This window comes from Pseudomonas sp. Fl5BN2, from assembly GCF_009908205.1.
In the GTDB taxonomy this organism is placed as follows: domain Bacteria; phylum Pseudomonadota; class Gammaproteobacteria; order Pseudomonadales; family Pseudomonadaceae; genus Aquipseudomonas.
Window position 1 is genome coordinate 170,220 of sequence record NZ_JAAARL010000005.1, and the last position, 115,343, is coordinate 285,562.

General features: G+C 60.3%; 97 protein-coding genes, 3 tRNA genes, 1 other RNA gene and 1 pseudogene (2 of these 102 cut by a window edge). 43 read left to right on the forward strand and 59 right to left on the reverse strand.

Annotated elements, in window-relative coordinates; translation table 11 throughout:
* The 6 genes from GV819_RS08900 to mreB form a co-directional block, all read right to left on the reverse strand.
* Positions 1-1,781, reverse strand: the beginning of a protein-coding gene (locus tag GV819_RS08900) for a YhdP family protein (protein WP_161755627.1). 2,023 nt of this gene lie to the left of the window's left edge; 1,781 of the gene's 3,804 nt are visible here — the first part of the coding sequence; the start codon lies at positions 1,779-1,781; the stop codon falls past the left edge of the window.
* Between the two features lie 75 nt (positions 1,782-1,856).
* Positions 1,857-3,314, reverse strand: coding sequence for a ribonuclease G (gene rng / locus GV819_RS08905; RefSeq protein ID WP_161755629.1), 1,458 nt, complete (start codon positions 3,312-3,314; stop codon positions 1,857-1,859).
* Positions 3,315-3,370: 56 nt separating this feature from the next.
* Positions 3,371-3,976, reverse strand: coding sequence for a Maf family protein (locus GV819_RS08910; protein ID WP_161755631.1), 606 nt, complete (start codon positions 3,974-3,976; stop codon positions 3,371-3,373).
* Between the two features lie 43 nt (positions 3,977-4,019).
* Positions 4,020-4,511, reverse strand: coding sequence for a rod shape-determining protein MreD (gene mreD, locus GV819_RS08915; RefSeq protein WP_161755633.1), 492 nt, complete (start codon positions 4,509-4,511; stop codon positions 4,020-4,022).
* Entirely contained in the window at positions 4,511-5,602 is a 1,092-nt protein-coding gene (gene mreC / locus GV819_RS08920) for a rod shape-determining protein MreC (RefSeq protein ID WP_161755873.1), read from the reverse strand. The genes mreD and mreC overlap by 1 nt, the downstream gene beginning before the upstream one ends.
* Before the next feature lie 141 nt (positions 5,603-5,743).
* Positions 5,744-6,781: a rod shape-determining protein MreB gene (gene mreB / locus GV819_RS08925; RefSeq protein ID WP_002555108.1), complete on the reverse strand. Its 1,038-nt coding sequence runs from the start codon at positions 6,779-6,781 to the stop codon at positions 5,744-5,746.
* A 210-nt stretch (positions 6,782-6,991) separates the two neighbouring features.
* Here mreB and gatC point away from each other — a divergent pair, with 210 nt between their 5' ends.
* The 6 genes from gatC (at position 6,992) to GV819_RS08955 (ending at position 12,188) form a co-directional block, all read left to right on the forward strand.
* Positions 6,992-7,279, forward strand: a complete 288-nt coding sequence (gatC, locus tag GV819_RS08930; RefSeq protein ID WP_161755635.1) for an Asp-tRNA(Asn)/Glu-tRNA(Gln) amidotransferase subunit GatC — start codon at positions 6,992-6,994, stop codon at positions 7,277-7,279.
* A gap of 16 nt (positions 7,280-7,295) precedes the next feature.
* Positions 7,296-8,747: an Asp-tRNA(Asn)/Glu-tRNA(Gln) amidotransferase subunit GatA gene (gene gatA, locus GV819_RS08935; protein ID WP_161755637.1), complete on the forward strand. Its 1,452-nt coding sequence runs from the start codon at positions 7,296-7,298 to the stop codon at positions 8,745-8,747.
* 10 nt (positions 8,748-8,757) lie between these two features.
* The gene (gatB, locus tag GV819_RS08940; protein ID WP_161755639.1) at positions 8,758-10,203 is read left to right on the forward strand and encodes an Asp-tRNA(Asn)/Glu-tRNA(Gln) amidotransferase subunit GatB; all 1,446 of its coding nucleotides are present in this window, start codon (positions 8,758-8,760) and stop codon (positions 10,201-10,203) included.
* Between the two features lie 118 nt (positions 10,204-10,321).
* On the forward strand, positions 10,322-10,696 hold the full coding sequence (locus GV819_RS08945) for a septal ring lytic transglycosylase RlpA family protein (protein ID WP_161755641.1): 375 nt from the start codon (positions 10,322-10,324) through the stop codon (positions 10,694-10,696).
* Between the two features lie 50 nt (positions 10,697-10,746).
* Positions 10,747-11,811: a calcium/sodium antiporter gene (locus tag GV819_RS08950; protein WP_161755874.1), complete on the forward strand. Its 1,065-nt coding sequence runs from the start codon at positions 10,747-10,749 to the stop codon at positions 11,809-11,811.
* The gene (locus GV819_RS08955) at positions 11,808-12,188 is read left to right on the forward strand and encodes a carboxymuconolactone decarboxylase family protein (protein ID WP_161755643.1); all 381 of its coding nucleotides are present in this window, start codon (positions 11,808-11,810) and stop codon (positions 12,186-12,188) included. Before GV819_RS08950 ends, GV819_RS08955 begins: the two co-directional genes overlap by 4 nt.
* Positions 12,189-12,245: 57 nt before the next feature.
* Here the strand turns inward: GV819_RS08955 and GV819_RS08960 are convergent, their stop codons facing one another.
* The gene (locus tag GV819_RS08960) at positions 12,246-13,187 is read right to left on the reverse strand and encodes an AEC family transporter (protein WP_161755645.1); all 942 of its coding nucleotides are present in this window, start codon (positions 13,185-13,187) and stop codon (positions 12,246-12,248) included.
* 313 nt (positions 13,188-13,500) lie between these two features.
* On the opposite strand from GV819_RS08960, the gene GV819_RS08965 reads away from it, so the two are divergent.
* Complete coding sequence (locus GV819_RS08965; RefSeq protein ID WP_161755647.1) at positions 13,501-15,135, forward strand: phospholipase; 1,635 nt, start codon at positions 13,501-13,503, stop codon at positions 15,133-15,135.
* Between the two features lie 13 nt (positions 15,136-15,148).
* Complete coding sequence (locus GV819_RS08970; RefSeq protein WP_161755649.1) at positions 15,149-15,340, forward strand: hypothetical protein; 192 nt, start codon at positions 15,149-15,151, stop codon at positions 15,338-15,340.
* A gap of 173 nt (positions 15,341-15,513) precedes the next feature.
* Here GV819_RS08970 and GV819_RS08975 read toward each other — a convergent pair whose 3' ends face one another.
* The 3 genes from GV819_RS08975 to GV819_RS08985 form a co-directional block, all read right to left on the reverse strand.
* Positions 15,514-17,241 carry an ABC transporter ATP-binding protein/permease gene (locus tag GV819_RS08975; RefSeq protein WP_161755651.1) on the reverse strand — a complete coding sequence of 576 codons (1,728 nt, stop codon included), beginning with the start codon at positions 17,239-17,241 and terminating at the stop codon, positions 15,514-15,516.
* Between the two features lie 98 nt (positions 17,242-17,339).
* Positions 17,340-17,900, reverse strand: a complete 561-nt coding sequence (locus GV819_RS08980; protein WP_016968400.1) for a response regulator transcription factor — start codon at positions 17,898-17,900, stop codon at positions 17,340-17,342.
* Positions 17,893-19,155, reverse strand: coding sequence for an ATP-binding protein (locus GV819_RS08985; protein ID WP_161755653.1), 1,263 nt, complete (start codon positions 19,153-19,155; stop codon positions 17,893-17,895). Before GV819_RS08985 ends, GV819_RS08980 begins: the two co-directional genes overlap by 8 nt.
* 258 nt (positions 19,156-19,413) lie before the next feature.
* On the opposite strand from GV819_RS08985, the gene GV819_RS08990 reads away from it, so the two are divergent.
* The 11 genes from GV819_RS08990 to GV819_RS09040 all read left to right on the forward strand — a co-directional run bounded on the left by GV819_RS08990 (position 19,414) and on the right by GV819_RS09040 (position 32,464).
* On the forward strand, positions 19,414-20,130 hold the full coding sequence (locus GV819_RS08990; protein WP_161755655.1) for an SIMPL domain-containing protein: 717 nt from the start codon (positions 19,414-19,416) through the stop codon (positions 20,128-20,130).
* 223 nt (positions 20,131-20,353) lie between these two features.
* Positions 20,354-20,917: a helix-turn-helix domain-containing protein gene (locus GV819_RS08995; protein WP_161755657.1), complete on the forward strand. Its 564-nt coding sequence runs from the start codon at positions 20,354-20,356 to the stop codon at positions 20,915-20,917.
* Between the two features lie 261 nt (positions 20,918-21,178).
* Positions 21,179-21,616: a hypothetical protein gene (locus tag GV819_RS09000; protein WP_161755659.1), complete on the forward strand. Its 438-nt coding sequence runs from the start codon at positions 21,179-21,181 to the stop codon at positions 21,614-21,616.
* 113 nt (positions 21,617-21,729) lie between these two features.
* Positions 21,730-23,355 carry an ABC transporter substrate-binding protein gene (locus tag GV819_RS09005; RefSeq protein WP_161755661.1) on the forward strand — a complete coding sequence of 542 codons (1,626 nt, stop codon included), beginning with the start codon at positions 21,730-21,732 and terminating at the stop codon, positions 23,353-23,355.
* A 308-nt stretch (positions 23,356-23,663) separates the two neighbouring features.
* Positions 23,664-25,265 (forward strand): ABC transporter substrate-binding protein, encoded by a 1,602-nt coding sequence (locus GV819_RS09010; RefSeq protein ID WP_161755663.1) that lies wholly within the window; start codon positions 23,664-23,666, stop codon positions 25,263-25,265.
* Positions 25,266-25,432: 167 nt separating this feature from the next.
* On the forward strand, positions 25,433-26,833 hold the full coding sequence (locus GV819_RS09015) for an OprD family porin (RefSeq protein WP_161755665.1): 1,401 nt from the start codon (positions 25,433-25,435) through the stop codon (positions 26,831-26,833).
* Between the two features lie 78 nt (positions 26,834-26,911).
* On the forward strand, positions 26,912-28,507 hold the full coding sequence (locus tag GV819_RS09020) for an ABC transporter substrate-binding protein (protein ID WP_161755667.1): 1,596 nt from the start codon (positions 26,912-26,914) through the stop codon (positions 28,505-28,507).
* A 73-nt stretch (positions 28,508-28,580) separates the two neighbouring features.
* On the forward strand, positions 28,581-29,591 hold the full coding sequence (locus GV819_RS09025) for an ABC transporter permease subunit (protein ID WP_161755669.1): 1,011 nt from the start codon (positions 28,581-28,583) through the stop codon (positions 29,589-29,591).
* An 11-nt stretch (positions 29,592-29,602) separates the two neighbouring features.
* Complete coding sequence (locus tag GV819_RS09030) at positions 29,603-30,514, forward strand: ABC transporter permease subunit (protein WP_161755672.1); 912 nt, start codon at positions 29,603-29,605, stop codon at positions 30,512-30,514.
* Between the two features lie 10 nt (positions 30,515-30,524).
* Entirely contained in the window at positions 30,525-31,493 is a 969-nt protein-coding gene (locus GV819_RS09035) for an ABC transporter ATP-binding protein (RefSeq protein WP_161755673.1), read from the forward strand.
* Complete coding sequence (locus GV819_RS09040; RefSeq protein ID WP_161755675.1) at positions 31,493-32,464, forward strand: peptide ABC transporter ATP-binding protein; 972 nt, start codon at positions 31,493-31,495, stop codon at positions 32,462-32,464. Before GV819_RS09035 ends, GV819_RS09040 begins: the two co-directional genes overlap by 1 nt.
* Positions 32,465-32,572: 108 nt before the next feature.
* Here the strand turns inward: GV819_RS09040 and GV819_RS09045 are convergent, their stop codons facing one another.
* On the reverse strand, positions 32,573-32,812 hold the full coding sequence (locus GV819_RS09045) for a hypothetical protein (RefSeq protein WP_178125057.1): 240 nt from the start codon (positions 32,810-32,812) through the stop codon (positions 32,573-32,575).
* A 375-nt stretch (positions 32,813-33,187) separates the two neighbouring features.
* On the reverse strand, positions 33,188-34,771 hold the full coding sequence (locus tag GV819_RS09050) for a peptide chain release factor 3 (protein ID WP_161755679.1): 1,584 nt from the start codon (positions 34,769-34,771) through the stop codon (positions 33,188-33,190).
* A 349-nt stretch (positions 34,772-35,120) separates the two neighbouring features.
* Here GV819_RS09050 and GV819_RS09055 point away from each other — a divergent pair, with 349 nt between their 5' ends.
* The 5 genes from GV819_RS09055 to GV819_RS09075 all read left to right on the forward strand — a co-directional run bounded on the left by GV819_RS09055 (position 35,121) and on the right by GV819_RS09075 (position 40,373).
* On the forward strand, positions 35,121-35,837 hold the full coding sequence (locus tag GV819_RS09055; protein ID WP_161755681.1) for an ABC transporter permease: 717 nt from the start codon (positions 35,121-35,123) through the stop codon (positions 35,835-35,837).
* Between the two features lie 24 nt (positions 35,838-35,861).
* Positions 35,862-36,755, forward strand: coding sequence for a glycine betaine ABC transporter substrate-binding protein (locus tag GV819_RS09060; RefSeq protein WP_161755683.1), 894 nt, complete (start codon positions 35,862-35,864; stop codon positions 36,753-36,755).
* Between the two features lie 12 nt (positions 36,756-36,767).
* Positions 36,768-37,421: an ABC transporter permease gene (locus GV819_RS09065; protein ID WP_161755685.1), complete on the forward strand. Its 654-nt coding sequence runs from the start codon at positions 36,768-36,770 to the stop codon at positions 37,419-37,421.
* Positions 37,418-38,575 carry an osmoprotectant ABC transporter ATP-binding protein OsmV gene (locus GV819_RS09070; RefSeq protein WP_161755687.1) on the forward strand — a complete coding sequence of 386 codons (1,158 nt, stop codon included), beginning with the start codon at positions 37,418-37,420 and terminating at the stop codon, positions 38,573-38,575. The genes GV819_RS09065 and GV819_RS09070 overlap by 4 nt, the downstream gene beginning before the upstream one ends.
* 634 nt (positions 38,576-39,209) lie before the next feature.
* Positions 39,210-40,373, forward strand: coding sequence for a type III PLP-dependent enzyme (locus GV819_RS09075; RefSeq protein WP_161755689.1), 1,164 nt, complete (start codon positions 39,210-39,212; stop codon positions 40,371-40,373).
* 152 nt (positions 40,374-40,525) lie between these two features.
* Here GV819_RS09075 and GV819_RS09080 read toward each other — a convergent pair whose 3' ends face one another.
* On the reverse strand, positions 40,526-41,287 hold the full coding sequence (locus GV819_RS09080; protein WP_161755691.1) for a tetratricopeptide repeat protein: 762 nt from the start codon (positions 41,285-41,287) through the stop codon (positions 40,526-40,528).
* A gap of 3 nt (positions 41,288-41,290) precedes the next feature.
* The gene (locus tag GV819_RS09085) at positions 41,291-41,971 is read right to left on the reverse strand and encodes a Fe2+-dependent dioxygenase (protein WP_161755693.1); all 681 of its coding nucleotides are present in this window, start codon (positions 41,969-41,971) and stop codon (positions 41,291-41,293) included.
* Between the two features lie 207 nt (positions 41,972-42,178).
* Here GV819_RS09085 and GV819_RS09090 point away from each other — a divergent pair, with 207 nt between their 5' ends.
* Positions 42,179-44,488, forward strand: coding sequence for a TonB-dependent receptor (locus tag GV819_RS09090; RefSeq protein WP_161755695.1), 2,310 nt, complete (start codon positions 42,179-42,181; stop codon positions 44,486-44,488).
* A 153-nt stretch (positions 44,489-44,641) separates the two neighbouring features.
* A complete protein-coding gene (locus tag GV819_RS09095) occupies positions 44,642-47,173 on the forward strand; it encodes a PepSY domain-containing protein (protein WP_161755697.1) in 2,532 nt (843 codons plus the stop codon).
* A 545-nt stretch (positions 47,174-47,718) separates the two neighbouring features.
* Here GV819_RS09095 and GV819_RS09100 read toward each other — a convergent pair.
* The 5 genes from GV819_RS09100 to ptsP all read right to left on the reverse strand — a co-directional run bounded on the left by GV819_RS09100 (position 47,719) and on the right by ptsP (position 55,723).
* Positions 47,719-49,260 (reverse strand): alkaline phosphatase D family protein, encoded by a 1,542-nt coding sequence (locus GV819_RS09100; RefSeq protein WP_161755699.1) that lies wholly within the window; start codon positions 49,258-49,260, stop codon positions 47,719-47,721.
* A 325-nt stretch (positions 49,261-49,585) separates the two neighbouring features.
* Positions 49,586-49,900 (reverse strand): DUF6124 family protein, encoded by a 315-nt coding sequence (locus GV819_RS09105; protein ID WP_161755875.1) that lies wholly within the window; start codon positions 49,898-49,900, stop codon positions 49,586-49,588.
* A 275-nt stretch (positions 49,901-50,175) separates the two neighbouring features.
* Positions 50,176-51,918, reverse strand: a complete 1,743-nt coding sequence (locus GV819_RS09110) for a PTS fructose-like transporter subunit IIB (protein ID WP_161755701.1) — start codon at positions 51,916-51,918, stop codon at positions 50,176-50,178.
* An 11-nt stretch (positions 51,919-51,929) separates the two neighbouring features.
* A complete protein-coding gene (pfkB, locus tag GV819_RS09115) occupies positions 51,930-52,862 on the reverse strand; it encodes a 1-phosphofructokinase (RefSeq protein WP_161755703.1) in 933 nt (310 codons plus the stop codon).
* Entirely contained in the window at positions 52,862-55,723 is a 2,862-nt protein-coding gene (gene ptsP / locus GV819_RS09120) for a phosphoenolpyruvate--protein phosphotransferase (RefSeq protein ID WP_161755705.1), read from the reverse strand. The genes pfkB and ptsP overlap by 1 nt, the downstream gene beginning before the upstream one ends.
* A 302-nt stretch (positions 55,724-56,025) precedes the next feature.
* Between ptsP and cra the strand changes: the two genes are divergently transcribed.
* Both cra and GV819_RS09130 read left to right on the forward strand, forming a co-directional pair.
* Positions 56,026-57,021 (forward strand): catabolite repressor/activator, encoded by a 996-nt coding sequence (gene cra / locus GV819_RS09125; protein WP_161755707.1) that lies wholly within the window; start codon positions 56,026-56,028, stop codon positions 57,019-57,021.
* 3 nt (positions 57,022-57,024) lie between these two features.
* Positions 57,025-57,816 (forward strand): TatD family hydrolase, encoded by a 792-nt coding sequence (locus GV819_RS09130; protein WP_161755709.1) that lies wholly within the window; start codon positions 57,025-57,027, stop codon positions 57,814-57,816.
* On the opposite strand, the gene GV819_RS09135 is transcribed toward GV819_RS09130, so the two are convergent.
* From GV819_RS09135 to GV819_RS09155, 6 genes and pseudogenes are all read right to left on the reverse strand, one after another.
* On the reverse strand, positions 57,802-58,173 hold the full coding sequence (locus tag GV819_RS09135) for a hypothetical protein (RefSeq protein ID WP_161755711.1): 372 nt from the start codon (positions 58,171-58,173) through the stop codon (positions 57,802-57,804). The genes GV819_RS09130 and GV819_RS09135 overlap by 15 nt on opposite strands.
* Before the next feature lie 195 nt (positions 58,174-58,368).
* The gene (locus GV819_RS33690; RefSeq protein ID WP_372242116.1) at positions 58,369-59,082 is read right to left on the reverse strand and encodes a methyl-accepting chemotaxis protein; all 714 of its coding nucleotides are present in this window, start codon (positions 59,080-59,082) and stop codon (positions 58,369-58,371) included.
* A 144-nt stretch (positions 59,083-59,226) separates the two neighbouring features.
* Positions 59,227-60,366, reverse strand: a pseudogene (locus GV819_RS33695) (HAMP domain-containing protein); the annotation flags it as partial.
* Between the two features lie 258 nt (positions 60,367-60,624).
* The gene (ampE, locus tag GV819_RS09145) at positions 60,625-61,461 is read right to left on the reverse strand and encodes a regulatory signaling modulator protein AmpE (protein WP_161755715.1); all 837 of its coding nucleotides are present in this window, start codon (positions 61,459-61,461) and stop codon (positions 60,625-60,627) included.
* Complete coding sequence (gene ampD, locus GV819_RS09150; RefSeq protein ID WP_161755717.1) at positions 61,458-62,018, reverse strand: 1,6-anhydro-N-acetylmuramyl-L-alanine amidase AmpD; 561 nt, start codon at positions 62,016-62,018, stop codon at positions 61,458-61,460. Before ampD ends, ampE begins: the two co-directional genes overlap by 4 nt.
* Positions 62,019-62,081: 63 nt before the next feature.
* Positions 62,082-64,310, reverse strand: a complete 2,229-nt coding sequence (locus GV819_RS09155; RefSeq protein ID WP_161755719.1) for a DUF1631 domain-containing protein — start codon at positions 64,308-64,310, stop codon at positions 62,082-62,084.
* Positions 64,311-64,674: 364 nt separating this feature from the next.
* Here GV819_RS09155 and nadC point away from each other — a divergent pair, with 364 nt between their 5' ends.
* Positions 64,675-65,523: a carboxylating nicotinate-nucleotide diphosphorylase gene (gene nadC, locus GV819_RS09160; protein WP_161755721.1), complete on the forward strand. Its 849-nt coding sequence runs from the start codon at positions 64,675-64,677 to the stop codon at positions 65,521-65,523.
* A 40-nt stretch (positions 65,524-65,563) separates the two neighbouring features.
* On the opposite strand, the gene GV819_RS09165 is transcribed toward nadC, so the two are convergent.
* Positions 65,564-65,860: a DUF6388 family protein gene (locus tag GV819_RS09165; protein ID WP_047283892.1), complete on the reverse strand. Its 297-nt coding sequence runs from the start codon at positions 65,858-65,860 to the stop codon at positions 65,564-65,566.
* 322 nt (positions 65,861-66,182) lie between these two features.
* On the opposite strand from GV819_RS09165, the gene GV819_RS09170 reads away from it, so the two are divergent.
* On the forward strand, positions 66,183-67,088 hold the full coding sequence (locus GV819_RS09170) for a hypothetical protein (RefSeq protein WP_161755723.1): 906 nt from the start codon (positions 66,183-66,185) through the stop codon (positions 67,086-67,088).
* A gap of 53 nt (positions 67,089-67,141) precedes the next feature.
* Here the strand turns inward: GV819_RS09170 and GV819_RS09175 are convergent.
* From GV819_RS09175 to rlmE, 16 genes are all read right to left on the reverse strand, one after another.
* Positions 67,142-67,217, reverse strand: a tRNA-Thr gene (locus tag GV819_RS09175).
* Between the two features lie 235 nt (positions 67,218-67,452).
* Complete coding sequence (gene pnp, locus GV819_RS09180) at positions 67,453-69,558, reverse strand: polyribonucleotide nucleotidyltransferase (protein ID WP_161755725.1); 2,106 nt, start codon at positions 69,556-69,558, stop codon at positions 67,453-67,455.
* Positions 69,559-69,750: 192 nt separating this feature from the next.
* A complete protein-coding gene (rpsO, locus tag GV819_RS09185; protein ID WP_003177875.1) occupies positions 69,751-70,020 on the reverse strand; it encodes a 30S ribosomal protein S15 in 270 nt (89 codons plus the stop codon).
* 140 nt (positions 70,021-70,160) lie between these two features.
* The gene (gene truB, locus GV819_RS09190) at positions 70,161-71,078 is read right to left on the reverse strand and encodes a tRNA pseudouridine(55) synthase TruB (RefSeq protein WP_161755727.1); all 918 of its coding nucleotides are present in this window, start codon (positions 71,076-71,078) and stop codon (positions 70,161-70,163) included.
* Between the two features lie 3 nt (positions 71,079-71,081).
* Positions 71,082-71,480 carry a 30S ribosome-binding factor RbfA gene (gene rbfA, locus GV819_RS09195; protein ID WP_161755729.1) on the reverse strand — a complete coding sequence of 133 codons (399 nt, stop codon included), beginning with the start codon at positions 71,478-71,480 and terminating at the stop codon, positions 71,082-71,084.
* A gap of 159 nt (positions 71,481-71,639) precedes the next feature.
* Positions 71,640-74,165: a translation initiation factor IF-2 gene (gene infB / locus GV819_RS09200; protein ID WP_161755731.1), complete on the reverse strand. Its 2,526-nt coding sequence runs from the start codon at positions 74,163-74,165 to the stop codon at positions 71,640-71,642.
* Positions 74,166-74,192: 27 nt separating this feature from the next.
* Entirely contained in the window at positions 74,193-75,674 is a 1,482-nt protein-coding gene (gene nusA, locus GV819_RS09205; RefSeq protein ID WP_161755733.1) for a transcription termination factor NusA, read from the reverse strand.
* 47 nt (positions 75,675-75,721) lie between these two features.
* On the reverse strand, positions 75,722-76,180 hold the full coding sequence (gene rimP, locus GV819_RS09210) for a ribosome maturation factor RimP (protein WP_161755735.1): 459 nt from the start codon (positions 76,178-76,180) through the stop codon (positions 75,722-75,724).
* Between the two features lie 130 nt (positions 76,181-76,310).
* Positions 76,311-76,387 (reverse strand) — tRNA-Met (locus GV819_RS09215).
* Between the two features lie 96 nt (positions 76,388-76,483).
* A tRNA-Leu gene (locus GV819_RS09220) sits at positions 76,484-76,569 on the reverse strand.
* A 29-nt stretch (positions 76,570-76,598) separates the two neighbouring features.
* Positions 76,599-76,982 (reverse strand): preprotein translocase subunit SecG, encoded by a 384-nt coding sequence (gene secG, locus GV819_RS09225; protein ID WP_161755876.1) that lies wholly within the window; start codon positions 76,980-76,982, stop codon positions 76,599-76,601.
* Between the two features lie 4 nt (positions 76,983-76,986).
* A complete protein-coding gene (gene tpiA, locus GV819_RS09230; RefSeq protein ID WP_015634119.1) occupies positions 76,987-77,742 on the reverse strand; it encodes a triose-phosphate isomerase in 756 nt (251 codons plus the stop codon).
* 66 nt (positions 77,743-77,808) lie between these two features.
* Positions 77,809-79,146 carry a phosphoglucosamine mutase gene (gene glmM / locus GV819_RS09235; RefSeq protein WP_161755737.1) on the reverse strand — a complete coding sequence of 446 codons (1,338 nt, stop codon included), beginning with the start codon at positions 79,144-79,146 and terminating at the stop codon, positions 77,809-77,811.
* A 16-nt stretch (positions 79,147-79,162) separates the two neighbouring features.
* Entirely contained in the window at positions 79,163-80,014 is an 852-nt protein-coding gene (folP, locus tag GV819_RS09240) for a dihydropteroate synthase (RefSeq protein WP_161755739.1), read from the reverse strand.
* 8 nt (positions 80,015-80,022) lie between these two features.
* Positions 80,023-81,927 (reverse strand): ATP-dependent zinc metalloprotease FtsH, encoded by a 1,905-nt coding sequence (gene ftsH / locus GV819_RS09245; RefSeq protein ID WP_161755741.1) that lies wholly within the window; start codon positions 81,925-81,927, stop codon positions 80,023-80,025.
* Between the two features lie 201 nt (positions 81,928-82,128).
* Positions 82,129-82,758, reverse strand: coding sequence for a 23S rRNA (uridine(2552)-2'-O)-methyltransferase RlmE (rlmE, locus tag GV819_RS09250; RefSeq protein ID WP_161755743.1), 630 nt, complete (start codon positions 82,756-82,758; stop codon positions 82,129-82,131).
* A gap of 105 nt (positions 82,759-82,863) precedes the next feature.
* On the opposite strand from rlmE, the gene GV819_RS09255 reads away from it, so the two are divergent.
* Positions 82,864-83,172, forward strand: coding sequence for a YhbY family RNA-binding protein (locus GV819_RS09255; protein ID WP_007920867.1), 309 nt, complete (start codon positions 82,864-82,866; stop codon positions 83,170-83,172).
* A gap of 12 nt (positions 83,173-83,184) precedes the next feature.
* Here the strand turns inward: GV819_RS09255 and GV819_RS09260 are convergent, their stop codons facing one another.
* From GV819_RS09260 to grpE, 8 genes are all read right to left on the reverse strand, one after another.
* The gene (locus GV819_RS09260) at positions 83,185-83,589 is read right to left on the reverse strand and encodes an MFS transporter (protein ID WP_161755745.1); all 405 of its coding nucleotides are present in this window, start codon (positions 83,587-83,589) and stop codon (positions 83,185-83,187) included.
* Between the two features lie 28 nt (positions 83,590-83,617).
* Positions 83,618-84,094 (reverse strand): transcription elongation factor GreA, encoded by a 477-nt coding sequence (gene greA / locus GV819_RS09265; RefSeq protein WP_161755747.1) that lies wholly within the window; start codon positions 84,092-84,094, stop codon positions 83,618-83,620.
* Entirely contained in the window at positions 84,091-87,312 is a 3,222-nt protein-coding gene (gene carB, locus GV819_RS09270) for a carbamoyl-phosphate synthase large subunit (RefSeq protein ID WP_161755749.1), read from the reverse strand. Before carB ends, greA begins: the two co-directional genes overlap by 4 nt.
* Positions 87,313-87,441: 129 nt before the next feature.
* Complete coding sequence (gene carA, locus GV819_RS09275; RefSeq protein WP_161755751.1) at positions 87,442-88,578, reverse strand: glutamine-hydrolyzing carbamoyl-phosphate synthase small subunit; 1,137 nt, start codon at positions 88,576-88,578, stop codon at positions 87,442-87,444.
* Positions 88,579-88,834: 256 nt separating this feature from the next.
* A complete protein-coding gene (gene dapB / locus GV819_RS09280) occupies positions 88,835-89,641 on the reverse strand; it encodes a 4-hydroxy-tetrahydrodipicolinate reductase (RefSeq protein ID WP_161755753.1) in 807 nt (268 codons plus the stop codon).
* A 10-nt stretch (positions 89,642-89,651) separates the two neighbouring features.
* Positions 89,652-90,776 (reverse strand): molecular chaperone DnaJ, encoded by a 1,125-nt coding sequence (dnaJ, locus tag GV819_RS09285; protein ID WP_161755755.1) that lies wholly within the window; start codon positions 90,774-90,776, stop codon positions 89,652-89,654.
* Between the two features lie 322 nt (positions 90,777-91,098).
* The gene (gene dnaK, locus GV819_RS09290) at positions 91,099-93,015 is read right to left on the reverse strand and encodes a molecular chaperone DnaK (RefSeq protein ID WP_161755757.1); all 1,917 of its coding nucleotides are present in this window, start codon (positions 93,013-93,015) and stop codon (positions 91,099-91,101) included.
* A gap of 102 nt (positions 93,016-93,117) precedes the next feature.
* Positions 93,118-93,684, reverse strand: a complete 567-nt coding sequence (grpE, locus tag GV819_RS09295; RefSeq protein ID WP_161755759.1) for a nucleotide exchange factor GrpE — start codon at positions 93,682-93,684, stop codon at positions 93,118-93,120.
* Positions 93,685-93,934: 250 nt separating this feature from the next.
* On the opposite strand from grpE, the gene recN reads away from it, so the two are divergent.
* Positions 93,935-95,608, forward strand: coding sequence for a DNA repair protein RecN (recN, locus tag GV819_RS09300; RefSeq protein ID WP_161755761.1), 1,674 nt, complete (start codon positions 93,935-93,937; stop codon positions 95,606-95,608).
* A 90-nt stretch (positions 95,609-95,698) separates the two neighbouring features.
* Here recN and fur read toward each other — a convergent pair whose 3' ends face one another.
* Positions 95,699-96,103 (reverse strand): ferric iron uptake transcriptional regulator, encoded by a 405-nt coding sequence (fur, locus tag GV819_RS09305; protein WP_011059185.1) that lies wholly within the window; start codon positions 96,101-96,103, stop codon positions 95,699-95,701.
* Between the two features lie 98 nt (positions 96,104-96,201).
* Here fur and GV819_RS09310 point away from each other — a divergent pair, with 98 nt between their 5' ends.
* Positions 96,202-96,729, forward strand: a complete 528-nt coding sequence (locus tag GV819_RS09310; RefSeq protein ID WP_161755763.1) for an outer membrane protein assembly factor BamE — start codon at positions 96,202-96,204, stop codon at positions 96,727-96,729.
* 60 nt (positions 96,730-96,789) lie between these two features.
* Here the strand turns inward: GV819_RS09310 and GV819_RS09315 are convergent, their stop codons facing one another.
* Genes GV819_RS09315 through GV819_RS09325 form a run of 3 tightly spaced genes read right to left on the reverse strand, consistent with a single transcriptional unit; the run spans position 96,790 to position 98,942 of the window.
* Entirely contained in the window at positions 96,790-97,104 is a 315-nt protein-coding gene (locus GV819_RS09315) for an RnfH family protein (protein ID WP_161755766.1), read from the reverse strand.
* On the reverse strand, positions 97,097-97,531 hold the full coding sequence (locus tag GV819_RS09320) for a type II toxin-antitoxin system RatA family toxin (RefSeq protein ID WP_178125061.1): 435 nt from the start codon (positions 97,529-97,531) through the stop codon (positions 97,097-97,099). The genes GV819_RS09315 and GV819_RS09320 overlap by 8 nt, the downstream gene beginning before the upstream one ends.
* Before the next feature lie 7 nt (positions 97,532-97,538).
* Positions 97,539-98,942, reverse strand: a complete 1,404-nt coding sequence (locus GV819_RS09325) for a sodium-dependent transporter (protein ID WP_161755878.1) — start codon at positions 98,940-98,942, stop codon at positions 97,539-97,541.
* Between the two features lie 117 nt (positions 98,943-99,059).
* On the opposite strand from GV819_RS09325, the gene smpB reads away from it, so the two are divergent.
* Entirely contained in the window at positions 99,060-99,542 is a 483-nt protein-coding gene (gene smpB, locus GV819_RS09330) for an SsrA-binding protein SmpB (protein WP_025131431.1), read from the forward strand.
* 81 nt (positions 99,543-99,623) lie between these two features.
* On the opposite strand, the gene GV819_RS09335 is transcribed toward smpB, so the two are convergent.
* On the reverse strand, positions 99,624-100,391 hold the full coding sequence (locus GV819_RS09335; RefSeq protein WP_161755768.1) for an FCD domain-containing protein: 768 nt from the start codon (positions 100,389-100,391) through the stop codon (positions 99,624-99,626).
* Between the two features lie 261 nt (positions 100,392-100,652).
* On the opposite strand from GV819_RS09335, the gene GV819_RS09340 reads away from it, so the two are divergent.
* The 8 genes from GV819_RS09340 (at position 100,653) to GV819_RS09375 (ending at position 110,677) form a co-directional block, all read left to right on the forward strand.
* Positions 100,653-102,347: a lactate permease LctP family transporter gene (locus GV819_RS09340; protein WP_161755770.1), complete on the forward strand. Its 1,695-nt coding sequence runs from the start codon at positions 100,653-100,655 to the stop codon at positions 102,345-102,347.
* 151 nt (positions 102,348-102,498) lie between these two features.
* A complete protein-coding gene (locus tag GV819_RS09345; RefSeq protein ID WP_161755772.1) occupies positions 102,499-103,323 on the forward strand; it encodes a (Fe-S)-binding protein in 825 nt (274 codons plus the stop codon).
* A complete protein-coding gene (locus tag GV819_RS09350) occupies positions 103,320-104,774 on the forward strand; it encodes a LutB/LldF family L-lactate oxidation iron-sulfur protein (RefSeq protein ID WP_161755774.1) in 1,455 nt (484 codons plus the stop codon). The genes GV819_RS09345 and GV819_RS09350 overlap by 4 nt, the downstream gene beginning before the upstream one ends.
* Positions 104,774-105,445, forward strand: coding sequence for a LutC/YkgG family protein (locus GV819_RS09355; RefSeq protein ID WP_161755776.1), 672 nt, complete (start codon positions 104,774-104,776; stop codon positions 105,443-105,445). Before GV819_RS09350 ends, GV819_RS09355 begins: the two co-directional genes overlap by 1 nt.
* The gene (locus tag GV819_RS09360) at positions 105,442-108,252 is read left to right on the forward strand and encodes an FAD-binding and (Fe-S)-binding domain-containing protein (RefSeq protein ID WP_161755778.1); all 2,811 of its coding nucleotides are present in this window, start codon (positions 105,442-105,444) and stop codon (positions 108,250-108,252) included. Before GV819_RS09355 ends, GV819_RS09360 begins: the two co-directional genes overlap by 4 nt.
* 211 nt (positions 108,253-108,463) lie before the next feature.
* Entirely contained in the window at positions 108,464-108,751 is a 288-nt protein-coding gene (locus tag GV819_RS09365; protein ID WP_047335671.1) for a hypothetical protein, read from the forward strand.
* 88 nt (positions 108,752-108,839) lie between these two features.
* Positions 108,840-109,233, forward strand: a transfer-messenger RNA (tmRNA) gene (gene ssrA / locus GV819_RS09370).
* A gap of 187 nt (positions 109,234-109,420) precedes the next feature.
* Positions 109,421-110,677: an integrase domain-containing protein gene (locus GV819_RS09375; protein WP_161755780.1), complete on the forward strand. Its 1,257-nt coding sequence runs from the start codon at positions 109,421-109,423 to the stop codon at positions 110,675-110,677.
* A gap of 148 nt (positions 110,678-110,825) precedes the next feature.
* On the opposite strand, the gene GV819_RS09380 is transcribed toward GV819_RS09375, so the two are convergent.
* The 4 genes from GV819_RS09380 to GV819_RS09395 are packed head-to-tail and all read right to left on the reverse strand — an operon-like array spanning position 110,826 to position 113,805.
* Positions 110,826-111,095: a hypothetical protein gene (locus GV819_RS09380; RefSeq protein ID WP_102717862.1), complete on the reverse strand. Its 270-nt coding sequence runs from the start codon at positions 111,093-111,095 to the stop codon at positions 110,826-110,828.
* Positions 111,092-112,075, reverse strand: a complete 984-nt coding sequence (locus GV819_RS09385; RefSeq protein ID WP_161755879.1) for an integrase domain-containing protein — start codon at positions 112,073-112,075, stop codon at positions 111,092-111,094. The genes GV819_RS09380 and GV819_RS09385 overlap by 4 nt, the downstream gene beginning before the upstream one ends.
* Positions 112,059-112,412, reverse strand: a complete 354-nt coding sequence (locus tag GV819_RS09390; RefSeq protein ID WP_011332380.1) for a hypothetical protein — start codon at positions 112,410-112,412, stop codon at positions 112,059-112,061. Before GV819_RS09390 ends, GV819_RS09385 begins: the two co-directional genes overlap by 17 nt.
* Positions 112,405-113,805: a YfjI family protein gene (locus GV819_RS09395; protein WP_161755781.1), complete on the reverse strand. Its 1,401-nt coding sequence runs from the start codon at positions 113,803-113,805 to the stop codon at positions 112,405-112,407. Before GV819_RS09395 ends, GV819_RS09390 begins: the two co-directional genes overlap by 8 nt.
* A 1,403-nt stretch (positions 113,806-115,208) precedes the next feature.
* Here GV819_RS09395 and GV819_RS09400 point away from each other — a divergent pair.
* Positions 115,209-115,343, forward strand: partial view of an AlbA family DNA-binding domain-containing protein gene (locus GV819_RS09400; RefSeq protein WP_161755783.1) — the beginning only. 555 nt of this gene lie beyond the right edge of the window; 135 of the gene's 690 nt are visible here — the first part of the coding sequence; its start codon is at positions 115,209-115,211; its stop codon lies beyond the right edge, outside the window.

The window sequence follows — 115,343 nt, forward strand, 5'->3', positions numbered from 1 at the left end:
AACACATCCCCACTGACCTTGCTCAGGTGCGGCCAGCCCGGCTGGAACGCCAGCTCGGTGTCATGCACCTTGAAGAACAGGCTGATGCTGCGGGCCGCCTCGATGGCGTCATGGTTCAGCGAACCCTGGTACTGAAAGAAACCCTGGTCCACCGCGCCCTTGAGGATCGCCGTGCGCAGCCATTCGTCCACCGCCGGGTTGAGCATTTGCGGCAGGTACTTGGCGGTGTAGCGCCCATCGCCATCGACCAGGCCGACCCGCAGGTCCATGTAGTCTTCCTGGCTGTGATCGAAATGCAGACGGATCAGGAAATCGCCGGCGATCTTGCCTTCCTCTCCGAGCACCTTGAGGTAGGGGGAAATCAGAGTGAAACCTTGCTTGTCGAGCTTCCAGGTCAAGGTGGCGTTGGCCTGGATGTACTGCCAGGGCTTGGCGAAAATCGGGAACAGGTGCAGGGAGAAATCCTTGCTGTCCATGCGCAGCTCGCCCTTGCCCAGGTCGCCGCTGATGCTACCGCTGACGTTCCGCGCTGCCGGGGCGCCATGATAGGCGTCGAAACCGACGCGTTCGAGATTGGCAGCAAAGCTCAGACGCTGATCGTCGGTGGCCTGGGGCCGGTAGTCGAGCAGCACATTGCGCAGCCCACCGGTGACCTTCAGGCGATCGATGGTCGTGGCCAGCGCCTCCGGCAACGGCGCCAACGCGTGGAGGATCGGCGTTACCGGGGTCAGATCCAGGCGATCAGCCTGCAGCTGCCAGAGTTCTTCGCTTTGTTCCGTGGCCTTGGTCTGCTGCACTAGCAAGCGAGACTCCCAGCGAGTCTCGCCGAGGTTCAGCTCCAGGGAATCAAGTTGCACCTGCAAGCCTTGTTCACTGCGCTGGAAGTAGGCGTTCAAGGCCAGGTTCTTCAGGGTCACCGGGGCACGCTCGGCATAGGCACCGGTGAACTGCGGTGCATTCAGGCGCAACGTGGCGTTCTGCACCGTGCCTCGGCCCCAGTTCAGCCACAGCTCGCCGCCGGCCTTGAGCGCGGACAGTTTCCATTCCTGGGTAAGGCGAGCCGGCAGCCAGCGCGACCAGTCACTTTGCGGCAGACTCAGGTACAGGTCGGCTTGAGCGTCACGCCAGGCGTCGGCACGGATCCGCGTGCGCAGGTTCAAGGCCAGGGGCTGGCCGTCCGGCAGGGTCAGGCGCAGATCCAGGCGCTGGCGACTGGGGCCGGTACGCAGGTTGAGTCCGACATAGGTCAGGGCAAGCGGTTGATGATCTTGCGGCAACAAGGTGATCTGACTGTCCAGCACCGACAGTTCCGCCACCTGCTGCAGGCGGGTCAGCAATTGCTCAGGGTCCATTGGCTGATCCTGCTGCACTGGCAGGCCTTGCAACTGCCATTGGCCGTCCACCCCCTCCTTGAGGCTCAGGCTCAGGCCGCTGAGCTCCAGGCGTCCAATCTGCAGCTCACCCGCCAGCAGGCTGCCAAGCACATCCGGCGCCACACTCACCTGATCCAGGCGCAAGGCATTGGCGCCCTCGCCGACCATCACGTCATGGGCGAGCAGGATCGGTGACAAGCCTCTCCAGCGGCCTTCGAGGCTACCGATATGTACCGGCAAGCCCACGGCCTGCTGTACCTTGGCTTCAACTTCAGCCTGGTATTCAGCCACCAACGGAGTCAGTTCGCGACCCAGGCTGACATACAAGGCAGTCACCACCAGCGCCAACGCACAGAGGCCCAGCCCCCAGCGAGTCAGCGTGGTGAACAGGCGGATCAGCCGCTCCATTTCAGTTGGCTCCCATGGCAAAAGTCATGCAAAAAGCTGAAGCCAGCCGTTTCCACTGATGTAAAGCACGCGGAATCAGAGCAGCACCACGTCGTATTGTTCCTGGGAATACATGGTTTCGACCTGGAACCTGATGGTCCGGCCAATAAAACCTTCCAACTCCGCAACGTTACCGGACTCCTCATCCAGCAAACGATCAACCACTTTCTGATTGGCCAGCACCCGATACCCTTCTGCCTGATAAGCCCGAGCTTCGCGGAGGATTTCACGGAATATTTCGTAACAGACGGTTTCTGGAGTCTTCAACTTACCCCGTCCCTGGCAACTGCTGCAGGGTTCGCAGAGCACCTGTTCGAGGCTTTCCCGGGTCCGCTTGCGCGTCATCTGCACCAACCCGAGTTCGGTAATGCCGATGATGTTGGTCTTGGCGTGATCGCGCTCCAGCTGCTTCTCCAGGGTGCGCAGCACCTGCCGCTGATGCTCCTCATCTTCCATGTCGATGAAGTCGATGATGATGATCCCGCCGAGGTTGCGCAGGCGCAATTGCCGGGCAATGGCGGTGGCGGCTTCGAGGTTGGTCTTGAAGATGGTTTCCTCAAGATTGCGGTGGCCGACGAAGGCCCCGGTGTTGACGTCGATGGTGGTCATGGCTTCCGCCGGGTCCACCACCAGGTAGCCACCAGACTTGAGCGGCACTTTGCGCTCCAGGGCTTTCTGGATTTCATCCTCGACGCCGTACAGGTCGAAGATCGGGCGCTCACCAGGGTAATGCTCCAGGCGATCGGCGATTTCCGGCATCAGCTCGGCAACGAACTGGGTAGTCTTCTGGAAGGTTTCCCGGGAATCGATGCGGATCTTCTCGATCTTCGGGCTCACCAGGTCCCGCAGGGTACGCAGCGCCAGGCCGAGGTCCTCGTAGATCACACTGGGGGCGCCAATGGTCTTGATCTGCGTACCGATCTGATCCCAGAGCCGGCGCAGATAGCGGATGTCCATCATGATCTCGTCGACCCCGGCGCCCTCGGCGGCGGTACGCAGGATGAACCCGCCAGCCTCCTTGATGCCTTCCTGGGCCACGCAATCGCTGACCACTTGCTTCAAGCGCTCACGCTCGGCCTCGTCTTCAATCCTCAGCGAGATACCAACATGAGCGGTACGCGGCATGTACACCAGGTAGCGGGACGGGATCGACAGCTGGGTGGTCAGGCGTGCGCCCTTGGAGCCAATGGGGTCCTTGGTGACTTGCACCACCAGGCTCTGCCCTTCGTGCACCAGGGCGCTGATGCTCTCGACTGCCGGGCCTTCGCGGTTGGAGATTTCCGAAGCATGGATAAAGGCCGCCCGGTCCAGGCCGATGTCGACGAAGGCTGCCTGCATGCCCGGCAATACCCGCACCACCTTGCCTTTATAGATGTTGCCGACAATGCCCCGGCGCTGGGTGCGCTCGACGTGAACCTCTTGCAGCACTCCGTTTTCGACCACCGCCACCCGCGATTCCATCGGCGTGATGTTGATCAGAATCTCTTCACTCATGGCAGTGTCTCGTTCAGGCGTGTTCATAGAGGGCCGCAGTAGTTGGGTACGGCGCTTTAGCGCACTGGAAGGTTTTGCCAACAGGGTATGCCGAAATGGCCGAGCAGTTCTGCGGTTTCGCACACCGGCAAGCCGACCACGGCGGAATAGCTGCCATTGAGCCCGGACACAAACACCGCCGCAAGTCCCTGAATCGCATAACCGCCGGCTTTATCCGCAGGCTCGCCACTGGCCCAGTAGAGCGCTGCCTCTTCGGCCGAGATGGGACGAAAACGCACCAGGCTGCGCACCACCAGCGACTCGCAACGATCACCGTCGAGCAGGGCAATTGCAGTCAGCACTTCGTGTTCGCGTCCAGACAGCGCCATAAGCATCGCCAGGGCATCGGCCTGATCCTGCGGTTTGCCGAGAATCAGCCCATCGAGCACCACCGCAGTATCGGCGCCCAGCACGCAAGCCGGAGCCTGGGATTCACTGCTGGCGATCAACCCGCGACCGGCCGCTGCCTTGCCCCGAGCCAGGCGCTCGACGTAGGCGGCAGGAGGCTCATCGGCCAGCGGGGTTTCATCGATATCCGCATTGATGGCGGTGAAAGGTACGCCAATCTGCGTGAGCAACTCACGCCGACGGGGTGAACCCGAAGCGAGGTAAAGCGGACTCATCAAGACATCTCCCTGTCGAGGTACGGGCCAATGCCTGACCGAATTAATTGATTTTGAAACGTCGGCACAAACCACGCAGGCCAAAGCTGACCCAGGGCCACAACAAGGCACTGACCAGCGCCGGCAACACCAAGGCCAGGGTCGGCTGACGATTGCCGGTCAGGGCACTGAGCCAGAGTTGCACAAGCTGCGCCAGGCCAAAGATCACCAGGATCACCAAGCTCTGCTGCCACATCGGGAACATCCGCAGACGCTGCTGCAGGGACAGCACGAGGAACGTGATCAACGTCAGGATCAAGGCGTTCTGCCCCAGCAGGGTGCCATAGAGCACATCCTCGGCCAGCCCCAGGCACCAGGCGGTGACCATCCCCACCTTGTGCGGCAGGGCCAAGGCCCAGAAGGCCAGCAGTAGAGCCAGCCACAATGGGCGCAGGATTTCCATGAACTGTGGCAACGGCGACACGCTCAGCAGCAGGCCGATGAGGAATGTCAGCCAGACAATCCAGCCGTTTCGTGAATAGGTACTGCCCGCCATTATTCTCTTCCTCCGGTGGTGGCCGGTACCGCTGCCGGTGGCTTGGCAGCCGCCGGTTTCACCACAGGTTTATGAACCGGCTTGACCGGAGCATGGGCCGCAGGCTTGACCGGCGTCGCCGCGGCTGGCGCCGGAGCAGCATTGGCCGCCCCGGCCGGAGCTGTTGCAGGCTTGGGTACTGTGGCCGGGACCACCGGCGTCGCGTTGCCACCCTGTCGGTCCTGGGCCTCCTGGGCCTGGGCGGCATCGTTGGCCCGCTCTTCAGCGGTACGTGGATCGCTGAACACCAGCAGCAGGTAACGGCTGCGGTTCAACGCTGCAGTGGGCACTGCTCGCACAATAGCGAAGGGCTGGCCAGAGTCGTGAATCACTTCCTTGACCGTGGCCACCGGATAGCCGGCAGGGAAACGCTGGCCAAGACCGGAACTGACCAATAGGTCGCCTTCCTTGATGTCGGCAGTATCGGCCACATGGCGCAACTCCAGGCGCTCCGGATTACCGGTGCCGCTGGCGATGGCGCGCAGGCCGTTGCGGTTGACCTGAACCGGAATGCTATGGGTGGTGTCGGTCAGCAACAGGACACGAGAGGTGTAGGGCATCAACTCGACCACCTGCCCCATAAGGCCTCGGGCATCGAGCACCGGCTGACCGAGGAACACACCATCACGCTCACCTTTATTGATGATGATGCGATGGGTGAAGGGGTTCGGGTCCATGCCGATCAACTCGGCCACTTCGACCTTCTCGTTGACCAGCGCCGAAGAGTTGAGCAACTCACGCAGGCGCACGTTCTGCTCGGTCAGGGCCGCGAGCTTTTGCATGCGTCCCTGCAACAGCAGGTTTTCAGTCTTGAGTTTTTCGTTTTCGGCCACCAGCTCGGTACGGCTGCCAAACTGGCTGGCCACACCTTGCCATAGCCGTTGTGGCAGGTCGGTGATCCAGTAGGACTGCATCAACACCAGCGACATCTGGCTACGCACTGGCTTGAGCAGTGTGAAGCGGGCATCGACCACCATCAGTGCGACCGACAGCACGACCAGCACCAGGAGGCGCACGCCTAATGAGGGACCTTTGGCGAAAAGCGGTTTAATAAGCCGCTCCTCCCAGGCAAATGTTGTGTTTATTCATACGGCATCAAACCGGCCTGGATGCAGATTGACAGAAGATAAACGCCACAGGCAGCACTGCAAAGTGCTGCCTGTGGGCGCAACAGCATAGACCTCGCAGCGATGTTATTCGCTGGAGAGCAGGTCCATGGTGTGCTTGTCCATCATTTCCAATGCACGACCACCGCCACGAGCGACACAGGTCAGCGGGTCTTCGGCGACGATCACCGGCAGACCGGTTTCCTGGGCCAGCAGCTTGTCCAGGTCACGCAACAATGCACCACCACCGGTCAGTACCAGACCACGCTCGGCGATATCCGAAGCCAGCTCCGGAGGCGATTGCTCCAGGGCGCTTTTCACTGCCTGAACGATGGTGGCCAGGGACTCTTGCAGAGCTTCCAGCACCTCATTGGAGTTCAGGGTGAAGGCACGTGGCACGCCTTCAGCCAGGTTACGACCACGTACGTCGACTTCACGTACCTCACCGCCCGGGTAAGCGGTGCCGATTTCCTGCTTGATGCGCTCGGCGGTGGATTCACCGATCAGGCTGCCGTAGTTGCGACGCACGTAGGTGATGATCGCTTCGTCGAAACGGTCGCCGCCGACACGGACGGATTCGGCATACACCACACCGTTCAGGGAGATCAGGGCGATTTCAGTGGTACCACCACCGATGTCCACCACCATCGAACCGCGGGCTTCTTCAACCGGCAGGCCGGCACCGATGGCTGCAGCCATCGGTTCTTCGATCAGGAACACTTCACGGGCACCGGCGCCAAGGGCCGATTCACGGATGGCACGACGCTCAACCTGGGTGGACTTGCATGGAACGCAGATCAGCACACGAGGGCTAGGCTGCAGGAAGCTGTTTTCGTGAACCTTGTTGATGAAGTACTGCAGCATCTTTTCGCAGACGCTGAAGTCGGCGATCACGCCGTCTTTCATCGGACGAATGGCTGCAATATTGCCCGGAGTACGACCGAGCATGCGCTTGGCTTCAGTACCAACCGCCACAACACTTTTCTGATTACCGTGGGTCCGAATGGCCACAACTGATGGTTCATTCAGGACAATACCGCGCTCGCGCACGTAAATAAGGGTGTTGGCAGTGCCCAGGTCAATGGAAAGATCGCTGGAAAACATGCCACGCAGTTTCTTGAACATGGGGAAGGGACCCTAGGCAACGCGTGGGTAAAAAAGTGCGGCAAACTCTAACAACGACAGGGATTTTGGGCAAGGCGCCAATATGTTAAATTGACCGCTTTTCTGTGCACCAACCCCCACAATCGCGGCCATAAGACCGTAGAAATGCGGTAGTGTTCCGACAATCTAACACACGGACGAGATCCGTTCTGTTTTCCACTGGAGAATCCCATGGCGCTTGAACGCTCCGACGTGGAAAAAATCGCTCATTTGGCCTGCATCAAGCTCAATGAAAGCGATCTTCCACACATCACCTCCGCCCTGAACAGCATTCTCGGGCTGGTGGATGAAATGCAGGCAGTCGATACCGACGGTATCGAGCCCCTGGCCCACCCACTGGAGGCCAGCCAGCGCCTGCGCGCAGACGTTGTGACCGAGTCCAATCATCGCGAGGCTTATCAGTCCATCGCGCCAGCGGTCGAAAACGGCCTGTATCTGGTTCCGAAAGTCATCGACTAAAGGGAAAGAGCCTGCAATGCATCACATGACTCTGGCCGAGATCGCCCGCGGACTCGCCGACAAGAAATTCTCTTCCGTAGAACTGACCCAGACCCTGCTGGCGCGCATCGCCCAGCTGGATCCTCAGCTCAACAGCTTCATCAGCCTAACCCAGGACCTGGCACTGTCCCAGGCCCAGGCCGCCGACGCCCGTCGCGCCAATGGCGAGAACGGCGCCCTGCTCGGCGCACCGATCGCGCACAAAGACCTGTTCTGCACCCAGGGCATCCGCACCAGCTGCGGCTCGAAAATGCTGGACAACTTCAAGGCGCCGTATGACGCCACCGTGGTCGCCAAACTGGCCGCTGCCGGGGCCGTGACCCTGGGCAAGACCAACATGGACGAGTTCGCCATGGGCTCGGCCAACGAGTCGAGTTGGTACGGTGCGGTGAAAAACCCATGGAACCTGGAACACGTGCCGGGCGGTTCGTCCGGTGGTTCCGCCGCAGCCGTCGCCGCGCGCCTGTTGCCTGCGGCCACCGCCACCGACACCGGCGGCTCGATCCGCCAACCCGCTGCCTTCACCAACCTCACCGGTCTGAAACCGACCTACGGTCGCGTTTCCCGCTGGGGCATGATTGCCTACGCCTCCAGCCTCGACCAGGGCGGCCCGTTGGCCCGCACCGCCGAAGACTGCGCAATCCTGTTGCAAGGCATGGCTGGCTTCGACCCGAACGACTCCACCAGCATCGATGAACCGGTGCCGGACTACAGCGCCGGCCTTAACGGTTCGCTGCAGGGCCTGCGGATCGGCGTGCCGAAAGAGTACTTCAGTGCCGGCCTCGACCCACGCATCGCCGAGCTGATCCACAACAGCATCAAGGCGCTGGAAAAGCTCGGCGCCGTGATCAAGGAAATCAGCCTGCCGAACATGCAGCACGCGATTCCCGCGTACTACGTGATCGCCCCGGCGGAAGCCTCCTCCAACCTGTCGCGTTTTGACGGCGTGCGCTTCGGCTATCGCTGCGACAACCCAGAGAAGCTGGAAGACCTGTACAAACGCTCCCGTGGCGAAGGCTTCGGCAGCGAAGTGCAGCGCCGGATCATGGTCGGTGCCTATGCGCTGTCCGCCGGCTACTACGACGCCTACTACCTCAAGGCGCAGAAAATCCGGCGCCTGGTGAAAAACGACTTCATGACCGCCTTCAATGAAGTCGACATCATCCTTGGCCCAACCACGCCGAACCCGGCCTGGAAGCTCGGGGCCAAGAGCAGCGACCCGGTCGCTGCGTACTTGGAAGACGTCTACACCATCACCGCCAACCTCGCCGGCCTGCCGGGCTTGTCCATGCCAGCCGGTTTCGTCGATGGCTTGCCGGTAGGCGTGCAGTTGCTTGCGCCGTACTTCCAGGAAGGTCGCCTGTTGAACGTTGCCCACCAGTATCAGCTCAACACTGACTGGCACACCCGCACCCCAACCGGCTTCTGAGGAGATACACATGCAATGGGAAGTCGTGATCGGGCTGGAGATTCATACCCAGCTCACCACCAAATCGAAGATTTTCTCTGGTAGCTCCACCGCCTTTGGTGCCGAGCCCAACACCCAGGCCAGCCTGATCGACCTGGGCATGCCCGGCGTACTGCCAGTGCTGAACCAGGAAGCTGTGCGCATGGCCGTGATGTTCGGCCTGGCCATCGATGCCGAAATCGGCCAGCACAACGTGTTCGCCCGTAAGAACTACTTCTACCCGGACCTGCCCAAGGGCTACCAGATCAGCCAGATGGAGTTGCCGATCGTCGGCAAGGGCCACCTGGACATCCCCCTGGAAGACGGCACGGTGAAACGCGTTGGCATCACCCGCGCACACCTGGAAGAAGACGCCGGCAAGAGCCTGCACGAAGAATTCAACGGCGCCACCGGCATCGACCTGAACCGTGCCGGTACGCCGCTGCTGGAAATCGTTTCCGAGCCTGATATGCGCAGCGCCAAGGAAGCCGTGGCCTACGTCAAGTCGGTCCACGCGCTGGTGCGTTACCTGGGAATCTGCGACGGCAACATGGCCGAAGGCTCCCTGCGGTGCGACTGCAACGTCTCGATCCGCCCCAAGGGCCAGGTCGAGTTCGGCACCCGCTGCGAGATCAAGAACGTCAACTCGTTCCGCTTCATCGAAAAGGCCATCAACAGCGAAATCCAGCGCCAGATCGAGCTGATCGAAGACGGTGGCAAAGTGATCCAGCAGACTCGCCTGTACGACCCGAACAAGGACGAGACCCGTCCGATGCGCAGTAAGGAAGAAGCCAACGACTACCGTTACTTCCCCGACCCGGACCTGCTGCCAGTAGTCATCGAGGACAGCTTCCTCGACCAGGTACGCAGCACCCTGCCGGAACTGCCGCCACAGAAACGCGAGCGCTTCCAGGAGCAGTTCGGCCTGTCGGTCTACGACGCCAGCGTGCTGGCCACCAGTCGTGAGCAAGCGGACTACTTCGAGCAGGTCGCCCGCATCGCCGGCGATGCCAAACTCGCGGCCAACTGGGTCATGGTCGAGCTGGGCAGCCTGCTGAACAAGCAAGGCCTGGAAATCGACGAAGCCCCGGTCTCGGCGGAACAACTGGGTGGCATGCTGCTGCGGATCAAGGACAACACCATCTCCGGCAAGATCGCCAAGACCGTGTTCGAAGCCATGGCCAATGGCGAAGGCAGCGCCGACGAGATCATCGACAAGCGCGGCCTCAAGCAAGTCACTGACAGCGGCGCGATCTCGGCGGTGCTCGACGAAATGCTCGCGGCCAACGCCGAACAGGTTGAACAATACCGCGCCGCCGATGAAGCCAAGCGCGGCAAGATGTTCGGCTTCTTTGTCGGTCAAGCGATGAAGGCCTCCAAAGGCAAGGCCAACCCGCAACAAGTCAACGAACTGCTGAAAAGCAAGCTCGAAGGCTGATCGAAAAGTGACGCGGTGGCTTGTCAGTCGAAACGGGATGCACGCACCCCGGTCTTCGCTGGCAAGCCAGCGCCTACTCGCGACTGCTTCTCCCCCCCTTTCAATAGAGCGTTCCAGCATGCGGCCTCTGCTCATTGTCGGTGCCCTGCTCGTTCTACTCACGGGTTGCGTCAGCAGCCATGTCATCGACCCCCGGGGTTATGACGAAACCGGAACGGCCTCCTATTACGGTGCCCAGCACCACGGCAAACGCACCGCCAGTGGCGAAGCCTTCGACCAGAACGGCCTCACCGCCGCCCATCGAGAATTGCCGTTCGGCACCCGGGTGCAAGTCACCAACCTGGGCAACGACAAAAGTGTCGTGGTCCGCATCAATGACCGTGGCCCGCACACCCGTGGCCGCCTGATCGACCTGTCCCGCACTGCCGCTCAACAGCTGGATATGCTGCGCAGCGGTACCGCCAAAGTACGCATCCAAGCCCTCAGCGACTGACCGACGGAGCCCTAGCCATTACCGCCTTTGCCGAACTGCCCCTGCTCAGCCTGATCCAGCTCATCAGCGGCCTGCTGATGCTGATCGCCGGCGCCGAGTTGCTGGTGCGCGCCGCCGTGCGCCTGGCGGCGCGCCTGCATGTACGCCCGCTGATCATGGGCCTGAGCATCGTCGCCTTCGGCAGCAGCGCGCCGCAAATGGCCATCAGCCTGCAAGCGACCCTGGCCGATAACACCGACATTGCCGTGGGCAGCGTGATCGGCAGCAGCATCTTCAACATCCTGGTGATCCTCGGCCTCTCGGCCCTGATCATTCCACTGCGAGTGTCGCGGCAACTGGTACGCCTGGACATCCCGCTGATGATCGGCGCCAGCCTGCTGGTGTTCGCCCTTGCCTATAACGAACGCCTCACTCCGGTTGATGGCCTGATCCTGCTCGCAGCCCTGGTGCTGTATCTGGTCCTGCTATTACGCCAGTCAAGGCACTCGGCGCGCCCTCGTTTACCCGATCCTGCCGACCAGCGCAGCGCAGCCCCCAGATTCAGCAGCATGCTGATGGTCCTCCTCGGCCTGGGGCTGCTGGTCTTCGCCGGGCACCTGTTGCTGGGCGCTGCCATCACCGTGGCTGATAACTTGGGGCTGTCGGAGCGAGTCATGGGGTTGACGGTGATTGCCGTCAGCGCCTCCCTGCCGCAGCTCGCCACCTCGTTGCTTGCTGCCTTGCGCGGCCAGCGGGATATCGCCGTGGGCAACGTCATTGGCAGCAACCTGTTCAACCTGCTGGGGGTGCTGGGATTCACCGCCCTGGTGGCGCCGACGCCGCTCTCGGTCTCGCCCAATGCCCTGGACTTCGACCTGCCAGTGATGCTCGGCGTGGCGGTGCTATGCCTGCCAGTGTTCTATTCCGGGTACCGCGTGACCCGGGCTGAAGGCCTACTGTTTCTCGGCCTGTACCTGGCCTATGGCCTGCACGTGGTGTCCTTCACCACCGGCATGCCCCTGGCCGGCAAACTGGAACACTTGATGCTGTTTTTCGTCCTGCCAGCGCTGGTGGCGTTTCTGCTGTTCAGTTCGCTACGGGCCTGGCGCCGCCAACACAAGAGAGAAACGCCATGAGCGAGAACAAGAAAAACGGGGTGCAAATGCGTCGCCAGGTAATGGGCGATGCCTTTGTCGATCGCGCCCTGGGCAACGCCACCGAGTTCACCCAGCCGTTGCAGGATTTCGTCAACGAGCATGCCTGGGGCGGGGTATGGAACCGCGAAGGGCTGCCATTGAAAACCCGCAGCCTGATTACCCTGGCGGCCTTGACGGCACTCAAATGCCCGCAGGAGCTTAAAGGCCACGTGCGTGGCGCCCTGAACAACGGTTGCACTGTGGACGAGATTCGCGAAGCGCTGCTGCATTGCGCGGTGTACGCCGGCGTACCCGCGGCCATCGACGCCTTCCGCGCCGCGCAGGAAGTGATAGACACTTATCAACAGGCCAACTGAAGACTCGCCATCGGGGCAATGATCGCCGGCTGACCGGCGATCCGCTTCATCGGCTGCTCAGATCCAACCGCCCCACTGCAACAGGAAGATCCCGAGGTTGGTGGTCACGGCCGCCATTACGGTGGTGATGACGATGATCGCCGCCGCCAGTTCATGATTGCCATTGGCCGCCCGGGCCATGACAAAACTCGCCGCCGCAGTCGGGCTGCCAAAGTACAGGAACAGGATCCCCAGCTCCGCCCCACGAAACCCGTATAACCAGGCCCCCAGGGTCGCCAACGCCGGCAGGCTGACCATCTTCAACAGGCTCGAACTCATGGCCATCCGACCACTGTTGCGCAAGGCCACCATGGACAAGGTGCCACCAATGCAGATCAGTGCCATGGGCAAGGTCATCTGCGCCAGGTATCGACCCGAAGTCTCCAGCCAACCCGGCAACGGAATCTGCCAGTAAGCGAACGGCACCGCCGCCAGCACACTGATTATCAGCGGATTGCGCACCACACTCTTGAAGATGCTCCAGGGATCTGACTTGATCTGCGGGCTATAGACCGCCAGGACAATGGTCGACAGGGTGTTGTAGAACAGGATCACCAGGGCCGCCAGCACCGCCCCCAGGGAGATCCCGTAATCCCCATACATGCTCGCCGCCAGGGCTAAACCGATGATTGCGTTATTGCCGCGAAATGCGCCCTGGGTATAGATACCGCGATCGGCCCTTGGACAACGCCAGATCGCCCAGCCCCAGGCCAGAGCAAAACACACCAGGGTGGCCACGCCAAAGTAGATCAATACCGCCGGTTTCAACGCCGAATGCAGGTCCGCATGCAGAATGCCGAGAAACAGCAGCGCCGGCATGTTGACGTTGAACGCCAGCGACGAAGCGACATGGATAAAATTGTCGTTGATCCACCCCACCCGCTTGAGCAGTAGCCCAAGGAACAACATCGCAAAAACAGGCGCAGTGATCGTCAGCGTTTCGAAAAAGATGGCCAGCATGCGCGAATGAACCTTGAGCCTGTCGTCAGGGCGCCAATGATAATCCAATCCACAGGCCGCCGCCCGGCGTTGCCTCCATCTGGATTCGGCTCGTTCAGCCCATGCAACAGCCCCGTCCGCTCGATCTCCCAAGCGTATTGACGCCTTGGAGAACGAAGCCGAAGCACCGAGCAAAACCTGCCATTCGCAATGCTTGATACAGGAAGGAATCATTCCTTGCTTGACGGCGGAAAGTCTTCCTCTATTATCCAGATAACTGTATATCCATACAGTTAAGTTCAAAGCATCCCCATGACATATCAAGGAGCTAGAAATGTCAGGACTCTCTGCACAGAAGCAGCAACAGCCACAACACGCCGGCAAGATCATTGCCGACCTGGATCACCTGTTCAGTGAACAGGGCATTGCCATCTCAGGCGATGGCGACACCCTGGTACTGGTCGCCGATGGCCATCACACCATCAAGTATCACCGCCCCGAAGTCCTTCCCCGCGCCGTGCAAAAAGCCACCAGGCCACAGCTACGTTTCGAGGGTGGTGAGCACACCGCAATCGGTGACAACACCCTGCTGCGCTTTACCAAGGACGCACCGGCTATTCCCGCCTGGCAGGTCGAACTGCACTTGCCCAATGGCCTGTCCCTGACCTATGGCCAGGTGGTTGCCCTGGGGGGGGATTTCTACGGCATTCCCGAGCAGCCGATTTGCGAAGGCGCGACCCCGACCGATCGAGTGCAACGTTTTACCGCCGCCTTCAATTCCCTCGCGGTGCTGCCGGCGGCCAAAGACGAAGCCCGGCAGATCCTCGCGGTAATGCAAAAAGAAATCGCCGCAGCCAACCAGGCGATCCGCGACGGCAAACAACCCCACGAAGCCTATGATGCCCTGGGCGATACGCTGTCCGAAGAGTGGAACAAGATCACTGGCGGCGGCAGCCTGGTCTCCGCGTTGTTCCCTCTGGGGCGCTACTTGAAGCTGGCGGCCAACAATGCCGACCACTTTGGCGAATGGGCCCTGGCGGCTTACATCGCCGGGCACACGGCGGCCCTGCAGCAAGCGGTACTGGCGGGTAAAACCGCAGATGACAAGCAACTGGAACTGGCCTATGCGATGAGCGCCTTCGCCGATCACTTCCTCACAGACCTGTTTTCCGCCGGTCATGTGCGAGTGCCACGCAAACAGTTGGCAGCGGTGGTCACCCCCAGCGACCTGGGCTCACTGATTACCCGTTTCATGCACGACGAAGACAGCAAGTTCGGCCTCAATGTCAGCAATACCCAGGGCGATCACTGGCACGCCTACGGCGACAAGCGCTACTTCGACAGCGTCGACCACCACAATCGGCAACAAGTGAAGCTTGCGGTACAGCGCTCGGCGGACGAAATCTTCGCCAGCTACTTGAGTGGCAGCCTCCCGGCTCCAGCCAGTTACTCGGCGTTAAAAGTTCTTCCGGACCTGAACGCCGCGAAAGCCGGCAACTTCTCGCCGCTGTTCGTGATGAGTGGTAACAAGGTACTGCGTCGCAGCGACGTCAATAACCTGAATGACAACAAGACCATCGATAACTGGTGGGGCTGGAGTACCTACCTGCTGCTGAAAAACTACAGCCCGAACAAACCCGCCGGCTACCTGGAAACACCCAACACAACTCCAACGATCCTGGCCGATGGCTGGCAGAGCCATACCCCCAGCGAACCCAACTGGCTGCCGGGCCACGCAGTGCGCTACGCCCTCAGCGAAACCAGCGGCTTGAACGAGTCCTACAACGGCCCCTGGTCGGCCTATGTGGAACTGAGTGACAGCTTCCAGCCGACCCTGAGCATTCCGTCCGGGACCAGCAACAGCAGTTCGACCGGGCGCAATGTGTTCCGCCAGTTCCGAGGAGGCTCACCGGAGCTGATCGGTTCCATCGACAAGAGCGCCAGCCGTTTCATCGACCGCAACGCCTGATAAGGAGATCACCATGGCTATCAACCTGAAACTGCAACTGGCCTCCGGCCAATCCCTCAAGGACGCGCCACTGGAGTTGCTGCTCAACGGCGCTCCGATTGCCCGGGCCAGTGTGGATGAACACGGCAACGTGACCTTCAACGCCCAACCGGGAAGCGGCCAGCTGGCGGTAAGAGTGGATCGAATGATCCTGCACAAGTCCTGAGCCACTCCCGCCCTGCAGCCACTGCAGGAGCGGGATTAACCACGGAGGAAACGCCTCAAACCACACAGCAACCAAGATCAGCGCTTGATCCTGCGTGCCTTGGCATCAACCTGAGGCACCGCTCGCAAGACGGCTCAGGCGCCAGCGCCTGGCGGCCTGGGCGAAACCCTCACTCAGGCCATCTGGGCCTGATCCACCAAGTGCCCCTGCTCGATACGGATGTGCCGCGGGTGGAAACGCTTGAGGCTGCTGCGGTGACCAACGCTGACGATGCTCACCCCCGGCAACTGGTCGATCAGTGCCTGATACAGCGTGGCCTCATCTTCTTCGTCCATGGCCGAGGTGGCCTCATCCATGTAGAGCCAGTGCGGGGCATAAAGCAGTGCCCGGGCAAAAGCCAGTCGCTGCTGCTCGCCCGGGGACAACATGCGCTGCCAGTGATTGCTCTCATCCAGGCGCGCCACCAGATGGGGCAGGCGGCAGGTTTCCAGGACCTGTTCATAACGCTCCTGGGAATAGCTTTCACCCGGCTGTGGATAACTCAAGGCATCACGCAGACTGCCAATGGGCAGATAAGGTTTTTGCGGCAAGAACAGATAGCGCTGGGCCGGCAGCAAAATGCTCCCATGCCCCGCCGGCCACAGCCGCCCCATGGCCCGCAGCAGGGTGCTCTTGCCACTGCCGGAGCGGCCACTGAGCATCAGCCGTTCACCGGGCCGCACAGTCATCTGCGAACCGGCCAGCAAGTGACGACCATCTGCCAGGTCCAGAGCGAGGTCACGGACCTGCAAATGATCGCCCTGGCGCTGCACATCAATGGCCGGTGGACGCTCCTCGTTTTCGCTCATGGCCTGGCGGAAACTCAGCAGACGGTCACAGGTGGCACGCCAGGCGGCCAGGTCCGAGTAGGCGCTGATAAACCAGCTGAAGTTCTCCTGGACGTTGCCGAAGGCCGAGTTGATCTGCATCAGTTCGCCCAGTTCGATCTTGCCGGTGAAGTAACGCGGCGCTGCGACGATGAACGGAAAGATGATCGCAATCTGGCCATAACCGGCAGTGAAGAAGGTCAGGCGCTTGGACACCTTCATGATGTCCCAGAAGTTGTGCCAGACCTTGCCGAAGCGACTGCTCAGGCGCTGGTTCTCGTTCTTCTCGCCGTCATACAGGGCAATGCTCTCGGCGTTCTCCCGCACCCGCACCATGGAGAAACGCAAATCGGCTTCGAAACGTTGTTGTTGGTTGTTCAGGCCAATCAAGCGGCGCCCGATCAGGTGGGTCAGCCAGCTGCCGATTGCGGCATACACCAGCGCGCACCAGAACATATAGCCGGGAATGGTGTAGCCCAAGACCTCGATGCTGCCGGACACGCCCCAGAGAATGATCGAAAAGGACACCAGGCTGACCATGTTACGGATCAACCCCAGGCCCAGGGCCAGGGTATTGCTGGTGAAGCTGTTGAGGTCTTCGGAAATCCGCTGGTCCGGGTTGTCGGTGTAGCCGCCCTGCTCCAGCTGGTAGTAGTTCTTGTGGCCCAGCCAGCGGGCAAAGTGTTGCTCGGTGAGCCAGGCCCGCCAGCGGATGGTCAGCATCTGGGTCAGGTACAGACGGTACACCGCACCCAGGATCGCCACCGCAGCAATCCCGCAGAAATACAGGATCAAGTGCCAGAACGCAGCCTCATCCTTCTTCTGCAAGGCGTTGTAGAAATCCTTGTACCAACTGTTGATCCACACCGAGATGGCCACGCTGAACAGCGACAGGCCGATCACGGCAATCAACAGCAACCAGGCCTTGCCCTTTTCCTCACTGCGCCAGTAAGGCGTAATCATCGCCCACACCCGGCGAAAGAATTGCCCGCGCACAGCATCATTGACCGCGGAGTATTCAGCGTTCTGATTCATCGTTGAGGCTCGATAGGGAAAGGGACAAGCGCTGAGCCGATCATAGTAGATCGGCTCGCTTTTTCACGACGCCCAGCGGACATTCGTTCAGTCGCAGTTCAGCGACGTACGGGACGCTTCTGCAGTTTGCGCTGCAAGGTACGGCGATGCATGCCCAAGGCTCGGGCAGTGGCGGAGATGTTGCCTTCGTGTTCGGTCAACACGCGCTGGATGTGCTCCCATTGCAGGCGGTCCACCGACATCGGGTTTTCCGGTACCAGGGTGTCGAGATCGGCGTGTTCGGAAAGCAGCGCAGCCAACACGTCATCGGCATCTGCCGGCTTGCACAGGTAATTGCAGGCACCGCGCTTGATGGCCTCCACCGCAGTGGCAATGCTCGAATAGCCGGTCAGGATCAGCACGCGCATTTCCGGATCCAGCTCCAGTAGCTTGGGCAATAGCACCAGCCCGGAGTCGCCATCCATCTTCAGGTCCAGCGCGGCGTAGTCCGGCAAGTCCTGTTGCGCGATGCTCAGGCCCTCTTCGGCGGAACCTGCGGTACTGACGCGAAAGCCCCGGCGGCTCATGGCTCGGGCCATCACGCGGGTAAAGGTGGCGTCATCATCCACCAGCAACAGATGTGGCAGTTCCTCGCCTTCGACTTGGATCTCTTCACTCATGGTCGTCTCCTCGGGCGGCACGAGGCAGGCGCAGCTCGGTGAGCGTACCGCCTTCCTCATGACTGTAGAGTTTCACTGAGCCGCCAGCGCGGGTCACGCTGGCCTTACTCAAAAACAGGCCCAGGCCAAAGCCTTTGCCCTTGGTGGTAAAAAACGGTTTGCCAATCTGCTCGGCGATGGCCAAGGGTACTCCGGGGCCGTGGTCACGAATACTGATAGTGAGGTTTTCCACGTCCCAGTCCAGGCGTACTTCCAGGCCTTCGGGGCAGGCATCGGCTGCATTGTTCAGCAGATTGAGCAAAGCTTGGGTCAGGTCCGGTGGTGGCGCCAGTCGCGGCACCGGCCCCTCACCCAGCAGATGGAAACGGTAACTGGCCTCGGGGCGCATCAAGTGCCAGCGGTTCAAGGCTTCGTCCAGCCACTGGGTGACGTCCTGCATATCCACCGCCAGGCGACGATTGGCTTCGGCAGCGCGCACCAGTTGCTGCAGGGTTTCCTTACACAGCTTGACCTGATCCTGGAGCACGCTGAGGTCATCCTGCAGCAACGGATCGGGATGGTCCTGGCGCATTTCTTTGAGCAGTACGCTCATGGTCGCCAGTGGCGTGCCCAACTCATGAGCGGCGCCGGCGGCCTGGGTCGCCACGGCCAGCAATTGCTGGTCTCTTAGCCCTTCTTCACGACGGATCGCCCGCAACTCTTCCTGACGGCGTAGCTCTTCAGCCATTCGCGCGGCGAAGAACGTAATCACCGCCGCAGCCAGGGCGAAGCTCAGCCACATGCCATAGACCTGCAAGTTCTCCCGGGCAATGGGGAAAGTTTGCAAGGGGTAAAAACGTGCCAGCAGCAAGGTATAAAGGGTCAGTGCGATGCCCGAAAGGACCACCGAATAACGCCAGGGCAGGGTCACCGCGGCAATGGTCAGGGGCACCAGGTAATAAGACACGAAGGGGTTGGTGGAGCCGCCGGAGAAATATAGCAACACGCTGTGGATAAACAGGTCGCAGGCCAGCTGCAGAGCGTACTCCAACTCCGTCACCGGCCAGGAAGTGCGCAGGCGAATGGCGGTAAAGGCGCAGAGCACCATGGAGAAAATCAGGGTGACACTCAATTGCAGCCAAGGCAGTGGCAGCAGGTCGAGCCAGTAGGCGATCCCCACTGAACCGGCCTGAGCGGCTAGCACGAGGGTACGAATAAAGGTCAGGCGCCAAAGGTTCTGGCGGGTCGCGGACAGCAATTTTACGGGGGCGAGCATGAGCTCTCCTGATGAGCGCTCCAGGGCAATCGCCGGGAGTATAACCAAGCCGCCCGCAGCGCAGGCAAAACTGCGGCAAAGCGCCACAGAGAAAAGCCGCGACAGCGGCAAACTTTCAGCTACCAGCGCAAGCCCGGGATCGTAGCCTGCTTACATGTATCAAAGTTGTAAAAGGCTGCAACAGCGAATAAAAACTACAGTCTTATCTGCTCACGCAGCTCGAACCTTTGGCCTGCGGACCGCACTCAAGGAGTTTCCATGCAGCATTTCAGTCGCAGCGTCGCCCTTCTCGCCCTTAGCGCCGGTACCCTCATCAGCCTGCCAGCGCTGGCCGCCGATGAACTGCACTACAACCAGATTTCCCTGCGCGCCGAAGTCAGCCAGGAAGTGGCTCGCGATCTGATGATTGTGACCCTCTATAGCGAGTCGCAGAACACCGATCCGGCCAAGCTCGCCGCCGAAATCACCACCACCATGAACAAGGCCCTCGGCCAGGCACGCCAAGTCAAGGATGTGACCCTGCGCCAGGGCAGTCGCAACAGCTACCCAATCTACGATGGCAAGGGCCAGAAGATCACCGGCTGGCGCGAGCGCGCTGAACTGCGCCTGGAAAGCTCCGACTTCGCCGCTCTGTCCAAGCTTACCGGCGAACTGCTGGGCGACCTGAAAATGGGCGGCATGGACTTCGCCATCGCCGATCCGACCCGCAAAGCCAGCGAAGACGCCCTGCTCAAAGATGCGGTCAAAGCATTCAAGGCCCGCGCCCAACTGGCCACCGAAGCTCTGGGCGGCAAGGGCTACAAGATCGTCAACCTGAACCTCAACAGCAACGGTTATCCACAGCCCTACATGCGCGCACCAATGATGATGAAGGCCGCCAGCATGGATTCGGCGCCGGTGACCCCGGAAGTCGAAGCAGGCACCAGCCAGGTCAGCATGACGGCTGATGGCGCCATCGAAGTCTTGATGCCGTAAAGTTTCCCCAGCCTCCCCCAAACGGCGGTAGCCTCCAGCACGAAACCGAGGTTATCGCCGTTTTTCGTTACCAACTGTTTCAGCCCGAACCAGGAGTACTCAGCTCACGGTGCAGCCGTTCGGCCACCTCGGCGAGGTTAAAGTTAGCGACCTCAGTATTGCGCCTGCCAGGCGTTAGTGACGTCTGCCGGGTATACTGCTCCTTTCAATAAGAGTCTCTCCAATGACCGCAGATCGCATCGGCGAACGCCTGCGCCGCTATCGCCGCGCCGCCAAGAAAACCTTGCGCCAAATTGCCAGCGAGTCCGGTCTTACTGCCAGTTTCCTCTCCCAAGCGGAACGCAATCTCACCGGTGTCTCGATCTCTTCCCTGGTCAACATTGCCAAGTCTCTGAACGTTCCGCTGAACGCTCTGTTCGACCAGCCGACTCAAGCGCAACCCGACTCCCACGAAGGCAAGCGGGTGCGCTACACCATCGAAGGCCAGCCACTGGCCTACGAGCGGCTGTCCAGTTCCTTTCCCGGCAACCTGATCAACGCGGTGAAGATGAACATATCGGTGGGCTACCAGTCGGAGCTGATTTCCCATGATGGCTCAGAGTTCTCCTATGTTCTTTCAGGGCAGATCGTCTACACCATCGAAGGCCGCCAATATCCCCTCGGCGCCGGCGACTCGGTGCACTTCGACGCGACCAAGACTCACTGCCTGGCCAACGTCGGCAACGGCCCGGCGGAAGTCCTGACCATCACGACCATGGGCCTGTTCGACGACCATTCGGCAGCCTGAGCTCAATCCATGGCCGCCTATCGAACCTCAGAGGCAGCCTTTGCGCAGGAGAAATGTAAGTCACACTTAATTTTCGTTGACCCCGATTTCAGCATGACTTAATTTCGGCATCGGCGAATCGACAATCAACAACACAACAAGCGATCGCCGTCGCCGCACAGGGTCCATGGGGCTGCATCCACTCCCCATAGAAAGGCGAGTTGCCATGGCCCACAAGGCCAATCCTCAGATACGCCCTAGAAAAAGAATAATGAGGTTTGCATGCGTAAGACCTTTCCGCTCCAGGTTTGGCAGACAGCTGGTCTGATCCTCGGCTCCCCGCGGTCACACACCGCCAGCAACCTCCACACCGACTACGTCACTTCGAGCCGCGACGTCAACGCCGCCGGCAATGTGCTGTTCACCTGCCAACGCCTGCTCGAGCGCAGGCATCCGTTGCGCACGGTCTCCCCCTCCGAGTCGCCCTACTTCATTCGGTCAGCCAGATACGCCGGCCCTCTGCACAAGGAAGGCAAGACCCAGCAGCTCAACCCGAAGCCGGCCGTAACGGGCTCCAGTGACGCACCAACGGTGAGCGCGATTCGCCCTGATTGCTCCACAAGAAGGCGGCATATGCACCACAAAAAGCCGGCGCAAACGATCAAATGCGTCAACACTTATACAAATGCGTCATTCCTGTACGTCCGTTCCACTCTTTGAGACTTGTGACGGCCCTGCATCTTGCATTGGGTATGGGGCCTGCATAAGTATCGATGGGTCGACTCACAAGGTCGCCCTCTACACCAAAAATGACAACAAATCATGAGGCCACCATGTTCAAAAAAGCAGTCCTTCCGTTATTAGTCAGCGCCGGCTTGCTTGCCAGCGCACCCTTCGCCCACGCGGCAACTAACCTGGTGTTCTGCTCTGAAGGGAGCCCGGCCGGTTTCGACCCTGGCCAGTACACCACCGGAACCGACTTCGACGCCTCAGCCGAAACCCTCTACAACCGGCTGAGCCAGTTTGAACGTGGCGGCACCGCCGTGATTCCTGGCCTGGCCACCAGTTGGGACATCTCGGACGACGGTCTGACCTACACCTTCCACCTGCGTGAAGGTGTCAAGTTCCACACCACGCCGTACTTCACCCCGACCCGCACCTTCAACGCCGACGACGTGCTGTTCACCTTCAACCGCATGATCGACAAGGACATGCCGTTCCGTAAGGCGTACCCGACCGAATTCCCGTATTTCACCGACATGGGGATGGACACCAACATCACCAAGATCGAGAAGCTCGACGACAAGACCGTCAAGTTCACCCTGAAAACCGTTGACGCCGCGTTCATCCAGAACCTGGCGATGAGCTTTGCCTCCATCCAGTCCGCCGAGTACGCCGACAAGCTGCTCAAGGAAGGCAAGACCAGCGACATCAACCAGAAACCGATCGGCACCGGCCCATTCGTCTTCAAGAGCTACCAGAAAGACTCCAATATCCGTTACACCGGCAACAAGGACTATTGGAAGCCTGAAGACGTGAAGATCGACAACCTGATCTTCGCCATCACCACCGACCCATCGGTACGTATTCAGAAACTGAAGAAAAACGAATGCCAGGTCACCCTCTTCCCGCGTCCAGCCGACCTCAAGGCGCTCAAGGAAGACAAGGACCTGAAGCTGCCTGAACAGGCAGGCTTCAACCTTGGCTATATCGCCTACAACGTGATGCCGGTACTCAAGGGCCGCACCGACGCCAACCCATTGGCCGACCTCAAGGTGCGAGAAGCGCTGGACATGGCGGTGAACAAGCCGCAGATCATCGATTCGGTGTACCAGGGCGCCGGCCAACTGGCAGTCAATGCCATGCCGCCGACCCAATGGTCCTACGACACCACGATCAAAGATGCCAAGTACGACCCGGAGAAAGCCAAGCAGCTGCTCAAGGAAGCCGGCATCAAGGAAGGCACTCAGATCACCCTGTGGGCCATGCCGGTACAACGTCCGTACAACCCGAACGCCAAGCTGATGGCCGAAATGCTGCAGTCCGACTGGGGCAAGATCGGTCTTAAGGTGAACATCGTCAGCTATGAATGGGGCGAGTACATCAAGCGTTCCAAAGGCGGCGAAAACCAGGCGATGATCATCGGCTGGAGCGGCGACAATGGTGACCCGGACAACTGGCTCGGCACCCTGTTCGGCTGTGATGCAATGAACGGCAACAACTTCTCGAAATGGTGCGACAAGCCTTACGACGCACTGATCAAGCAGGCCAAAGCTACATCCGATGTGGCCAAACGCACCGAGCTGTACAAGCAGGCGCAGCACATCATCAAAGACCAAGTCCCGATGACACCTATCGCACACTCGACGGTGTTCCAACCCATGCGCGCCAACGTGCAGGATTTCAAGATCAGCCCCTTTGGTTTGAATTCCTTCTACGGCGTCAGCATCGGCAAGTAAGGTCCTGCAACGGCGACGTCCCTGACGTCGCCATTGCTTGACCGGCCCACCCTGGAAGAATCCGGCCCTATCTGCGAGATACCGTCCTTCGAGCACACGGTCTTTCGTATTAAAAGCCGATTCCTACAAGGCTATAAGGCACATCGCATGTACGCCCCTGCACTCGATCCCTAACGTCGGTGCAAGGCAAACCTGCGCCTGCCGACGGGCATTTGCTGCAAGCCATGGTTTGGCATCAATGACCTGTACAGGCTCCAGGAAGGAGCCATGGCCATTGATCATCACAATAAAAATGGAGATGGACCGTCATGCGTCATTCCCTGATTCTCTCGACCCTGCTGGGCAGCAGTCTACTGGCCAGTGCCTCGTTCAGCAGCGCCGCCGACCGCAGCCTGGTGTTCTGTTCCGAGGGAAGCCCGGCAGGCTTTGATACCGCGCAATACACCACCGCCACCGACAACGATGCCGCCGAGCCGTTGTACAACCGCCTGGTAGAGTTCGAAAGAGGTGCCACCAACGTGGTTCCCGGCCTGGCCAAGAGCTGGGACATTTCCGATGACGGTCTCACGTACAGCTTTCACCTGCGTGAAGGGGTGAAGTTCCACAGCACGCCGTACTTCAAACCGAGCCGTGACCTCAACGCCGACGATGTGCTGTTCACCTTCAACCGCATGCTCGACGCCGAACACCCATTCCGTAAGGCCTACCCGACGGAGTTCCCCTACTTCACCGGCATGAGCCTGAACAAGAACATCGCCAAGGTCGAGAAGACCGACCCGCTGACCGTGGTCATCACCCTGAACAGCGTGGACGCAGCCTTCATCCAGAACATCGCCATGAGTTTCGCCGCGATCCTCTCTGCCGAATATGCCGAACAGTTGCTCAAGGCCGGTACCCCTAGCCAGATCAACCAGAAACCCATCGGCACCGGGCCATTTGTCTTCCAGCGTTACCAGAAAGATTCGCAGATCCGCTACACCGCCAACACGCACTACTGGGACCCGAGCCGGGTCAAGCTCGACAGGCTGATTTTCGCCATCAACACCGACGCCTCGGTACGGGTGCAAAAACTGCGTGCCGGCGAATGCCAAGTGACCCTGCACCCGCGCCCTGCAGACATCGATGCGCTGAAGAACGATCCGAAACTGCAGGTCATCGAGAAGCCCGGCTTCAACCTTGGCTACATCGCCTACAACGTGCAGCACAAACCTTTCGACCGCCTCGAAGTACGCCAGGCCCTGGACATGGCGGTGAACAAGCCGAGCATTCTCAATGCCGTGTACCAAGGCGCAGGCCAACTGGCAGTCAACGCCATGCCGCCGACCCAGTGGTCCTACGACGACAGCATCAAGGACGCCGCCTACAACCCGGAAAAGGCCCGTGAGCTGCTCAGGGCCGCGGGGGTCAAGGAAGGTACGGAAATCACCCTCTGGGCCATGCCCGTGCAACGCCCCTACAACCCCAACGCCAAGCTGATGGCCGAGATGCTGCAAGCCGACTGGGCGAAAATCGGCCTCAAGGTGAAGATCGTCAGCTATGAATGGGGCGAGTACATCAAGCGCACCAAGAACGGTGAACATGACATCAGCCTGATCGGTTGGACCGGAGACAACGGTGACCCGGACAACTGGCTCGGCACCCTCTATAGCTGTGACGCCATCGGCGGCAACAACTACTCCATGTGGTGCGACCCGCAGTACGACAAGCTGGTCAAGCAAGCCAAAGTCGTCACCGATCGCCAGCAGCGGACCGAACTCTACAAACAGGCCCAGCAGTTGCTCAAGCAGCAAGTGCCGATCACCCCGGTGGCCCACTCAACCATCAACCAGCCATTAAGCGCCAAAGTCGAGGGTTTCATGGTCAGCCCATTTGGCCGTAACTCCTTCTCAGGTGTCAGCCTAGACCCATAACCGATGAGCCCAAAACCCTGGGGGCGTTTTTCGCCCTCACGCAGGCGCTTTGCCTGAATTTGGCGAATTAGCCACATGCAAACGTTTGCGAAGCCTTGAATGAGTTCCAAAAAACAGCCGGCCCAAAAAAACCGGCATTTAAAAAAGAAAGCAAAGGAGCTTCACCCATGAAACTGAGCAACAGCGCATTGTTAGCCTTGGCTATCAGTAGCATCACCGCCACGGCACATGCGGAGAGCATCAGCCAGGACTTCGTCCCGACTGAACTGAACAGCAAAAGCGCCCAGGCTGAAACCAAGGGGTTCATCGAAGGGCAAAGCCTGTCGGGGAGTACCCGCAACTGGTACGCCAACGAGCTGAAACGTCGTGATGATCGTTTTTCGTACAATCACAACGGCGTCGCAACTCCGACTCCCCGTCGTATCAACTGGGTCCAGGGCACCATCCTGAACTACACCTCGGGTTTCACCGAAGGCACCGTGGGTGTCAGTACCGAAGTGGCGGCCTACAACGCTATTGCTCTGGATCGTGATCGCAAGGATATCGCCGGCAAGAACAACCGTACCCTGACCCACTCCGACGGCGACGCCGTGGGCCAGTGGAGCAAGCTGGGCCTGGCCAACGTCAAGTTTCGTGTGTCGAACACCACCCTCACCGCCGGCCGACAGAACTTCAGCACGCCGATCGTCGACGTCATCGGCAACCGTCCGCTGCCTTCGAGCTTCGAAGGCATCAGCCTGCACAGTGAAGAACTCAACAACCTGTCGTTCGACCTCGCTGGTTTCGATCGAGTCTCGCCACGAACCGAACAGAGCCTGTCGAAGTTTCGCAGCGAGTACTCCGCCACTGGCGTGGAAACCGACAAGGTCTATACCGCCGGCCTCAACTATCAGCCGTTCAAGAGTCTGAAAACCAGCCTGTACGGTGCCAAGGTCAAAGACTTCTGGAACCAGTACTACTTCGGCGCCACCCACGAACTGGGTGACAGCCAGGTGCTGAGCCTGACCACTGGCCTGAACTACTACAAGACCGTCGACGAAGGTAAAAAGTTGATGGGCCAGATCGACAACGACACCTACTCGCTGTCGCTCGGCCTGACTCACCAGGCCCACAGCCTGACCTTCTCGTACCAGGAAGTCAGCGGTAACGAGTACTTCGACTACCTGCACGAAACCAACGGCATCTACCTGGCCAACTCCCTGCTCTCGGACTTCAACGGACCGAACGAGAAATCCTTCCAGATCGCCTACGGCCTGAACATGGCCGAATACGGCGTACCAGGCCTGAAATTCAACATCTACCAGGCGCGCGGCTGGGGCATCGACGGTACCCACTACCGCGGTGTTGCCTACACCGATCCAGGCGCCAAGCGTGGCGACCTGAGCCTGATGGACGGCGAAAGCCACTATGAATACGGCATCGGTGCGTCCTACGCAGTGCAGAGCGGCCCACTCAAGGCCACCGCTATTCGCGCGACGTACACCACCCACCGCGCCAGCGAACATCAGGCAGATGGCAACATCAACGAATTCCGCCTGGTCACCACCATCCCGTTCAACATTCTCTAACCCACCAGTTGAAAGGCGGGTTCATGACGAATCCGCCATTCAAGCTAATCTGGTTCAATCGATTGCAGAGGGTTCTTGATGAAAATGCTTCCCCTGAGAGCGGCCATGAGCGCCGCCTTGCTGAGCGTCGCCATGGGCGCCGCAGCCAAACCCTTGGTGGTCTGTACCGAAGCCAGCCCGGAAGGCTTCGATATGGTCCAGTACACGACTGCAGTCACTGCCGATGCGGTGGCAGAAACCATTTTCAACCGCCTGGTGGACTTCAAGCCCGGCACCACGGACATCGAGCCGGCCCTGGCCGAATCCTGGGACATCAGCCCGGACGGCCTGCAATACACCTTCCACCTGCGTAAAGACATCAAGTTCCACAGCACCGACTACTTCACCCCGACCCGCGAGATGAACGCCGACGACGTGCTCTGGAGTTTCCAGCGCCAGCTGGACCCGAAGCATCCCTGGCATGACAAGTCCAGCGTGGGCTTCCCCTACTTCGAAAGCATGGGCTTCAAGGAACTGCTGAAAAGCGTCGAAAAGATCGACGACCACACCGTGGTCTTTACCCTGACGCGTCGTGAAGCCCCATTCCTGGCCGACATCGCCATGGCCTTCTCCTCGATCTTCCCGGCGGAATACGCCGACAAGCTGCTCAAGGAAGGCAAGACTGCCGACCTCAACAGCAAGCCCATCGGTACCGGCCCATTCATTTTCAACCGCTATGCCAAGGACGCCCAGGTACGCTTCAAGGCCAACCCGGACTACTTCCGCGGCAAGCCGCCAGCCGACCCGCTGGTGCTGGCGATCACCGTCGACAACAACGTGCGCCTGCAGAAGCTCAAGGCCAACGAATGCCAGATCGCCCTCTATCCCAAGCCCGATGACATTCCCAGCATCAAGGCCGATGCCAACCTCAAGGTCGATGAACTGGCAGCCATGACCACCAGCTACATCGCCATGAACACCACCCGCAAATACATGAGCGATGTGCGCGTACGCCAGGCCATCAACATCGCCTTCGACAAAGAGGCCTACGTCAACAGCCTGTACGGCAAAGGCAACGCCCTGATCGGCACCGGGCCTTATCCACCGACCCTGCTGGGCTTCAACACCAGCCTGAAAAATCCGCCCCGCGACTTGGACAAGGCTCGCGCCCTGCTCAAGGAGGCCGCAGTGCCGGACGGCACGATGATTACCCTGTTCACCCGCAACGGCGGCGGTCCGACCAACCCCAACCCGATGCTCGGCGCCCAGATGATGCAGGCCGACCTAGCCAAGATCGGCCTCAAGCTCGACATCCGCGTCATGGAGTGGGGCGAGATGCTCAAGCGTGCGAAAAACGGCGAACACGATATGGTGTCGGCCGGCTGGGCGGGGGACAACGGCGATCCGGACAACTTCCTGACCCCGAACCTGAGTTGTGACGCGGCGAAAAACGGCGAAAACTACGCCCGCTGGTGCAACAAAACGTTCCAGGACCTGATCGACCAGGCCCGCTCCGACGCTGAACCTGCCAAACGGGCAGCGCTCTATGAAAAGTCCATGTTGGTGTTCGAACAGGATCAACCGTGGATTCCCATGGCCTATCCGAAAATGTTCACCGCCATGCGCAAGAACGTCGAGGGTTATCACCAGAGCCCCCTGACCACTAACAACTTCGCTACCACCCAAGTGAAGTAATAAGAAACGCCTGCCGCCCTTGACCCCAAGGGCGGCGGGAACGCCGAACCGGCTGATTGAGGTACTTCAGAAGATGTTTAGTTTTATTGCCCGCCGTGTGGGGTTGCTGATCCCCACATTCTTCGGCATCACCTTGCTGACCTTTGCCTTGATACGCATGATTCCCGGCGACCCCGTGGAAGTCATGATGGGCGAGCGTCGGGTCGACCCTGAGATGCATGCCCAGGCAATGGAACGCCTTGGATTGAACAAGCCGCTGTACGCCCAGTACCTGGACTACATCGGCAAGCTGGCCCACGGTGACCTGGGCGAGTCGCTGCGCACCCGCACCAGCGTGTGGAGCGAGTTCACTTCGCTGTTCCCCGCGACCCTGGAGTTGTCCATGGCCGCCCTGCTGTTCGCCGGTGTCCTCGGGCTGCTGGCCGGGGTGATTGCCGCCCTGAAGCGAGGGTCGCTGTTCGACCATGGGGTGATGGGCATCTCCCTGACGGGATACTCGATGCCGATCTTCTGGTGGGGCCTGATCCTGATCATGTTCTTCTCGGTGAGCCTGGGCTGGACCCCGGTTTCCGGGCGTATCGACCTGCTCTACGACATCGAGCCGAAAACCGGCTTCATGCTGATCGACACCCTGCTGGCCGATGACACCGGCGCCTTCTTCGACGCCCTGCATCACCTGATCCTGCCGGCCATCGTCCTGGGCACTATTCCGCTGGCGGTGATCGCGCGGATGACCCGCTCCTCGATGCTCGAAGTACTGCGTGAGGACTACATCCGCACCGCCAAGGCCAAGGGCCTGTCGCCAGCTCGCGTGGTGTTCGTCCATGGCCTGCGCAACGCACTGATTCCGGTGCTGACCGTGGTTGGCCTGCAAGTCGGCACACTGCTGGCCGGCGCGGTCCTGACCGAGACCATCTTCTCCTGGCCGGGTATCGGCAAGTGGCTGATCGAAGCCATCGGCGCCCGGGACTATCCCGTGGTGCAGAACGGCATCCTGCTGATCGCCTGCCTGGTGATCATGGTCAACTTCGTGGTGGACATCCTCTACGGCTTTGCCAATCCACGCATCCGTCACCAGCGCTGAGATCAAGACTAATGAGCACTCAAACCTCCTCAGTAGCAGTCGATCAAAGCCTGCTCTATCCGTCCGTGTACAAAGAGTTCTGGCAGCACTTCTCCCGCAACAAAGGGGCAGTGGCCGGTCTGTTGTTCATGATGCTGGTGGTCTTCTGCGCCCTGTTCGCGCCCTGGGTTGCCCCGCATAACCCCAGCGAACAATACCGCGACTTCCTGCTGACGCCGCCGGCCTGGCTTGAAGGCGGGCAGATGCAATTCCTGCTGGGCACTGACGAACTGGGCCGTGACCTGCTGTCACGCCTGATCCAGGGTTCACGCCTGTCGCTGCTGATCGGCCTGTCGTCGGTGGTGATGTCGCTGATCCCGGGGATTCTCCTCGGACTGTTCGCCGGGTTCTTCCCGCGCTTGCTGGGCCCGACCATCATGCGCCTGATGGACATCATGCTGGCCCTGCCCTCGTTGCTGCTGGCCGTGGCGATTGTCGCCATCCTCGGCCCTGGCCTGATCAATACCGTGATCGCCATCGCCGTGGTGTCCCTGCCGTCCTATGTCCGTCTGACCCGCGCCGCGGTAATGGGCGAACTGAATCGCGACTACGTGACCGCCGCCCGCCTGGCCGGTGCCGGCCTGCCGCGCCTGATGTTCATCACCGTACTGCCCAACTGCATGGCACCGCTGATCGTCCAGGCAACCCTGAGCTTCTCCTCGGCAATCCTCGATGCCGCCGCCCTGGGCTTCCTCGGCCTCGGCGTGCAACCACCGACCCCTGAGTGGGGCACCATGCTGGCCTCGGCCCGCGACTACATCGAACGCGCCTGGTGGGTCGTGAGCCTGCCGGGCCTGACCATTTTGCTCAGCGTGCTGGCAATCAACCTGATGGGCGACGGCCTGCGCGATGCGCTGGATCCGAAACTCAAGAACGCCGCCTGAGGAGATTCCCATGTCACTGTTAGAAATCAAGAATCTCAATGTCCGCTTCGGCGACGCCAGGGCGGTTCCGGTGGTCGATGGCCTCGACCTCAAGGTCGACAAGGGCGAAGTCCTGGCCATCGTTGGCGAATCCGGCTCCGGCAAGTCGGTGACCATGATGGCGCTGATGGGCCTGATCGAGCACCCCGGCATCGTCACCGCCGACGCTCTCAACTTCGACGGCCGCGACATGCTCAAGCTCAGCGCCCGCCAGCGCCGGCGGATCGTCGGCAAGGACCTGGCCATGGTCTTCCAGGACCCGATGACCGCGCTGAATCCCAGCTACACCGTGGGTTTCCAGATCGAGGAGGTGCTGCGCCTGCACCTGAAGATGTCCAGCAAGGCGGCACGCAAGCGCGCCATCGAGTTGCTGGAAAAGGTCGAGATCCCTGGCGCTGCCAGCCGTATGGACGCCTACCCGCACCAACTGTCCGGTGGCATGAGCCAACGGGTAGCCATCGCCATGGCGATTGCCGGCGAGCCCAAGCTGCTGATCGCCGATGAACCCACCACCGCCCTCGATGTGACCATCCAGGCGCAGATCATGGAACTGCTGCTCGCCCTGCAGAAAGAGCAGGACATGGGCCTGGTGCTGATCACCCACGACCTCGCCGTGGTGGCCGAGACCGCCCAGCGAGTCTGTGTGATGTATGCCGGCCAAGCCGTGGAAGTGGGGCAAGTGCCGCAGTTGTTCGACATCCCCGCGCATCCCTACAGCGAAGCGCTGCTGGCGGCAATTCCCGAGCACAGCCTGGGGGCCTCCCGCCTCTCGACCCTGCCGGGTATCGTCCCTGGTCGCTACGATCGACCCCAGGGTTGCCTGCTGTCACCACGCTGCCCTTATGCCCAGGACAACTGCCGTCAAGTGCGCCCCAGCCTTGATCAAAAAGCCGCCAGCCTGGCGCGCTGCTTCTACCCGCTGAATCAGGAGGTGGCGTAATGGCCGTCGTTCTTACCGCCCGCGACCTGACCCGTCACTACGAAGTATCCCGCGGCCTGTTCAAGGGCCACGCCACCGTGCGCGCGCTCAACGGCGTGTCCTTTGAACTGGAAGCCGGCAAGACTCTGGCCGTGGTGGGCGAGTCCGGTTGCGGCAAGTCGACCCTGGCCAGAGCCCTGACCCTGATTGAAGAGCCCTCTTCGGGCTCGCTGAAAATCGCCGGCCAGGAAGTTGCCGGCGCCAACAAGGCCCAGCGCAAGCAACTGCGAAAAGATGTGCAGATGGTGTTCCAGAGCCCTTACGCCTCGCTCAATCCACGGCAGAAGATTGGTGATCAACTGGCAGAGCCTTTATTGATCAACACCAAACTGTCGGCTGCCGAACGGCGCGAGAAAGTCCAGGCGATGATGAAGCAGGTAGGCCTGCGCCCCGAGCACTATCAGCGCTACCCGCACATGTTCTCCGGCGGGCAACGCCAGCGCATCGCCCTGGCTCGGGCGATGATGCTGCAACCCAAGGTGCTGGTGGCGGACGAGCCGACCTCGGCCCTGGACGTATCGATCCAGGCTCAGGTACTGAACCTGTTCATGGACCTGCAGCAGGAATTCAACACCGCCTACGTGTTCATTTCCCACAACCTGGCGGTGGTGCGTCACGTTGCCGATCAGGTGCTGGTGATGTACCTCGGCCGGCCGGTGGAGATGGGGCCCAAGGAGGACATCTACACCCGTCCCCTGCACCCCTATACCCAGGCGCTGCTGTCGGCGACCCCGACCATTCACCCGGACCCGGACAAGCCGAAGATCAAGATCGTCGGCGAATTGCCCAACCCACTGAACCCGCCATCCGGTTGCGCCTTCCACAAACGCTGCCCCTACGCCACCGAGCGTTGCAGCACTGAAGAGCCGGCCCTGCGCCAGCTCGACAGCCGGCAGGTGGCCTGTCACTACGCCGAGCAATTCCTGGTGTAGACAGCCATGAAAAAGGCGCTCCCGGAAAGCCTTCCGGGAGCGCCTGAACCTTGTTCGACCCGCCCCTGGCAACGGATTGCGCATCAGTCCGTTGTCGGGGGCTTTCTTTTAGCCCTGGCTGTCACCGTCGTCATCAGTGGTCTGATCGTCATCGCCGGAGCTGCCACCCTGGCCTTCATCGCCCGGCTCCGAGTCGGACTTGGCGAGCATCTGCACCGGCGTGCTCTGGTTCGATGTGAAGCCTGGCTCGGTCACTTGCATCAGGTTGTGAGCCCAGGCCGCCGAGGTTCCCAGCGACAGCATCACCAGCACTTTGAGCAGCAGCACAACGCGTTGGAACATTCTCATAGCCGATTCCATCCCTTCATAGGTGAATCATCGAAGGCTGCGAACCCTGCCTTACAGTGGCCACAGCACTGTCTGAAACCTAGTCGCGATATCCCGGCTTTTCCAGATAGCAGGCTATCGATACCCGAGCCGACCGGGCCCTTCCGACTAACGGCGCCCAGCCCCTGAAAACACCGCAACCCGTAGGAGCCGGCTTGCCGGCGAAAGACACGCGGCCATTCCCTTTACAGGCCATGGTTCGTGTTGCGTCCCGTTTGGCCTCTTCGCTGGCAAGCCAGCTCCTACAGGGAGAGGTGCCAAGCCGATCCGGGAATCCATCGGCTAAAAAAAAGCCCCGCTGTCTGCACAGCGGGGCTCGGGGAGTCACCGGCGAACTTAGTGGTGTTCGCGAGTGGCGCGGAATTTCACGTCCGGCCAGCGTTCTTCCATCAGCGCCAGGTTGACCCGGGTCGGCGCCAGGTAGGTCAGGTGACCACCGCCGTCCAGGGCCAGGTTTTCCACCGCCTTGTTGGAAAACTCTTCGAGCTTCTTCTTGTCGCTGCAGTCGATCCAACGGGCCGACCACACGGTGATCGGCTCATAGGAGCACTCCACCTTGTATTCCTCCTTCAGGCGGCTGGCCACCACATCGAACTGCAACACACCGACGGCGCCGAGGATGATGTCGTTGCTGCGCTCCGGGAAGAACACCTGGGTCGCGCCCTCTTCGGCCAGCTGTTGCAGGCCCTGACGCAGCTGCTTGGACTTGAGCGGGTCCTTCAGGCGCACGCGGCGGAACAGTTCCGGGGCGAAGTGCGGGATACCAGTGAAGCCCAGGGCCTCGCCTTCGGTGAAGGTGTCGCCGATCTGGATGGTGCCGTGGTTGTGCAGGCCGATGATGTCGCCGGCATAGGCTTCTTCCAGCTGCTCACGCTCGGAGGAGAAGAAAGTCAGGGCGTCGCCGATGCGCAAGTCCTTGCCGGTACGCACGTGGCGCATCTTCATGCCCTTCTCGTACTTGCCCGAGCAGATGCGCATGAAGGCGATACGGTCGCGGTGCTTGGGGTCCATGTTCGCCTGGATCTTGAACACGAAGCCGCTGAACTTCTCCTCCTGGGGCGTCACAGTGCGCTCGTTGGCAACCCGCGGCAGCGGCCGCGGTGCCCAGTCAACCACCGCGTCAAGCACGTGATCGACACCGAAGTTGCCCAGGGCGGTACCGAAGAACACCGGGGTCAAATGGCCGTCGAGGAACTCCTGCTGGTTGAACTCGTGGCAGGCGCCCTGCACCAGTTCCAGCTGATCGATGAAACGCTCGTACTCGTCACCCAGGTGGGCCCGGGCTTCGTCGGAGTCGAGTTTCTCGATGATCTTGGTTTCGGTGCGCTCGTGGCCGTGGCCCGGGGTGTAAACGATGATGTAGTCGCCCGCCAGGTGGTACACGCCCTTGAAGTCGCGGTAGCAACCGATCGGCCAGGTGATGGGTGCAGCCTTGATCTTCAGGACCGCCTCGATTTCATCCAGCAGTTCGATCGGGTCGCGAATGTCCCGGTCGAGTTTGTTGATGAAGCTGACGATGGGCGTGTCACGCAGGCGGCAGACGTCCATCAGGGCGATGGTCCGTGGCTCTACGCCCTTACCGCCGTCGAGCACCATCAGCGCCGAGTCCACTGCGGTCAGGGTGCGATAGGTGTCTTCCGAGAAGTCTTCGTGGCCCGGGGTGTCCAGCAGGTTGATCATGTGTTCGCGATAGGGGAACTGCATGACCGACGTGGTAATGGAAATACCCCGCTGCTTCTCCATCTCCATCCAGTCGGAAGTGGCGTGGCGGTCGGACTTACGCGATTTGACGGTACCCGCCACCGCAATCGCCTTGCCCATCAGCAACAGCTTCTCGGTGATGGTGGTCTTACCCGCATCCGGGTGGGAAATAATGGCGAAAGTGCGGCGTTTCGCGACTTCGGCGGCCTGTTGGGTCATGGGAAATCGCCTGGCGATGATCAAAAAAGGGCGCAGATTATAGCCCAGACATAGCCTCTCGGGCCACCGCTGCCCCCGTCGCCCAAGCCACCACGCGGCAGATAAACGGTGGCTATATGCTGCCAAGTATGGAACCTTTTAAAACGTGGAGACGTCCACTCCCCTGTCACGCGCTGTCGTCAGGGGCTGAAATATCAGCTAGTTAGCTTGACGAAGCTGCGCTCATGGCTCGTTCACCTGCCGCTCTGCCGGCAACCGACGAGCTGCTTTTCGCGCGTACTTTCGCGGCAGCCAGGAATGGCCTTGCCACACGGGAAAGTGCCCGCCGACTGAAAAAAGGAGTCCGCCTGTGGCTATTCGCTATGGCAAAGGGCTGATAGGAGGGGTTGCGGTAATCGCCCTCCTGGCCCTGCTGGTCCACTGGATCGGCATCACGACGATCGAACACTACCGCGACGATCTGTTGTTCTACCTGCAAGCCCATCTGTACCTGGTACTCGCGTCAATGTTCGCCGCCCTAGTCGTGGGGATCCCCGCCGGGATCTTCCTCAGCCGACCCTCGATGGTCGGGCGCGCTGAACGCTTCATGCAAATCTTCAACATTGGCAACACCGTTCCCCCTCTGGCCGTCCTGGCCATCGCCCTGGGGATCCTCGGCATCGGCAGTGGCCCGGCCATCTTCGCTCTGTTCCTCGCCTCCTTGCTGCCCATCGTGCGCAACACCTTTGAGGGCCTGAAAAACGTCCAGGGTTCTCTCAAGGAAGCCGCAGTCGGCATCGGCATGACGCCACGCCAGGTGCTGTGGAAAGTCGAATTGCCCAATGCCGTGCCAATCATCATCGGCGGCGTGCGGGTAGCCCTGGCGATCAACGTCGGTACCGCGCCCCTGGCCTTCCTGATCGGCGCCAACAGCCTGGGCAGCCTGATCTTCCCCGGCATCGCCCTGAACAATCAGCCGCAACTGCTGCTCGGCGCCGCCTGCACCGCACTGCTGGCCTTGCTCCTCGACGGCCTGGTGACCCTGGCCAGCCGCCTTTGGCTGGAACGTGGTCTGCGCCCGTCTTAAGCCCGTCAGAGACAAGGAACCGACATGAAGAAATTAAGCCTGATACTCGGCTGCGTCCTGCTTTTCAGCGGACTGGCCCACGCCGCGGAAAAACCGCTGATCCGCATCGGCGCCCGGGTCTTCACCGAGCAGACCCTGCTGGCGGAAATCACCTCCCAGTACCTGCGCAGCAAGGGCTACGACACCCGCGTCACCGGCGGCCTGGGCAGCAGCCTGGCCCGCAGCGCCCAGGAAAGTGGCCAACTGGACCTGATCTGGGAATACACCGGGGTGTCGCTGGTGGCCTACAACCACATCGACGAGAAGCTCGACAGCGAACAGTCCTACGCCCGGGTGAAAGAACTCGACGCGAAAAAAGGCCTGGTCTGGTTGTCGCCGTCCAAGTTCAGCAATACCTATGCCCTGGCGCTGCCAGAAAACGTGGCCAAGGAACATCCACAGATCAACAGCATCAGCGACCTGACCCAGGCCCTGGCCGAAAACACCCGGGAACATCGCCTGGTGGCCCTGGACACCGAGTTTGCCAACCGTTCCGACGGCATGGCCGGGATGGTCAAGCTGTACGACATGGCCCTGACCCGCAAGAACACCCGGCAGATGGACGCCGGCCTGGTCTACACCGCCCTGCGCAATGGCCAGGTGTTTGCCGGCCTGGTCTACACCACCGACGGGCGCTTGAACGCCTTCAAGCTGAAACTGCTGGAAGACGACAAGCACTACTTCCCGGACTACACCGCCGCGCCCGTGGTGCGTCAGGTCTACCTCGACGCCCACCCGCAACTGGCCGCCGAGCTCAAGCCGCTGGCTGCGCTGTTCGACGACGAAACCATGCGCCAGCTGAACGCGCGGGTCGACGTCGACCACGAAAGCCCCTCCGCCGTGGCCGCAGATTTCCTGCGCCAGCACCCGATCAACTAAAGAGGAGAAGACATGGAATTCCTGAACGCCTTTTCCCATCTCGATTGGGCCCAGGTCCTGCACCTGACCTGGCAGCACATCACCCTGGTGGGCATCGCCGTGACCCTGGCCATCGTCTTCGGCGTCCCCCTGGGCGTGCTGATGACCCGCTTCCCGACCCTCGCCGGCCCGCTGCAGGCCAGCGCCACCGTGCTGCTGACCATTCCGTCCATCGCCCTGTTCGGCCTGCTGCTGCCGTTCTACTCCAAGTTCGGCCAGGGCCTCGGTCCGCTGCCGGCCATCACCGCCGTGTTCCTCTATTCCCTGCTGCCGATCATGCGCAACACCTACCTGGCGCTGACCGGTGTCGAGCCGGGCATTCGCGAAGCCGCCCGCGGCATCGGCATGACCTTCGGCCAGCGCCTGCGCATGGTCGAGTTGCCGATCGCGGTGCCGGTGATTCTCGCCGGGGTCCGCACCGCGGTGGTGATGAACATCGGCGTCATGACCATCGCCGCCACCATCGGCGCCGGCGGCCTGGGCGTACTCATTCTTGCTTCCATCAGCCGCAGCGACATGTCGATGCTGATCGTCGGCGCGGTGCTGGTCAGTCTCCTGGCCATCTTCGCCGACCTGCTTCTGCAATGGCTGCAACGCACGCTGACTCCAAAAGGACTCCTGAAATGATCGAACTTCAAAACCTGACCAAGACCTTTCGCAGCAACGGCAAGGATGTCAAAGCCGTCGATTCGGTAAGCCTGACCGTCAATGAAGGCGAGATCTGCGTATTCCTCGGGCCCTCCGGTTGCGGCAAGAGCACCACGCTGAAAATGATCAACCGCCTGATCATGCCCACCTCGGGCAAGGTGCTGATCAATGGCGAGGACACCACCGACCTGGATGAAGTGACCCTGCGCCGCAACATCGGCTACGTGATCCAGCAGATCGGCCTGTTCCCCAACATGACCATCGAGGAAAACATCGTGGTGGTGCCGCGCCTGCTGGGCTGGGACAAGCAGAAATGCCATGACCGCGCCCGCGAGCTGATGAGCATGATCAAGCTCGAACCCAAGCAGTACCTGCATCGTTATCCGCGGGAACTGTCCGGTGGCCAGCAACAGCGCATCGGGGTGATCCGCGCCCTGGCGGCGGACGCTCCGCTGCTGCTGATGGACGAGCCCTTCGGCGCGGTGGACCCGATCAACCGCGAGATGATCCAGAACGAGTTCTTCGAGATGCAGCGGGCGCTGAACAAGACTGTGATCATGGTCAGCCACGACATCGACGAAGCCATCAAGCTGGGGGACAAGATCGCCATCTTCCGCGCCGGCAAACTGCTGCAGATCGACCACCCGGACACCCTGCTGGCACACCCGGCGGACGACTTCGTCAGCAACTTCGTCGGCCAGGACAGCACCCTCAAGCGCCTGCTGCTGGTCAAGGCCGAAGACGCTGCGGACAACGCGCCGTCGGTGAGCCCGGAAACCCCGGTGGCCGACGCCCTGGAACTGATGGACGAACACGACCGGCGCTACGTGGTGGTGACCTGTGCCGAGAACAAGGCCCTGGGTTATGTACGACGCCGCGATTTGCACCGTCAGACCGGCACCTGCCAGCAATTCCTGCGGGAGTTCAACGCCACTGCTGCCTACGACGAACACTTGCGGATTCTTCTGTCGCGCATGTACGAGTTCAACCGCTCATGGTTGCCGGTGATGGACGCCGAACGGGTGTTCCTCGGGGAAGTGACCCAGGAATCCATTGCCGCCTACCTGAGCTCGGGGCGTTCGCGAGGGGCCAAGACCAGCATCGTTTCCCCCGCGGAAACAGCCTCTGCCTGATAGTCACAGCCCTCCCCCGTAGGAGCTGGCTTGCCAGCGAAGGCGCCCGCCAGAACTGCGCAAGGTTCAAGGGCCTTTTTCGCCGGCAAGCCGGCTCCTACGGGGGCGGCAAGAAATATGAACACCCGGACCTGTCGCGGCCACGGCAAGCAGGGGCCGCAATGATCAAAATAACCCTCTGATGGAGCGTTTCGCAGGCAACGTCGCCGATGTTGACGACTTCGTTGTTTACGGTGATCAGGTAGACAAAGGCGTCGAACGTGCAGGTATTTTTAACACCGGGGAATTCTTCGGGAACATCTGTCCGTCATCTGTGTCGGCTACAAAGAGAGGTGTCGATAACGCACGTCAGACAAGTGCAAAAACGCGACATTTTTTGTTGATCTCAGCCCCCTCACCGCCTAAAGTTCGCGCCGAACGTCCATGCTGGAAACGATCCATCCGGCTCAAGTACTGACGACGAGACAGCAAGGCCAAGGGCAGGTTTCCCATGGCCTTTTTGCTTTCGGCGACATGCCTTGGGAAGTAGGCGAACCAAAGTGGGGATACGGAGGACGTTCACAAGGAGGGGTCATTAATGACACCTCCTTAAACCCATTGATGACTCATGTTTGCCAGTAGGAGCTTCCAACGCATGTCGATTAACGTCGAAGACTATTTCGCGCGCGAAACCTTTCAAAAAATGAAAGCGTTCGCCGACCAGCAAGAAACCCCGTTCGTGGTCATCGACACTCAGATGATCTCCCAGGCCTACGACGACCTGCGCGCCGGTTTCGAATTCGCCAAGGTCTACTACGCGGTCAAGGCCAACCCGGCCGTCGAGATCATCGACCTGCTGCGTGACAAGGGCTCGAACTTCGACATCGCCTCGATCTATGAGCTGGACAAAGTGCTGAACCAGGGCGTCAGCCCCGACCGCATCAGCTACGGCAACACCATCAAGAAATCCAAGGACATCCGCTACTTCTACGAGAAGGGCGTGCGCCTGTATTCCACCGACTCCGAAGCCGACCTGCGCAACATCGCCAAGGCCGCTCCTGGCTCGAAGGTCTATGTGCGCATCCTCACCGAAGGCTCGACCACTGCCGACTGGCCTTTGTCGCGCAAATTCGGCTGCCAGACCGACATGGCCATGGACCTCTTGATCCTCGCCCGCGACCTCGGCCTGGTGCCGTACGGCGTGTCGTTCCACGTTGGCTCGCAACAGCGCGACATCAGCGTCTGGGACGCGGCGATCGCCAAGGTCAAGGTGATCTTCGAGCGCCTCAAGGAAGAAGACGGCATCCACCTCAAGCTGATCAACATGGGCGGTGGCTTCCCGGCCAACTACATCACCCGTACCAATAGCCTGGAAACCTACGCTGAAGAGATCATCCGCTTCCTCAAGGAAGACTTCGGCGACGACCTGCCGGAAATCATCCTCGAACCAGGCCGTTCGCTGATCGCCAACGCCGGCATCCTGGTCAGTGAAGTGGTGCTGGTGGCGCGCAAGTCGCGCACCGCTGTCGAGCGCTGGGTGTACACCGACGTGGGCAAGTTCTCCGGCCTGATCGAAACCATGGACGAAGCCATCAAGTTCCCGATCTGGACCGAAAAGAAAGGCGAGATGGAAGAAGTGGTGATCGCTGGTCCGACCTGCGACAGCGCCGACATCATGTACGAGAACTACAAGTACGGCCTGCCACTGAACCTGGCCATCGGCGACCGCCTGTACTGGCTGTCCACCGGTGCCTACACCACCAGCTACAGCGCTGTTGAGTTCAATGGCTTCCCGCCACTCAAAGCGTTTTACGTTTAACCGCAGCGGCAAGCTGCAAGAAAAAGCCCATGACTTGTCATGGGCTTTTTTGTACCTGAATCACAGATTCTTGTAGGAGCGAGCTTGCTCGCGAAACGCAGGCAACTCATTGCCCGGGGCTGGCCCCTTCGCTGGCAAGCCAGCTCCTACGGTCATTGCGGGGCATCGCCCAGTTCCACCGCCCGCCGCTGATAGGCCAGAGCCAGTTCGCGAATCTCCGCGTGCGTGGCATTGAGCAACGCGGTACAGGCCACCCGGAGGAAATTCAGGTTGCCGCCGGTCAGGGCTCGATTCAGCCACTCCACCGCCTCGTCGATTCGCCCGGCATCGGCCAGCACCGCCGCATGGCTGAACTGGCCACGGAAATCACCGCCCTCGGCCGAGCGCCGATACCAGTCACGGGCCGCTTCAAGGTCGACCGGACACACCAACCCCTCCTCCAGATAACGCCCCAGCAGGTTCATCGATTTGGCATGGCCCAACTGCGCCGCGCGGCGATAGCAGGCCAGTGCCAGGGAATGGTTTTGTTCCACGCCACGGCCGGTGGCCAAAAGGTTGGCGTAGTTGTACAGCCCCCAGTCCAGACCCGCCTCGGCGGCCAGACGATAGTGCCCGGCAGCACGGGTAGCATCCGCCGTGCAGCCCCAGCCGTGCTCATGACAACGACCGAGCATGTTACGCGCCATCAGGTGCCCTCCCTGGGTCGCGATCTCGAACCAGCGCACCGCCAAAGGCTGGTCCTGCTGAATGCCCCGACCGTCGAGGAGGATCTGCCCCAGCAATGCCTGGGCATCGACAAGCCCCTCACGAGCCGCCACCAGCACTGCCTGGGCGGCACGGGCCGGGCTCTCTTCGAGCATGGCGCTCAATTGCGCGCCATCAAGGATTTCCTCACGGCGTAGTTGAAAGGTCACGGCTTACACCTCGACCCAGCGACGCAGCAGGTTGTGGTACGTGCCGGTCAGGCGGATCAGTGAGGGATGCTCGGGCATGTCCCGGGTCAGCTCCTGGATCGCCCCGTCCATTTCGAACAGCAGAGCACGCTGGCTGTCCTCGCGCACCAGGCTCTGGGTCCAGAAGAACGAAGCGTAACGGGCGCCGCGGGTTACCGGGTTGACCTTGTGCAGACTGGTACCGGGATACAGGACCATGTCCCCCGCCGGCAACTTCACTCGCTGCAGGCCGTAGGTGTCCTGGATCTCCAGCTCGCCACCGTCGTAATCCTCGGGGTCGCTGAAGAACAGGGTCGACGACAGGTCGGTGCGCACCCGCTCCGGGCTGCCCTTGGGCTGGCGCACCGCATTGTCGATGTGGAAGTCGAAGCTGCCACCGGCGGTGTAGCAGTTGATCAACGGCGGGAACACCTTGTGCGGCAAGGCGGCAGACATGAACAGCGGGTTCTTCCACAGCCGGTCGAGCATCGCCGCACCGATCTCCTGGGCCAGCGCGTGCCCTTCGGGCAACTGCAGGTTGTGCTTGGCCTTGGCCGATTGGTACCCGGCGGTGATCTTGCCGTCCGCCCAGTCGGCCTGCTCCAGGGCTTCACGAATGCGCCCCACTTCATCACGGGTGAACACGCCAGGAATGTGCAGCAACATGGCCAGGTACCTGAGAACCAAAAGATCGTCAATGATATTGATTCTTATTGACTGTGTAAAACCCGGGGACGAACGAGAACGCAAAAACCGTAAAGATAAATTGTAAAGAATGTAAATTCTTCTCTAATAGCAATATTTCGCAATTGATAACGAATGCTTTTATCCCCTATATTCCGCCGCCTCAAATCCCTGGGGAGGGGAATAAAAATGTCACGCCAACAACCACTATCCGCCGTCAGTTCACCACGCCTGCTGGCGTCTGCGATTGGCGTGGCAATCACCGCCGGCTCTGCAGGCCACATGGTCCAGGCTGCTGAAGACACCAGCAAGAAGACCTCGGGCAACGCCATCGCCCTGGATGCCACCAGCATCACCGGTGAAGCGCAGGAATCAACGTCCTACCAGGTAGACAAAGCCTCCTCACAGAAATACACCGCACCACTGGTGGATACGCCACGTTCGGTCACGGTGATTCCCCAGCAAGTGCTCAAAGACACCGCCGCCACGTCCCTGCAGGATGCATTGCGTACCGTTCCGGGGATCACCTTCGGCGCAGGTGAAGGTGGCAACCCCCAAGGCGATCGCCCGTTCATTCGTGGTTTTGACGCTCAAGGCGACACCTATCTCGACGGCGTACGCGACACCGGCGGCCAAAGCCGCGAAATCTTCGACATCGAGTCGGTCGAAGTCAGCAAGGGCCCGAACTCCTCATTCGGCGGACGCGGCTCGGCCGGCGGTAGCCTGAACCTGGTGAGCAAGCTGCCCAAGCAACAAGACTTCCTCAATGGTGGTTTCACTTACGGTTCCGACCAGACCCGCCGTTACACCCTCGACGTCAACCGTCAGTTCCTCGAAGGCGCGGCTTTCCGCCTGAACCTGATGAGCCACGAACAGAACGTAGCGGGTCGTGACGCCGTCAACTACGACCGCTGGGGCGTAGCGCCATCGTTGACCTTTGGCTTGGGTACCCCTACCCGGGTCAACGTCAGCTACTACCACATGGAAAGCGACGATCTGCCGGATTCGGGCATTCCGTATGGCTACAGTTCGAGCGCTGCCAAAGCGCCGCACGTGCATGACAAGCCGACCGACGGTGGCGACAGCAACAACTTCTATGGCCTGAAAGGTCGAGACTTCCGCAAGACCCGCGCGGACATCAGCACCGTCTCCATCGAGCACGACCTGAACGAAAACATGACGCTGAAAAATACCCTGCGTCATGGCAACACCGGCCAGGATTACATCCTCACCCAACCGGATGACAGCCAGCACAACGTCAACCAGTTCGGTACCGTCTGGCGCCGCGCCAACAGCCGCGTGTCGACCACGGAAACCACCACCAACCAGACCGATCTGTTTGGCGAGTTCCACGCACTGGGCTTCAAGAACAACTACTCGACCGGTCTTGAATTCACCGGCGAAGAAACCCGAGTCAGCAGCTACACCGTGAGCCCCAACAGCAACCCGACCTGTACTGCAGGCAAGGTCGGCAGCACGGGTGGCAGTTGCACCTCCTTGGCCAATCCGAACCCGGACGAAGCCTGGACCGGCAGTGCCGCGCGCAACTACAACGGCACCAACACCAAGGCCACCTCCCGCGCCGCCTACGTCTTCGATACCATCGAACTCGATCCGAAATGGCTGCTGAACCTGGGCCTGCGCTACGACACCTTCGATACCGTGGCCAATACCAATGCCGTTCCAACCTCCACGGTCAAGGCCCGCAGCAAGCTGAAAGACAGCAGCCAGTTCTGGAACTGGCAGGCCGGACTGGTCTGGAAGCCGATGGAAAACGGCAGTGTCTATGCCTCCTACGCGACCTCGGCCACCCCGGCCGGTGCACTGGTGGGTGAAGGTGCAGAAGGCAACCCTCTGGCGGCTGGCGCCAGCACCAGCGACTTGCAGCCTGAAGAAACCGTCAACTACGAGCTGGGCACCAAGTGGAATGTGCTCAACGATCGCCTGTCTCTCACCGCGGCGGTATTCCGCACCGAGAAGAAAAACACCCGGGTCCTGGTTGACGCAATGACCTACGAGAACGCCGGTGAGTCCCGTGTCGACGGCCTGGAGCTGGGCGCCAGCGGCAAGATCACCGACAAATGGCAAGTCTTCGCCGGCTATAGCTACCTCAAGAGCGAATTGGTGGACGCAGGCTTGACCGGTCGTAACGGCGCGATCACCGTCGGTGCGGCCTCGGCCAAAGGCAATGAAATGCCGAACACGCCGAAGAACACCTTCAGCCTCTGGAGCACCTACGACATCACCTCAAAACTGACCGTCGGCGGCGGCGCGTTCTATGTCGACGATGTCTACGGCGACACTGCCAACACCGTGTACGTTCCCTCCTACACCCGCTACGACGCCATGGCCAGCTACAAGCTGACCAAGAACGTCGACCTGCAACTGAACGTGCAGAACCTGACCGACAAGACCTACTACGACAAGGCCTACGCGGCGCACTTCGCCAACCAGGCAGCCGGTCGTACCGCATTGTTGACCACCAGCTTCCACTTCTGATCCAGCACAAAACCCTGTGGCCACGGCCACAGGCACTCAAGCCCCATGCACGTCAATGCCTGGGGCTTTCGTGTGTAAGAACGAATGCTTCTCGACAACCCACGGCATAATGCGCGCCGTGCTTCACCTCTCTGGACGAACAAGGCGAGTGACGTGTTGAAGAAAACCCTGTTTCAGTTGCACTGGTTCTTCGGCATCAGCGCAGGACTGGTCCTGGCCCTGATGGGCATTACGGGAGCGACGGTATCGTTCGAAGACGAGATCCTGCGCGCCCTCAATCCATCGGTACTGCAAGTCCAGAAACTCCCTGCCGGGGTATTACCGCCCGCCGAACTGGTGGACAAGATCCAGGCCGCCGAAGGCAAGACCGTGTCCATGCTCTGGGTGGAAACCGACAGTGGCAACGCCGCGCGGGTGTTCTTCACCCCGCCGCCAGGTGAACGCCGTGGGCAGATGCGTTACTTCGATCCCTATACCGGCGAGTTCATGGGCGACGCCGTCGGCCAGGACTTCTTCGGCTTGATGCTGCAACTGCACCGCTTCCTGGCGATCGGTGACACCGGCCGGCAGATCACTGGCGCCTGCACCCTGATCCTGATCTTCTTCTGCCTGTCCGGCCTGTACCTGCGCTGGCCGCGCCAGGTCGGCAACTGGCGCGTGTGGCTGACCCTGGACTGGGCCAAGAAAGGCCGCGGCTTCAACTGGGACCTGCACGCCGTGTTCGGCACCTGGTGCCTGCTGTTCTATCTGCTGTTCGCCCTCACCGGGTTGTACTGGTCCTACGAGTGGTACAACAAGGGCCTGACCCAATTGCTCTCCGATTCACCGCAAAGTGAACGCGCCCGTGGTGGCCGTGGTGGCCCAGCGCCCAAGGGCCCGGCACCGGTGGCGGACTACAACGCCATGTGGAGCAGCATCTACAGCGCCGCCGGCAAAGACCTCAATGCCTACAACGTGCGCATGCCGCCGGTGGCCGGGCAGCCGGCAACGGTGTTCTACCTGCTCAAGACCTCGCCCCACGAGCGGGCCTTGAACCAGATCACCCTGGACCCCGTCACCGGGGTCATCAGCCGCCACGACCGCTATGCCGACAAGAGCTTCAAGGCGCAATTGCTCACCAGCGTCTATGCGCTGCACGTGGGCAGCTACTTCGGCCTGATCGGACGCATCGTGCTGGCCCTCGCCTCATTGAGCATGCCGTTGTTCTTCGTCACCGGCTGGTTGCTGTACCTGGATCGCCGACGCAAGAAACGCCAGATCAAGAGCGCCCGCCAGGGCCTGGAAAACCCCACCAATGATGCTTCGGCGTGGTTGATCAGCTTCGCCAGCCAGAGCGGTTTCGCCGAGCAACTGGCCTGGCAGACTGCCGGCCAACTGCAGGCCGCAGGGGTCGGTGCCAAGGTCCAGCCGCTGGCCAGTCTCAGCCAACAGGACCTGCGCGACGCCCAGCGTGCGCTGTTCGTGGTCAGCACCTTCGGTGACGGCGAAGCACCCGACAGCGCTCGAGGTTTCGAACGCAAGTTGCTGGGCCGTGAACTGTCGCTGCAGGGTTTGCAGTATGCCGTGCTCGGCCTCGGCGACCGTCAATACCCGCACTTCTGTGGCTTTGCCCGACGCCTGCATGATTGGCTATCGAGCCAAGGCGGCAGCACCCTGTTCGCCCCCATCGAAGTGGACAGTGGCGACACCTATGCCCTGCGTCACTGGCAGCAGCAACTGGGCCAACTCACCGGCCATGCCCCGGTGGACCTGTGGCAAGCCCCGGCCTTCGACAACTGGACCTTGAACAGCCGCACCCTGCTCAACCCCGAAAGCAGTGGCTCCGGGGTCTATCTGCTGCAACTGAGCGCCCCCAGCGCCAGCAGCTGGCTGGCGGGCGACCTGGTGGAAGTCATGCCACGCAACAGCCCCGGAGCCGTGATCGACTTCCTCGGTGGCCTGGGTCTTTCCGGCAGTGCCCCGGTGCAACTGGACGGCCTGCAGGAAAGCCTTGAACAGGCCTTGGCCAGCCGCCAGTTGCCGGAAAACCGCGCGCACTTGGTGGGGTTGCACGCCCAGGCGCTGGTGGATGCACTGGTGCCCTTGCGCATGCGTGAATACTCGATTGCCTCGATTGCCGCCGACGGCTGCCTGGAGTTGCTGGTGCGGCAGGAATGCCACCCCGACGGCAGCCTGGGCATCGGCTCCGGTTGGTTGACCGAACAGGCTCCGGTGGGCTCGGCCATCAGCTTGCGAGTGCGGCGCAACAGCGGCTTCCACCTGCCGGCTGAACCTTGCCCACTGATTCTGCTGGGCAACGGCACCGGGCTGGCGGGCTTGCGCAGCTTGCTCAAGGCGCGAATCGCCGACGGCCAGCAACGCAACTGGCTGATCTTCGGCGAGCGCAATGCCGAGCATGATTTCTACTGCAAGGATGAACTGCAGGAGTGGCTGATCCGCGGTGATCTGAGCCGCCTGGACCTGGCGTTCTCCCGGGACCAGGCAGAGAAGATCTACGTCCAGGACCGCTTGCGCCAAGCGGCCGATGAGCTGAAGAAATGGCTGGATAATGGCGCCGCGATTTACATCTGCGGCAGCTTGCAGGGCATGGCTTCGGGGGTGGACCAGGTGCTCAACGACATTCTCGGCGCGCAGCAGGTAGAACGCCTGATCGAACAGGGCCGCTACCGCCGCGACGTTTACTGAGCTGCCGAACGCTTCGCCGGCAAGCCGGCTCCTACACCGCTCGTATTGCACCCCGTAGGAGCTGGCTTGCCAGCGAAAGCAACCGCCAGCACGGCGCAAGGCTCAGGGGCCTCTTCGCCGGCAAGCCGGCTCCTACAACGCTCGTATTACACCCCGTAGGAGCTGGCTTACCAGCGAAGGCGCCCGCCAGCACGGCGCAAGGTTCAAGGGCCTCTTCGCCGGCAAGCCGGCTCCTACAACGCTCGTATTGCACCCCGTAGGAGCTGGCTTGCCAGCGAAGGCGCCCGCCAGCACGGCGCAAGGTTCAAGGGCCTCTTCGCCGGCAAGCCGGCTCCTACAACGCTCGTATTGCACCCCGTAGGAGCTGGCTTGCCAGCGAAGGCGCCCGCCAGCACGGCGCAAGGTTCAAGGGCCTCTTCGCCGGCAAGCCGGCTCCTACAACGCTCGTATTGCACCCCGTAGGAGCTGGCTTGCCAGCGAAGGCGCCCGCCAGCACGGCGCAAGGTTCAAGGGCCTCTTCGCCGGCAAGCCGGCTCCTACAAGGGTTACACCGGCTGCAATTTGTGCTCGTACACCGACACGCCATCCAGGTCCCGCAGAATCACACTCAGCTCGGCGCTTTGCCCGTCGATCTGCACTTCGCCAAAGAACTGGAAGCCGGCAAAGGGCGAGCTGTTCTGGGTCGGCGGCGCCTTCTGGAACACCACTTCCGGGCCGAAGGTCTGGTCCAACACATTGGGTCCGAAACTCCCCGCATTCAGCGGGCCAGCGACAAACTCCCAGAACGGTTCGAAGTCCTGGAACGCCGCCCGGTCCGGGTGGTAGTGGTGGGCCGCGCAGTAGTGCACATCCGCCGTCAGCCACACATGGTTGCGCACCTGATGCTTGCGCAAATACGCCAGCAGTTCGGCAATCTCCAGCTCGCGGCCCTGGGCCGGGCCCGGGTCGCCGTTGGCGATCGCCTCCCAGCGCGCCACCCCGGGGCTGACTTCGCCATCGGGCACTCCCAGGCCAATGGGCATGTCTGCCGCCACCACCTTCCACTGGGCCGAGGAATCCTTGAGCTCGCGCTTCAGCCAGTCCAACTGCTCGCGGCCAAGGAAGGGTTTCTCGCCGCCGAGGTTGTCGTCGTTGGGGCCTCGATAGCTGCGCATGTCCAGCACGAACACATCCAGCAACGGCCCATAGCCGAGCTTGCGATAGATGCGCCCGCCGCCATCGGCGCTCTGCCGGCGCATGGGCGAATACTCCAGCCAGGCCTGGCGCGCGCGGCCCACCAGGGTCTGGATGTCCTTGACCACGTAGCGCTCGTCCAGCTGCTTGCTCGGCGACCAGTTGTTGACCACCTCGTGGTCGTCCCACTGCCAGATCTGCGGCACCTGGGCATTGAAGCGGCGCAGGTTCTCGTCCATCAGGTTGTAGCGGTAGTTGCCCCGGTATTCGTCGAGGGTCTCGGCCACCTTGCTCTTGGCTTCGGTGGTGAGGTTGCGCCAGATGCGCCCGTCCTCCACGGTCAACTGCGCCGGCACCGGGCCGTCGGCGTAGATGGTGTCGCCGCTGTGGATAAAGAAGTCCGGAAGGCGCAGGCGCATCGCTTCATAGATGCGCATGCCGCCGATGTCCGGGTTGATGCCGAAACCCTGGCCCACCGTGTCGCCGCTCCAGACGAAACGGATATCCCGGCGTTGCGACGGTGCACTGCGCAAATGGCCGAACCAGGGTTCGCTGGCCACGCCTGATTGCGCGTCCTCGAAAGTCACCCGATAGAAGATCGCCTGGTTGGCCGGCAGCCCGGTCAACTCCACCCGCGCGGTGAAGTCGCTGCGGGCATCGGCCAGGGGCGAAACAGAACGCCGAGGGTTACTGAACACACTGCGGGTGTCCCACTCCACCACCATCCTCGCCGGACGGTCACTGCGGCTCCAGATCATCGCCCGGTCCCCCAGCAGATCCCCGGACTGCACCCCATCGGTGAGCTGCGGCCGATCCTTGACCGAAGCAATCACCGCCGGCGCCAGGCTCGGCATCAAAAGCCCCGCCCCAGCGATTTGCATGATCCGACGACGGCCGAGGTTGAACTCGCTCATGGTGACTCCCTGACAATGGTCAAAAAAACCACCTTAGACAGCGGGGATGAAGGGGGTGTGACAGCAAGGACATACGGCCGCAATGCAGGGTGGCAGCTCGACGCGGACTAGCAGAACCGGCCTCAGGCAACCGGCGCATCCGTAGATGCTCCGCGCAGAGCCGCCCTGACGATCCGAAACTAATCAACTGCTACTCCAGATTCAAGCCAGTCAGAACGGTTTAGACGCGTCTTACACAAGAGGTAGAGCAAGCCCACAACAGTTGAAGCCGAAGGCGCCCTGAGGCGCTCTCCGGCGGTGAATACCTGTACGAGCGAACGGCGACTCAGCTGGGAGAACGACGATTGCCATCGAGCAAAGCATCCACCACGCCACGGGCCATTTCCACTGAATGCACCAGGGACCAGATCAAGCCGCGCTCGATGCCGCTGGCATGTTCGGTGATCTCGTCGGACACCTCCTCGGCGGCTTTGAGCAGCATGGAAACGTGGAGCAAGGCTTCTTCGGCGCTGATGCCGGGGCGGACGCTGAAGGGCGAGTCGGTGCCCGCAGGGCCTGCAGCGGTGGGGTGCAGAGCCGCGACCAACGGGCCGTTTGCGCGGCAGTGGCGCCCCCTCCTCCGTAGGAGCTGGCTTGCCAGCGAAGGCGTCGGCTAGAACAGCGCAAGGCTCAGGGGCCTCTTCGCCGGCAAGCCGGCTCCTACAGGGCTGCGGTGCTGCCGCCTTCTCCGTAGGAGCTGGCTTGCCAGCGAAGGCATCGGCTAGAACAGCGCAAGGCTCAGGGGACTCTTCGCCGGCAAGCCGGCTCCTACAAGGTTGCGGTGGCGCGCCCTCCTCCGTAGGAGCTGGCTTGCCAGCGAAGGCGTCGGCCAGAACAGTGCAAGGCTCAGGGGACTCTTCGCCGGCAAGCCGGCTCCTACGAGGAGGCGGGTTGCAGGGCGAGTTCCACCGTTTCAGGCCGTTTTACCAGTGCATACACCACCGCGGTCAGCAGGCTGCCAGCAACAATCGCCAGCAGGTACAGCAGGGCGTGGTTGATGGCATTCGGGATCAGCATGACGAACAGGCCGCCGTGGGGTGCCATCAGCTTGCAGCCGAAATACATCGACAAGGCCCCGGTCAGGGCACCGCCGGCAATACTCGCCGGGATCACTCGCAGCGGGTCCTTGGCGGCAAACGGAATCGCCCCTTCGGAGATAAAGCACAACCCCAGCACCAGCGCGGCTTTTCCGGCCTCGCGTTCGGTCTGGGCAAACTTGCGCCGGGCAATAAAGGTGGCAATACCCAGGCCAATGGGCGGCACCATGCCCGCGGCCATGGTGGCAGCCATCGGTGCATAGCTCTGGGACGCCAGCAGCCCCACCGAGAACGCATAGGCGGCCTTGTTGATCGGCCCGCCCAGGTCGACGCACATCATCCCGCCCAGCAGTATCCCCAGCAGAATGGCGTTGGTGGTGCCCATGCTGTCGAGGAAGTGGGTCAGGGCTTCGAGCATGCCCGCCACCGGTTTGCCCACCACGTAGATCATCACCAGCCCGGTGAACAGGCTGGCCAGCAGCGGAATGATCAGGATTGGTTTCAAGGCCTCCAGGCTTTGCGGCAGCCGCGCATATTTACTGATCGCCTTCGCCGCATAGCCGGCCAGAAAGCCGGCGACGATGCCGCCGATAAAGCCCGCGCCCAGGGTGCTGGCGAGCATGCCGCCAATCATCCCCGGCGCCAGCCCCGGACGGTCGGCGATGGAATAGGCGATGTAGCCCGCCAGCAACGGCACCATCAGTTTGAAGGCGGTTTCGCCGCCGATCTGCATCAGTGCCGCGGCCAGGGTGCCCTCTTCCTTGAACGCGGTGATGCCGAAGACAAAGGACAGGGCAATCATCAGCCCCCCCGCCACCACCATCGGCAGCATGAACGACACGCCGGTCAGCAGGTGCTTGTAGACCCCGGTCTTGTCTTGCTTGGCCGGGGCCTGGGCGCCGGCGGCGGTGGATTCCAGCTGGCCCTCGGCCAGGGCCTTGTTCAGGGTCGCCTCGGACTGTTTCAGGGCCACGCCGGTGCCGCAGCGATAAATGCGCTTGCCGGCAAAACGCTCGGTGGGCACTTCGATGTCCGCCGCCAGCAGCACCACATCGGCCTCGGCAATGGCTTGGGCGCTCAGCGGATTGCGCGCGCCCACCGAGCCCTGGGTTTCCACTTGCAGGTCGTAGCCCAGGCGCTTGGCGGTTTGCTGCAGGGCCTCGGCGGCCATGAAGGTGTGGGCCACGCCGGTCGGGCAGGCGGTGATCGCCACCAGCCGCGGGGCGCGCTTGCCGGTCTCGACCACGGGCTCGGCACTGGCCTCGGCCGCGGCATATACCTGGGCCTCTTCGGCGCCGCGACGCAGCACCGCGTCCACATCCTGCAAGGCCTGGGACGGGCTGCTGCGATACACCCGCTTGCCAACAAAACGCGACATATCCACAGGCCCGGTGCTGACCACCAGCACCCATTCGGCGGCTTCGAGGGTGGCCGCCGACAGTTGGCGTTCCGGGTGCGCTTCATCGTGCACTTCAACGCTGGTGCTCCAGCCCTGGCGCTGGGCTGCGGCGTCCAGCAGGCGGGCGCAGAGCACGCTGGTGACCATGCCGTTGGGGCAGGCGGTAACTATGGCTAACTTCATGGGCAACCCTCTTATTGTTCTATGAGGGGATGCACGCGCACCCCCTGCTCCAGCCGGGCCAGTTGCGCCCTGTCGCTGATGCCGAAACCGATCTGGGTCACGGCCATGGCGGCAATCGCCGTGGCGGTGCGCAAGGTCTGTTCGAACGGCTGGGCACTGAGCAGGCCGTGGAGCATGCCCGCCAGCAACGAGTCGCCGGCGCCCACGGTGCTGACCACCCTGACCTTGGGCGGCAGGGCCTGCAGGGACGGTGCGGCGCTGAACCAACTGACCCCCTCGGCGCCGTGGGAAATCACCACATGCTCGACGCCCTGGGCGTGCAGCTGGCGCGCGGCCTCGGCCACTGAAGCCACCGGGCTGTCCAGGGCGTCCGCCAGTTCTTCGGTGTTGGGCTTGACCAGCCAGGGGCCCGCTGCCAGGCCGGCACGCAAGGCCGCGCCGCTGGTGTCGAGGGCGACCTTCAGGCCCAAGGCTTTCAAGCGCAGCAGCAGGGCCTGGAACCATTCGGGGCTGACCCCACGCGGCAGGCTGCCGGCCACCACCACCGCGTCATGCCCGGGAGCGATCTGCTCCAGGCGTTCGAGCAGGGCCTGTTGCGCGGCTTCACTGACCTCGGGCCCGGGGCCGTTGATGTCGGTAATGCGGCCGTCGCTTTCGGCCAGCTTGATATTGCTGCGGGTGTCCCCGGGCACGCGGATGAAGGCGTCGACAAAACCGCGCTGGGCGAACAAGGCGTCGAAGGCCTGTGGATTGTTTTCCCCGAGAAAGCCGCTGACGGTGAGTTGATGGCCGAGGTCGGCCAGCACCTGGGCCACGTTCAAGCCCTTGCCGGCAGCATGGGTGTGCATGGCGTCGCTGCGGTTGACCTGCCCTGCGTCCAGGCGCGCCATCTGCACGGTGAGGTCCAGCGCCGGGTTGAGGGTCAGGGTGAGTATTGCTGCCATTACATGGCCTCCACTAGGGCGCGCACCTGGTTGGCGCTGCCGACGGCCAGGGCCTGTTGAGCAAGGGTTTGCGCCTGGGTCAGGCTGAGTTCGCGAATCCGCGCCTTGACCTCGGCGATGCTGCGTCCGGAAACGCTGAGTTCATCCACCCCCAGGCCCACCAGCACCGGCACCGCCAGCGGATCGGCCGCCAGCTCACCGCACACACCGACCCACTTGCCGTGGGCATGGGCAGCACGCACGGTGATGTCGATCAGTTGCAGCACCGCTGGGTGCAGGCCGTCGGCCTGGGCGGAAAGGGTCGGGTGGCCACGGTCGATGGCCAGGGTGTATTGGGTCAGGTCGTTGGTGCCAACGCTGAAGAAGTCCACTTCCTTGGCCAGCACCGGCGCCAGCAGGGCGGCGGATGGCACTTCGATCATGATCCCCAACTGCAGGTCGGCCACGGGGATTTCCCGGCGCAGGCGCTCGGTCATGTCCCGGGCCTGGCGCCACTCTTCGACGCTGCCGACCATGGGGAACATGATCCGCAGCGGGCGGTTGTCCGCCGAGCGCAGCAGCGCACGCAGTTGCGCTTCCATGATCAGCGGCCGTTGCAGGGTCAGGCGGATGCCGCGCACGCCGAGGAAGGGGTTTTCCTCCTTGGCGATGGGCCAGTAAGGCAGCGGTTTGTCGCCGCCCACATCCAGGGTGCGCACCACCAGCGGACGCCCGGCGAGGCCGTCGAGCACACGGCGGTATTCGGCTTCCTGGGTGGCTTCGTCCGGGGCCAGGGGGTGGGCCATGAAGATCAGTTCGGTGCGCAGCAGGCCGATGCCTTCAGCGCCGTTTTCCACCGCGGCGGCGACACCGGCGCTTTCACCGATATTGGCGAACACCTCGACCGCGTGACCATCCGTGGTGTGGGCCGGCTGATGGCGTTGTTCGGCGGCGGCCTTGAGCCGTTGCTCGCGGTTGTCGCGCTCCTCAACGGCGCGTTGCAGGGACGCCGGGTCGGCGTCCACATGCAGGCGGCCGCGCTGGCCGTCCAGTAGCAAGGGCGTACCGGGCTTGATCAGCAGCACACTGGCCCCCGCCCCCACCAGGGCTGGAATGCCCAGGGCCCGGGCGACGATGGCGCTGTGGGCAGTGGCGCCGCCACGGGCGGTGAGAATCCCGGCCACGCGATGCGGGTCCAGGCGTGCCACATCCGAAGGGCCGACTTCGTCCATCACCAGGATGTAGGGCTGCTCCGGTTCAGCCGGGGTTTCGACGCCACAGAGTTGGGCCAGCACCCGACGGCCGATATCCCGCAGGTCGGCGGCGCGCTCGGCGAGCAGGGCGTCCTGCAGGGCTTCCTGTTGCCGGGCGGCGCTTTCGATCACGGTCATCCAGGCCGCTTCGGCGCTCTCGCCCTGCTTGAGGCGGGTGTCCACTTCGTCGCTCAGCTCGGGATCGTCGAGCATTTCCTGGTGGGTGATGAAGATCTCGCGGATGGCCTTGGCTTGGCTGCGCTGGATCAGCCCCTGGATGTCTTCGCGGACCTCGGCCAGGGCCTGCTGCAGACGCTGGCGCTCGATGGCGGTGGACTCGCCGCGCAGTGGGTAATCGATGCTTTGCTGAACCTGGATATGGGCCGGGCCGATGGCGATGCCGGGCGCGGCAGCGATGGCCTGGATCAGGCTGCCGGAAGCCGGGGCGCTGATCGGCTCGACGACTTCTTGTGGCTCCTGCCGAGGGGCGCTGACAGCCGGCAAGGGCTCGACCTCTTCACCCAGGCCTTCCTCGATAGCGGCCAGCAACGCGGGCAAAGCGTCGGCGGCGACGCTCGGTTCAGCGATCAGCTCCAGCACCTGACCACGCCGGGCACCGAGGCTCAGCAGCTTGCTCAGGCTTTTTACCGAGACCGCAGACTCCTTGCCATCGGCGAGGCGGATGCGGATCTCGCCGTCAAAATTCTTCGCCAACTGCGCCAGCACCTTGGCCGGGCGTGCATGCAGGCCGTGGGCGTTGGCCAGGGCGATACGGGCACTGGGCCAGTCCGCCGGCAATTCGCCGCCGAGCACTTCCAGCACCGCGCGACTGCTGGTGGCGCGGCCCAGCTCCTGGCCACGGCCTTCGATCAGCAGCGCGCACAGGCGCTCCAGCAGGGCCTGGTGGGCCTCCCCCAGGCTGGCCAGGCAGAACAGGCCACTCAGGGGCTGGCCCAGGTAGCGGATGGGTTTGTCCGGGGTGACAAAGGCCAGCCCCGGGCGCAGCACGGTCTGTTCGCTGTGCAGCCACCACAGGCCGTCGCCCAGGGGCAGTGCTTCCACCTGTTGCAACACCGCGGCAAAGCCGTTGCTCACGCATTCGGCCTGGCGCAGCAGACGGGCGCCGCGCCAGACCAGCTCTTCGAAATCTTCTGCCGCCACCCCGAGGCTGATCATCTGGGCGTCCAGCGCCAGTTCCTGGGGCGCGCCCTGCAACAGCTTGAGCAGGGCCTCTGGGGAACTGGCACGACGCAGGGCCTGGCCGAGGTCGGTTTCACCCAGGGCGCGGGTCAGTAGTTGCAGGAGGCGCAAATGCTCGTCGGATTTTGCCGCGATACCGATGGCCAGGTAGACGATCTGCCCGTCGCCCCAATCCACGCCGTCGGGAAACTGCAGCAGGCGCACGCCGGTGGCAAAGACCTGGTCGCGGGTTTCCGGGGTGCCGTGGGGAATGGCGATGCCTTGGCCAAGAAAGGTCGAGCCCTGGGCTTCGCGGGCCTTGAGACCGGCCAGGTAGCCCTCGGCCACCAGGCCGTCCGCCACCAGTTTGTCGGCCAGCAGGTGCAGCGCCGCGGACTTATCCACAGCCGACTGGCTCATGGATATCTGCTCTACAGTGAGCTCGAGCATGGCTTCTCCTATTTAGCGCGGCAGGGGGCGGCGCTAGGTATTGTTTTAAGTCAGCAGCGTAGGCGTCTTTACTGCCACAAACGGGACTCGGTGCCTGGCAGGGGCGTTTTTCCGTTTGTGCTTCGGCCTAGAAAATACGCCTGCTGAAACGTTTAATCTAGCAAGTTTGGTACGTTACTCCATAATCTCGAGCGCTTGAAGTCCTTCTGGTCGATTGCCGGTTCCGACGTTGGTCGCCTGCCCAGATCGGGTAGGATTGGCGAAAATATCGGGGCAAGCACCAAAAACAAGGAAATCCCGGGTTGAAACTCAGTGATATCGCTCGCCTGGCCGGTGTGTCTGTGACCACCGCCAGTTACGTCATCAACGGCAAGGCCGAACAACAACGCATCAGCAACGCCACCGTGGAACGGGTGCGGGCGGTGGTGGAAGAACACGGCTTTACTCCCAATCCCCAGGCGGCCGGCTTGCGCAGCCGGCACACCCGTACCTTGGGCTTTATTCTCCCGGACCTGGAGAACCCCAGCTACGCACGCATCGCCAAGCTGCTGGAACAAGGCGCCCGGGCCCGAGGGTATCAGTTGCTGATCGCCAGCTCCGACGACGCCCCGGACAGCGAGCGGCAACTGCTCCAGCTGTTCCGCGCCCGACGCTGCGACGCGCTGTTCGTCGCCAGCTGCCTGCCGGCGGAAGATGACAGCTACCAGCAGTTGCAGGCCCAGGGCCTGCCGATCATCGCCATCGACCGGGTGATGCCGCCCGAGCTGTTCTGCTCGGTGATCAGCGACGACCTGCAAGCCAGCCTGCACCTGACCCAGAGCCTGCTTGAGCCCGAGCCCAAGCAGATCGTGCTGATCGGCGCGCGCCCGGAACTGAGCATCAGCCAGGAGCGCGCCGCCGGTTTCCGCCAGGCCCTGGAGGGCTTCGGCGGCGAGGTGCTGATCGAGCACGGCGAAGCCTTCAGCCGCGATTGCGGCCGCCAGCTGATGGAGGAATTGCTGCAGCGCCTGGGCCATCTGCCGGACGCCCTGGTGACCACTTCCTACGTACTGCTGCAGGGAGTGTTCGATGCCTTGCACGACTTCCCGCTGAAATCCCGGCCGCTGCGCCTGGGCACCTTTGGCGATACCCAGTTGCTGGATTTCTTGCCGCTGCCGGTCAATGCCATGGCCCAGCAGCATCAGCTGATCGCCGAGAAAGCCTTGCAACTGGCCCTGGCAGCCATTGAGGAGGCGCATTACCAACCGGGCGTGCAGGCCATTGCGCGCACCTTCAAACAGCGCATCCAACAGGGCTGAACCGTGGAGCTGATCGACAGCCACACCCACCTGGATTTTCCCGACTTCGACGCCGACCGTGAGGCGCTGCTGGCCGACAGCCGCGCTCAAGGCGTCAAGCGCATGGTGGTGCTGGGGGTCTATCAGGACAATTGGCAACGGGTATGGGATCTGGTGCAGAGCGACCCGCAGTTATACGCGGCCTTCGGTTTGCACCCGGTGTACCTGGATGATCATCAACCGGCGGATCTCAAGGATCTGGAAGATTGGCTGGCGCGGCTGGCGGGGCATCCGCAGCTGTGCGGGGTGGGCGAGATCGGCCTGGATTACTTTCTCGAGCAACTGGACCGTGAGCGCCAGCAGCACCTGTTCGAGGCCCAACTACAGCTGGCGGCGGATTTCCAGTTACCGGCCCTACTGCATGTGCGACGCAGCCACGCCGCGGTGATCGCCACCCTGAAGCGCTTCAAGCTCAAGCGCGCCGGGATCATCCACGCCTTTGCCGGCAGCCGCGAGGAGGCCCGCGAATACATCAAGCTGGGGTTCAAGCTGGGGTTGGGTGGCGCCGCCACCTGGCCCCAGGCCTTGCGTCTGCGCAAGGTGATCGCCGACCTGCCGCTGGAGTCGCTGGTACTGGAAACCGACTCGCCGGACATGGCGCCCGTCATGTTTGCCGGCCAACGCAACAGCCCCCAGCACCTGCCGGCAATCTGCAGCGCCCTGGCGCAGATCATCGACATTGCCCCCGAGCAACTGGCCGCAGCCAGCACCCGCAACACCTGCGAGCTGTTCGGTTGGCCCTCAGGCGCCCTGTAGCAACAAGGGCCGACGCTGCCGGCGACGGGCAACCACCAGCACCAGCAAGCAACTGCCGAGCATCAACGCCGAAATGCTCAGTTGCTGCCTCAGGCTCAGCAGCCCCACCCACTCCAGCACCAAAGTCACCAGCAGTACTGTGGCGCACAGCACGATCATCATCGCGCGCAAGGTGGCGAACGAACCCAGGGATTTGAGGCGTTTGATCTGCTCAGGGCAATCAAGCCTCAGGGGCTTGTGGCAGTGAATGCAGTTGAAGGACTCCTGCATAGCCATGGCGTTGAGTTGCCAAGGTTCGAGATCGAGAAAGGTCTGGCAATGGGCGCAGCGGCCCAGGACTCCAGAAGTTGCGGTCATCAGCGAATTTCCTCAGGGCCATGAGTACGTCATGGTCGACTGGTCGAGTCACCCGGTGAGGGGCGCTCAAAAAAACAGACGCGCAGGAAAACAGGAAATACGCCACAAACAAAGAATTTAATTACTACTGGTTGTATGCAAGATGGCGGAGCCCTTTACGCTAAAGCACTCCGCGAGCGAAAGACCGCCAAGGCGTCAGACCCTGAAGGCACCAATCAACTGCTTGAGCTGCACCACTTGGGCCGACAACTGGCGACTGGCGTCCTCGGTCTGGTGTGCGCCTTCGGCAGTGCGTTCACCGGCGCGGTTGATCTCGACAATGTTCTGGTCGATGTCATGAGCCACCGCGGTCTGCTGCTCCACCGCCGCGGCAATCTGCTGGTTCTGGTCGACGATCATGCCCACCGCCCCAAGGATGTTTTCCAGGGCCTGCTGGACTTTCTCAGACTGCCCCACGGTGCCATTGGCCATGGCATGACTACTGCCCATCGCCTTGACCGCCGCGCTGACCCCGCCGTGGAGTTTATCGATCATCTGCTCGATTTCCTCGGTGGACTGCTGCGTGCGCTTGGCCAGGGTCCGTACCTCATCGGCCACCACCGCGAAGCCCCGCCCCTGCTCGCCGGCCCGCGCCGCTTCGATGGCGGCGTTGAGAGCCAGGAGGTTGGTCTGTTCGGCAATGCTCTTGATCACCTCCAGCACCCGGCTGATGGACTGGCTGTCACTGGCCAACTGATTGATCACCAGCACCGACTGGTCGATCTCGCTGGCGAGCCGAGCGATGCTGCCCTGCTGGGACTCCACCAGACCACGACCGCTGATGGTTTCATCATTGACGCTGTGGGCACTACTGACCGCCGCCGCGGCGCTGCGAGCAACTTCCTGGGCGGTGGCGGACATTTGGTTCATCGCAGTGGCCACCTGTTCGATCTGGCTGCGCTGGCCGGCCACTGCCTGGTTGCTCTGGGCCGAGACGTTTTCTACCTGCCCGGCCTGGCGCTCGACTTCGCTGACGGTTTGGCCGACTCGCTCGATCAGATCGTGGATCTTCAGCACCGTACCGTTGAACACGCTGCCCAGCTCTCCCAGCTCGTCGCGACTGTGGGCCTTGAAGGTGACCGTCATGTCCCCGGCCGCGACCTTGTCCATCATCGCTCCAAGGCGCCGCAGGGTGGTGCGGGTCGAGGCGTAGAAACCGCCATACAGGTAGACGATCGACAGGAACACCAGGGCCAGGGCCACCACCAGCAGCACCATGTGGCTGCGGTTCTGCTCCAGGCGCTTTTGCAGTTCGACGTCGAGAAACTTCAAGGTGCCTTCGTTGAGTTGATAGGTCTGTGCCATCAGGCCGCTGACCTGGTCGTAAAACCCCTGCCAGGGCGCGTCCAGGGTGTCGGCCACGATCACCTGCTCCTCGAACAGTTCGTTGGCCTGCTTGAGGCTGCCTTTGCTCGCGCCGGCCAGGCTGTCGAGGCTGTCGTGGGCGGCGCGGCTGGCGCCCAGGGCGTCCTGCAACTTGAGCGCGTATTCGGCCTGGAGCTTTTCGATCTGCACCAGCAACTCGTCGAAACGGGTGCTGGATGATGAGTTGAGGAACCCTTGGCCCAGGGAGGAGGCACCGATGGCCCGGCCTTCACCCAGGGTCTGGGTAATTTGCGGGGTGACGCTGGTGATCAGCTCGCTGAGCTGGCGGATATCGCCCTGGCCGTCACGGCTGAGGCCCGACTGGCTGGCGATGATCTGGCTGAACAACTGTGCACTGCCCAACAGTTTGCCGATCAACCCGCTCTTGTTCAGCAGTGAGCTTTCCCCCTGCTGGGCCTTGAAGGCCGCGACCAGCTCATCGCGCTTGGCGTTGAACGCCTCGACTTGCTGGGGATCCACAGTCACCGCCTGCATGGCTTGCAGGCGTTCGAGCACGGTTTTCTCCAGGGCGACGATCTTGCCTTCCAGGTCCCCGGCCTTGCCGGACTGGCCGAGGCTGGCGTTGATCTGCACCTGGTTGTTGAGGGTCTCCAGGTCCCGACGCAGGGCCAGGCTGCTGCCCAGCAGATCAAGACTCTGCAACTCGACCCGGGTGCCCTGGAATTCACGATAAGAGTCGCGCACCAGATAGAAGTTGGTCACCAGCATGGGTAGAAAGAACAGCACGCTGATCAGGCTGAACTTCATGCCGAAGCTCAGGCGGTTCATCAGCGCGACAGCGGGATAGAGCAAGCTCTTCACAAAGAAGTCTCCCTTTTCTTTTATTGTTATTGGCAGGCAGGCGAAAGCAGCAGATAGCCACTATTCGGCGCTGCCTCTGTATAGCTCAATTTCGGGGGAGGTTTTGTAACTTAAAGTTAACCGCTAGAGAGGCGCCCAGAGCAGGGTTTCCTCAGAAGGCTGAGCAAGGCTGATATGGCGAGGAAGCAAGCGTTCCTCGCCACAAAAAACCGTGCCCAGCAACCGTCAGGCTAGAACAGTCCACAGGGCAAAACCGGCGTACCAGAGCACTGCCGCACGCAGCAGCAGTTCCCAGATACGGTCCAGGCTGTTGATACCTTCCGGCCCCGCCACCGGTGGCGGAATTTCACCGGCCACCAAGCCGACCTTTTCCACCAGTTGCGCGGCGCTGATGTGCCAGTTGAGCAGTTCGTGGAGCATGACCCGGCTGACAGCGACGAAGTTACCCACCAAGGCAAAGCTCACCGCCAGCAAGCGTACCGGCAACCAGTCGAAGGCGTGCCGCAACTGCTCTGCCCGCTCTATCAGGGCCGGGTTCTTGCCGTGTTCGGCCGCCAGGGCCAGCAGGCGATAACTCAGGGCCGCCACCGGGCCCAACAGGAAATACCAGAAAATTACCGCAAAGAAGCTCTGGAAGGCCTGCCACAACAGGTGGGCCTGAACGCTTTCCAGCAGTTGCTCACCATTGTCGGCACAGATGTCCAGGTCACGCTTGGCAACGTGGACTGCCGCTTGCAGGTCCTCGCGTCGCCAGGCATCGCGGAACGGCCCCAGGCCGCCCAACAGGTCCCCTCTTCCCAGGGCATAGATCACCACCCATAGATGCACCGGCAGAGCCAGCAAGCCATAAGCCACCGGCTGCAGGACCCACAGCAACACGCCGAGCAAGATCACTGGCAGCAGTATCAAAACCATCAACAGCCACCACGGATGCCCGGCCATGCGCGGGCTCGACTCCAGTCGTGCCAATTGCCGCAGCCACCAACCGTCGCGCTGTACCCGCTGGCGCAAGGCCGAGAATTTCTCGATCCATACCGCCAGCAGCAACACCAGAAAACTCATTGTCTTTCCCCCTTCTCCACGGAGGCACGATAGCGTGCCCAGTCGAAAGCCGGGCCCGGGTCGGTCTTGCGCCCGGGCGCGATGTCGCTATGCCCACAAATTCGCTGTGGTGTTATAGCGCAATAAACTGCCTGCAATTGATCGGTCAGGACACCCAAGGACTGATACTGGGCGTTGCTGAAGGGCAGCTCATCGGTGCCTTCCAGTTCAATGCCCAAGGAAAAATCGTTGCAGGTCTCGCGCCCCTCGAAGCTCGACACCCCGGCGTGCCAGGCCCGGTCCAGACAAGAGACAAACTGCGTCACGGCGCCGTCACGCTCGATCAGGAAATGCGCGGACACGCGCAAGTCGGCGATCCCGGCAAAATACGGATGCTCTGTGACATCAAGGCGATTCTGGAAGAATTCCTGCACCTTGCCGGTGCCGAACTGCCCCGGCGGCAGGCTGATGTTATGGATCACCAGCAGGGAGATTTCGCCCCCCGGGCGCTCATTGAAATTGGGTGACGGGCAGTGACGTACGCCATGACACCACCCCGTGGCAGGGTCCAGCCGCATACCAGTTCCTTCAGCTAAAGCCTTGAATGGCCCAGTATGCCGCGTTACGCCCTCGGGTTGCGATCACTTGCCGTGATTGAGCCGCTGCAAATTGCCGATCACCGATTCCAGGGCTCGGTCGAACAGCAAGGTATCGTCCAGGGCGCGCACTGCGCCTCGGTGAAACTCCAGGGCCAAGCCCATGCGCGTGCGTTCCAGGACCTTCATCCCGGTGCGGTTGACGAACACGTACTTGGCCACTGGATGGGACACAATCGCCGCCAGCTTGCAGCGCAAGGTGTTGTCCTCGTCCTCCTGGAACTCGACCCAGGCCCCCAGTCGCAGTTGGTCGACTTGCAGCACACTGGCGTCATTGGCGGGCAAAGCCAGCGGCGCGGCCTCCAGAGGGCCCTCCTCCGCGGAGGGCAGGAGGATCTCTTGAGCCACCACGATCATCTCGACGCGCTCCGCCTCCAGAGCCACCACTCGCGGCTGAGGGACCTGGGCCTCGCGCTCGAACGCCTGCAGGTGCAGGAGTTCAAGCTGGCTGAAAAATTCGCTGGTGGCGAAGGGATCGAAAGCCGCACTGCTCAAACCGTCACGCAGGCCCTTGAGCAACCCCGGCACCAGCGCCAGCAAGCGCATCGCGGTGTCCGGCTGCTCGTGGCGCTGCACGCTCCAGATCAGTTCGGTCAGGGTCTGCTCGGCAATCTGCCATTGCGTGGAGTCATCGCCATGCTTGAGGAAACTGAGCAGCAGGACCTGGCTCCAGGCGTCACGGACAAAGTCCACTACTTTGTGCGGCAGCACCTTGCCCAGCAGCGCCTCATTCAACGCTTGCTCGACCCGGCGTCGGGCCATCTCCGCCTTGGCCCGGCCTTCCTCGGCGTCGCGGGTACGCTGCTCCAGCAACTCGGCCCGGCGTCGCTCGTCGGCGGTAAAGGCGAGAAAGTCCGCCAGCAGCTCGGAAAAGATCGCCGGGTCGTCGGTGAATTCGCTCAGCAAGCGCTGCACCACTTGCTCGATACGCAGGTACAGGCTGTCGCGCTGATGGTCATCGCAGCCACCCCAGCCCATGGCGGCCGCAGCAATTTCATTCATCAGGCGCCGGGCCGGATGACTGCCGCGGCTGAAGAAGCTCTTGTCCAGCACCGCCACCTTGAGCATGGGGATCTGCAGGCGCCCGATCAACGCCTTGAGGGAGTCCGGCAGGTTGCGGTCATCGAGGATGCACTCGAAGAGCATGGCGATCAGGTTGATCACGTCTTCATCGGCGACCCCCACCACACGGGACTTGCCGCTCTTGACGCTGACCCGGGTCAGCAACTGCTCCAACTGGTTGCGCAGGTCGAAGTCTTCCTGGGCGCTGGGCGCCGGCACGTACTGCTGCAAGTGCGACAGCAGGCGCAGCAGATCGCGGGTCGAGATCGGTTGGGTTTCAGCGCTGGCTTCCAGGGTCGGTGCGACACTGCCGCGCACATGGAAGAGCAGCGTCTGCAACGCCGCGAAAACCTCCTGGACGCTCTCGTCGAGCTGCCCCTGGCTGGGCTTGATGGTACCGTCTTCGCCTGCCGCGCCCTGCACGTCGGCCTGGGCTCGATCCGAGGCCCGTCGCGCCGGAGCGGGCATCAACTCCGGCAGAATGCCAGTGGCGATCAGCAACTGGTTGGCCTCAGCATAAAGCTGCTCCGCGTCGCTGAGCACATAACGCTCGAAGAGCTTGAGGATGATCAGCTTGACCTTGATCTCGACCCCCAGGCTGCGCCCGGACTGCAGGAAATACTCGCACAGCAACGCCGGTCCCAGGGGGTTTCCTGAATCCGCCAGGCGCTGGCCCAGCAGTACTCCCAGACGCGCCGTCAATTGCCCCAGGGCGAAACCATCACGATTGAGTACCTTGGCCACCATGGCATCCACTGCCACGCTCTTTTCCAGGTCATCGTGAGTAGGGGCCAACGATGGGTCATAGGCCACCGTATGAGGAATGACCAAGGCCGGATCGTATTGGACCAGACCGGCAAAGGCTTCGAAAAACTTCTCGAGAAAACCACGCTCGATACTTTTGCGCTTCAGGCGCAGGTCGCGCATGGCTTCAAACAGCGTGTTCTGCTCGACGTTGTTCTGCGCCCGGTCAGCCATTTCAAACAGGGTATCGTCAGCGTTATCGAACAGCTCCTGCAAGCCGTGGCGCAGTTGCTGGGCAGCCTTGTCACGAACCTGAAGCAGAATCACCGGCAGGCGGGCAAGCGGCGACGCGGTCGCCTGATCTGTAGCCGCCTTGTGCAAAGGCACTACATTCCCGTCGTTGTGCATCCAAGCCTCCTGGAAAAGGTGTTTCTTCGGTTCGATTTCAAGGTTCAGTCAAGCCGGCGACGCTCACAGCCGGCTCTCAGCGGAGGCAAGTGCACTCTACTGCTCTTTAGTTAAGGGGGGAGCCAAAGATACGTCAAAGCTATGACGTCAATTACAAGTCATATTATCTTGTAAAAACCCCCTCTTGCGCCAGCAGACTCTGCCGCCTCTTCTGAAAAAACCCTCGTTTCGTTAAGAAAATTCACTCTCATTCATCGGACAAAGCTACGAAAGACAGGTTCGCTAAAGACTGCCGAGATTTGCTGCCTTGGGTTAGCCGATCCCCTGCCCCTATAATCGGCACACTTTGTTTGTGGAGCCCGTTATGCCGAATCTACGCCTCGCCGACCTGACCACCGAAATCGAAGCCAACGTGCGCCGCGCATTGCTGGAAGACATCGGCAGCGGCGACATCACTGCGCAATTGATCCCGGCCGAACGTCTGGCCAAAGCCACCATCATTACCCGCGAGGCCGCAGTGATCAGCGGTACCGCCTGGGTGGATGCGGTGTTCCGCCAACTGGATCCGCGAGTTGCCGTGCACTGGCAGGTGGCTGACGGTGAGCAGGTTGTGCCCAACCAGGCACTGTTTCACCTCGAAGGCCCGGCCCGTTCGTTGCTCACTGGCGAACGCAGCGCGCTGAACTTCCTGCAAATGCTCTCCGGCGTGGCTACTCGGGCGCGTTATCTGGCCGACTTTGTCAGCGATACCCAGGTCAAGCTGCTGGATACCCGCAAAACGCTCCCTGGCCTGCGCCTGGCACAAAAGTACGCGGTCACCTGCGGTGGCTGCCATAACCACCGCATCGGTCTGTACGACGCGTTCCTGATCAAGGAAAACCACATCGCCGCCTGCGGGGGAATCGCCCAGGCCATCAGCGCCGCGCACCGGATCGCCCCGGGTAAGCCGGTGGAAGTGGAAGTGGAAAGTCTTGCGGAATTGAAAGAGGCCCTGGCTGCAGGTGCCGACATCATCATGCTCGACGAACTGAGCCTGGACGACATGCGCGAGGCCGTGCGCCTGAATGCCGGCAAGGCCAAGCTGGAAGCCAGCGGGGGAATCAACGAAAGCACCTTGCGCCCGATTGCCGAAACCGGGGTGGACTACATCTCCATCGGCGCCATGACCAAGGATGTGAAAGCCCTGGACCTGTCCATGCGGCTGAGCCTCTGAGCCATGAAAAACGCCAGCCTGGTTCAGGCTGGCGTCGGGTTCAACTGTCGATCTCGTTGAGCTGCAAGTAATCCTCGAGGTCCATGCCCAGCGCTTCAGCAACCTCCTGATGCACCTCCAGGCGCATGGCCTTCAACTCTTCCGGTGTCTCGGCCACCAGATCGAGCACCAGTTCCCACGGCTCGATGCCGCGAGACTCCGCCTCGTCCTCAAAGGCCCATTGCGCCTGTTGCTTCTGTTCTTCCGGGCTCAGGGCGCTGATTTCTTCTTGCAAGGAAGGCGTGGCAGCCAGGTACCTTTCAAGCGCTACGTCGATTCTTGCCTCTTTAGGAATCATCTCGTTCTCTCTGATCGTGGGAATGGAAGATGGATCTGGATCGTTGGGATCTCTCTGCCGCAAAAAACCGTTTCAATCGTCGATTTATCTGGCCTTCAGAACCATTCGGGATCATCTGAAAACAGCATGCTGGTACTCAGACAGAAACCGAATATAGGACCTTTGGGCGACGATTTATATGACCCAATGCATCAATTGGGTAAAAACCGGCCATCCCACGCATCGTAAAGGCTTGCGCCCACGATCCTGCCTACGGGAACAAGTTTTCAGGAACGCAGTCATAGCGTTGTGCCACATCGGCACTTCACAAGGAATCTCAGTGATGTCCAGTTGTTCAAAGTCTGCGCCTGCACTGTTCTCGATCAGTATGGCGGCGCTGTTGTTCGGCAGTTTGACTCTCCCGCAACAGGCTCGGGCCGCTATCGAGTACCAGACCGACAGCCCTTCTTCCTACGACAAACTCGGCACCATCCACCGCGACGCTCGCGGAAATTACACACTGCACAGTTCGGACTTCAGCAGCGATGACCTGAAGAACCTGCAGGACAGCCTGAAAAGCACCAAGGCCGAGCTGGAGAAACTGCAGAGAACCGTCAGTGACCAGGCTCGAACATTCGACGAGTTCAAGCGCAATAGCGGTTCCAGCTCCAGCAGCAATGCCAACGAACTCTCCACTCTAAAGCGCACTGTCAGCGATCAGGGCAACAGCTTGGGCAAGCTGGAGAAGCAAGTAGAAGAGCTCAAGCGCAGTGCAAGCGGCAGCTCGAACTCAAATAGCAGCGAACTGACCAGCCTCAAGCGCACCCTGGGTGACCAGGGCAGCAGCCTTGATAAACTGGAGAAACAAGTAGAGGAGTTCAAGCGCAGCACGAGCGGCAGCTCGAACTCAAATAGCAGCGAACTGACCAACCTCAAGCGTGACATCAGCAATCAGGCCAGTGAGCTAGGCAAGCTTGAACGTCAGTTGGAAGACCTCAAACGCAACGCTGGATCCAGCTCGGGCTCCAGCTCTAGTGAACTTTCCAACCTCAAACGCGATGTCAGCAGTCAAGGCAATGAACTCAACAAGCTCGGCAGCCAGTTGGAATATCTCAAGCGCAATGCCGGCTCCAGCTCCAGTTCAAGCTCCAGCGAGCTGTCCAATCTGAAGCGTGAGGTGAGCAACCAGGACAACGAACTGGACAAACTCAAACGCAGCGTGGATGACCTGAGTAGAAAGGTGAAATAAGCCAACGATAGATATGACAAAGCCCGCATCACGCGGGCTTTGCCTTGTACAACTGGTGCCGGAGACAGGAATCGAACCTGCGACCTTCGCGTTACGAGTGCGCTGCTCTACCGACTGAGCTACACCGGCGTGGATTAAAACCTAGCACCGGCACCTGGAGCCGGCAAATGTAGGCACAGGGCACACTTGGACAAGAAGGCCTGTGTCCCCTTCACGAGCCTCAAGGACCCGCCTGCTCCATCGCCTGCGGCAGCAGCCAACACAATCAAGCATGAGGAGCTGGCAGTGAGTATTTTGTCGTAGATAGCAAAACGCCCCGAACCAGTCGGGGCGTTTGCTTGTTCAGCGTAAGGCTAAAGGGAGATTAAACGCCCGAAGCCTTGGCTGCCGCCACGTCTTTGATGGACAGCTTGATACGACCGCGGTTGTCCACGTCCAGTACCAGCACTTCCACTTCCTGGCCTTCTTTGAGGATGTCGGTGACTTTCTCAACGCGAGCGTCGCTCAGCATCGAGATGTGCACCAGACCGTCCTTGCCCGGCAGGATGTTGACGAAAGCGCCGAAGTCGACGATGCGCTCAACCTTACCGACGTAGATCTTGCCGATCTCGGCTTCCGCGGTGATGCCCAGGACGCGCTGACGCGCGGCCTCTGCAGCTTCCTTGGTTTCGCCGAAGATCTTGATCGAGCCGTCGTCTTCGATGTCGATCGAAGCCTTGGTCTCTTCGCAGATCGCGCGAATGGTGGCGCCGCCTTTACCGATGACATCACGGATTTTGTCGGTGTCGATCTTCATCGCGATCATGGTCGGAGCGTTGGCCGACAGCTCGGTACGCGACTGACCGATGATCTGGTTCATCTGACCGAGGATGTTCAGGCGAGCTTCCAGGGCCTGGCCCAGGGCGATCTCCATGATTTCTTCGGTGATGCCCTTGATCTTGATGTCCATCTGCAGCGCGGTAACACCTTTGGCGGTACCGGCTACCTTGAAGTCCATGTCGCCCAGGTGGTCTTCGTCACCCAGGATGTCGGTCAGGACGGCGAACTTCTCGCCTTCTTTAACCAGACCCATGGCGATACCGGCGACCGGTGCCTTCATCGGTACACCAGCGTCCATCAGTGCCAGGGAAGCGCCGCAGACCGAAGCCATGGAGCTGGAACCGTTGGACTCGGTGATTTCCGAAACAACACGGATGGTGTACGGGAACACGTCGGCAGCTGGCAGCATGGCCGAAACCGAACGACGGGCCAGACGGCCGTGACCGATTTCACGACGACCAGCGCCACCCATGCGACCACACTCGCCCACCGAGAACGGAGGGAAGTTGTAGTGCAGCATGAACGGGTCTTTTTTCTCGCCTTCCAGGGTGTCCAGCAGCTGCGCGTCACGGGCAGTGCCCAGAGTTGCAACAACCAGGGCCTGAGTTTCGCCACGGGTGAACAGGGCCGAACCGTGGGTCTTTGGCAGAACACCGACTTCGATGTTCAAAGGACGTACGGTCTTGGTGTCACGGCCGTCGATACGTGGCTTGCCGTTAACGATGTTTTCGCGAACGGTGCGGTATTCGATCTCACCGAAAGCGGCTTTGACTTCGCTGGAGGAAGGCTGGCCTTCTTCACCGGACAGCTTGGCAACCACTTGGTCTTTCAGCTCGCCCAGGCGGGCATAGCGATCAGCCTTGACGGTGATGGTGTAAGCCTGGGAGATCGCCTCGCCGAACTCGGCACGGATAGCGCCCAGCAGTGCGGTGGCTTCTGGCTGTGGAGCCCAGTTCCAGGTCGGCTTGGCAGCTTCGGCAGCCAGTTCTTTAACGGCATTGATCACAACCTGGAACTCGTCGTGAGCAAACAGTACCGCGCCCAGCATCTGGTCTTCGGTCAGTTCTTTGGCTTCCGACTCAACCATCAGCACGGCGTCAGAGGTACCGGCAACGACCATGTCCAGGCTCGAAGCTTGCTGTTGCTCGTAAGTCGGGTTCAGCAGGTAGCCGGTGCTTTCGTGGAAAGCCACGCGAGCGGCGCCAATCGGGCCGTCGAAAGGAATGCCGGAGATCGCCAGGGCCGCCGAGGTACCGATCATCGCAGCGATGTCCGGATCGGTTTTCTTGCTGGTGGAAACCACGGTGCAGACAACCTGCACTTCGTTCATGAAGCCTTCTGGGAACAGAGGGCGGATTGGACGGTCGATCAGACGCGAGGTCAGGGTTTCTTTCTCGGAAGGACGGCCTTCACGCTTGAAGAAACCACCAGGGATCTTACCGGCAGCGTAAGTCTTTTCCTGGTAGTGAACGGACAGAGGGAAGAAGCCCTTGCCTGGATCCGCTTGCTTGGCGCCAACCACGGTCACCAATACGCTGACGTCGTCGTCAACGGTGACCAATACTGCGCCGGAGGCCTGACGGGCGATACGGCCAGTCTCGAGGGTGACGGTCGACTGACCGAACTGGAATTTTTTGATTACCGGGTTCACGGTGTCCTACCTTCTTTGTGGCTCTTGGGGAAACTGGGTTCTTGCGAAATTCTTGGGCAATGTCGGGAATCGGCCCAACGCCTGTCCAGGGTAAAACGTGTATCCAGATAAAACTTGAGGCTGGGGCCTGCCATGGGCCAGCGGGAACCCACTGACACACGGCAGACAACCAACCTCTAGCGCAATCGCTGATTAGCGACGCAGACCCAGGCGACCGATCAGAGTCTGATAACGACCCAGATCCTTGCCTTTCAGGTAGTCCAGCAGCTTACGACGCTGGTTTACCATGCGGATCAGACCACGACGGGAGTGGTGATCTTTACCGTTGGCCTTGAAGTGACCTTGCAGTTTGTTGATGTTGTGGGTCAGCAGTGCAACTTGCACTTCTGGCGAACCAGTGTCACCAACAGCTTGCTGGTAGTCAGCTACGATTTGTGCTTTTTCTTGAACGTCGAGAGCCATGAGGCAATCCTTTTTTCAGGAAACCACCCAAAGGGCAGTTTCAACAGGCCAGGGACAAATCCCTGTATCTAAAAATGAGTAGTGACCGTGCCTGTTAACAGCCACCCTCTCCAGCCTGCTGTTACACAGGCTGGTTTCGGTCATTCTGACCGAATCAAGCGACGTGGCGCGATGCGCCCGTCTTCGCTCACTTCACCGATACCGATGAAGCGACCATTGTGATCCTGTACCCGCACCATGCCGAACTTCGGTGCATCGGGGGCACGTACTGGCTGGCCATTGAGCCAATAGAACGCACTGTGCTCCGAGAACTGCAACAACGGCCAATCCAGCAGGCCACTGTCCGATGGCATCAGGAAACGGTCTACCGCTTCGTTGCCGCCTTCGGCGTGCACTGCTTCCAGCTCTTCCAGGGTGACCGTCTGGGCCAGGCTGAAAGGTCCGGCCTGGGTCCGCCGCAGTGCCGCGACATAAGCACCACAACCCAGTTTTTCACCAATATCTTCCACCAGGGTACGGATATAGGTGCCTTTGCTGCAGTCCACCGCCAGGCGGGCAGTGTCGCCTTCACAGGCGAGTAATTCCAAGCGCGCAATAGTAACAGAACGCGGTTCGCGCTCCACCACTTCCCCTGCACGAGCCAGTTTGTAAAGCGGCTGGCCATCGCGCTTGAGGGCAGAGTACATCGGCGGTATCTGTTTGATTTGACCACGAAACCCGGGCAATACCGCTTCGATATCGGTACGACCAACGGTCACCTCGCGCTCCAGCAAAACCTCGCCTTCAGCGTCCGCGGTGGTGGTGGTCTTGCCCAATTGCATCAGGGTTTCATAACCCTTGTCGGAATCGAGCAGATACTGCGAGAACTTGGTGGCTTCACCAAAGCACAATGGCAAGACGCCGGTGGCCAGGGGGTCGAGACTGCCGGTATGACCGGCCTTCTCGGCATTGAGCAACCAACGGACCTTCTGCAAAGCCGCGTTGGAGGTAAAACCCAGCGGCTTGTCCAGGAGGATGATGCCGCTGACGTTACGACGGATACGCTTGACCTGAGCCACCGCTTACTCCTTGGCGTCTTCAGGGGCAGGCGCGGCGTGCTGGCTGTCTTCTGCCACGGCACGCTCGATCAGGGCCGACAAATGCGCTCCGCGAACCACGCTTTCATCGTAATGGAAGTGCAGTTGCGGCACGCTGCGCAGCTTCATTTCACGCGCCAACTGCATGCGCAGGAAGCCTGCCGCCGAGTTCAGCACCTTGATGCTCTGGGTGATTTCTTCAGCGTTTTCCTGGCCCATCACGGTGATGAAAATCTTCGCGTGACCAACATCGCGACTGACTTCCACGGCGGTGATAGTCACCAGGCCGACGCGTGGATCTTTGACTTCACGACGGATCAGCTGCGCCAGTTCGCGCTGCATCTGATCACCGATACGTTGGGTACGGCTGTATTCTTTTGCCATGTCTTGTTACCTGTTACTGCCTCACGGTGAAACCCGTGTGGTCTGAAAGCGGCAAACGCCCGGCCTGACAGAAGCCAGACCGGGCGTTGCGTTTAGAGTCCGCCAGTGGCGCCGTGCAATTGCATGCGGCTGACCATGGCGGCTCTTGAAGTGCGCGAGTTAGAGGCTGCGAGCAACCTGAACCTTCTCGAAGACTTCGATCTTGTCACCGACTTTGACGTCGTTGTAGCTCTTCACGCCGATACCGCATTCCATGCCGGCACGTACTTCGGAAGCGTCATCCTTGAAGCGGCGCAGGGATTCCAGCTCGCCTTCGAAGATAACGATGTCTTCACGCAGTACGCGGATTGGACGGTTACGGTGAACAACACCTTCGATGACCATGCAACCTGCGATCGCACCAAACTTCGGCGAACGGAATACGTCGCGAACTTCGGCAATGCCCAGGATGTTCTCGCGAACGTCGCTGCCCAGCATACCGGTCAGGGCTTTCTTGACGTCTTCGATGATGTCGTAGATCACGTTGTAGTAACGCATATCCAGACCTTCCTGCTCGACGATCTTCCGTGCGCCAGCATCGGCACGCACGTTGAAGCCGAACAGTACAGCATTGGAAGCCAGTGCCAGGTTGGCGTCGCTTTCCGTGATACCACCGACGCCGCCGCCGACTACGCGCACTTGCACTTCGTCGTTGCCCAGGCCATTCAGAGCGCCTTGCAGAGCTTCCAACGAACCACGAACGTCAGATTTGAGGACGATGTTAAGCGTCTTCTTCTCTTCCTGGCCCATGTTTTCGAAGATGTTTTCCAGCTTGCCGGCGTGAGCACGGGCCAGCTTGACTTCACGGAACTTGCCTTGACGGAACAGAGCCACTTCACGGGCTTTCTTCTCGTCGGCAACCACGCTCATCTCGTCGCCAGCGTCCGGAGTACCGTCCAGGCCGAGGATCTCGACAGGGATGGAAGGACCGGCTTCCTTGATTGGCTTGCCGTTCTCGTCGAGCATGGCACGAACGCGGCCGTAGTTCGAACCGACCAGCACCATGTCGCCTTGACGCAGGGTACCGTCTTGAACCAGTACGGTCGCCACTGGGCCACGGCCCTTGTCGAGACGGGACTCAACCACAACACCGCGACCTGGAGCCGAAGGCGTTGCTTTCAGCTCAAGAACCTCAGCTTGCAGCAGGACGGCTTCCAGCAGGTCGTCGACACCGGTACCCATTTTTGCGGATACAGGCACGAACGGCGTATCACCGCCCCACTCTTCGGAGGTCACGCCGTGAACCGACAGTTCACTGCGGATGCGATCGAGGTCGGCACCTGGCTTGTCGATCTTGTTCACAGCAACAACCAGCGGTACGCCAGCAGCCTTGGCATGCTGAACGGCTTCGATGGTCTGCGGCATTACGCCGTCATCTGCTGCCACGACCAGAATCACGATGTCAGTCGCCTTGGCCCCACGAGCACGCATTGCGGTAAACGCGGCGTGTCCCGGGGTGTCAAGGAAGGTGACCATGCCGCGTTCGGTTTCAACGTGGTAGGCACCAATGTGCTGGGTAATACCACCGGCTTCGCCCGCGGCCACTTTGGCACGACGGATGTAGTCCAGCAGCGAGGTTTTACCATGGTCAACGTGGCCCATTACGGTCACGACTGGCGCACGGGAAACCGCTTCACCTTCAAACTTCAGGGACTCGGCCAGGGAGTCTTCCAGGGCCGTGTCGCTGACCAGGGTCACTTTGTGGCCCAGCTCTTCAGCAACCAACTGGGCAGTTTCCTGGTCCAGCACCTGGTTGATGGTGGCTGGAGTACCCAGCTTGAACATGAACTTGATGATTTCAGCAGCCTTGACCGACATCTGCTGGGCGAGATCGCCCACAGTGATGGTCTCGCCGATCTTCACTTCGCGCACGACAGGCCCGGTAGGGCTCTGGAAACCGTGAGCATTGCGCTTCTTCAGCTTGGCCTTGCCGCGACCACCACGACGGAAACCGTCGCTTTCTTCGTCGGTAGTACGTGGAGCCACGCGCGGCGCAGGCGCCTTTTCCTTGACCGAAGCACGGTGCGGAGCGTTTTTGCGCTCGCCGTCACTGTTGCCACGACGACTGCTATCGTCGCTGCGAGGTTTGTCGGGACGACGTGGCTCTTCGCGCTTGCGAGCATCCGCTGCCGGAGCAGGGGCCGCAGCCGGTGCGTCTTGCACGGCTGCCGCAGCTACGGGAGCAGGAGCAGGAGCCGCAACTGCTTCTGCCACTGCAGGTTGCGCAGTAGCAGGCTGGCGACGGGCTTCTTCTTCGGCGCGACGCTTGGCTTCTTCTTCAGCCTTCTGACGAGCAGCATTGTCTACTGCGCGACGCTCTTCCAGTTCGCGTTGACGCTCGGCTTCGATTTCTTCCGGGCTGCGCTGCACGAAAACTTTCTTCTTGCGCACTTCAACGCTGATGCTCTTGCTGCCAGCGACACGTAGGGTGCTGGTGGTCTTGCGCTGCAAAGTGATCTTGCGTGGTTCTTCCACTTTCGCCTTGTGGCTGCTTTTCAAGTGAGTCAGCAACGATTGCTTCTCACTATCGCTCACATGTTCCTCGGCGGCGGTGTGCGGCAGACCTGCCTCACGCATCTGCTGCAGCAGGCGCTCTACCGGTGTTTTGACCTCATCGGCCAGTTGTTTCACCGTGACTTGCGTCATGCACTTCTCTCCTCAGGCCGCGCCTAATTACTCGAACCAATGGGCTCGGGCGGCCATGATCAACTTGCCGGCACGATCATCGTCAATGCCGTCGATGTCGAGCAGGTCGTCAATAGACTGCTCGGCCAGGTCTTCGCGGGTAATTACGCCGCGCACCGCCAGTTCCATCGCCAAATCCTTGTCCATACCCTCAAGCGAGAGCAGGTCTTCGGCCGGATGGGCGTCTGCCAGCTTTTCCTCAGTAGCGATGGCTTTAGTCAACAAACGATCCTTGGCCCGAGCGCGAAGCTCGTTGACAGTGTCTTCGTCAAAGCCGTCGATGTTGAGCATTTCTTCCAGCGGTACGTAGGCAATCTCTTCCAGGCTGGTGAAGCCTTCATCTACCAGCACCTGTGCCAGGTCTTCGTCGACTTCCAACTCGTCGATGAAGTTGCGCAGGATGTCGCCGGTTTCTGCTTGCTGCTTAGCCTGGATGTCCGATTCGGTCATCACGTTCAGGGTCCAGCCAGTCAACTGGCTAGCCAGACGCACGTTCTGACCACCGCGACCGATGGCCTGAGCCAGATTGTCTGCGCCAACGGCGATGTCCATGGCATGGGCATCTTCGTCAACGATAATTGCCGCGACTTCCGCCGGCGACATGGCGTTGATCACGAACTGCGCCGGGTTCTCATCCCACAGGACGATATCCACACGCTCACCGCCCAACTCACCGGATACGGCCTGGACGCGCGAACCGCGCATACCAATGCACGCGCCTTGCGGGTCGATGCGTTTGTCTTTGGAGCGGACCGCGATCTTGGCCCGCGAACCCGGATCACGGGAAGCGGCCATTACTTCGATCAGGCCTTCGGCAATTTCCGGCACTTCGATACGGAACAGCTCGATCAGCATTTCCGGCGCAGTACGCGACAGGATCAGCTGCGGGCCGCGGTTCTCGGTGCGGATTTCCTTGAGCAGCGCACGCAGACGCACACCGACACGGAAAGTCTCACGGGAGATGATGTCTTCACGGGCCAGCAACGCTTCAGCATTGTTACCCAAGTCGACGATCACGTTGTCACGCGTCACTTTTTTCACGGTGCCGGAGATAATTTCCCCCAGGCGCTCGCGATAGGCATCAACCACCTGTGCGCGCTCGGCTTCGCGAACCTTCTGCACGATGACCTGCTTGGCGGTCTGGGCAGCGATACGGCCGAATTCGATGGACTCGATTTTCTCTTCGATCACATCACCGACTTTGGCATCGGGATGAGTCTCGTGAGCTTTGCTCAACCAGGTCTCAACCGCTGGATCATCCAGATCGGCCTCTTCGACCACTGTCCAGCGACGGAAAGTCTCGTAGGAACCGGTGTGGCGATTGATTTCCACACGCAGGTCCACTTCGTCTTCAAAACGCTTTTTGGTAGCCGTGGCCAAAGCCAGCTCCAGCGCTTCAAAAATCACGCTTGCCGGTACACCCTTTTCATTGGATACCGACTCAACAACCAGCAGTACTTCTTTGCTCATCGTACGCCTCGCCTTTCGCAAGCCATTGGATCCGCGGGATCCGCGTCTCAGTCAAAACTGGGAATTATGTTGGCCTTGTCGACCATATCGATCGGCAACAAGAATTCGTGGTCATCCACTTGCACCACGACATCCTGCTCCTCCACCCCGCGGAGAAGGCCCTGAAAGTTACGCCGACCTTCGAAGGGCGAGCGCAGCTTGATCTTCACTTGCTCACCGACATACTTGGCAAACTGTTCAAGAGTGAACAGCGGGCGTTCCATGCCTGGAGAGGAAACTTCTAGGGTGTACTCAACGGCGATCGGATCTTCTACGTCGAGAACACCGCTGATCTGACGGCTGACGATGGCACAATCGTCCACCAGCACGCCGCCTTCTTTATCAATGTAAACGCGCAACATTGAGTGGCGGCCCTGAGCCGAAAACTCGATACCCCAGCATTCATAGCCAAGGGCCACGACCACCGGGGCCAACAAGGCCTGCAACTGTTCTAGCTTGCTCGACACCTGAACCCCCTCGTGCATGCTTATGCAAATAAAAAATGGGCGAAACGCCCATCCCGGAAACGCCGTCGAATAGCGGCGTTATAAAGTGTCCAGCTAACAAAAAGCCCCTGAAAAGGGGCTCCGCTAAAACTGGTTGCGGGGGCCGGATTTGAACCGACGACCTTCGGGTTATGAGCCCGACGAGCTACCAGACTGCTCCACCCCGCGACAAAGCTGGGGCGGAAGTATACGACTGATCCCTTTTTGGGTCAATGTAACCTTCCACCTACAAGAAAGCCCGCAACAGCGGGCTCTCCTGATAATTGGTACCGAGAAGGGGACTCGAACCCCTACACCCTATGGGCACAACCACCTCAAGGTTGCGTGTCTACCAATTCCACCACCTCGGCATAGACTACGTTACTGCATGAAACTCTTCTTACTTCTGCTCTTGAGCCGGAGGTACGTCAGTCGCACTATTGGCCGACTTTTGCTCTTGGAGCACCGGGACATCATCAGAAGCCGGTTTTTGCTTTGGTACTTCAAGCACTGCTGGATCTGGCAAACCTACTTGAGTCAGCTGATGAGCTTTCTCTTTAGCAAAGTAACCTAACCCCAAGCTGGTTATGAAGAAACCGGCGGCAAGTATAGCAGTAAACTTACTAAGAAAGGTAGAGGAACCTTGGCTTCCGAACACAGTATTTGAAGCACCTGCACCGAAAGACGCGCCAGCATCCGCACCTTTACCCTGCTGCAGCAAAACCAGAGCAACTACGCCCAGGGCACCCAGCAGATGAAAAACGACTACGACTGTTTCCAGCATTTTTTCAGTTTCCCGCGGCGCGACAAATCGCACCGAACTCATCTGCATTCAGGGAAGCTCCACCAATGAGCCCCCCATCGATATCCGGCATGCCGAACAGTTCGACCGCATTGGCCGCCTTCACGCTGCCGCCGTATAGAAGCCGCACTCCTCGTGCCACTTCAGAATTCTCTGCCGCCAACTGCGCGCGAATGGCGGCGTGCACATCCTGCGCTTGTTGCGGTGTTGCAGTCAGCCCGGTGCCAATGGCCCAGACCGGCTCGTATGCGATAACAGCATTGGCGAAAGCACCAACACCCAACTCTTCAATGATGCTGCCCAGCTGACGCCCGACAACCTCAAGAGTCTTCCCGGCTTCGCGCTGCTCGAGGGTTTCCCCTACACACAGCACCGGTTTCAAACCACAGGCCTGTGCCGCTGCGAACTTGCGGTTGAGAGTCGCGTCACGCTCGCCCATGATCAGGCGGCGTTCGGAGTGCCCAACCAGCACCAGGGAACAACCTGCATCCACCAACTGACTCGGGGCAATCTCGCCCGTCAACGCACCTTGCATGGATTCCACCGCAGAGTTCTGCGCGCCGACCTGAATCGACTTGCCTTTCAAGCCATCAATCACTTGATTGATATGCAAGCAAGGCGGGAAAACCGCGACATCAACACCGCTTGGCAAGGCCAGATGACGAAGGCCATTGATCAGCTCAGCGACGCTGGCGCGGGTACCGTGCATCTTCCAGTTACCAGCTACCATAGGGCGACGCATGCTGTACCTCGTCGGTCAAAGTGGGCGCAGATGTTACCCAACCAAAACAACACTGGCAAGCCGAATTCAGGCAGAAACTTCAGCAACCAGTTTTGCCAGCTCATCGGCATAAGCACGAACCAGTGCTTCATCGTCACCTTCGACCATGACACGCACCAACGGCTCGGTACCAGACTTACGCAACAGAACCCGACCACGCCCCGCCATGGCGGTAGTGACTCGCTCACACGCCTTTTTCACTGCAGGATGCTCAACCGGGTTATCCCCCCCGGCAAAACGTACGTTGACCAGCACCTGAGGACACTTGCGCAGCCCCTGACGTGACTGAGCCAGACTTTCACCGCGAGCCTTCAGCGCCATCAGCACCTGCAGAGCGGCAATGATCGCATCCCCGGTGGTGGCATGACGGAAGCATACGATGTGTCCGGAGTTTTCACCGCCCACCAGCCAGTTACGCTCCAGCAACTCAGCGATCACATAACGGTCGCCGACATTGGCCCGGACAAAGGGAATGCCAAGGTCCGCCAGTGCCAACTCCAAGCCGAGATTACTCATGAGAGTGCCGACCACGCCGCCTTGCAGCTTGTCACGCTCGTGCAGGTCACGGGCGATGATGAACAACAACTCGTCGCCATCAACAATCGCACCTGTCTGATCAACCATCAGCACCCGGTCACCATCCCCATCGAAGGCGATCCCCAGGTCTGCATGCTCAGCCAGAACAGCAGCCTGCAACTGCCCCATGTGGGTCGAGCCGCAGTTTTCGTTGATATTCAAGCCGTCAGGCTGCGCAGACAGCACAGTGACTTGTGCGCCCAACTCACGGAACACGCTCGGCGCCACCTTGTAGGTTGCGCCATGAGCACAGTCGAGAACGACCTTCAATCCCGCAAAACTGGTGCTTGAAGGCACGCTGCTCTTGCAAAACTCGATATAACGCCCCGAGGCGTCGTTGATCCGCGATACCTTGCCGAGCTTGCTCGACTCCACCACGGTCATCGGCGCATCCAGCAACTCTTCGATCATCAGCTCAACTTCGTCAGGCAGCTTGGTGCCCTCGCCAGAAAAGAACTTGATGCCATTGTCATGATGGGGATTGTGCGAGGCACTGATGACAATGCCAGCCTCAGCGTGAAAGGTGCGCGTCAGGTAGGCGATCGCCGGTGTCGGCATCGGCCCCAGCAGCAGCACGTCAGCGCCAGCGGCGGACAACCCGGCCTCTAACGCAGACTCGAACATGTATCCAGAAATACGCGTGTCCTTGCCCACCAGCACACGACAGGCGCCCATGCTGCGGAAGGCCATACCAGCCGCCCAGCCGAGCTTGAGCATGAAGTCAGGAGTAATCGGGAATTCGCCCACACGACCACGAATACCGTCGGTGCCAAAATATTTCTTAGTCATAAGTACTCCATCATTCTTATTCGGCGGATTCCACAGCCGCGATCATTCGCACCACATCCACTGTCTCGGCGACATCATGGACACGGATAATCTTCGCACCCTTGCTCACAGCCAAGGCCGCGAGCGCCAAACTACCGTGCAATCGCTCAGCTACTGGGCGATTCAAGGCTTGGCCAATCATACTTTTGCGCGACACCCCAACCAGTAGAGGGCGCCCGAGGGCATGCAGCGCCTGCATATGCTTGAACAGGCTCAAGTTGTGCTGCAAAGTCTTGGCAAAGCCAAAACCGGGATCGAGAACAATCCGCTCAGCACCGATACCTACCGCCGCACACGCAGCCATACGCTCACTCAGAAACGCCCCCACCTCCCGGGTAACATCCTCGTAATGCGGGCTGTCTTGCATATCTCCCGGCTCACCGAGCATATGCATCAGACAGACCGGCAAACCGGTAGCGGCCGCAGCATCCAGGGCACCATCACGGCGTAGCGAGCGCACATCATTGATCAATCCGGCACCAAGGCGAGCTGTTTCACGCATCACCGCCGGCGTAGAAGTATCAACGGAAATAATCACATCCAGCTCGCGATGAATCCGCTCGACAACCGGCGCCACGCGTTCCAACTCTTCAAGGGGCGATACCGCACGAGCCCCCGGCCGCGTTGACTCACCACCAATATCGATCAGCGTAGCACCCGCCACAACCATGGCTTCGGCATGCCGCAGGGCCAGATCGAGCTGACTGAAGCGACCACCATCGGAGAAGGAATCGGGAGTTACATTCAAGATACCCATGACATGCACATGGGCCAGATCAAGAACCCGGTTGCCGCAAGGCAACCGGGTGGAGGAAGGAACAGAAGTCATTTAAAACCTTAGTGGTCGGCAGCAGGGCCGCCAATAGGTGTTTCCGGACGCTCGTTTTGCACTACTGGAGGAGTAGTACCCGAGCCGCCCTCCCAATCACGAGGTTCACGCGGAGGACGCCCGGCCATGATGTCGTCAATCTGATCGGCATCGATGGTTTCGTACTTCATCAAGGCGTCCGCCATAGCGTCCAGCTTGTCGCGGTTATCAGTCAGGATCTGCTTGGCAGTGCTGTAGCACTGATCGATGATGCTGCGCACCTCGGAGTCGATCAGCTTCGCCGTCTCAGCGGACACGCTCGTGTGCTGACTGCCGGCACTGCGACCCAGGAATACCTCACCCTCTTCTTCGGCGTACATCAGCGGACCAAGCTTCTCGGAAAGGCCCCACTTGGTCACCATGTTCCGGGCAATCTGGCTGGCACGCATGATGTCGTTGGATGCACCGGTGGTGACACCGTCAAAACCCAGGGTCATCTCTTCCGCGATACGACCACCATAGAGCGAACAGATCTGGCTGATCAACGCGCGCTTGGACAGGCTGTAACGATCCTCTTCCGGCAGGAACATAGTGACACCCAATGCCCGCCCCCGAGGAATGATCGACACTTTGTAGACCGGATCATGCTCAGGCACGACACGACCAACAATCGCGTGACCCGCTTCGTGATAAGCCGTGTTCTGCTTTTCTTTCTCGGACATGACCATGGACTTGCGCTCGGCGCCCATCATGATCTTGTCTTTGGCCAGTTCAAATTCCTTCATCTCAACAATGCGCTTGCCGGTACGAGCCGCAAACAGCGAGGCTTCGTTCACCAGGTTCGCCAGGTCCGCACCGGAGAAACCTGGGGTACCACGTGCAATCACCGCAGGTGCAACGTCGTCGCCCATTGGTACTTTACGCATGTGCACTTTGAGAATCTGCTCACGGCCGCGGATGTCTGGCAGCCCCACCACAACCTGACGGTCGAAGCGACCAGGACGCAGCAAAGCCGGGTCCAACACGTCTGGACGGTTGGTGGCGGCGATAACGATGATGCCATCGTTCATCTCGAAGCCGTCCATCTCTACCAGCAATTGGTTGAGCGTCTGCTCGCGCTCATCATGACCGCCGCCCATACCGGCACCACGGTGACGACCGACCGCATCGATCTCGTCGATAAAGATGATGCAAGGCGCATGCTTCTTGGCCTGTTCGAACATATCGCGAACACGGCTGGCGCCGACACCGACAAACATCTCGACAAAGTCGGAACCGGAAATAGTGAAGAACGGCACCTTGGCTTCGCCAGCAATGGCCTTGGCCAGCAGGGTTTTACCGGTACCTGGTGGCCCCACCATCAGTACACCGCGAGGAATACGACCGCCCAGGCGTTGAAACTTGCCCGGATCACGGAGGAACTCAACCAGCTCACCAACTTCTTCCTTGGCCTCATCGCAACCGGCAACGTCAGCCAAGGTGGTTTTCACCTGATCTTCGGACAACAGCCGCGCCTTGCTCTTGCCAAAGCTCATTGGCCCGCCTTTACCACCAGCGCCGCCTTGCATCTGCCGCATGAAGAACATGAAGACCGCAATAATCACCAGAATCGGGAAGCTGGCAACCAACAGTTGAGTCCAGATGCTTTGCTGCTCAGGCTGCTTGCCTTCGACCACAACGTGGTTATCCACGAGGTCGCCAATCAGGCCATTGTCCTGAATCGCCGGACGGATAGTCTTGAAGCTGTCGCCATCGTTACGCTTGCCGGTAATCACATAACCGTCGACGGCTACGCGCTCGACCTTGCCATCCTTAACTTGCTGGATGAAGTCGGAATAGTTGAGGGTCTGCGGCTCGTTAGGGCTGGAGAAGTTGTTCATCACCGTCACGAGGACGGCCGCGATGATCAACCAAAGGATCAGATTCTTTGCCATGTCGTTCAATTAACTACCCTCTGAAGCAAGCTCCGCTACTGGCGCGCGCTTCGCATGATATTCACCGGCCTAACTTACTACATTACCTACAGCTCTGGCAGGCGCTGTCTGTAACCCTATGTGAAACTTAGACTACACAATATGCGCTTAATCCGACGGGGCGAAATACGAAAATCCTATCGCACCAGTCAAAATTCTTACTTACTCACTACGACCACGGAAGCCGCGCCCCAGCAGGTATTGCTCCCGAGAACGGTCACGGGAAGATGTCGGTTTGCGCATCTGCACCTTGTCGAACATCTGCCGAACGCTCTTGTGGTATTCATCAAAACCTTCCCCTTGGAAAATCTTGATCAAGAAATCACCACCTGGACGCAGTACTCGGCCGGCAAGATCCAGCGCCAACTCGCACAGAAACATCGCCCGCGGCATATCCACCGCTGGTAACCCACTCATATTGGGGGCCATATCGGAAATCACAAGGTCGACCTCAGAATTTCCGACAGCTTCGAGAATTTTCGCCAACACCGCATCCTCGGTGAAGTCCCCTTGAATAAAGGTCACATCGGGGATGCTGTCCATTTCCAGAATATCGGAGGCAATCAGCCGACCCTGACCACCAATCAGACGACTGGTCACCTGCGACCAGCCACCCGGTGCAGCACCCAGGTCGACAACACTCATTCCAGGACGGATAAGGCGGTCCTTCTCCTGGATCTCCAGCAGTTTGTAGCTGGCACGGGAACGGTACCCATCTTTTTGCGCCATTTTGACGAATGGGTCGTTGAAGTGCTCTTTCAGCCAGTTAAGGCTTGTCTTGGAACGGGCCACGGGCCACCTCAAAAATAAAACGGGTCGTGATTAACTGGGCGGTCCCGGACTCGCTCGGGTAAACTGGCCGCCGCTTTTTACAAGATCAGACGCAGGGGTCAGATTATGCCGCTCACTCAAGAGCAGAAGAAACAGTACAAATCCATTGGCCACCATCTGAAACCAGTATTGACTGTGGCTGACAATGGTTTGACCGAAGGTGTGCTAGCCGAACTTGAACGCGCCTTGAGCGATCACGAGCTGATCAAAATCAAGCTCAACATCCTCGAGCGCGAATCGCGCCTGGAAGCCATTGCCGAACTGTGCAAGGCCGGTAAAGCGGATCTGGTGCAGGTCATCGGCAAGATGGCGTTGATCTACCGCAAGAACGCCAAGGTAAACAAGCAATTGTCGAACGTCCATCGTTTCCACTGACGTCGACTCGGGTCAAGGGTGTGCCTGGCGCACCCTGCGATCCCATCCAGGTGCCGGCTGCAACACCAGTACCAGGCCCGAAAAGCCCAGTATCAGATAGCTGAACAACTGCCAGCGCTGAGCTTCCGGCAACAGCATGCGTACAGTGAAATACATTCCACACGCATACATTGCCATCAACAGCAGTTGCCCCCGAACATCCCGCCACAAACTTCTCAGCCCCTCGGACTGGATCAATACCAGCGCCTGCAGGACAACACACGCCGCCGATAAACCCACCAACAGCGCACTAAGCCATAGCGAAATTTCTTCGATCAGCAAAGGCGCGAGGCCGATCTGCCCCAGAGCGGGTAGCAAGCCAAGATGCAATAACCATAAGCCGCCGACCCAAAACATCTGGGTCAGCTGCCAAAGCATGGCGCCCGCATTGAGCGGGCGCCTTCTTTCATATGTGACGGACTTCGACAATCTCGTACTCGATAACGCCACCAGGCGTTTTGACCGCCACCACATCACCCTCTTCCTTGGCAATCAAGGCACGAGCGATAGGCGAACCGACAGAGATTTTACCGAGCTTGATATCAGCCTCGTCCTCACCAACGATCTGGTAAGTCACGCTTTCGTCAGTTTCGACGTTGGCGATCTCAACCGTGGTACCAAAGATCACTTTACCGGTATGAGGAATGGTCGTGACATCGATGACTACCGAATTCTGCAATCGTCCTTCGATATCACGAACCCGCGCCTCAACCATCCCTTGCTGCTCACGGGCAGCATGGTATTCGGCGTTTTCCTTCAGATCACCCAGTTCGCGGGCCGTGCCAATGTCCTGGCTGAGCTTCGGACGCACGACCTTGGTCAGGTGAGCATGTTCTTCTTCCAGGGCGCGAGCGCCCTGGACAGTCATCGGGTATTTATTCATGCCTTCAATCCTGCATGTAGATCCTGCAAGCGACGCACGGTTTTTTCAGGACCGAACTTCAGCGCTTCGCAGATAGCTTCGCCAGCAGCAATGGTAGTGGTGCAGTAGATTTTGTGCTGCAAAGCGTTACGACGAATGGAATAAGAGTCAGCAATCGACTGACGACCCTCAGTAGTGTTGATGATCAAGGTGACTTCGTCGTTCTTGATCATGTCGACCACGTGCGGACGACCTTCGGTCACTTTGTTCACACGACGTACTTTCAGGCCTGCCGCCTCGATCAGCTTGGCGGTGCCCGCAGTAGCGACCACTTCGAAACCCAAGTTGATCAGATCACGAGCCACGCCTGCAACCAGAGGCTTGTCATCATCACGCACACTGATGAATGCGGTACCGCCAGTCGGCAGCACTTCGCTAGCGCCCATCTGGGCCTTGGCGAAGGCTTCACCGAAGGTGTCGCCAACCCCCATGACCTCACCGGTGGACTTCATCTCTGGGCCAAGGATCGGGTCAACACCCGGGAACTTGGCAAACGGGAATACCGCTTCCTTGACGCTGTAGAAGTTCGGAATGATTTCCTTGGTGAAGCCCAGCTCTTTCAAAGTCTTGCCGGCCATGACACGAGCCGCGATCATCGCCAGGGAGACACCGATGCACTTGGACACGAACGGCACGGTACGCGAAGCACGCGGATTGACTTCAATCACGTAGATGTCTTCGCCTTGAAGCGCCAACTGAACGTTCATCAGGCCAACAACACCCAGTTCCAGGGCCATTTTCTTGACCTGGTCACGCATTTCGTCCTGGATGTGCGCCGGCAGCGAGTACGGCGGCAGCGAGCACGCAGAGTCACCGGAGTGAACACCGGCCTGTTCGATGTGCTGCATGATCGCGCCAATCACCACGTCGGTGCCGTCGCAGACCGCATCCACGTCCATTTCAATCGCGCAGTTGAGGAAGTGGTCCAGCAGCACGGGGCTGTCGTTGGACACTTTCACTGCATCACGCAGATAGCGCTTGAGCTCTTCTTCTTCGTAGACGATTTCCATCGCCCGGCCGCCAAGCACATAGGACGGGCGCACCACCAGCGGATAACCGATCTTGCTGGCAGCGCGAATGGCCTCATCCTCACTACGCACGGTGGCGTTAGGCGGCTGACGCAGATTCAGGCGTTCAACCATCTGCTGGAAGCGCTCACGATCTTCGGCACGGTCGATCGCGTCCGGGCTGGTACCGATGATCGGCACGCCAGCCTCTTCCAGGGCACGAGCCAGCTTCAACGGGGTTTGCCCGCCGTACTGGACGATCACGCCCTTGGGCTTCTCGACACGCACGATTTCCAGCACGTCTTCCAGAGTCACTGGCTCGAAGTACAGACGATCCGAAGTGTCGTAGTCGGTGGAAACGGTTTCCGGGTTGCAGTTGACCATGATGGTCTCGTAACCGTCGTCACGCAGCGCCAATGCCGCGTGTACGCAGCAGTAGTCGAACTCGATGCCCTGGCCGATACGGTTAGGACCGCCGCCCAGGATCATGATCTTGTCGCGACCGGACGGTGCAGCCTCGCACTCTTCTTCATAAGTCGAGTACAGGTAGGCGGTATCGGTAGCAAACTCGGCAGCGCAGGTATCAACGCGCTTGTAGACCGGAAACACTTCCAGCTTGTGACGGTGACGACGCAGGTTTTTCTCGGTGACGCCCAGCAGCTTGGCCAGACGCTGATCGGAGAAACCCTTGCGCTTGAGGCGGAACATCATGTCACGGTCGATGCTGGCCAGACCCAGGGTCTTGACCTTCTCTTCTTCCTTGATCAGGTCTTCGATCTGCACCAGGAACCAAGGGTCGATCATGTTCATGCCGAAGATGTCTTCGACCGTCAGGCCGGCACGGAAGGCGTCCGCCACGTACCAGATACGCTCGGCACCCGGCACAGTCAGTTCGCGCTTGAGCACGCCCATGCTTTCCGGGTTGCTCAGATCGAGCTTCTCATCCAGGCCACACACGCCCACTTCCAGGCCGCGCAGAGCTTTCTGCAGGGACTCCTGGAAGGTACGGCCGATGGCCATGACCTCACCAACCGACTTCATCTGAGTCGTCAGACGGGCATCGGCTTTCGGGAACTTCTCGAAAGCAAAGCGTGGCAGCTTGGTGACGACGTAGTCGATGGAGGGTTCGAAGGACGCCGGAGTCTTGCCGCCGGTGATGTCGTTCGACAGCTCGTCCAGGGTGTAACCGACGGCCAGCTTGGCGGCGACCTTGGCGATCGGGAAGCCTGTGGCTTTCGAGGCCAATGCCGAGGAGCGGGAGACCCGCGGGTTCATCTCGATCACGACCATACGGCCAGTGGTCGGGCAGATGCCGAACTGAACGTTGGAACCGCCGGTTTCCACACCGATCTCACGCAGCACCGCCAGAGAGGCGTTACGCAGGATCTGATATTCCTTGTCGGTCAGGGTCTGTGCCGGAGCAACGGTGATTGAGTCACCGGTGTGCACACCCATCGGGTCAAAGTTTTCGATCGAGCAAACGATGATGCAGTTGTCCTTCTTATCGCGGACAACCTCCATCTCGTACTCTTTCCAGCCGATCAAGGATTCGTCGATCAGCAGTTCCTTGGTCGGCGATAGGTCCAGACCACGGGCGCAGATTTCCTCGAATTCTTCACGGTTGTAAGCGATACCGCCACCGGTGCCGCCCATGGTGAAGGATGGACGAATGATGCAAGGGAAGCCGAGCTTGTCGAGGACCGCATTGGCCTCTTCCATGCTGTGGGCGATACCGGAGCGCGGGCACGCCAGGCCGATGGACTTCATGGCCTTGTCGAAACGCGAACGGTCTTCAGCCTTGTCGATGGTGTCGGCGTTGGCACCGATCATCTCTACGCCAAACTTCTCTAGAACGCCTTCACGCTCCAGGTCCAGGGCGCAGTTCAGTGCAGTCTGGCCACCCATGGTTGGCAGCAGCGCATCCGGACGCTCTTTCTCGATGATCTTGGCAACAGTCTGCCACTTGATCGGCTCGATGTAGGTGGCGTCAGCCATGGCCGGGTCGGTCATGATGGTAGCTGGGTTGGAGTTCACCAGGATGACCCGGTAACCCTCTTCGCGCAGAGCCTTGCAGGCCTGGGCGCCGGAGTAGTCGAATTCACAGGCCTGGCCGATCACGATCGGGCCAGCGCCAAGAATCAGGATGCTTTTAATGTCTGTACGTTTTGGCATGGGTTGTCACTCAAATCCGCAGGTCAGTCGGCAAGCCGTCTTGAACATTCTCTGAGGCGCCTGAGGGGACTCCACCGGATTTCCGGGGTCGCCCTCAAGCGCTGCTCGCTACACTTTCAAGGCGAACGCTTAGCGTCGCTTGGCCATCTCGTTGATGAAGCGGTCGAACAGCGGCGCCACATCGTTCGGGCCCGGGCTGGCTTCAGGGTGGCCCTGGAAGCTGAACGCGCTCTTGTCGGTACGCTCGATACCTTGCAAGGTGCCGTCGAACAGCGACTTGTGGATCGCCCGGACATTGCCTGGCAGCGTGGCTTCATCCACCGCAAAACCGTGGTTCTGACTGGTGATCATGACCACGCCGGTATCCAGATCCTGGACCGGGTGGTTGGCACCGTGGTGGCCGTGCCCCATTTTCAGGGTCTTGGCGCCCGAAGCGAGGGCCAGCAGTTGGTGACCCAGGCAGATGCCGAATACCGGAATCTCGGTTTCCAGGACTTCCTTGATCGCCTTGATCGCGTAGTCGCAAGGCTCCGGATCACCAGGACCGTTGGACAGGAACACACCATCAGGATTGAGCGCCAGGACATCGCTCGCCGGCGTCTGGGCAGGCACCACAGTGACACGGCAGCCACGCTCTACCAGCATTCGCAGGATGTTCAGTTTGACCCCGTAGTCATAAGCGACAACGTGGTACGGCAGCTCCGAAGCCTCGATCGTCGCATGGCTATCGGTCTTCAAGTCCCAAACCGTCGAACGCCATTCGTAGCTTTTCTGGGTGCTGACGACTTTCGCCAGGTCCATGCCTTTCAAGCCCGGGAAGGCGCGTGCCGCGGCAATCGCTGCTTCTTCGGAAATGTTGTCACCGGCCATGATGCAGCCGTTCTGAGCACCTTTCTCTCGCAGAATGCGGGTCAGGCGGCGAGTATCGATACCGGCGATCGCCACCACATTGTTGGCTTTCAGGTAATCGGACAGGGACATCGTGTTACGCCAGTTACTGGCCACCAGGGGCAGATCACGAATGACCAGGCCAGCCGACCAGACGCGGTCGGACTCGGCATCTTCCGGCGTGGTGCCGGTGTTGCCGATGTGTGGATAAGTCAGGGTAACGATCTGCTGGGCGTAGGAAGGATCAGTAAGGATTTCCTGATAGCCGGTCATTGCGGTGTTAAACACCACCTCACCAACGGTTTGACCGTCGGCTCCAATGGCTTCGCCGCGAAAGATGCTGCCATCAGCAAGGGCGAGTATGGCTGGCTTAGTCAAGAAGACCTCCCGTAAATAGAGCCTGAAAGGGCGATCGCAGGTTGCAAAAAAGCGGAATGACGTATAGACACGTCACCCCGCTTCTTCATCGAATTATCTGCGCGCTTTTAGTGGACACACTAAAGCTGTAGCTTACAGAAAAAGGCTTTTTCGGTCCACCGCTAATGAGCCTTAAAGGCAGAGGAATGCGACAGAACATCGCTTAGCGGCTTGAAGCAGGGCCGAAGTACAACCTCAACCCCACTTCAGATGCATCTCAACGCAGGTCAAGCACATCCTGCATGTCGTAAAGACCTGCCTCACGACCGTCCAGCCACAGGGCGGCACGTACCGCCCCCTTGGCAAAGGTCATGCGACTGGAGGCCTTGTGGGTAATCTCCAGACGCTCACCCTCAGTGGCGAACAGCACCGTGTGATCGCCCACCACATCGCCACCACGCACAGTGGCGAAACCAATGGTTTCACGCTCGCGCGCCCCGGTATGACCTTCACGACCGTAGACTGCAACCTGCTGCAGGTCACGCCCCAGAGCACTGGCAATCACCTCACCCATGCGCAGAGCGGTACCCGACGGCGCATCGATCTTGTGCCGGTGATGGGCCTCGATGATTTCAATATCCGCATCATCACCCAACACCCGTGCAGCCATATCCAGCAGCTTCAGCGACAGGTTGACCCCAACACTGAAATTGGCAGCGAAGACGATTGGAATCTCCTTGCCCGCCTCTTCCAGCAACTGCTTTTCCTTGGTGCCCAGCCCCGTAGTGCCAATCACCATGGCCTTGCCCGCCTTGCGGCAGAACGTCAAGTTCTTGAGCATCACTTCCGGCAAGGTAAAGTCGATCAGCACATCGAATTCATCGACGACCTTTTCCAGGCTATCGGACATCGACACGCCAAGACGACCCAGGGATGCCAGCTCGCCTGCATCCGCACCCACCAGCGAACTGCCGGGCCGTACGATTGCCGCCGTCAACCCGGAGAGCGGCGAACGCAGCTGCACGGCCTCGACCAAGGTCTTGCCCATGCGCCCTGCGGCACCCATCACAGCTATACGTCGCATGCACTACTCCTTACAGGTCGCCAAAGAAGCGCTTGACGCCCTCGAACCAGCCAGTGGTTTTCGGCGAGTGCGAATTGTCACCTTCCAGCGAACCACGCAACTCTTCCAGCAGCTCGCGCTGACGACGACTCAGATTCACTGGCGTCTCCACCGCTACACGGCACATCAGGTCGCCGGCACCACCGCCACGCACCGGCGCAACACCCTTGCCACGGACCCGGAACTGCTTGCCAGTCTGCGTCCCCTCGGGAATCTTCAGCTTGACCCGACCATCCAGGGTCGGAATCTCCAACTCACCACCCAAGGCAGCATCGACGAAGCTGATAGGCACTTCACAGAACAGATGCTTGCCATCACGCTGGAAGATCGAGTGTTCACGTACGTTGATCACTACATACAGGTCGCCAGTCGGACCGCCCTGGGCCCCTGCCTCACCTTCACCGGACAGACGAATGCGGTCACCGGTATCAACACCCGCCGGCACTTTTACCGATAGTGTCTTGTACTCTTCGACCCGACCTTCGCCGTTGCACGACTCGCACGGATCGGAAATGATCTTGCCCTGGCCATGGCAACGCGGACAGGTCTGCTGCACCGAGAAGAAGCCTTGCTGCATACGAACCTGACCAATACCGCCACAGGTCGGGCAAGTGACAGGCGACGAGCCCTTCTTGGCACCCGAACCATCGCACGGCTTGCAATTGACCAGTGTCGGCACACGGATATTCACCGTGGTGCCACGTACCGCCTCTTCCAGATTCAGCTCCAGGGTGTAACGCAGATCGCTGCCGCGCTGCGCGCCGCCACGGGAACCACCGCGACCACCACCAAAGAAATCACTGAATACATCGCCGAAGATATCGGAGAAATTCTGACCACCAAAACCGGCACCGCCACCACCCATGCTCGGATCGACACCGGCATGACCGTACTGGTCATAAGCTGCACGCTTACTGGAATCGGACAGCACTTCGTAGGCCTCGTTGGCCTCTTTAAACATATCTTCCGACGCTTTGTCGCCGGGATTACGATCCGGGTGGTGCTTCATCGCCAGGCGACGATAAGCCTTTTTCAGCTCCGCCTCGCTGGTACCACGCTCCACACCCAATATTTCGTAATAGTCACGCTTTGCCATAAGTCTTTGCACTCTTAAGGACGTCCGGCAAACCCTCCTGAGCTCTGCCAAACTCGCTGAGCCCCAATACAGGCCCGGACCCAACTCACGTCAATTCAACGATCCTGGTCTTGGATAGCCAACCCGGTTACAGGCCGACAATTGCGATCATCACAGTCGAAAAGCAGGAGCTTCTCCGACCCGACCGCCTGCGCACAAACGAAGCTTGTACGCCATCATAAATTCGCTGACGCCAGACACGCCAACGCGGGAGCAAGCTCCCGCGCGGCGACATCCTACCAGTCACCGCCTTAAGGCAGTCAACCGGCCGACCAACAAGCCATTACTTGTGGTCTTTTACTTCTTCGAACTCGGCGTCGACAACGTCGTCGGCTTTTTCAGCAGACTCGGCGTGAGGCGCCGCGCCTTCTGCAGGCTGAGCCTGTTCGGCGTACATCTTCTGGGCAACCGGAGCCGAAACTTTCGACAGCTCTTCGACCTTGGCTTCGATGGCAGCCTTGTCGTCGCCTTTGATGGCAGCTTCCAGGGCAACTACAGCAGCCTCGATAGCGGTCTTCTCTTCGGCGGTCACTTTGTCACCGGCGTCAGCCACCATCTTGCGAGTCGAGTGCACCAGCGCATCACCCTGGTTACGGGCAGTGGCCAGCTCTTCGAACTTGCGGTCTTCGTCAGCGTTGGTTTCAGCATCACGAATCATCTGCTGAATCTCTTCCTCGGACAGACCGGAGTTGGCCTTGATCACGATGGACTGGGTCTTGCCGGTGGCCTTGTCTTTGGCACCTACGTGCAGAATGCCGTTGGCGTCGATGTCAAAGGTCACTTCGATTTGTGGCACGCCACGTGGAGCTGGTGGGATCTCAGCCAGGTCGAACTTGCCCAAGGACTTGTTCTGACCGGCTTGCTTACGCTCACCTTGCAGCACGTGAATGGTTACAGCGCCCTGGTTGTCATCGGCAGTCGAGAACACTTGCGATTTCTTGGTAGGAATCGTGGTGTTTTTCTCGATCAGCGCGGTCATCACGCCACCCATGGTTTCGATACCGAGGGTCAGCGGGCTAACGTCCAGCAGCAGAACGTCTTTCACGTCACCTGCCAGAACCGCGCCCTGGATAGCAGCGCCCATGGCAACTGCCTCATCCGGGTTAACGTCTTTGCGTGCTTCTTTACCGAAGAACTCGGTCACCAACTTCTGAACCAGTGGCATACGGGTCTGACCGCCGACCAGGATCACATCGTTGATCGCGCCAACGTCGATACCGGAGTCTTTCAGAGCGATGCGGCAAGGCTCGATGGTGCGCTGAACCAGATCTTCAACCAGAGCTTCCAACTTGGCGCGAGAAATTTTCACGTTCAAGTGCTTAGGACCAGTGGCGTCTGCAGTGATGTACGGCAGGTTCACATCGGTCTGCAAGCTGGAGGACAGCTCGATCTTGGCTTTCTCAGCAGCTTCTTTCAGGCGCTGCATCGCCAGCGGGTCACCCTTGAGGTTCATGCCGCTTTCTTTCTTGAACTCTTCCACGAGGTAGTCGATCAGACGAATATCGAAGTCTTCACCACCCAGGAAGGTGTCACCGTTGGTAGCCAGCACTTCGAACTGGTGCTCGCCGTCCACTTCAGCAATCTCGATCACGGAAACGTCGAAAGTACCGCCGCCCAGGTCATAAACGATCACGGTGTGATCGCCCTTGGCCTTGTCCATGCCGTAAGCCAGAGCAGCCGCGGTTGGCTCGTTGATGATACGTTTCACGTCCAAACCAGCAATGCGGCCGGCGTCCTTGGTCGCTTGGCGCTGGCTGTCGTTGAAGTAGGCCGGAACGGTGATCACCGCTTCAGTCACTGGCTCGCCGAGGTAGTCTTCGGCGGTCTTCTTCATCTTCTTCAGAATTTCAGCCGAGATTTGTGGCGGCGACATTTTCTGGCCGTTCACTTCTACCCAGGCGTCGCTGTTGTCAGCCTTGACGATCTTGTAAGGGACCATCTGGATATCTTTCTGCACAACTTCTTCGTCAAAACGACGACCGATCAGACGCTTTACCGCGTACAGGGTGTTGTGCGGGTTGGTGACAGCCTGACGCTTGGCCGACTGACCTACCAGAATCTCGCCATCGTTGGCGTACGCAATGATCGACGGGGTGGTACGAGTGCCTTCGGCGTTTTCGATGACTTTTACGTTGCCGTTTTCAAGAATGGAGACGCACGAGTTGGTGGTCCCCAAGTCAATACCGATAATCTTGCCCATGTTAACTCTCCCGAAACTTTGGATTTGGATGCCGCAGTTGTGGTGGCAAACTGCGGTAGCACTTAAACGCTTGACTGATAAATGGGGGCTCTACAGCCGTTTTCAAGCCTTTTCGTCAATCGAAGGCGAAACCGGTGCAGGAACCTTGCTGACCACGACCATGGCCGGGCGCAGCAGGCGACCATTGAGCTGGTAGCCCTTCTGGAACACCTTAAGAACACTATTCGGCTCCACATCCGCGCTTTCCTGCATGGCCATGGCCTGATGCTGTTCAGCGTTGAAGGGTTCACCGTGAGGATCAATGCTTTCCAATTGATAACGCTTGAGCGTGTCGTGGAACATCTTCAAGGTCAGCTCGATACCTTCACGCATCGGACGGATGCTCTCGTCATCCGGATTGGACAACTCCAGACCACGCTCCAGGCTATCGATCACCGGCAACAGGTCACCGGCAAACTTCTCGAGAGCAAACTTGTGAGCCTTTTCTACATCCTGCTCGGCGCGACGGCGGACGTTCTGCAGATCAGCCGCAACACGCAAAGCCTGATCCTGCGCACCAGCCAGTTGCTCTTCGAGCACTTGTACACGAGCCACCAGGTCTTCACCCGAAGCGTCGGGAGCCTGATTGGCGTCTAGATTTTGCGTATCCAGCGTCTGTTCGTCAGCCATGAAATTCTCCTTTCAATAACGTCTGTGAGCCAGGCTCACTCTTCTGTCCAGCTATATGGGGTCGCATTTTCACGGTTCAAGTCCGAAGCCGCCGCAAAAGTCATTCCGACCCAAGAAAACCTGCCCACGGCCATTCCCGAACGCACTAAACAATCAAAATGACCAAGCCAATCGAGCTAAGGGAAAGCATTGTCAGCCCGAAACAAAACACTGTATAAATAACCAGACATTCAGTTTGGGAGCGGCCTTAATGCTGGTGCACCTGTCCGTACACAATTACGCCATCGTCGAACACCTGGATCTGGAACTGGATCGAGGGATGAGCGTTATTACCGGTGAGACCGGCGCCGGCAAGTCGATCATGCTCGACGCGCTCGGCCTGACCCTGGGCGATCGCGCCGACAGCGGCGTGGTACGGCCAGGAGCCGACAAGGCCGACATCCTCGCCACATTCGATCTGGCGGATATTCCGGAAGCTCGTGCCTGGCTGGCCGAGCGCGACCTGGACAACGACGGCCCCTGCATCCTGCGCCGGGTCATCACTACCGAAGGTCGCTCGCGCGGTTATATCAACGGTACGCCCTGCCCGCTTGGAGACCTCAAAGCACTGGGTGAACTACTGATCGATATCCACAGCCAGCACGAGCACCAGTCACTGCTGAAGACCGATACCCATCGGCGCCTGCTGGATGAGTATGCCGGCGCCACCGATCTTGCCCGCCAGGTACAGCTAGCCGCCCAACGCTGGCGCCAGACCCGCCTGGAACTCGAGCGCTTGTCCAATTCCGGCGATGAGCAGAGGGCCAGGCATCAGTTGCTCAGCTATCAGTTGGAGGAACTGGAAAACCTCGGACTGGGGGAAAACGAACTTGAGGAGCTGGAGCAGGAACACAAGAACCTGACCAATGCCGAGGCCTTGCTGGGCATCTGCCGCCAAGTGGTGGAGCAATGCAGTGAAAGTGATTCAGGCAATGTCCTCAACGCCCTGACCGTCAGCCTCAACCGTCTATCCAGTATCGGCAACTCATCGGGCTCGCTGGGCGAAGCCACCAATCTACTGGCCAGCGCGCAAATCCAGGTGGAGGAAGCGGTCGGCGAATTGAACCGCTTCCTTGATCACTTTGACGCCGACCCGGCACGCCTGCAGCAACTCGAAGAGCGCCTGGACTCCATCTACACGCTGGCGCGCAAACATCGCATCCAACCCTTCGAACTGGCTGCAATGCAGCAAACCCTGCTGGACGAGATCGAGAGCCTGGACGCCAACGACGAATCCATCGAGCGTCTCGGCGAGGAACTGCAGTCGTTCGCCCGGCATTACCACGAGAAAGCCAAGGACCTGAGCCTACTGCGCCAACAGGCGGCAACTAGCCTGGCCAACCTGGTCGAGCTGGAAATTCAGCGCCTGGGCATGCCTGGTGGCCGTTTCACCATCGAGTTACATGCCAACACCAGCGATGAGTTGCTGCCCAACGGCCTGGAGCAAGTCGAATTACTGGTCAGCGCCAACCCTGGCCAACCCCTCAAGGCCCTGGCCAAAGTTGCCTCGGGTGGCGAACTGTCACGTATCAGCCTGGCGATCCAGGTCATCACCGCACAGACCTCTAGGGTTCCAACCCTGGTATTCGACGAAGTCGATGTAGGGATTGGCGGCCCTACCGCGGAGATCGTCGGCCAACTGTTGCGCCGCCTGGGAGAGCGCGGCCAAGTACTGACCGTCACTCACCTGCCCCAAGTCGCCGCCCAGGGACACCAGCACCTGTTCGTGCACAAGGTGCGCGGCAGCAATGCGACACATACCGCGGTTTCCAAGCTGGGCAAGAACGAAAGAGTCGAGGAAGTTGCCCGAATGCTCGGCGGTATCGACTTGACCAAGGAGTCGCTGGCCCACGCCAAAAAAATGGTGGTGACCACCAAGGCCTGAATCTTGAGCGCTTCTTTTATATAGAAAACACGAAGGCGACCCTGAGGTCGCCTTCGATCGTTTCACGACCAGGAAAGTCGCGTGAGAGGCTTACTTCTTCTTGCGCACATACAGTACAAGATTGTGATCCACCAACTCGAAACCGTGCTTTTCGACAATCGCCTTCTGAAGCTTTTCGATTTCTTCGTCGAAGAACTCGATCACTTCACCAGACTCCACGTTGACCATATGGTCGTGGTGACCGCCATCCGCCAGCTCGAATACCGCGTGACCGCCATCAAAGTTATGGCGCACCACTAAACCGGCAGCCTCGAATTGAGTCAGTACACGGTAAACCGTGGCCAGACCCACATCCTCGCCAGCTTCCATCAGCGCCTTGTAAACATCTTCAGCGCTCATGTGCCGCTGCTCAGTGGAATCGAGCATTTGTAGAATTTTGACCCGTGGCAGAGTCACTTTAAGGCCGGCTTTACGTAGTTCGCTATTTTCAACCATGGTCAGCTTTCTCGCCGATGCTGCTTCGCAGCTTCTCTTAATGCGGGTATGATCGGGGTTTACGTTGTCCCAGCCAAGATAGTGGAAGTCGCCCACCGATGCAAAACACCAAGCTCTTGCTAACCAGTTTCACCTTCGTGGGACTGCTCGCACTCGCCGGTTGTTCATTCCCCGGGGTTTACAAAATCGACATCCAGCAGGGCAATGTCGTCACGCAGGACATGATAGACCAGTTGCGTCCGGGAATGACCCGACGACAAGTAAGGTTTATCATGGGCAACCCCCTGTTGACCGACACGTTCCACGCCGATCGCTGGGATTATCTGTACAGCCTGCAACCTGGTGGCGGTGAACGCCAACAGGAACGCGTCAGCGTGATCTTCAACGGCAACGACCAATTGGTCAGCCTGGCCGGCGACTTCATGCCGGGTGTAAGTCGCGACGAAGCCTTGCTAGGCAAGGACAGCGCCAACACCGTCACCGCGCCTGCCCAGAACGTCGAAAAACCAAAAGCCGAGAAGCCAGCCAAACCAGGCTCTCTGCTCGACCAGATTCAGAAGGATGTGGACGGCGTCAAAACCGTTCCGGTACCAACACCTGAACCACTGGACACTTCGCCAGAATAATTTCTGCCGACATAAAAAAGCCCGGGCATGCCCGGGCTTTTTATTGTTTGTCACAAAAAATCACTGTTCTCGCTTACGCGCCTCAGCAGCCTTAAGTGCCCGCAAACGTCGTACCTCTTTTGGATCAGCCAACAGCGGACGATAGATTTCGATCCGATCCCCCGCCTGAATCACATGCCGCTCAGGATCAATGATCTGCTTGCCGAAGATCCCTACCGGACAACTCGCCAGATCCAACTCCGGGAACTGCTCCTCTATAGAAGAAGCCAGCAACGCCGTGCGCAGAGTCACACCATCAGGCACATCCACCTTGAGCAGCAACTGACGATCAACCGCAGCGTAAACCACTTCGATCGTTATCAGGGACTCAGCCATGCAGTTGCTTGGCCCTCTGGCAGAATGCGTCCATCAGGGTATTCGCCGCCTGATTGAACAGCGGCCCCAATGTGGCACGCACCAAAGGCCCAGCGTAATCGAAGGACAGATCAAGACTGATCTTGCAGGCCTTCTCCCCCAATGGCTTGAACACCCACACACCGTGCAATTGATTGAACGGCCCCTCCTCCAGATTCATCTCGATCGAATGCCCTGGCACCAGGATATTGCGGGTAACAAAACGCTGGCTCATTCCACCCTTGGCCACTGCCAGGCTCGCGCGCATCTGCTCTTCGCTGCTTTCCAGCACCTGCGCAGAAGAACACCAAGGAAGAAACTCCGGATACCGGGCCACATCGTTGACCAGGTCATAGAGGAACTGCGCCGGATAGGGCAGAAGGGCCGAGCGTTGAATATGGGTCGTCATGTGAGCTTTATTTCCACAACTGGGCGGCAAACACCACAAGAATGCCGACGGGCGCCACATAGCGCATCAAAAACATGGTCAGGGCGAATATCAGCGGACGACGCAACGACAGCTCATCACGAACCGCCTCACGGCCCATCACCCAACCTGCAAATACCACGAAGCACAAACCGCCAAGAGGCAACATGATCCGCGAGGTGAAAAAGTCGATCACACCAAAGAAATCCAGACCGCCCGCCGCGCCCCACTGGTAGAGGTGGAAAACGCCGCCATCGCTCACGAAAAACTTGGCCTGCTGCCAGATATTGAAGGAAAAAACCGTTCCCAACCCCACGAACCAGCAACTGAATGCCAGCCAGAAAGTTACCCAGCCGCGGCGGATTTTAGTCCTCTCGACGAGATAAGCCACCATCGGTTCCAACAGCGAGATAGCCGAGCTCCATGCAGCAATCGCCACCAGGATAAAGAACACTACGCCCATAAGCTGGCCGAACGCCATATTCCCGAAGGCAAACGGCAGGCTGATAAACATCAGCCCCGGCCCTTCGCTGGGACTCAAGCCTGCCGCAAACACAATAGGAAACAACGCCATCCCCGCCACCAGGGACACGAAGGTATCCAGCAGTGCTACCGCCACCACCGTACCGGACAGAGATGCGTGCTTGGGCATATAAGCGCCGTAGATCATGATCGAGCCGACACCCACGCTAAGGGAAAAGAACGCATGCCCCATGGCCGGCAACAACCCATCCAGCAATTGCTCCTGGCTGAAATCGAACATGAAGTGCAGCCCCTGCACGAAGTGGCCGGTGGTCATGCTGTATCCCAGCAGCACCAGCAACATCACGAACAGCAGTGGCATCATGATCCGCAGGCTGCGCTCAAGCCCGGCGACCACACCCTTGGCAATTACCAGTGCCGACAACAGCATGAATAGCGTGTGCCATAGAGTCAGGCGCCAGGGATCTGAAGTCACCGCAGAAAAGTAAGCCCCTACCTGATCCGCCGAGACACCCTGAAAGTCGCCCCGCCCCATATCGATGATGTAGTCCAGGGACCAGCCACCCACCACGCTATAGAAGGAGAGAATCAGCAGCGCCGTGATCATTCCGGCAAAGGCACCCCAGGACCACTTGGCCGAATGCCCAGCCTCCAGTGCCAGCACCTTCAAGGCATTCGCCGGACTTTGCCGCGCACGCCGTCCGATCAGGGTTTCTGCCAGCATCACCGGCAACCCGATCAGCGCAATGCACGCCAGAAACACCAGGACAAAGGCACCACCACCATAGACGCCGACCATGTAGGGGAATTTCCAGATGCTCCCCAGGCCCACGGCCGAACCAGTTGCAGCGAGTATAAAGACCCAGCGGCTTGCCCAGCCGCCGTGGACAGAGACCCTGTCTGTCGACATCGTTAACACGCCCAACCGAAAAAAAAGAGCGCGCATTGTCCGGGATTCAATCAACCTGCTCAAGCACGCTGCTTCACCGTAGCCGACGCGCTCGCAACTCCCTATAATGCCGCCCCTATGGCTAAACAGAAGAAACACCCAACAGGGACCATCGCGCAAAATAAAAAGGCGCGGCACGATTACTTCATCGAACATCGGTTCGAGGCTGGCATGGTCCTGGCCGGCTGGGAAGTAAAGAGTCTGCGTGCAGGCAAGGCACAACTGGTCGACAGTTATGTGCTGCTCAAGGACGGCGAAGCCTGGTTGCTCGGCAGCCACTTCACGCCACTGACCACCGCCAGCACCCACGTCATCGCCGACCCGACGCGCTCGCGCAAGCTGCTGCTCAACCAGCGTGAGCTGGAGAAGCTGTTTGCCGCCGTGCAGCAGAAGGGTTACGCCTGCGTGTGCCTTTCGCTCTACTGGAGCAAGCACCTGATCAAGTGTGAAATCGCACTGGGCAAGGGCAAGAAGGAATACGACAAGCGTCATACCGAACGCGAGCGCGATTCCGATCGCGAGCTGCAGCGTGCGGTGCGAACCAAGGGCAAGGAAGACTGATCTTCCTGCCTTGAGGTCGCTTTCGCCGGCAAACCGGCTCCTACAACACCCAAGTAGGAGCCGGCTTGCCGGCGATTTGCATTACATACCCTTGCGCCGTTCGGCCCGGGCCACTCGCTGCACTTCCTGACGCACTTCTTCGAGCACTTCCTGCACATAGAGAATGTGCCGGCTGGAGATTTCCCGCGCCTCTTCGGCTCGTCCTTCGATGATCGCCTGGTACAGGTCGCGGTGCTGGCTGATCAGCATGTCGCGGGTTTCCGTGCGCTGCTTGTACATGCCGCCGATGTTGGTCACCACGTTGCGCTTGAGCAGGTCGAACAGCCCGCGAATGGTGTGCAGCAGCACAGCGTTGTGGCTGGCCTCGGCAATCGCCAGGTGAAACTTGGCATCCGCTGCACCCTCTTCACTGCGGCTGGCATCGTCCGAGCGGGAGTAGCAGTCCTGCAGTTCCTCGAAGGCTTGAGTCAACCGCTCACGGTCCACCGCCGTCGCCCGCAACGCCGCGTAATAAGCGCAAGACGCCTCCAGGGTATGGCGGAACTCCAGCAGATCGCGCTGGGCATCGGTGTTGTTTTCCAACAGGTGCAGCAACGGATCACTGAAAGTCGAGCCCAGGGACTCCACCACATAGTTGCCACCGCCCTGGCGGCTGATCAGCAGCCCCTTGGCCGTGAGTTTCTGGATCGCCTCGCGCAATGAGGGCCGGGAGACACCAAATTGCTCGGCCAAGGCGCGCTCAGCGGGCAGCCGTTCGCCGGCCGTCAAAGTGCCTTCGAGAATCATCCCTTCCAGACGCTCGACGATATCGTCGGACAAACGGCGCTGGCGTATCTGATCAAACCCCATAACTCACTCTCCACCCTCCCGACCCTTCGCCGGGGGGCTCTATTCTGGCCTATTCACCGCGCGCCAACACCTAGCAGAACGCGGCCATTTGCACCGATCAGATGCCCGCGCCATAGCGCATTCGACAAAAGTTTTAGGGCGGCAAATTGACACACCGAGCACAAGGCTTTTACCCTAGCCAACAGTGATTGTAAATTGGTCTTACCAATTAACCAATACGCTAGCAGTGCCTGACCAACAACAATTAGGGGCCACCCCATTATGCAAACCTGGCAACAGCTCTATAGCCCGCTTGGCAGCCTCGGCTTGTCCGCCCTCGCCGCCGTCATTCCGATCGTGTTCTTCTTCCTGGCTCTGGCCGTGTTCCGCCTCAAAGGACACGTCGCCGGGAGTATCACCCTGGCCTTGTCGATCCTGGTGGCGATCTTCGCCTTCCAGATGCCCGTCGACATGGCCTTCGCTGCCGCTGGCTATGGATTTGCCTACGGTCTGTGGCCCATCGCCTGGATCATTGTCGCCGCCGTTTTCCTCTACAAGCTGACCGTGAAGAGCGGCCAGTTCGAAATCATCCGCAGCTCGGTGCTGTCGATCACCGACGACCAACGCCTGCAGGTGCTGCTGATCGGCTTCTGCTTCGGCGCCTTCCTCGAAGGTGCGGCAGGCTTTGGCGCACCGGTGGCGATCACCGCCGCCCTGCTGGTGGGCCTGGGCTTCAACCCGCTGTACGCCGCCGGCCTGTGCCTGATCGCCAACACCGCGCCGGTGGCCTTCGGCGCCCTGGGGATTCCGATCATCGTCGCCGGCCAGGTAACCGGCATCGACGCCTTCAAGATCGGCGCCATGACCGGCCGCCAGCTGCCGCTGCTGTCGCTGTTCGTGCCGTTCTGGCTGGTGTTCATGATGGACGGCATGCGCGGTGTCAAAGAAACCTGGCCAGCCGCGCTGGTAGCCGGCCTGAGCTTCGCCGTCACCCAGTACTTCACCTCGAACTTCATCGGCCCGGAACTGCCGGACATCACCTCGGCCCTGGCCAGCCTGATCTCCCTGACTCTGTTCCTGAAGATCTGGCAGCCCAAGCGCACCGCCGGTGCGCAGATTGCCGGTGCCACCTCCGGCGTCGCCATCACCGCCAGCGCCGGGGGCTTCGGCCAGCCACGCCAGACCCAGGCCTCGCCCTACAGCCTGGGCCAGATCTTCAAGGCCTGGTCGCCGTTCCTGATCCTCACCGTGCTGGTGACCATCTGGACCCTCAAGCCCTTCAAGGCAATGTTCGCCGCCGGCGGCTCGATGTACGCCTGGGTATTCAACTTCGCCATCCCGCATCTGGATCAGATGGTGATCAAGATGGCGCCGATCGTCACCACCCCGACCGCCATCCCGGCGGTGTTCAAGCTCGACCCGATCTCGGCCACTGGCACGGCGATTTTCTTCTCCGCGCTGATCTCCATGCTGGTGCTGAAGATCAATGTCAAAACTGGTCTTACCACTTTAAAAGAGACCTTCTACGAGCTGCGCTGGCCGATCCTGTCCATCGGCATGGTGCTGGCGTTCGCCTTCGTCACCAACTACTCGGGCATGTCTTCGACCATGGCTCTGGTACTGGCGGCCACTGGTGCAGCGTTCCCGTTCTTCTCGCCGTTCCTGGGCTGGCTCGGAGTGTTCCTCACCGGTTCCGATACCTCGTCCAACGCCCTGTTCAGCTCGCTGCAGGCCACCACCGCGCACCAGATCGGGGTCAATGACACCTTGCTGGTCGCGGCCAACACCAGCGGCGGCGTGACCGGCAAGATGATCTCGCCGCAATCGATCGCCGTGGCCTGCGCCGCCACCGGCCTGGTGGGCAAGGAATCGGACCTGTTCCGCTTCACCCTCAAGCACAGTCTGTTCTTTGCCACTATTGTCGGTCTGATCACCCTGGCCCAGGCCTACTGGTTCACCGGCATGCTGGTGCACTAAGCAACACCCGCGACACCGATGGAACCGACGCCGCCCTCACCCGCGGCGTCAGTCATTCACCACCCGGTCTGCAAGGCTGCTGAAAGCTTGCTGGTTTATCTTTCAGCCGCCTCGACGGACGAATAACCGGGACCACCCGGAGACACGCCTGATGAGCGAGCTTTTCTACAACGCCGTGCCCAATGCGACCCGTGTCGCACCGCCGCTGGCCGAACCCCGGCAGTACCCCAGCGCGAAGCCGTCGCGGGTCTACCTGTTCGGCACCTGCGTGGTCGACCTGTTCTATCCCGAAGCCGGGATGGATGCGATTCACCTGCTGGAGCGCGAAGGCATTCGCGTGGACTACCCGCAAGGGCAAAGCTGCTGCGGACAACCGGCCTACACCTCGGGTTACACCGAGCAGGCGCGCACCGTGGCCCGCTCGCAACTGGCGCTGTTTGCCGGCGACTATCCGGTGGTGGTGCCGTCGGGTTCCTGCGCAGGCATGCTGCGCGAGCATTACGCGGACTTGTTCAAGGACGAGCCCGAAACGCTGCAACAGGTGCAGGCCCTGGCCGCCCGCACCTACGAGCTGGCCGAGTTCCTGCTGCACGTGTGCAAGGTGCAGCTCAAGGACAGCGGCGCGCCGGTCAAGGTGGCGCTGCACACCTCCTGCTCGGCACGTCGGGAAATGAACACCCACCTGCACGGCCGTGAGCTGCTGTCACAGCTGAGCAACGTGGAACGGGTAGAACACAGCCACGAAAGCGAATGCTGTGGCTTTGGCGGGACTTTCAGCGTCCGAATGCCGGACATCTCCGGCGCCATGGTCGCGGACAAGACCCGTGCGCTGAAGGAATCCGGCGCGCACCAGGTACTGAGTGCCGACTGCGGCTGCCTGATGAACATCAACGGCGCCCTGGAGAAACAGCAAGAGGCATTGCGCGGCCAGCACCTGGCGAGCTTCCTCTGGCAACGGACTGGAGGTGCGCAATGAGCACCCCAGAGCTGATTCCGACCACCACGGTGGCGGACGATTTTCGCACCCGGGCCCACCAGGCCCTGGGTGACAAGCAACTGCGAAACAACTTTCGCAGCGCCATGGATTCACTCATGGCCAAGCGTGCGGCTTCGTTCAGCGATGCCCACGAAAGAGAACACCTGCGCGCCCTGGGCAACGCGATTCGCGCCCGGGCGTTGTCCAAGCTGCCCGACTTGCTCGAGCGCCTGGAACAGAACCTGACCCGCAACGGTGTGACAGTGCACTGGGCGGAAACGGTGGACGAGGCCAATGGCATCGTCCTCTCGATCATCCGCGCTCACGAGGCGCGGCAAGTGATCAAGGGCAAATCGATGGTCAGCGAAGAGATGGAAATGAACCATGTCCTCGCTGAACAAGGCATTGAATGCCTTGAGTCGGACATGGGCGAGTTCATCGTCCAGCTCGACCACGAGAAGCCTTCACACATCATTATGCCGGCGATCCACAAGAATGCCGGTCAGGTCGCGTCCTTGTTCCACGACAAACTCGGCGTGGAGTACACCAAGGACGTTGACCAACTCATTCAGATCGGTCGCAAGGTCTTGCGGCAGAAATTCTTCGAAGCCGACATCGGCGTCTCCGGCGTCAACTTCGCCGTGGCCGAGACCGGCACCCTGCTGCTGGTGGAAAACGAAGGCAACGGGCGCATGTCCACCACCGTGCCGCCGGTGCACATCGCCGTCACCGGGATCGAGAAAGTCGTCGAGAACCTGCGGGACGTGGTCCCCTTGCTGTCGCTGCTGACCCGCTCAGCCCTGGGCCAGCCCATCACCACCTACGTCAACATGATCTCCGGCCCGCGCAAGGAACATGAGTTGGACGGCCCTCGGGAGGTGCACCTGGTGCTGCTGGACAACGGCCGCAGCCAGGCCTTTGCCGACAGCGAGCTGCGCCAGACCCTGAACTGCATCCGCTGCGGTGCCTGCATGAACCACTGCCCGGTCTACACCCGGGTCGGCGGCCACACCTACGGCGAGGTTTACCCGGGGCCGATCGGCAAGATCATCACCCCGCACATGGTCGGCCTGGCCAAGGTGCCGGATCACCCCAGCGCCTCCTCGCTGTGCGGCGCTTGCGGCGAAGTGTGCCCGGTGAAGATCCCGATCCCGGCGCTGCTGCGACGCCTGCGGGAAGAGAACGTCAAGGCCCCGGACAGCCCTCATCAGGTGATGCGCGGCCAAGGCAGCAAGTATTCGCGCAAGGAGCGTTTCATCTGGAACGCCTGGGCCCGGCTCAACAGCTCGCCGACCCTGTATCGCCTGTTCACCCTGGCGGCCACCCGGCTGCGCGCCCTCACCCCGAGCAAGATCGGCCCCTGGACGCAGAACCACAGCGCGCCGAAACCCGCCGCCCGGTCGCTGCATGACCTGGCCCGTGAGCACCTGGACAAGCAGGGAGACCGCTGATGAGCGCCAAACACAAGATCCTCGCCAAGCTGCGCAACAGCCTGACCGGCACCACGCCGATTGTGGATAACTTCGACGAGGCGCTGGTCACCGAGCCTTACACCTACAGCGCGGAGCAACGCATCCCACAGCTGCGCAAACAGATGGAAGCGGTGCACACCGAAATCCACCTGAGCACCGCCGCCGACTGGCCAGAGCTGCTGGCCCGCCTGCTGCAGGAGCGCCAGCTGCCCAGCCTGCTGATCGCCCCGAGCACGCCCCACGGCCAGCGCGTCACCCAATACTGGGCCGAGCATCCGCAATTACCGGCGCTCAAGGCCTACGACCGCCCGGTGGAAGAATGGAAAGCCGAGCTGTTCAACGACACCCCGGCCAGCCTCACCAGCACCCTGGGCGCGATCGCCGCCACCGGCAGCCTGATCATGTGGCCAACCCGGGAAGAGCCGCGGCTGATGAGCCTGGTGCCGCCGGTGCATTTCGCCCTGCTCAAGGCCAGCGAGATCCGCGACAACTTCTATCAGGTGCAGCAACAGATGAACTGGGCCGCCGGCATGCCGACCAACGCGCTGCTGGTGTCCGGCCCATCGAAGACCGCTGATATCGAGCAAGTCCTGGCTTACGGCGCCCACGGCCCGAAAGACCTGGTGGTGCTGATCCTGGAGGACCAATGAGCCTACCGGCCGCTTTTCTGCGTGACGCCCAGCAACTGATCCCTCAGGAGCGGCGCTTCGACGACCCGCTCTCGACCCTGGCCTTCGGCACCGATGCCAGCTTCTACCGGCTGATTCCCAAGCTGGTGATCCGTGTCGAATCCGAAGATGAAGTGGTCGCCCTGCTCCAACTGGCCCAGCGTGATCAGGTGCCAGTGACCTTCCGCGCCGCGGGCACCAGCCTTTCCGGGCAGGCCATCAGCGACTCGGTGCTGATCGTTCTTGGGGATAACTGGAACGGCAAGGAGATTCGCCACCAGGGTACGCAGATCCGCCTGCAACCCGGGGTGATCGGCGCCCAGGCCAATGCCTGGCTCGCGCCGTTCGGACGCAAGATCGGCCCCGACCCGGCCTCGATCAACGCCTGCAAGATCGGCGGCATCGTCGCCAACAATGCCAGCGGCATGTGCTGCGGCACCGCGCAGAACACCTATCACACCCTGGCCGGCATCCGCCTGGTACTGGCCGATGGCACCCGCCTGGACACCGAAGATAGCGCCAGCGTCGCCGCCTTCCGCGCCAGCCATGCCCCACTGCTGGAGCGCCTGGCCGAACTGGGCCGCAGCACCCGCGCCAACAGCGAACTGGCAGCGAAGATCCGCCACAAATACCGGCTCAAAAACACCACCGGCCTGTCCCTCAATGCCCTGGTGGATTTCGACGAGCCACTGGACATCCTCAGCCACCTGCTGGTGGGTTCCGAGGGCACCCTGGGCTTTATCAGCGCGGTGACCTACGACACGGTGATCGACCACCCGAACAAGGCCTCGGCGCTGATCGTCTTTCCCGATGTGGACACCTGCTGCAACGCCGTGACCGTGCTCAAGAGCCAGCCGGTGTCGGCGGTGGAACTGCTGGACCGCCGTAGCCTGCGCTCAGTGCAGGACAAGCCCGGCATGCCGGCCTTCGTCCAGCAACTCTCGGCCAATGCCTGCGCGCTGCTGATCGAATCCCGCGCCGCCTCCTCGTCGCTGCTGCACGAACAACTGGCGCAGATCATGAATTCCCTGGCCGCCTTCCCGGTGGAAAAGCAGGTGGATTTCAGCGAAGACCCGCAGGAAAACGCCAAGCTCTGGGCGATCCGCAAGGACACCTTCCCGGCGGTGGGCGCGGTGCGCAAGACCGGCACCACGGTGATCATCGAAGACGTGACCTTCCCCGTGGAACAGCTGGCCATCGGCGTCAATCGCCTGATCGAGCTGTTCGACAAGCACCACTACGACGAAGCGATCCTGTTCGGCCACGCCCTGGAGGGCAACCTGCACTTCGTCTTCACCCAGGGCTTCAACAGCAGCGAGGAAGTGAATCGCTACCAGGCGTTCATGGACGATGTGGCGCAACTGGTGGCGGTGGAGTTCGGCGGCTCGCTGAAGGCCGAGCACGGCACCGGGCGTAACATGGCGCCCTTCGTCGAGCTGGAGTGGGGCAGCGATGCCTACCAGTTGATGTGGCAGCTCAAGCGCCTGCTGGACCCCAACGCCATCCTCAACCCGGACGTGGTACTCAGCGAAGACCCGCAGATCCACCTCAAGCACCTCAAGCCGCTGCCGGCGGCCGACGAGATTGTGGATAAGTGCATCGAGTGCGGTTTCTGCGAGCCGGTGTGTCCGTCCAAGGGGCTGACCCTGAGCCCGCGCCAGCGCATCGTCATCTGGCGTGATATCCAGGCGCGCAAACGCGCCGGCATCGACACCACTGAACTGGAGGCGGCCTATCAGTACCAGGGCGTCGACACCTGCGCCGCCACCGGCCTGTGCGCCCAGCGCTGCCCGGTGGGCATCAACACCGGCGAGCTGGTGAAAAAACTGCGCAGTGAACACGCCACCCACAACGGCACCGCCGACTGGCTCGGCTCGCACTTCGCCAGCACCTTGCAGGGCGCGCGCTTCACCCTGCACGTGGCCAACGGCGCGCGCATGCTCCTGGGGGCGCCACGCCTGAGCAAGCTGTCGGCGACCCTGACGCGCCTGTCCAAGGGCCAGGTGCCGCAGTGGAACAACGCCATGCCGCAACCGGAAAAGGCCATTCGCTTCAGCCCGGCGGTGAGCGATTCGCGTCCGCGGGTGGTGTACCTGGCAGCCTGTGTGTCCCGGGTCATGGGGCCTGCAGCGGGGGACAAGGAACAATCGTCGCTCTACGAAAAAACCCGCGGCCTGCTGGAAAAGGCCGGCTACCAGGTGGTGCTGCCGGACAACCTGGACAACCTCTGCTGCGGCCAGCCGTTCGCCTCCAAGGGCTACGCGACCCAGGCCGAGGACAAGCGCCAGGAACTGATCGGCGCCCTGCTCCACGCCAGCCGTGGCGGCCTCGACCCGATCTACTGCGACACCAGCCCCTGCACCCTGCGCCTGGTGCAGGACCTGGGGGATGTGCGCCTGGACCTCTACGATCCGGTGCGCTTCATCCGCAGCCACCTGCTGGAACGCCTGGAGTTCACTCCGCAGGAAGCGCCGATCGCGGTGCACGTCACCTGCAGCACCCAGCACCTGGGCGAAAGCCAGGCGCTGATCGAACTGGCCCGGCGTTGCAGCAACAACGTGGTGATTCCCGAAGGCATCCACTGCTGTGGTTTCGCCGGCGACAAGGGCTTCACCACCCCGGAGCTCAATGCCCACTCCCTGCGCAGCCTCAAGGATGCGGTGCAGTATTGCAGCGAAGGCATCTCCACCAGCCGCACCTGTGAAGTCGGCCTCAGCCAGCATGGCGGGATCGACTATCACGGGCTGGTCTACCTGGTGGACCGGGTCACCCGGGCCAAGGTGGCCTGACCTCAGGGGCGGCACAACAAGGGGCGGTTTCGCCCCTTTTTTGTGCCTGCTTAAACGCGATAACGGCGGCAGCGTTTCATCGCAAAAAAAACCGAACCCCAGCACCCGGCCAGGGTCCATCTTCTAGGCCCGCACCCAAAGGGCTTCGCCCCACTCGGCCGCCCGTCCTGTTGACCGGCAGCACCGAGCCCCTGCAATCAAGGAGATCACCATGAAGCGTTCCGCACTGGCTGGACTGTTCATTACCGCCGCGATGCTGGCCTCCCCGGTGTTTGCCGCCGGGCAAGAGGACCTGTGCCAGATCAACCTGCAAAAGATCAAGGATGCCAAGGTCAGCACCGAAGCCATGAGCTCGGACCTGAGCAGCGACATCGACGCCAAGGTCCAGCAAGCCACCGCCGAACAGGCCAAGGGCACCGAGCAAGGCACCAAGAACTGCATCTCCCTGACTACCCAAGCCATCCAGCAATTGCAGAACAACACCAAGGGCGATCAGTAGGCCGATGCATTGGGCCAACCTTCGGGTTGGCCTTCTGGCCTCGGTTAGCGTAGACTCCGCCCACCTGTTGGTAATGCACAACAGGTTCGGGGCCGTTTAGGATTCGACGCCGGTTGCGAAACTTTAGGTGCATGCCGAGTTGGTAACAGAACTCGTAAATCCACTGTTGCAACTTCCTATAGTTGCCAATGACGAAACCTACGGGGATTACGCTCTCGCTGCGTAAGCAGCCTTAGCCCTTCCCCCCTGGTACCTTCGGGTCCAGCAATCATCAGGGGATGTCTGTAAACCCAAAATGATTGTCATATAGAACAGAATCGCCGTGCAGTACGTTGTGGACGAAGCGGCTAAAACTTACACAACTCGCCCAAAGCACCCTGCCCGTCGGGTCGCTGAGGGTTAACTCAATAGACACGGCTAAGCATGTAGTACCGACAGCGGAGTACTGGCGGACGGGGGTTCAAATCCCCCCGGCTCCACCACTTCATCATCTAAAGACGTCCACGGACGTCTTTTTTTGTGCCTGAAACCCAGTGAATACTGGGGTTTCAGGGCTGCGGGAGGCTTTCGAGGTTGTTAGAGTTCCAGGCGATTTGGTATTCCCAATGGTATTCCCGGCTACCCGGCGCTAATCTTGGGAATACCAAAAGGTGTCATGGAGTACTTCTCATGTGCGCTCAAACCACCCGCCTCTCCGACCGCCAACTCAAGGCGGTCAAACCGAAAGACAAGGATTACGTCCTCACCGATGGCGACGGGCTCCAGCTGCGAGTCAGGGTCAATCGCTCGATGCAGTGGAATTTCAACTACCGGCATCCAGTAACCAAGAACCGAATCAACATGGCACTCGGCTCCTATCCCGAGGTTTCTCTTGCGCAAGCCAGGAAGAAAACCGTTGAGGCCAGAGAGCTGCTTGCACAGGGCATCGACCCCAAAGCTCAGCGTAATGAACTGCAGGAAGCCAAACGAGCGGAAACGGAACATACGTTCGAGAACGTAGCCACCGCGTGGTTCGAATTGAAGAAGGATTCCGTCACCCCGGCGTATGCCGAAGACATCTGGCGCTCACTCACGCTGCATGTATTTCCGAGCATGAAATCAACGCCGCTATCAGAAGTGAATGCCCCGATGGTCATCAAGCTCCTTCGGCCGATTGAGGCCAAAGGTAGCCTCGAGACCGTGAAGCGGGTAAGCCAGCGCCTTAACGAGATCATGACTTACGGGGTCAATTCCGGAATGATCTTTGCGAACCCTCTCAGCGGCATTCGCGCTGTCTTCAAGAAACCCAAAAAAGAGAATATGGCCGCGCTACCAGCTGATGAGCTTCCCGAGCTCATGATGGAAATCGCGAACGCCAGCATCAAGCGGACGACCCGCTGCCTGATCGAATGGCAGCTGCACACCATGACCCGCCCCTCCGAAGCGGCGACCACCCGATGGGCAGATATCGACTTCGACAAACGCCTCTGGACCATCCCTCCGGAGCGAATGAAAAAGCGTCGTCCGCACACAATCCCGCTGACCGAACATGCACTCTCGTTATTGGAGACGCTTAAGCCCCATAGCGCCCACAGGGAATATGTGTTCCCGTCAGATAGAAACCCCCGCACCCACGCGAATAGCCAAACAGCCAACATGGCGTTGAAACGAATGGGTTTTCAGGACCGCTTGGTCAGCCACGGAATGCGCTCCATGGCCAGCACAATCCTGAATGAGCATGGATGGGATCCGGAGCTGATCGAAGTCGCGCTGGCGCATGTCGATAAAGACGAAGTTCGAAGCGCCTACAACCGGGCGGATTACATCGAACGCCGGCGTCCGATGATGGCCTGGTGGAGTGATCATATCCAGAAGGCAGCCACCGGCAGCCTGTCGGCATCCGCCATCAATCAAACCAGGGACCGTAACGTCGTGCCGATACGCTGAGCCGGCGACAATCCGTGTCGTGCAGCAGGGCGACTGAAGTGGCGACTGTTGCTAAATCTGCCGCATGCCTGCGCTTCTTCGGCCAAGCCCCTGAGTATGGGAAGGCTCCGCATTCCCATACTCAGGGGCTCACGCTTAAAAGCGTCTATCAGACAACCACGAGTTGCGCCTTTCTGCGGCGGATCAGCCCTGCTGTTAATTCATAGTAATAGACGGTCGCTGGTGCTGAGCAACGCAGATAGTGCTCTAAAAACCATCTGGTGTGCTTTTCCTTCCAGGACCACGGGGTCGCACAACTCCAGCGCTCACGAATCGCCTCGTGCATCCTTTCTGCCTGCCTGATATGCCGCTGCCGCGTGGCATGCGCACCTTTGAGCACGGGACTCAGAAACAACGCCATATCGAACTCGGACTTCATCGACGACCTCCGATGTAGGCACTCACCACGTCGATGCGGTTATGCCCCAACTCGTGGCTGATCTGCTGGCGTGCACGCTGATCGAGTGCTCGATCCTCTCGATGACCACGACCGCCATTGATGGGCGCGGAGAAACCGGTCAGTTGCTCATAGCGCTCACAGGCGTAAGCCGCCCGCAGTTCATGAAAGCCTTTCAATCCATGCTCATGCAGGATGTCCCGTGCCGGTCGCACGATTGTCTGTAGGAAATCTTTGTAGCTTTCATCAGGTGTTAACAGATTCCGACTGCCCTTGGGTGAAGCCTCGCTGGCCCTGTCGAGGGCGCCACGAACTTGATCCGTGACCGCAATCCAACGCGGTGCCGATGCGCCTGATCGACCGCCTTTGGTGCCGTCCTGGATATTGATCTTGCCCAGTTGCCGAGCCTCCCGTTGCAGCCGGGGCAAGTCCGCCAAGATCGCTTCACGCAGGCGCATTCCGGTCTCCCGAGCAAGGAGCACAATGGCACTCACCCTCGATTGCTGGCCTCGCTCTGACAACGCCTGTGCGATCAACTCGATCTGGACACGGTCTTGGCCTTGCGGGGCCTCACTACGCACACCTGAGCGCTGCAAGCCAAGCGCCTTGCTCGGACTGGGGATTTTGACGTACTGATCACCGCGCAGCGCGGCCATCGTTCGGTTCACGCTAGACAGGCGGTTCTGCGCTGTGGCGATGCCGACGTTGCCCTGATCAACCTGCTCGCGCAAATGGAAGGCGTACCGCATAAGGATCTCGCGGTCGATCTGTCGCGCGTCATTGAGCCTTGGCCCTTCCTCGGATCGACACCAACGCACGAATGCCTGCCAGCGATCGCTATGGGCTTTGACGGTAGCAAAATGGCCGTCGCCAAACAGATCTTTCAGTGCTTGCGGTCCGGCATAGCTGAGCTGGCGACCGAAGCCAAAATTACGTCCCGCTCGCTTACCGACCCGAGCCATTTTTCTGTTCCTGATCGACTGCAGCGAGATCATGCAAAAGGGCTCGCCAGTGCGCACTTACAATCGCGAACTGAGCCCAATCAGTCGGGCGAAAACACAGCGTGTTGTCGGTGACGTAAAGATGCGCACCCTCCTCTTTCAACCATTGAATAATGGCTGTCGTAGAGGCGATAGCTTTATGGGTGGTGGCGACACTGGCGACAGCGGCGACAACCCTTGTCCTGCCTGGTTTTGAGCGTGGCGACAAAGTGGCGACAGTAGCGGCGACAAATCGCGCTTTGGGCTCCTTTTGACGCTGAGCCAGATGGTTGCGCAGCGCTTCATCAAGATTAAACATGGCGCACCTCGAAGGTGTGGCCATCAGTGATCAACCACTGATGATCAATCAACTCGACCAGCAGCTTGGCGGCATGACGACTGCTCTTGCGGGCAAAGCGGGGACCGTTGCGATTCAATTCACGAATACTGAACCGCTTCCAATCTTTGACCTGTAGCCATCGCAGCAGCCGGTCTGCCTCCTCTTTTACTCGACACACCGGCTCCTGCTCAGTCAGGCGCTGGATCTCGTTGAGGTAGTAGCCGACTAAAGCGGAGGCCCGTTGGATATGGTCGACCTCCACGACGCTGCTCTCCTCCACAACTGCAAGAATGCCGGCGACGCGCAGCAGGTTATCTGCGGCCTTTGATCCGCTGGGCCGCACATTTGCCAGCTCACCAAACTCTCCCAGCTGAGCCTCAATGGCGTCATGCAGATCAATCCAGCGACGGCGAGCTAACGCACTGAGGGTCAGCGTTGAAAGCAACAGAGCACCGTCAGCAGAAAGTGACCACGGCTGATGAAATAGGGCCGAAAGGCGGTGGTGATATCGCTTCAGGGCGGGATCTTTGGACAAGTCGACAGATTGATAGCTACGTTGCCCGGCAAGGCTAGTGGGCCAGGTCATCAGGCAGCGACCAAGGATGCCTTGCCCCTGCAGCAACGGGTCACTGAGTAACTGCATGGCCAAGTACGGTTGCAGCATCAAGTGCAGACTCAAACGCCGGTCATAAGCCCGCAAGCTTTCACCGACCATAGAGCGAGCGCGATCTATCGGGCTGCCATCCCAGAGTGACGACAGGGTAGTGACCGCTTTCAAACGATTATCCCGACTCATGGTGCTGCTCCCGAGGAACTGTCCTCCTTCGTCACAGAACAGACCCATGCTGGGGAGGTCGTGACAGAGCCCCTTGATCAGCGCCTCGATAGTCGGGTCTGTGGTGATCAGCCTAGGGGCCGAGGGCTCCTCCTCTACAAAAGCGCGGTTTGCGGAGTCAGGATCGCCAGGATTAATACGCTGAGCCTGTTTTTGTACGGCACGGTATCGAGCAAGTTGTTCGCGATAGCGTTGCCACTGCTCACGTTCCCATTGCCGTGCAGGCAGTAATGCACATCGATCTGCTGCCGTTTTACGATCACCGGACGCGGCCACCGTAATCAGGTACAGCGACAGAGGGTAATTTCTCCCGTCGAGCTGTAAACCGGCATGACCTTGGGTAGCCAACGCCGACGCAGCCAACACCGATTGCGCGGCCAGCGCCTGGGGCACACCGATGACCTCGGCCATGCGCTCCACCGCAGGCCTAAGAATCCCACCCAGTGCCTGCACCGGATAAGGCTGGGCCACGGGATTCGACTCAATCAGCGGTCGAGGTGGTCGTGGTAGTTCAAGCTTCGGATCTAATTGCTGCATCGGCCCTCTCCTCGTTCATTGCTGGTTGTCCTCACGTAGTCCCGCCACGGCTGTTGAGTGTTATCAGGGATCAAGGCCCCTGCGGCCTGTGAGGTGTTCACTGACGCGGAACGCGCGGCTCCTTACGACCGGGAGCAAGGGCATGAACCCATTAATCTGGCCTCCTTAGACGCATCCGAAGATGCGGGCGGGTGGAGGCCGTGCCGGCTGACGAGTTCGGCACCTAGAGATCTCGGGTGGGAGAAGGCAACAACATCGACACCTGTTGCAGGCCTGACTGTCAGTCAGGTGCAGCCTTTCCATAGACTGCGGCACCGGTGCCTGTGTCGTTGCGGATTGCAACGAATCGGATTTGTCAGGCCGATTGTCACGAGGAGAGTTGCGGCAATGCCTTGTACGACATGGCTTGCAGCAGTAGTACGAGCGCCCGTCTCTTTCCAGGAGAAAGAGACGGGCGCAGTCTGGCGCAGCGAAGTGTGCCGAGAGGTGAGGTTGCTGCAGTGCAGCGAGGAAGGTCCATCGTCTGCCGCAGTGGACAGATCAGTCGAGTAGGCATCCATCACTCTTGGGGAGTGACCGTGCGAGCCGCCGGACGCTAATCGCACTTCGGAAGAACCACCACACAAGTGGCGTAGCCTTAAAGGTTCTGGCTACCTGGGCTGGTGCTGCCAACGACAGCGGTCCGTGCGCCAATTGTTATACCCACGCGAAAAGGCGGTCAAGCATCCCGGCCAAAGTGCGCAAAAAGTGGCGACTGTCGCCACTTTTGTCGCCACGCTCCAGGCCCTGTTCTGCATGGGTTGTCGCCGCTGTCGCCGGTGTCGCCACATCTCTAGCCATGGCCCCACAACAAGATCCGCTCTCACACTGGAGCTGTACTAGACAACCATCGTGAGTCATTTCTGACGGGTAAAAGATGGCGTGACGCTAATCAAATTTGAAATGGGAGGAGGAACGAGGTGACTTCGAAAAAAAGCGAATGAACCCTCCGATCGGCGCGATCAAAGATCGCTGGATCGGAGGGTTTGGCGGGAAAAGCAGATCGGGTAGACTGCTAACGACTTTAAACGACTCTAGTCTTCTAACCGGGTGCCAAAACCATGACAAAACAACAGGACAGGTGTTTTGCACAGCCGAAGGCTATCCATAAGGATGACGCACAGGGAGGTGCGTCATGACCACCGAGCCCTGGGTCACCGCCCTCGACGTTGTCCAACACTTGGGCATCGCCAAAGATACCGTCTACCGCTGACGCGAACGAAAAGGCCTGCCGGCGCACAAAATTGGCCGGCTGTGGAAGTTTCAGCTGTCTGAGGTGGATGACTGGGTGCGCGCCGGTGGGGCGGATGAAGACGCAGAAAACGCGAGCGAACAAGAATAAACAATAAAATTACAGGTGCTGTGTGAGCCAGGAAGGACAACTGCTCGACTTCAAACCCTTGTGGGCTGTAACTGGCAAAACCGCCGATTGGAATGAAATTGCCAAAGACTGCATTGCTTTTGCCAATGCTACTGGCAGCCGCTTACTGCTGGGTATC

Coding starts and splice junctions, on each gene's coding strand:
- GV819_RS09070 (WP_161755687.1), top strand. CDS start 37,418: ATGATCGAACTTCAAAACCTGACCAAGACCTTTCGCAGCAACGGCAAG.
- GV819_RS09090 (WP_161755695.1), top strand. CDS start 42,179: ATGTCACGCCAACAACCACTATCCGCCGTCAGTTCACCACGCCTGCTG.
- GV819_RS08910 (WP_161755631.1), bottom strand. CDS start 3,976: ATGAGTCCGCTTTACCTCGCTTCGGGTTCACCCCGTCGGCGTGAGTTG.
- gatC (WP_161755635.1), top strand. CDS start 6,992: ATGGCGCTTGAACGCTCCGACGTGGAAAAAATCGCTCATTTGGCCTGC.
- secG (WP_161755876.1), bottom strand. CDS start 76,982: ATGCTGGAAACAGTCGTAGTCGTTTTTCATCTGCTGGGTGCCCTGGGC.
- GV819_RS09365 (WP_047335671.1), top strand. CDS start 108,464: ATGAAGCGTTCCGCACTGGCTGGACTGTTCATTACCGCCGCGATGCTG.
- GV819_RS09325 (WP_161755878.1), bottom strand. CDS start 98,942: ATGTCGACAGACAGGGTCTCTGTCCACGGCGGCTGGGCAAGCCGCTGG.
- rbfA (WP_161755729.1), bottom strand. CDS start 71,480: ATGGCAAAAGAATACAGCCGTACCCAACGTATCGGTGATCAGATGCAG.
- GV819_RS09030 (WP_161755672.1), top strand. CDS start 29,603: ATGAGCACTCAAACCTCCTCAGTAGCAGTCGATCAAAGCCTGCTCTAT.
- GV819_RS09110 (WP_161755701.1), bottom strand. CDS start 51,918: ATGAAGTTAGCCATAGTTACCGCCTGCCCCAACGGCATGGTCACCAGC.
- GV819_RS09360 (WP_161755778.1), top strand. CDS start 105,442: ATGAGCCTACCGGCCGCTTTTCTGCGTGACGCCCAGCAACTGATCCCT.
- GV819_RS09380 (WP_102717862.1), bottom strand. CDS start 111,095: ATGAAGTCCGAGTTCGATATGGCGTTGTTTCTGAGTCCCGTGCTCAAA.
- greA (WP_161755747.1), bottom strand. CDS start 84,094: ATGAATAAATACCCGATGACTGTCCAGGGCGCTCGCGCCCTGGAAGAA.
- fur (WP_011059185.1), bottom strand. CDS start 96,103: ATGGTTGAAAATAGCGAACTACGTAAAGCCGGCCTTAAAGTGACTCTG.
- gatA (WP_161755637.1), top strand. CDS start 7,296: ATGCATCACATGACTCTGGCCGAGATCGCCCGCGGACTCGCCGACAAG.
- GV819_RS09165 (WP_047283892.1), bottom strand. CDS start 65,860: ATGATTCCTAAAGAGGCAAGAATCGACGTAGCGCTTGAAAGGTACCTG.
- GV819_RS09085 (WP_161755693.1), bottom strand. CDS start 41,971: ATGTTGCTGCACATTCCTGGCGTGTTCACCCGTGATGAAGTGGGGCGC.
- GV819_RS09135 (WP_161755711.1), bottom strand. CDS start 58,173: ATGACCGCAACTTCTGGAGTCCTGGGCCGCTGCGCCCATTGCCAGACC.
- GV819_RS09020 (WP_161755667.1), top strand. CDS start 26,912: ATGAAAATGCTTCCCCTGAGAGCGGCCATGAGCGCCGCCTTGCTGAGC.
- GV819_RS09315 (WP_161755766.1), bottom strand. CDS start 97,104: ATGGCTGAGTCCCTGATAACGATCGAAGTGGTTTACGCTGCGGTTGAT.
- GV819_RS09375 (WP_161755780.1), top strand. CDS start 109,421: ATGTGCGCTCAAACCACCCGCCTCTCCGACCGCCAACTCAAGGCGGTC.
- rpsO (WP_003177875.1), bottom strand. CDS start 70,020: ATGGCTCTCGACGTTCAAGAAAAAGCACAAATCGTAGCTGACTACCAG.
- mreB (WP_002555108.1), bottom strand. CDS start 6,781: ATGTTCAAGAAACTGCGTGGCATGTTTTCCAGCGATCTTTCCATTGAC.
- GV819_RS09000 (WP_161755659.1), top strand. CDS start 21,179: ATGCGTAAGACCTTTCCGCTCCAGGTTTGGCAGACAGCTGGTCTGATC.
- ampE (WP_161755715.1), bottom strand. CDS start 61,461: ATGAGTTTTCTGGTGTTGCTGCTGGCGGTATGGATCGAGAAATTCTCG.
- GV819_RS09075 (WP_161755689.1), top strand. CDS start 39,210: ATGTCGATTAACGTCGAAGACTATTTCGCGCGCGAAACCTTTCAAAAA.
- GV819_RS09035 (WP_161755673.1), top strand. CDS start 30,525: ATGTCACTGTTAGAAATCAAGAATCTCAATGTCCGCTTCGGCGACGCC.
- GV819_RS09355 (WP_161755776.1), top strand. CDS start 104,774: ATGAGCGCCAAACACAAGATCCTCGCCAAGCTGCGCAACAGCCTGACC.
- dnaJ (WP_161755755.1), bottom strand. CDS start 90,776: ATGGCAAAGCGTGACTATTACGAAATATTGGGTGTGGAGCGTGGTACC.
- GV819_RS09050 (WP_161755679.1), bottom strand. CDS start 34,771: ATGACCCAACAGGCCGCCGAAGTCGCGAAACGCCGCACTTTCGCCATT.
- folP (WP_161755739.1), bottom strand. CDS start 80,014: ATGACTTCTGTTCCTTCCTCCACCCGGTTGCCTTGCGGCAACCGGGTT.
- GV819_RS09340 (WP_161755770.1), top strand. CDS start 100,653: ATGCAAACCTGGCAACAGCTCTATAGCCCGCTTGGCAGCCTCGGCTTG.
- GV819_RS08990 (WP_161755655.1), top strand. CDS start 19,414: ATGCAGCATTTCAGTCGCAGCGTCGCCCTTCTCGCCCTTAGCGCCGGT.
- gatB (WP_161755639.1), top strand. CDS start 8,758: ATGCAATGGGAAGTCGTGATCGGGCTGGAGATTCATACCCAGCTCACC.
- dnaK (WP_161755757.1), bottom strand. CDS start 93,015: ATGGGCAAGATTATCGGTATTGACTTGGGGACCACCAACTCGTGCGTC.
- GV819_RS09040 (WP_161755675.1), top strand. CDS start 31,493: ATGGCCGTCGTTCTTACCGCCCGCGACCTGACCCGTCACTACGAAGTA.
- grpE (WP_161755759.1), bottom strand. CDS start 93,684: ATGGCTGACGAACAGACGCTGGATACGCAAAATCTAGACGCCAATCAG.
- GV819_RS08965 (WP_161755647.1), top strand. CDS start 13,501: ATGTCAGGACTCTCTGCACAGAAGCAGCAACAGCCACAACACGCCGGC.
- GV819_RS09100 (WP_161755699.1), bottom strand. CDS start 49,260: ATGAGCGAGTTCAACCTCGGCCGTCGTCGGATCATGCAAATCGCTGGG.
- GV819_RS09320 (WP_178125061.1), bottom strand. CDS start 97,531: ATGACGACCCATATTCAACGCTCGGCCCTTCTGCCCTATCCGGCGCAG.
- GV819_RS09310 (WP_161755763.1), top strand. CDS start 96,202: ATGCAAAACACCAAGCTCTTGCTAACCAGTTTCACCTTCGTGGGACTG.
- dapB (WP_161755753.1), bottom strand. CDS start 89,641: ATGCGACGTATAGCTGTGATGGGTGCCGCAGGGCGCATGGGCAAGACC.
- GV819_RS09010 (WP_161755663.1), top strand. CDS start 23,664: ATGCGTCATTCCCTGATTCTCTCGACCCTGCTGGGCAGCAGTCTACTG.
- GV819_RS09260 (WP_161755745.1), bottom strand. CDS start 83,589: ATGCTTTGGCAGCTGACCCAGATGTTTTGGGTCGGCGGCTTATGGTTA.
- GV819_RS08995 (WP_161755657.1), top strand. CDS start 20,354: ATGACCGCAGATCGCATCGGCGAACGCCTGCGCCGCTATCGCCGCGCC.
- ampD (WP_161755717.1), bottom strand. CDS start 62,018: ATGCGGCTGGACCCTGCCACGGGGTGGTGTCATGGCGTACGTCACTGC.
- rng (WP_161755629.1), bottom strand. CDS start 3,314: ATGAGTGAAGAGATTCTGATCAACATCACGCCGATGGAATCGCGGGTG.
- GV819_RS08975 (WP_161755651.1), bottom strand. CDS start 17,241: ATGAATCAGAACGCTGAATACTCCGCGGTCAATGATGCTGTGCGCGGG.
- nadC (WP_161755721.1), top strand. CDS start 64,675: ATGCCGAATCTACGCCTCGCCGACCTGACCACCGAAATCGAAGCCAAC.
- GV819_RS09005 (WP_161755661.1), top strand. CDS start 21,730: ATGTTCAAAAAAGCAGTCCTTCCGTTATTAGTCAGCGCCGGCTTGCTT.
- GV819_RS08985 (WP_161755653.1), bottom strand. CDS start 19,155: ATGCTCGCCCCCGTAAAATTGCTGTCCGCGACCCGCCAGAACCTTTGG.
- GV819_RS08945 (WP_161755641.1), top strand. CDS start 10,322: ATGCGGCCTCTGCTCATTGTCGGTGCCCTGCTCGTTCTACTCACGGGT.
- GV819_RS08980 (WP_016968400.1), bottom strand. CDS start 17,900: ATGAGTGAAGAGATCCAAGTCGAAGGCGAGGAACTGCCACATCTGTTG.
- GV819_RS09155 (WP_161755719.1), bottom strand. CDS start 64,310: ATGCACAACGACGGGAATGTAGTGCCTTTGCACAAGGCGGCTACAGAT.
- nusA (WP_161755733.1), bottom strand. CDS start 75,674: ATGAGCAAAGAAGTACTGCTGGTTGTTGAGTCGGTATCCAATGAAAAG.
- glmM (WP_161755737.1), bottom strand. CDS start 79,146: ATGACTAAGAAATATTTTGGCACCGACGGTATTCGTGGTCGTGTGGGC.
- GV819_RS33690 (WP_372242116.1), bottom strand. CDS start 59,082: ATGAACCAAATGTCCGCCACCGCCCAGGAAGTTGCTCGCAGCGCCGCG.
- ptsP (WP_161755705.1), bottom strand. CDS start 55,723: ATGCTCGAGCTCACTGTAGAGCAGATATCCATGAGCCAGTCGGCTGTG.
- smpB (WP_025131431.1), top strand. CDS start 99,060: ATGGCTAAACAGAAGAAACACCCAACAGGGACCATCGCGCAAAATAAA.
- GV819_RS09350 (WP_161755774.1), top strand. CDS start 103,320: ATGAGCACCCCAGAGCTGATTCCGACCACCACGGTGGCGGACGATTTT.
- GV819_RS09395 (WP_161755781.1), bottom strand. CDS start 113,805: ATGCAGCAATTAGATCCGAAGCTTGAACTACCACGACCACCTCGACCG.
- tpiA (WP_015634119.1), bottom strand. CDS start 77,742: ATGCGTCGCCCTATGGTAGCTGGTAACTGGAAGATGCACGGTACCCGC.
- GV819_RS08970 (WP_161755649.1), top strand. CDS start 15,149: ATGGCTATCAACCTGAAACTGCAACTGGCCTCCGGCCAATCCCTCAAG.
- recN (WP_161755761.1), top strand. CDS start 93,935: ATGCTGGTGCACCTGTCCGTACACAATTACGCCATCGTCGAACACCTG.
- GV819_RS09025 (WP_161755669.1), top strand. CDS start 28,581: ATGTTTAGTTTTATTGCCCGCCGTGTGGGGTTGCTGATCCCCACATTC.
- ftsH (WP_161755741.1), bottom strand. CDS start 81,927: ATGGCAAAGAATCTGATCCTTTGGTTGATCATCGCGGCCGTCCTCGTG.
- GV819_RS09060 (WP_161755683.1), top strand. CDS start 35,862: ATGAAGAAATTAAGCCTGATACTCGGCTGCGTCCTGCTTTTCAGCGGA.
- GV819_RS09045 (WP_178125057.1), bottom strand. CDS start 32,812: ATGAGAATGTTCCAACGCGTTGTGCTGCTGCTCAAAGTGCTGGTGATG.
- GV819_RS09015 (WP_161755665.1), top strand. CDS start 25,433: ATGAAACTGAGCAACAGCGCATTGTTAGCCTTGGCTATCAGTAGCATC.
- GV819_RS09335 (WP_161755768.1), bottom strand. CDS start 100,391: ATGGGGTTTGATCAGATACGCCAGCGCCGTTTGTCCGACGATATCGTC.
- pfkB (WP_161755703.1), bottom strand. CDS start 52,862: ATGGCAGCAATACTCACCCTGACCCTCAACCCGGCGCTGGACCTCACC.
- GV819_RS09385 (WP_161755879.1), bottom strand. CDS start 112,075: ATGGCTCGGGTCGGTAAGCGAGCGGGACGTAATTTTGGCTTCGGTCGC.
- GV819_RS08955 (WP_161755643.1), top strand. CDS start 11,808: ATGAGCGAGAACAAGAAAAACGGGGTGCAAATGCGTCGCCAGGTAATG.
- mreD (WP_161755633.1), bottom strand. CDS start 4,511: ATGGCGGGCAGTACCTATTCACGAAACGGCTGGATTGTCTGGCTGACA.
- carB (WP_161755749.1), bottom strand. CDS start 87,312: ATGCCAAAACGTACAGACATTAAAAGCATCCTGATTCTTGGCGCTGGC.
- GV819_RS09065 (WP_161755685.1), top strand. CDS start 36,768: ATGGAATTCCTGAACGCCTTTTCCCATCTCGATTGGGCCCAGGTCCTG.
- GV819_RS09170 (WP_161755723.1), top strand. CDS start 66,183: ATGTCCAGTTGTTCAAAGTCTGCGCCTGCACTGTTCTCGATCAGTATG.
- GV819_RS09345 (WP_161755772.1), top strand. CDS start 102,499: ATGAGCGAGCTTTTCTACAACGCCGTGCCCAATGCGACCCGTGTCGCA.
- GV819_RS09255 (WP_007920867.1), top strand. CDS start 82,864: ATGCCGCTCACTCAAGAGCAGAAGAAACAGTACAAATCCATTGGCCAC.
- infB (WP_161755731.1), bottom strand. CDS start 74,165: ATGACGCAAGTCACGGTGAAACAACTGGCCGATGAGGTCAAAACACCG.
- GV819_RS09390 (WP_011332380.1), bottom strand. CDS start 112,412: ATGTTTAATCTTGATGAAGCGCTGCGCAACCATCTGGCTCAGCGTCAA.
- GV819_RS08960 (WP_161755645.1), bottom strand. CDS start 13,187: ATGCTGGCCATCTTTTTCGAAACGCTGACGATCACTGCGCCTGTTTTT.